General features: G+C 67.6%; 105 protein-coding genes, 1 tRNA gene and 3 pseudogenes (2 of these 109 only partly in view). 65 read left to right on the top strand and 44 right to left on the bottom strand.

Annotated elements, in window-relative coordinates:
- Together B8W69_RS01895 and B8W69_RS01890 are read right to left on the bottom strand one after the other, a co-directional pair.
- A protein-coding gene (locus tag B8W69_RS01895; RefSeq protein WP_085288282.1) for an FAD-dependent oxidoreductase crosses the window boundary here: on the bottom strand, positions 1 to 1,037 show its 5' portion. The gene continues 394 nt to the left of window position 1, outside the view; the window shows 1,037 of its 1,431 coding nt (coding positions 1-1,037); its start codon is at positions 1,035 to 1,037; the stop codon falls past the left edge of the window.
- A gap of 18 nt (positions 1,038 to 1,055) precedes the next feature.
- Positions 1,056 to 4,256, bottom strand: coding sequence for an adenylate/guanylate cyclase domain-containing protein (locus B8W69_RS01890; RefSeq protein ID WP_085288281.1), 3,201 nt, complete (start codon positions 4,254 to 4,256; stop codon positions 1,056 to 1,058).
- A 429-nt stretch (positions 4,257 to 4,685) separates the two neighbouring features.
- Between B8W69_RS01890 and B8W69_RS01885 the strand changes: the two genes are divergently transcribed.
- Both B8W69_RS01885 and B8W69_RS01880 read left to right on the top strand, forming a co-directional pair.
- The gene (locus tag B8W69_RS01885) at positions 4,686 to 6,989 is read left to right on the top strand and encodes a peroxidase family protein (protein WP_085288280.1); all 2,304 of its coding nucleotides are present in this window, start codon (positions 4,686 to 4,688) and stop codon (positions 6,987 to 6,989) included.
- The gene (locus tag B8W69_RS01880; RefSeq protein ID WP_085288279.1) at positions 6,983 to 8,515 is read left to right on the top strand and encodes a lipoxygenase family protein; all 1,533 of its coding nucleotides are present in this window, start codon (positions 6,983 to 6,985) and stop codon (positions 8,513 to 8,515) included. The genes B8W69_RS01885 and B8W69_RS01880 overlap by 7 nt, the downstream gene beginning before the upstream one ends.
- Positions 8,516 to 8,850: 335 nt before the next feature.
- Here B8W69_RS01880 and B8W69_RS01875 read toward each other — a convergent pair whose 3' ends face one another.
- Both B8W69_RS01875 and B8W69_RS01870 read right to left on the bottom strand, forming a co-directional pair.
- Positions 8,851 to 9,615, bottom strand: coding sequence for an alpha/beta hydrolase family protein (locus B8W69_RS01875; RefSeq protein ID WP_085288277.1), 765 nt, complete (start codon positions 9,613 to 9,615; stop codon positions 8,851 to 8,853).
- A gap of 342 nt (positions 9,616 to 9,957) precedes the next feature.
- Positions 9,958 to 10,031: transfer RNA gene (locus tag B8W69_RS01870), tRNA-Gly, on the bottom strand.
- Between the two features lie 169 nt (positions 10,032 to 10,200).
- Here B8W69_RS01870 and B8W69_RS01865 point away from each other — a divergent pair.
- The 7 genes from B8W69_RS01865 (at position 10,201) to B8W69_RS01835 (ending at position 19,524) form a co-directional block, all read left to right on the top strand.
- Positions 10,201 to 10,836: a VldE C-terminal domain-containing protein gene (locus B8W69_RS01865; protein ID WP_085288275.1), complete on the top strand. Its 636-nt coding sequence runs from the start codon at positions 10,201 to 10,203 to the stop codon at positions 10,834 to 10,836.
- A gap of 30 nt (positions 10,837 to 10,866) precedes the next feature.
- Positions 10,867 to 11,439 carry a dCTP deaminase gene (gene dcd, locus B8W69_RS01860; protein WP_085288273.1) on the top strand — a complete coding sequence of 191 codons (573 nt, stop codon included), beginning with the start codon at positions 10,867 to 10,869 and terminating at the stop codon, positions 11,437 to 11,439.
- Positions 11,440 to 11,569: 130 nt separating this feature from the next.
- Positions 11,570 to 13,417, top strand: a complete 1,848-nt coding sequence (locus B8W69_RS30450) for a DUF7159 family protein (protein ID WP_245843043.1) — start codon at positions 11,570 to 11,572, stop codon at positions 13,415 to 13,417.
- Between the two features lie 248 nt (positions 13,418 to 13,665).
- The gene (locus B8W69_RS01850; protein ID WP_085288269.1) at positions 13,666 to 15,060 is read left to right on the top strand and encodes a DUF7159 family protein; all 1,395 of its coding nucleotides are present in this window, start codon (positions 13,666 to 13,668) and stop codon (positions 15,058 to 15,060) included.
- A gap of 176 nt (positions 15,061 to 15,236) precedes the next feature.
- Positions 15,237 to 16,361, top strand: coding sequence for a DUF7159 family protein (locus B8W69_RS01845; RefSeq protein ID WP_085288267.1), 1,125 nt, complete (start codon positions 15,237 to 15,239; stop codon positions 16,359 to 16,361).
- 165 nt (positions 16,362 to 16,526) lie between these two features.
- Positions 16,527 to 17,993: a DUF7159 family protein gene (locus tag B8W69_RS01840; RefSeq protein ID WP_439330576.1), complete on the top strand. Its 1,467-nt coding sequence runs from the start codon at positions 16,527 to 16,529 to the stop codon at positions 17,991 to 17,993.
- Between the two features lie 205 nt (positions 17,994 to 18,198).
- Positions 18,199 to 19,524, top strand: a complete 1,326-nt coding sequence (locus B8W69_RS01835; RefSeq protein WP_085288340.1) for a UDP-glucose dehydrogenase family protein — start codon at positions 18,199 to 18,201, stop codon at positions 19,522 to 19,524.
- Here the strand turns inward: B8W69_RS01835 and B8W69_RS01830 are convergent.
- A complete protein-coding gene (locus B8W69_RS01830; protein WP_245843023.1) occupies positions 19,521 to 20,009 on the bottom strand; it encodes a class I SAM-dependent methyltransferase in 489 nt (162 codons plus the stop codon). The genes B8W69_RS01835 and B8W69_RS01830 overlap by 4 nt on opposite strands.
- 309 nt (positions 20,010 to 20,318) lie before the next feature.
- On the opposite strand from B8W69_RS01830, the gene B8W69_RS01825 reads away from it, so the two are divergent.
- From B8W69_RS01825 to rfbA, 3 genes are read left to right on the top strand one after another with little or no spacing between them, the layout of a single operon-like run.
- Positions 20,319 to 21,074 (top strand): maleylpyruvate isomerase family mycothiol-dependent enzyme, encoded by a 756-nt coding sequence (locus B8W69_RS01825; protein WP_085288339.1) that lies wholly within the window; start codon positions 20,319 to 20,321, stop codon positions 21,072 to 21,074.
- Between the two features lie 29 nt (positions 21,075 to 21,103).
- The gene (locus B8W69_RS01820; protein ID WP_085288263.1) at positions 21,104 to 21,475 is read left to right on the top strand and encodes a nuclear transport factor 2-like protein; all 372 of its coding nucleotides are present in this window, start codon (positions 21,104 to 21,106) and stop codon (positions 21,473 to 21,475) included.
- A gap of 26 nt (positions 21,476 to 21,501) precedes the next feature.
- Positions 21,502 to 22,377: a glucose-1-phosphate thymidylyltransferase RfbA gene (rfbA, locus tag B8W69_RS01815; protein WP_085288261.1), complete on the top strand. Its 876-nt coding sequence runs from the start codon at positions 21,502 to 21,504 to the stop codon at positions 22,375 to 22,377.
- On the opposite strand, the gene B8W69_RS01810 is transcribed toward rfbA, so the two are convergent.
- The 5 genes from B8W69_RS01810 to B8W69_RS01790 all read right to left on the bottom strand — a co-directional run bounded on the left by B8W69_RS01810 (position 22,319) and on the right by B8W69_RS01790 (position 30,522).
- Positions 22,319 to 23,584, bottom strand: coding sequence for a YibE/F family protein (locus B8W69_RS01810; RefSeq protein WP_085288338.1), 1,266 nt, complete (start codon positions 23,582 to 23,584; stop codon positions 22,319 to 22,321). The genes rfbA and B8W69_RS01810 overlap by 59 nt on opposite strands.
- 32 nt (positions 23,585 to 23,616) lie before the next feature.
- Positions 23,617 to 24,909, bottom strand: a complete 1,293-nt coding sequence (locus B8W69_RS01805) for a pyridoxal phosphate-dependent aminotransferase (protein WP_085288259.1) — start codon at positions 24,907 to 24,909, stop codon at positions 23,617 to 23,619.
- Between the two features lie 32 nt (positions 24,910 to 24,941).
- Positions 24,942 to 27,923 carry a heterodisulfide reductase-related iron-sulfur binding cluster gene (locus B8W69_RS01800; RefSeq protein ID WP_085288257.1) on the bottom strand — a complete coding sequence of 994 codons (2,982 nt, stop codon included), beginning with the start codon at positions 27,921 to 27,923 and terminating at the stop codon, positions 24,942 to 24,944.
- Positions 27,924 to 28,172: 249 nt separating this feature from the next.
- Complete coding sequence (locus B8W69_RS01795; RefSeq protein WP_085288255.1) at positions 28,173 to 29,843, bottom strand: Hsp70 family protein; 1,671 nt, start codon at positions 29,841 to 29,843, stop codon at positions 28,173 to 28,175.
- Between the two features lie 133 nt (positions 29,844 to 29,976).
- On the bottom strand, positions 29,977 to 30,522 hold the full coding sequence (locus B8W69_RS01790) for a hypothetical protein (RefSeq protein ID WP_085288253.1): 546 nt from the start codon (positions 30,520 to 30,522) through the stop codon (positions 29,977 to 29,979).
- A 78-nt stretch (positions 30,523 to 30,600) separates the two neighbouring features.
- Here B8W69_RS01790 and B8W69_RS01785 point away from each other — a divergent pair, with 78 nt between their 5' ends.
- Positions 30,601 to 31,251 carry a DUF1345 domain-containing protein gene (locus B8W69_RS01785; protein ID WP_085288251.1) on the top strand — a complete coding sequence of 217 codons (651 nt, stop codon included), beginning with the start codon at positions 30,601 to 30,603 and terminating at the stop codon, positions 31,249 to 31,251.
- Positions 31,252 to 31,260: 9 nt separating this feature from the next.
- On the opposite strand, the gene B8W69_RS01780 is transcribed toward B8W69_RS01785, so the two are convergent.
- The 3 genes from B8W69_RS01780 to B8W69_RS01770 are packed head-to-tail and all read right to left on the bottom strand — an operon-like array spanning position 31,261 to position 33,749.
- The gene (locus B8W69_RS01780) at positions 31,261 to 31,995 is read right to left on the bottom strand and encodes a hypothetical protein (RefSeq protein ID WP_085288249.1); all 735 of its coding nucleotides are present in this window, start codon (positions 31,993 to 31,995) and stop codon (positions 31,261 to 31,263) included.
- Entirely contained in the window at positions 31,995 to 32,555 is a 561-nt protein-coding gene (locus B8W69_RS01775; protein ID WP_085288247.1) for an LpqN/LpqT family lipoprotein, read from the bottom strand. The genes B8W69_RS01780 and B8W69_RS01775 overlap by 1 nt, the downstream gene beginning before the upstream one ends.
- A 12-nt stretch (positions 32,556 to 32,567) precedes the next feature.
- On the bottom strand, positions 32,568 to 33,749 hold the full coding sequence (locus B8W69_RS01770; protein ID WP_085288245.1) for a putative alpha/beta hydrolase: 1,182 nt from the start codon (positions 33,747 to 33,749) through the stop codon (positions 32,568 to 32,570).
- A gap of 163 nt (positions 33,750 to 33,912) precedes the next feature.
- Here B8W69_RS01770 and B8W69_RS01765 point away from each other — a divergent pair, with 163 nt between their 5' ends.
- Complete coding sequence (locus B8W69_RS01765; protein ID WP_085288337.1) at positions 33,913 to 34,449, top strand: DUF488 domain-containing protein; 537 nt, start codon at positions 33,913 to 33,915, stop codon at positions 34,447 to 34,449.
- Here the strand turns inward: B8W69_RS01765 and B8W69_RS01760 are convergent.
- Positions 34,446 to 35,003 carry a hypothetical protein gene (locus B8W69_RS01760; RefSeq protein ID WP_419538239.1) on the bottom strand — a complete coding sequence of 186 codons (558 nt, stop codon included), beginning with the start codon at positions 35,001 to 35,003 and terminating at the stop codon, positions 34,446 to 34,448. The two genes, B8W69_RS01765 and B8W69_RS01760, sit on opposite strands and share 4 nt — an antisense overlap.
- A 379-nt stretch (positions 35,004 to 35,382) precedes the next feature.
- Here B8W69_RS01760 and dnaK point away from each other — a divergent pair, with 379 nt between their 5' ends.
- From dnaK to B8W69_RS01740, 4 genes are all read left to right on the top strand, one after another.
- The gene (gene dnaK, locus B8W69_RS01755; protein WP_085288243.1) at positions 35,383 to 37,245 is read left to right on the top strand and encodes a molecular chaperone DnaK; all 1,863 of its coding nucleotides are present in this window, start codon (positions 35,383 to 35,385) and stop codon (positions 37,243 to 37,245) included.
- The gene (gene grpE, locus B8W69_RS01750; RefSeq protein ID WP_085288241.1) at positions 37,242 to 37,895 is read left to right on the top strand and encodes a nucleotide exchange factor GrpE; all 654 of its coding nucleotides are present in this window, start codon (positions 37,242 to 37,244) and stop codon (positions 37,893 to 37,895) included. The genes dnaK and grpE overlap by 4 nt, the downstream gene beginning before the upstream one ends.
- Before the next feature lie 61 nt (positions 37,896 to 37,956).
- Positions 37,957 to 39,135 carry a molecular chaperone DnaJ gene (gene dnaJ / locus B8W69_RS01745; RefSeq protein ID WP_064880685.1) on the top strand — a complete coding sequence of 393 codons (1,179 nt, stop codon included), beginning with the start codon at positions 37,957 to 37,959 and terminating at the stop codon, positions 39,133 to 39,135.
- A complete protein-coding gene (locus tag B8W69_RS01740; RefSeq protein ID WP_085288336.1) occupies positions 39,135 to 39,518 on the top strand; it encodes a heat shock protein transcriptional repressor HspR in 384 nt (127 codons plus the stop codon). The genes dnaJ and B8W69_RS01740 overlap by 1 nt, the downstream gene beginning before the upstream one ends.
- On the opposite strand, the gene B8W69_RS01735 is transcribed toward B8W69_RS01740, so the two are convergent.
- The 3 genes from B8W69_RS01735 to B8W69_RS30445 are packed head-to-tail and all read right to left on the bottom strand — an operon-like array spanning position 39,519 to position 42,069.
- A complete protein-coding gene (locus tag B8W69_RS01735; protein ID WP_085288239.1) occupies positions 39,519 to 40,421 on the bottom strand; it encodes an aldose 1-epimerase in 903 nt (300 codons plus the stop codon). It lies immediately after the preceding gene.
- A 2-nt stretch (positions 40,422 to 40,423) separates the two neighbouring features.
- Positions 40,424 to 41,602: an FAD-binding oxidoreductase gene (locus B8W69_RS01730; RefSeq protein WP_085288237.1), complete on the bottom strand. Its 1,179-nt coding sequence runs from the start codon at positions 41,600 to 41,602 to the stop codon at positions 40,424 to 40,426.
- A gap of 32 nt (positions 41,603 to 41,634) precedes the next feature.
- Positions 41,635 to 42,069 carry a DUF3060 domain-containing protein gene (locus B8W69_RS30445; RefSeq protein WP_085288235.1) on the bottom strand — a complete coding sequence of 145 codons (435 nt, stop codon included), beginning with the start codon at positions 42,067 to 42,069 and terminating at the stop codon, positions 41,635 to 41,637.
- A 133-nt stretch (positions 42,070 to 42,202) separates the two neighbouring features.
- On the opposite strand from B8W69_RS30445, the gene clpB reads away from it, so the two are divergent.
- The 6 genes from clpB to B8W69_RS01695 all read left to right on the top strand — a co-directional run bounded on the left by clpB (position 42,203) and on the right by B8W69_RS01695 (position 48,652).
- Positions 42,203 to 44,749, top strand: a complete 2,547-nt coding sequence (gene clpB / locus B8W69_RS01720) for an ATP-dependent chaperone ClpB (protein WP_085288234.1) — start codon at positions 42,203 to 42,205, stop codon at positions 44,747 to 44,749.
- 114 nt (positions 44,750 to 44,863) lie between these two features.
- The gene (gene ttfA, locus B8W69_RS01715) at positions 44,864 to 45,742 is read left to right on the top strand and encodes a trehalose monomycolate transport factor TtfA (protein ID WP_085288233.1); all 879 of its coding nucleotides are present in this window, start codon (positions 44,864 to 44,866) and stop codon (positions 45,740 to 45,742) included.
- Positions 45,743 to 45,787: 45 nt separating this feature from the next.
- Complete coding sequence (locus tag B8W69_RS01710) at positions 45,788 to 46,564, top strand: SDR family NAD(P)-dependent oxidoreductase (protein ID WP_085288335.1); 777 nt, start codon at positions 45,788 to 45,790, stop codon at positions 46,562 to 46,564.
- Positions 46,551 to 47,090: an orotate phosphoribosyltransferase gene (gene pyrE / locus B8W69_RS01705; RefSeq protein ID WP_085288334.1), complete on the top strand. Its 540-nt coding sequence runs from the start codon at positions 46,551 to 46,553 to the stop codon at positions 47,088 to 47,090. Before B8W69_RS01710 ends, pyrE begins: the two co-directional genes overlap by 14 nt.
- Before the next feature lie 12 nt (positions 47,091 to 47,102).
- Entirely contained in the window at positions 47,103 to 48,005 is a 903-nt protein-coding gene (locus tag B8W69_RS01700) for a hypothetical protein (RefSeq protein WP_085288231.1), read from the top strand.
- A complete protein-coding gene (locus B8W69_RS01695) occupies positions 48,002 to 48,652 on the top strand; it encodes a TrmH family RNA methyltransferase (RefSeq protein WP_085288229.1) in 651 nt (216 codons plus the stop codon). The genes B8W69_RS01700 and B8W69_RS01695 overlap by 4 nt, the downstream gene beginning before the upstream one ends.
- 22 nt (positions 48,653 to 48,674) lie before the next feature.
- Here B8W69_RS01695 and B8W69_RS01690 read toward each other — a convergent pair whose 3' ends face one another.
- Positions 48,675 to 49,640: a LysR family transcriptional regulator gene (locus B8W69_RS01690; RefSeq protein WP_085288227.1), complete on the bottom strand. Its 966-nt coding sequence runs from the start codon at positions 49,638 to 49,640 to the stop codon at positions 48,675 to 48,677.
- 23 nt (positions 49,641 to 49,663) lie between these two features.
- Between B8W69_RS01690 and B8W69_RS01685 the strand changes: the two genes are divergently transcribed.
- From B8W69_RS01685 to B8W69_RS31765, 11 genes and pseudogenes are all read left to right on the top strand, one after another.
- Positions 49,664 to 50,824, top strand: a complete 1,161-nt coding sequence (locus B8W69_RS01685) for an XdhC family protein (protein ID WP_181447309.1) — start codon at positions 49,664 to 49,666, stop codon at positions 50,822 to 50,824.
- 51 nt (positions 50,825 to 50,875) lie between these two features.
- Positions 50,876 to 51,751 (top strand): FAD binding domain-containing protein, encoded by an 876-nt coding sequence (locus B8W69_RS01680; RefSeq protein WP_085288225.1) that lies wholly within the window; start codon positions 50,876 to 50,878, stop codon positions 51,749 to 51,751.
- A 27-nt stretch (positions 51,752 to 51,778) separates the two neighbouring features.
- The gene (locus B8W69_RS01675) at positions 51,779 to 52,273 is read left to right on the top strand and encodes a (2Fe-2S)-binding protein (RefSeq protein ID WP_085288223.1); all 495 of its coding nucleotides are present in this window, start codon (positions 51,779 to 51,781) and stop codon (positions 52,271 to 52,273) included.
- On the top strand, positions 52,270 to 54,669 hold the full coding sequence (locus B8W69_RS01670; protein ID WP_085288222.1) for an aerobic carbon-monoxide dehydrogenase large subunit: 2,400 nt from the start codon (positions 52,270 to 52,272) through the stop codon (positions 54,667 to 54,669). Before B8W69_RS01675 ends, B8W69_RS01670 begins: the two co-directional genes overlap by 4 nt.
- A gap of 9 nt (positions 54,670 to 54,678) precedes the next feature.
- A pseudogene (locus B8W69_RS01665) lies at positions 54,679 to 55,389 on the top strand (XdhC family protein); the annotation flags it as partial.
- 170 nt (positions 55,390 to 55,559) lie between these two features.
- Positions 55,560 to 56,150 (top strand): nucleotidyltransferase family protein, encoded by a 591-nt coding sequence (locus tag B8W69_RS01660; RefSeq protein WP_085288219.1) that lies wholly within the window; start codon positions 55,560 to 55,562, stop codon positions 56,148 to 56,150.
- Positions 56,147 to 57,025, top strand: coding sequence for an AAA family ATPase (locus B8W69_RS01655; protein ID WP_085288218.1), 879 nt, complete (start codon positions 56,147 to 56,149; stop codon positions 57,023 to 57,025). Before B8W69_RS01660 ends, B8W69_RS01655 begins: the two co-directional genes overlap by 4 nt.
- A gap of 13 nt (positions 57,026 to 57,038) precedes the next feature.
- Complete coding sequence (locus tag B8W69_RS01650) at positions 57,039 to 57,746, top strand: SRPBCC domain-containing protein (RefSeq protein WP_085288217.1); 708 nt, start codon at positions 57,039 to 57,041, stop codon at positions 57,744 to 57,746.
- Between the two features lie 6 nt (positions 57,747 to 57,752).
- Positions 57,753 to 58,973 carry a vWA domain-containing protein gene (locus B8W69_RS01645; protein ID WP_085288215.1) on the top strand — a complete coding sequence of 407 codons (1,221 nt, stop codon included), beginning with the start codon at positions 57,753 to 57,755 and terminating at the stop codon, positions 58,971 to 58,973.
- Between the two features lie 88 nt (positions 58,974 to 59,061).
- Positions 59,062 to 60,195 (top strand): glycoside hydrolase family 76 protein, encoded by a 1,134-nt coding sequence (locus tag B8W69_RS01640; protein WP_085288214.1) that lies wholly within the window; start codon positions 59,062 to 59,064, stop codon positions 60,193 to 60,195.
- Positions 60,192 to 61,544: a 3-oxoacid CoA-transferase gene (locus B8W69_RS31765; RefSeq protein WP_085288213.1), complete on the top strand. Its 1,353-nt coding sequence runs from the start codon at positions 60,192 to 60,194 to the stop codon at positions 61,542 to 61,544. The genes B8W69_RS01640 and B8W69_RS31765 overlap by 4 nt, the downstream gene beginning before the upstream one ends.
- 10 nt (positions 61,545 to 61,554) lie before the next feature.
- On the opposite strand, the gene B8W69_RS01630 is transcribed toward B8W69_RS31765, so the two are convergent.
- On the bottom strand, positions 61,555 to 62,247 hold the full coding sequence (locus B8W69_RS01630) for a DedA family protein (protein ID WP_085288211.1): 693 nt from the start codon (positions 62,245 to 62,247) through the stop codon (positions 61,555 to 61,557).
- A 128-nt stretch (positions 62,248 to 62,375) separates the two neighbouring features.
- On the opposite strand from B8W69_RS01630, the gene fbaA reads away from it, so the two are divergent.
- Entirely contained in the window at positions 62,376 to 63,413 is a 1,038-nt protein-coding gene (gene fbaA, locus B8W69_RS01625; protein WP_085288210.1) for a class II fructose-bisphosphate aldolase, read from the top strand.
- Here fbaA and B8W69_RS01620 read toward each other — a convergent pair.
- Entirely contained in the window at positions 63,410 to 64,282 is an 873-nt protein-coding gene (locus B8W69_RS01620) for an Rv0361 family membrane protein (RefSeq protein ID WP_085288209.1), read from the bottom strand. The genes fbaA and B8W69_RS01620 overlap by 4 nt on opposite strands.
- 119 nt (positions 64,283 to 64,401) lie before the next feature.
- On the opposite strand from B8W69_RS01620, the gene B8W69_RS01615 reads away from it, so the two are divergent.
- Positions 64,402 to 64,815, top strand: coding sequence for a DUF3151 domain-containing protein (locus B8W69_RS01615; RefSeq protein WP_085288208.1), 414 nt, complete (start codon positions 64,402 to 64,404; stop codon positions 64,813 to 64,815).
- Here B8W69_RS01615 and B8W69_RS01610 read toward each other — a convergent pair.
- Genes B8W69_RS01610 through B8W69_RS01600 form a run of 3 tightly spaced genes read right to left on the bottom strand, consistent with a single transcriptional unit; the run spans position 64,812 to position 67,191 of the window.
- A complete protein-coding gene (locus tag B8W69_RS01610) occupies positions 64,812 to 65,708 on the bottom strand; it encodes a cation diffusion facilitator family transporter (RefSeq protein ID WP_085288207.1) in 897 nt (298 codons plus the stop codon). The genes B8W69_RS01615 and B8W69_RS01610 overlap by 4 nt on opposite strands.
- A gap of 40 nt (positions 65,709 to 65,748) precedes the next feature.
- On the bottom strand, positions 65,749 to 66,480 hold the full coding sequence (locus B8W69_RS01605) for a site-2 protease family protein (RefSeq protein ID WP_165762529.1): 732 nt from the start codon (positions 66,478 to 66,480) through the stop codon (positions 65,749 to 65,751).
- 60 nt (positions 66,481 to 66,540) lie between these two features.
- Complete coding sequence (locus tag B8W69_RS01600) at positions 66,541 to 67,191, bottom strand: peptidase M50 (protein ID WP_085288205.1); 651 nt, start codon at positions 67,189 to 67,191, stop codon at positions 66,541 to 66,543.
- Between the two features lie 304 nt (positions 67,192 to 67,495).
- Between B8W69_RS01600 and B8W69_RS01595 the strand changes: the two genes are divergently transcribed.
- The 6 genes from B8W69_RS01595 to B8W69_RS01570 all read left to right on the top strand — a co-directional run bounded on the left by B8W69_RS01595 (position 67,496) and on the right by B8W69_RS01570 (position 73,797).
- The gene (locus B8W69_RS01595; RefSeq protein WP_085288203.1) at positions 67,496 to 68,431 is read left to right on the top strand and encodes a histidine phosphatase family protein; all 936 of its coding nucleotides are present in this window, start codon (positions 67,496 to 67,498) and stop codon (positions 68,429 to 68,431) included.
- Positions 68,432 to 68,608: 177 nt separating this feature from the next.
- On the top strand, positions 68,609 to 69,907 hold the full coding sequence (locus B8W69_RS01590; RefSeq protein ID WP_085288201.1) for an adenylosuccinate synthase: 1,299 nt from the start codon (positions 68,609 to 68,611) through the stop codon (positions 69,905 to 69,907).
- Positions 69,904 to 70,551 carry a PaaI family thioesterase gene (locus B8W69_RS01585; RefSeq protein WP_085288199.1) on the top strand — a complete coding sequence of 216 codons (648 nt, stop codon included), beginning with the start codon at positions 69,904 to 69,906 and terminating at the stop codon, positions 70,549 to 70,551. Before B8W69_RS01590 ends, B8W69_RS01585 begins: the two co-directional genes overlap by 4 nt.
- A gap of 149 nt (positions 70,552 to 70,700) precedes the next feature.
- Positions 70,701 to 71,957 (top strand): formate-dependent phosphoribosylglycinamide formyltransferase, encoded by a 1,257-nt coding sequence (gene purT / locus B8W69_RS01580; RefSeq protein ID WP_085288198.1) that lies wholly within the window; start codon positions 70,701 to 70,703, stop codon positions 71,955 to 71,957.
- Positions 71,958 to 72,123: 166 nt separating this feature from the next.
- A complete protein-coding gene (locus B8W69_RS01575) occupies positions 72,124 to 72,564 on the top strand; it encodes a rhodanese-like domain-containing protein (protein WP_085288196.1) in 441 nt (146 codons plus the stop codon).
- 6 nt (positions 72,565 to 72,570) lie between these two features.
- A complete protein-coding gene (locus B8W69_RS01570; RefSeq protein WP_085288195.1) occupies positions 72,571 to 73,797 on the top strand; it encodes an O-succinylhomoserine sulfhydrylase in 1,227 nt (408 codons plus the stop codon).
- Here B8W69_RS01570 and B8W69_RS01565 read toward each other — a convergent pair.
- The 5 genes from B8W69_RS01565 to B8W69_RS01545 all read right to left on the bottom strand — a co-directional run bounded on the left by B8W69_RS01565 (position 73,794) and on the right by B8W69_RS01545 (position 79,698).
- Complete coding sequence (locus tag B8W69_RS01565; RefSeq protein WP_085288194.1) at positions 73,794 to 75,173, bottom strand: type II NADH:quinone oxidoreductase NdhA; 1,380 nt, start codon at positions 75,171 to 75,173, stop codon at positions 73,794 to 73,796. The genes B8W69_RS01570 and B8W69_RS01565 overlap by 4 nt on opposite strands.
- An 870-nt stretch (positions 75,174 to 76,043) precedes the next feature.
- Positions 76,044 to 76,664 carry a hypothetical protein gene (locus B8W69_RS01560; protein ID WP_085288193.1) on the bottom strand — a complete coding sequence of 207 codons (621 nt, stop codon included), beginning with the start codon at positions 76,662 to 76,664 and terminating at the stop codon, positions 76,044 to 76,046.
- 5 nt (positions 76,665 to 76,669) lie between these two features.
- Positions 76,670 to 77,332: a TetR/AcrR family transcriptional regulator gene (locus B8W69_RS01555; RefSeq protein ID WP_085288191.1), complete on the bottom strand. Its 663-nt coding sequence runs from the start codon at positions 77,330 to 77,332 to the stop codon at positions 76,670 to 76,672.
- A gap of 7 nt (positions 77,333 to 77,339) precedes the next feature.
- The gene (locus B8W69_RS01550; RefSeq protein WP_085288190.1) at positions 77,340 to 78,488 is read right to left on the bottom strand and encodes an acyl-CoA dehydrogenase family protein; all 1,149 of its coding nucleotides are present in this window, start codon (positions 78,486 to 78,488) and stop codon (positions 77,340 to 77,342) included.
- Between the two features lie 13 nt (positions 78,489 to 78,501).
- Complete coding sequence (locus B8W69_RS01545; RefSeq protein WP_085288188.1) at positions 78,502 to 79,698, bottom strand: acyl-CoA dehydrogenase family protein; 1,197 nt, start codon at positions 79,696 to 79,698, stop codon at positions 78,502 to 78,504.
- A 135-nt stretch (positions 79,699 to 79,833) separates the two neighbouring features.
- On the opposite strand from B8W69_RS01545, the gene B8W69_RS01540 reads away from it, so the two are divergent.
- The 3 genes from B8W69_RS01540 to B8W69_RS01530 are packed head-to-tail and all read left to right on the top strand — an operon-like array spanning position 79,834 to position 81,604.
- Positions 79,834 to 80,205 carry a DUF3054 domain-containing protein gene (locus B8W69_RS01540; RefSeq protein ID WP_085288187.1) on the top strand — a complete coding sequence of 124 codons (372 nt, stop codon included), beginning with the start codon at positions 79,834 to 79,836 and terminating at the stop codon, positions 80,203 to 80,205.
- A 7-nt stretch (positions 80,206 to 80,212) separates the two neighbouring features.
- Positions 80,213 to 81,094: a class I SAM-dependent methyltransferase gene (locus tag B8W69_RS01535; RefSeq protein WP_085288185.1), complete on the top strand. Its 882-nt coding sequence runs from the start codon at positions 80,213 to 80,215 to the stop codon at positions 81,092 to 81,094.
- Positions 81,095 to 81,100: 6 nt separating this feature from the next.
- The gene (locus B8W69_RS01530; RefSeq protein ID WP_085288332.1) at positions 81,101 to 81,604 is read left to right on the top strand and encodes a GNAT family N-acetyltransferase; all 504 of its coding nucleotides are present in this window, start codon (positions 81,101 to 81,103) and stop codon (positions 81,602 to 81,604) included.
- 186 nt (positions 81,605 to 81,790) lie between these two features.
- On the opposite strand, the gene B8W69_RS01525 is transcribed toward B8W69_RS01530, so the two are convergent.
- Complete coding sequence (locus tag B8W69_RS01525) at positions 81,791 to 82,537, bottom strand: MBL fold metallo-hydrolase (RefSeq protein WP_085288184.1); 747 nt, start codon at positions 82,535 to 82,537, stop codon at positions 81,791 to 81,793.
- Between the two features lie 97 nt (positions 82,538 to 82,634).
- On the opposite strand from B8W69_RS01525, the gene fgd reads away from it, so the two are divergent.
- The 3 genes from fgd to B8W69_RS01510 are packed head-to-tail and all read left to right on the top strand — an operon-like array spanning position 82,635 to position 86,903.
- Complete coding sequence (gene fgd, locus B8W69_RS01520) at positions 82,635 to 83,645, top strand: glucose-6-phosphate dehydrogenase (coenzyme-F420) (protein WP_085288183.1); 1,011 nt, start codon at positions 82,635 to 82,637, stop codon at positions 83,643 to 83,645.
- 25 nt (positions 83,646 to 83,670) lie between these two features.
- Positions 83,671 to 85,737, top strand: a complete 2,067-nt coding sequence (pta, locus tag B8W69_RS01515; RefSeq protein WP_085288181.1) for a phosphate acetyltransferase — start codon at positions 83,671 to 83,673, stop codon at positions 85,735 to 85,737.
- A gap of 2 nt (positions 85,738 to 85,739) precedes the next feature.
- Positions 85,740 to 86,903, top strand: a complete 1,164-nt coding sequence (locus tag B8W69_RS01510; RefSeq protein WP_085288180.1) for an acetate kinase — start codon at positions 85,740 to 85,742, stop codon at positions 86,901 to 86,903.
- On the opposite strand, the gene B8W69_RS01505 is transcribed toward B8W69_RS01510, so the two are convergent.
- A complete protein-coding gene (locus B8W69_RS01505; protein WP_085288179.1) occupies positions 86,892 to 88,076 on the bottom strand; it encodes a DUF1501 domain-containing protein in 1,185 nt (394 codons plus the stop codon). The genes B8W69_RS01510 and B8W69_RS01505 overlap by 12 nt on opposite strands.
- 11 nt (positions 88,077 to 88,087) lie before the next feature.
- Positions 88,088 to 89,404, bottom strand: a complete 1,317-nt coding sequence (locus B8W69_RS01500; protein WP_085288178.1) for a DUF1800 domain-containing protein — start codon at positions 89,402 to 89,404, stop codon at positions 88,088 to 88,090.
- 94 nt (positions 89,405 to 89,498) lie between these two features.
- Here B8W69_RS01500 and B8W69_RS01495 point away from each other — a divergent pair, with 94 nt between their 5' ends.
- Positions 89,499 to 90,356: an endonuclease domain-containing protein gene (locus B8W69_RS01495; RefSeq protein ID WP_085288331.1), complete on the top strand. Its 858-nt coding sequence runs from the start codon at positions 89,499 to 89,501 to the stop codon at positions 90,354 to 90,356.
- 122 nt (positions 90,357 to 90,478) lie between these two features.
- Here B8W69_RS01495 and B8W69_RS01490 read toward each other — a convergent pair whose 3' ends face one another.
- The 3 genes from B8W69_RS01490 to glnX are packed head-to-tail and all read right to left on the bottom strand — an operon-like array spanning position 90,479 to position 95,060.
- Positions 90,479 to 92,764: a serine/threonine-protein kinase PknG gene (locus B8W69_RS01490; RefSeq protein WP_085288177.1), complete on the bottom strand. Its 2,286-nt coding sequence runs from the start codon at positions 92,762 to 92,764 to the stop codon at positions 90,479 to 90,481.
- The gene (locus tag B8W69_RS01485) at positions 92,764 to 93,741 is read right to left on the bottom strand and encodes a glutamate ABC transporter substrate-binding protein (RefSeq protein WP_085288176.1); all 978 of its coding nucleotides are present in this window, start codon (positions 93,739 to 93,741) and stop codon (positions 92,764 to 92,766) included. The genes B8W69_RS01490 and B8W69_RS01485 overlap by 1 nt, the downstream gene beginning before the upstream one ends.
- Positions 93,741 to 95,060 carry a protein kinase G-activating protein GlnX gene (gene glnX / locus B8W69_RS01480; protein WP_085288175.1) on the bottom strand — a complete coding sequence of 440 codons (1,320 nt, stop codon included), beginning with the start codon at positions 95,058 to 95,060 and terminating at the stop codon, positions 93,741 to 93,743. Before glnX ends, B8W69_RS01485 begins: the two co-directional genes overlap by 1 nt.
- A gap of 140 nt (positions 95,061 to 95,200) precedes the next feature.
- Between glnX and B8W69_RS01475 the strand changes: the two genes are divergently transcribed.
- Entirely contained in the window at positions 95,201 to 95,833 is a 633-nt protein-coding gene (locus B8W69_RS01475; protein WP_085288174.1) for an NUDIX hydrolase, read from the top strand.
- On the opposite strand, the gene thiE is transcribed toward B8W69_RS01475, so the two are convergent.
- Entirely contained in the window at positions 95,805 to 96,491 is a 687-nt protein-coding gene (gene thiE, locus B8W69_RS01470; RefSeq protein WP_085288173.1) for a thiamine phosphate synthase, read from the bottom strand. The genes B8W69_RS01475 and thiE overlap by 29 nt on opposite strands.
- Positions 96,492 to 96,666: 175 nt before the next feature.
- Here thiE and thiO point away from each other — a divergent pair, with 175 nt between their 5' ends.
- The 4 genes from thiO to B8W69_RS01450 are packed head-to-tail and all read left to right on the top strand — an operon-like array spanning position 96,667 to position 99,451.
- Positions 96,667 to 97,689: a glycine oxidase ThiO gene (thiO, locus tag B8W69_RS01465; RefSeq protein WP_085288330.1), complete on the top strand. Its 1,023-nt coding sequence runs from the start codon at positions 96,667 to 96,669 to the stop codon at positions 97,687 to 97,689.
- Between the two features lie 49 nt (positions 97,690 to 97,738).
- On the top strand, positions 97,739 to 97,936 hold the full coding sequence (thiS, locus tag B8W69_RS01460) for a sulfur carrier protein ThiS (protein WP_085288172.1): 198 nt from the start codon (positions 97,739 to 97,741) through the stop codon (positions 97,934 to 97,936).
- Positions 97,929 to 98,687, top strand: coding sequence for a thiazole synthase (locus B8W69_RS01455; protein ID WP_085288171.1), 759 nt, complete (start codon positions 97,929 to 97,931; stop codon positions 98,685 to 98,687). Before thiS ends, B8W69_RS01455 begins: the two co-directional genes overlap by 8 nt.
- A complete protein-coding gene (locus B8W69_RS01450; protein ID WP_085288170.1) occupies positions 98,684 to 99,451 on the top strand; it encodes an SGNH/GDSL hydrolase family protein in 768 nt (255 codons plus the stop codon). The genes B8W69_RS01455 and B8W69_RS01450 overlap by 4 nt, the downstream gene beginning before the upstream one ends.
- Before the next feature lie 3 nt (positions 99,452 to 99,454).
- On the opposite strand, the gene B8W69_RS01445 is transcribed toward B8W69_RS01450, so the two are convergent.
- Together B8W69_RS01445 and B8W69_RS01440 are read right to left on the bottom strand one after the other, a co-directional pair.
- Complete coding sequence (locus B8W69_RS01445) at positions 99,455 to 99,976, bottom strand: serine/threonine protein kinase (protein ID WP_085288169.1); 522 nt, start codon at positions 99,974 to 99,976, stop codon at positions 99,455 to 99,457.
- Between the two features lie 89 nt (positions 99,977 to 100,065).
- Positions 100,066 to 100,596: a serine/threonine protein kinase gene (locus tag B8W69_RS01440; RefSeq protein ID WP_085288168.1), complete on the bottom strand. Its 531-nt coding sequence runs from the start codon at positions 100,594 to 100,596 to the stop codon at positions 100,066 to 100,068.
- A gap of 337 nt (positions 100,597 to 100,933) precedes the next feature.
- On the opposite strand from B8W69_RS01440, the gene B8W69_RS01435 reads away from it, so the two are divergent.
- The 4 genes from B8W69_RS01435 to B8W69_RS01420 are packed head-to-tail and all read left to right on the top strand — an operon-like array spanning position 100,934 to position 104,723.
- On the top strand, positions 100,934 to 101,278 hold the full coding sequence (locus B8W69_RS01435; RefSeq protein WP_085288167.1) for a CD225/dispanin family protein: 345 nt from the start codon (positions 100,934 to 100,936) through the stop codon (positions 101,276 to 101,278).
- A gap of 9 nt (positions 101,279 to 101,287) precedes the next feature.
- On the top strand, positions 101,288 to 101,713 hold the full coding sequence (locus tag B8W69_RS01430; RefSeq protein WP_085288166.1) for a DUF2752 domain-containing protein: 426 nt from the start codon (positions 101,288 to 101,290) through the stop codon (positions 101,711 to 101,713).
- Between the two features lie 53 nt (positions 101,714 to 101,766).
- Complete coding sequence (locus B8W69_RS01425; RefSeq protein ID WP_085288165.1) at positions 101,767 to 103,257, top strand: M28 family metallopeptidase; 1,491 nt, start codon at positions 101,767 to 101,769, stop codon at positions 103,255 to 103,257.
- A complete protein-coding gene (locus tag B8W69_RS01420; protein ID WP_085288164.1) occupies positions 103,254 to 104,723 on the top strand; it encodes a M28 family peptidase in 1,470 nt (489 codons plus the stop codon). The genes B8W69_RS01425 and B8W69_RS01420 overlap by 4 nt, the downstream gene beginning before the upstream one ends.
- Positions 104,724 to 104,754: 31 nt before the next feature.
- Here B8W69_RS01420 and B8W69_RS01415 read toward each other — a convergent pair whose 3' ends face one another.
- Positions 104,755 to 105,654 carry an integrase core domain-containing protein gene (locus tag B8W69_RS01415; protein ID WP_220084534.1) on the bottom strand — a complete coding sequence of 300 codons (900 nt, stop codon included), beginning with the start codon at positions 105,652 to 105,654 and terminating at the stop codon, positions 104,755 to 104,757.
- Between the two features lie 38 nt (positions 105,655 to 105,692).
- The gene (locus B8W69_RS01410) at positions 105,693 to 105,917 is read right to left on the bottom strand and encodes a hypothetical protein (protein ID WP_133057951.1); all 225 of its coding nucleotides are present in this window, start codon (positions 105,915 to 105,917) and stop codon (positions 105,693 to 105,695) included.
- 292 nt (positions 105,918 to 106,209) lie between these two features.
- Here B8W69_RS01410 and B8W69_RS01405 point away from each other — a divergent pair.
- The 6 genes and pseudogenes from B8W69_RS01405 to B8W69_RS01380 all read left to right on the top strand — a co-directional run.
- Positions 106,210 to 106,445 (top strand): annotated as a pseudogene (locus B8W69_RS01405) (HNH endonuclease signature motif containing protein); the annotation flags it as partial.
- Positions 106,446 to 106,868: 423 nt separating this feature from the next.
- The gene (locus tag B8W69_RS31160) at positions 106,869 to 107,222 is read left to right on the top strand and encodes an Mtp family mycobacterial-type pilin (protein WP_281255192.1); all 354 of its coding nucleotides are present in this window, start codon (positions 106,869 to 106,871) and stop codon (positions 107,220 to 107,222) included.
- Positions 107,223 to 108,447: 1,225 nt separating this feature from the next.
- Entirely contained in the window at positions 108,448 to 108,633 is a 186-nt protein-coding gene (locus B8W69_RS01395) for a hypothetical protein (RefSeq protein WP_085288161.1), read from the top strand.
- 85 nt (positions 108,634 to 108,718) lie between these two features.
- Positions 108,719 to 109,135, top strand: coding sequence for a DUF732 domain-containing protein (locus tag B8W69_RS01390; protein ID WP_085288160.1), 417 nt, complete (start codon positions 108,719 to 108,721; stop codon positions 109,133 to 109,135).
- A 20-nt stretch (positions 109,136 to 109,155) separates the two neighbouring features.
- A complete protein-coding gene (locus B8W69_RS01385) occupies positions 109,156 to 109,494 on the top strand; it encodes a hypothetical protein (protein WP_245843021.1) in 339 nt (112 codons plus the stop codon).
- Between the two features lie 7 nt (positions 109,495 to 109,501).
- Positions 109,502 to 109,968, top strand: a pseudogene (locus B8W69_RS01380) (peptidase); the annotation flags it as partial.
- 37 nt (positions 109,969 to 110,005) lie between these two features.
- Here B8W69_RS01380 and B8W69_RS01375 read toward each other — a convergent pair.
- The 5 genes in view from B8W69_RS01375 to thiC are tightly spaced (at most 46 nt apart) and all read right to left on the bottom strand, a layout consistent with a single transcriptional unit that may run on beyond the window.
- Positions 110,006 to 110,881, bottom strand: a complete 876-nt coding sequence (locus tag B8W69_RS01375) for an LLM class F420-dependent oxidoreductase (RefSeq protein WP_085288159.1) — start codon at positions 110,879 to 110,881, stop codon at positions 110,006 to 110,008.
- Between the two features lie 16 nt (positions 110,882 to 110,897).
- A complete protein-coding gene (locus tag B8W69_RS01370; protein WP_085288158.1) occupies positions 110,898 to 111,332 on the bottom strand; it encodes a MarR family winged helix-turn-helix transcriptional regulator in 435 nt (144 codons plus the stop codon).
- A gap of 46 nt (positions 111,333 to 111,378) precedes the next feature.
- A complete protein-coding gene (locus tag B8W69_RS01365) occupies positions 111,379 to 112,014 on the bottom strand; it encodes an alpha/beta hydrolase family protein (protein ID WP_085288157.1) in 636 nt (211 codons plus the stop codon).
- Positions 112,015 to 112,018: 4 nt separating this feature from the next.
- Entirely contained in the window at positions 112,019 to 112,846 is an 828-nt protein-coding gene (gene thiD, locus B8W69_RS01360) for a bifunctional hydroxymethylpyrimidine kinase/phosphomethylpyrimidine kinase (RefSeq protein ID WP_085288156.1), read from the bottom strand.
- On the bottom strand, positions 112,843 to 114,367 hold the 3' portion of the coding sequence (gene thiC / locus B8W69_RS01355; protein WP_085288155.1) for a phosphomethylpyrimidine synthase ThiC. The gene runs 128 nt beyond the window's last position; the window shows 1,525 of its 1,653 coding nt (coding positions 129-1,653); its start codon lies off the right edge, out of view; the stop codon is at positions 112,843 to 112,845. Before thiC ends, thiD begins: the two co-directional genes overlap by 4 nt.

Genomic DNA, 114,367 nt, shown 5'->3' with positions numbered 1-114,367 from the left:
GCGGCAGCCTCCAGCGCGGCCACCGTCATTCCTTGCCCGTAGATGGGGTTGAAGCTGCAGATCGCGTCGCCGCAGACCAGCAGGCCGTCAGGGAGTCGGGGCATTTTGTCGTAGCGTCGCCACCGGCTGGACGGCGTGCGGTGATGGGCCACCTCGCCGATTGGCTCGGCGGCCCGCACCGCCGCAATCAGGTGGGCGGGACAGTAGTCCTGGGCGAATGACAGCATGCCGGCCAGGTCGCGCGGCGGCTCGTGCCCCACCATGCCGAAGACCGTGAACATCCACGTGTCGTTCTCATAGCCAGTCAAAAACATCCCGGTTGGCCGGCCCGGTGCGGGGCTAATGTCGACCAGCATCTCCTTTAGTGTGCCCCGGGGGATCCGCAGCAGTTGGCTTACGTAGGTCGTGTGCATGACGATGTGGTCCTCGACCGGTCGGCCGTACCCGAGGCTCTTCAGAAAAGCCGACGTGTGGGCACCCCGGCCGGTCGCGTTCATGACCACATCGGCCATCAACTCCCGTTCAGCACCGCTGCTTCGGTCGACCACCCGCACTCCGGTGACGCGATTTCGATCCGCCGTCGACTTCAACTCGGCCGCGTCGTGGCCGTCCAGAATCGTCACATTCTTGATCGCCTGTAGGCGTTGCCGGACAAGGCATTCCAGAAGCGGTCTACTCGGCATGTACACCGCCAGTGCCCTGGCCTCACGTGCAATCTTTCCCGATCGGAGCATCTCGTGGCCGCCGAAAGACAAGTGAAGCTTGGACAGTTCCCCGTCGTTCCAAACGGGAGCACCGTCTGCTACCAGCTCATTCAGAAATCCGGGGAAGAGCTCATCCAAGATCTGCGCACCGCGGGTCAACAGAACATGGACATGCCGACCCTGCGGGACCCCTCGTCGGATCGCGGGGCCGTCCGGCAATACATCCCGCTCGACCACAGTGACGGTCACAAAGAAATCAGCCAGGACCCGCGCGGCAAGCAGGCCGGCCATGCTCGCCCCGAGAACGACCGCGCGCTCATCCAATTCTGGCATGGCGAACTCCTGAGTCGATCAAGGGTTTGTGAGAGTCGTTGTAGATAAGTGAATTTCAGAATTCAGCGGTTCGAAACCGATGGCGGCTGCTTTGGCGCGATGGCATTCCATGAAGCTCCGGCAGCTGCTTTCGTCGCCATACGCAAGCGCGAGCAGCGCCCGCGAACGCAGCAGGGGGAGTTCGTGGAGCACGAAGCCGGGATCGGTTGGTACGGCGGCCAGTCGGTCGATCGCCGCCTGCGCTTCGTGATGGTCGCCAACGGCTCCGCGTCGCACCAGCAGTTCCACCAAAACGTGGGTGGCCCGTCCCCGCCATATCATGTCGCCGCTTTCGTACGCGCCATCCACGACTGCCCGCACCATGTCGATGGCACCATCGAGATCCCCGGTGCGGGCCTTCTCCATCGCAAACTCAGGGGTGACGATCGTCAGCGCGCTCAGCGAAAACCGCTCCGCCACGGCCATATCGCGGGCTTGGGTGAACAGGTCAAGCCCCGCCTCGCGTTGCGGGCCGTCGCGACTGACCAGAACGAGACCTCGGCTGAGTCGGCCCATTCCAAGAACGAAATCGTCGCTGGAGCTTTCGGCGATGCGTAGCGCCTCGGCGGTCTCGCGCATGGCGGTCTCATCGGGCGGAAGGGCCCCGAGTGGAATGGAGGCAACATACTTCCAGAGAAGGGCGAAAACGTAACTCGTCGGGTCCAGAGGGGCAGCCATCGCGATTGAAGTGGCGGCGTCGCCTAGCCATCCTGGGATTCCCAGGCACATCTTGACATGGCCCCGCATAGCAATCGCGGTGCTAAGCGGTGAACCGAAAATCAAGTTGCCCTTGGTAGGGTCGCCGTCGGCCAACTCAATGAGTCGATCCGACAATCGCAGCGCCTCGATCATCTCGCCCGCCTCGCATTTGGCGTAGATCGCTGCGAACAGCAGAGCCACGGTCAGCGTCGGGTCTCCGATCGATTCCAGCAGCGCACTCTGCTCCGAGGCGACTTGGGCCGCCTCGCGGAAGCGGTTATGAAATGTCAACGCCATGATGAACCCGGTCATGCCGATCGCCAGCGACACTTTGTCGTCAGCCGCTGTGCACAGATCTCGCAGTTCGTCGAAACCGGCGTCGGCGACGCTGCCACCGGTTCGCCAGAGAGTCCCGCACAGCAGGTTGCGGGGCGCGATCTGCAACGACGCCCGATCTGGGACGTCCGTCGGTAGCCGGTCGGCGACCTGACGAGCACGCTGCCAGTTGGTGCGGGCTGCCCGGATGTCGCGGAAGGCCGACCAGGCGCCGGCGCGCATATGCCAGTCGAAGGCCGCACGCAAATCCCCCGCGGCCTCAAGATTTTCGGCGATCAAGGCGGCGTTCTCGTCGGCCGCCGCAGGATCCTGCTGTTCGATCGCGCCGGCCAAGCGCCGGTGCAACTCAGTGCGCCCGGCCTTCAACTGCGACTCGTAGGCCACCGTTCGGATCAATGGGTGCCGAAACGCGTACTGGGCCCGCGGAGTGAACATCACCTGATCGATCAACTCGACCTGGAGCAGCTCGGCGATCGGCTCCTCTACTTCTATGTCGTCCAGTAAGGCGGCCACCAGATCAGCCCTGAACCGGGCGCCGATGACAGCGGCGGCATACAGGAAGTGTTTGGCCGACCTACCGAGGCGATCGACGCGTGCGGCGATCGTGGCCTGCAGAGTGACCGGCACACTGATGTCGGCGGCGTCATCGCGGCAGCGGTAGGCGCCGCGATCGCCGTCGAGCACGCCGCGTTGAGCCAAATCACGCACCATCTCCTCGGCGAAGAACGGGTTCCCAGCGGCCCGCTCGGCGATCCGCGCGGCCAGAGCACGCACCGACGGCTCAGTACCCAGCAGCTCAGTGGTCAATGCCGCGGTCTGCGCCGAGTTCAACGGCGCCAGCGAGATCGTCTGCGCGCCCGGTGTCCGCGACAACGCGCCCCGGTATTCCGGGCGGTAGGTCATCAGTACCAGCGAGTGGCTTTGCGGCACGACGGTGACGAACTCGGAGAGCATTGCTTCGCTGACCTCGTCGATCCAGTGCACGTCTTCGATCACATACTGCGTCGGCGCGATCCGGTTGACGGCGACGGCGTTCAACAGGGCTGCCAACCGGCGCCGACGGGCATCGGCGGTGATGGCGGGCGGCGCGGCGTGGGGGTCGCCGATTCCGAGCAAGTCGTCGAGCATCAGCAGGTCCTCGGGGTTTGCATCTGGGATGCGGGCGCGCACCCGCGCCCGGCCCGCTGGCTCGTCGAGGCCGCTGACCCCGAACACGGTGCGCATCAGTCGTGTCACCAGACGAAACGGCACATCGCGGGTATGGGATTCGCAGGCGACGGTGAACACCTCGACCCCACGACCGGTAGCCAGCGCCACGGCCTCGCGCATGATGCGGCTCTTGCCGATACCGGCTGGCCCGACCACCCCGACCACACACCCCGCACCGTTGATCGTCTGATCCAGAATGCCGGAGACGGTGTTCATCTCCCAGGTGCGCCCGACGAGGGTCGGCTCGCGTCGGCCGACCCCCACCCGCTCAACTGCGGCGGCCAGCAGCCGACGCGCGGGCAGCGGCTTCTCGGCACCTTTGACATCTACCCACTCGGACGCCCCCAGCACGGTGGCGTGTTCGACCAGCCGCGCGGTGGACTCGCTGAGCAGCACCCCGCCCGGCGGGGCGGCCGATTCCATCCGTTGCGCTAACCCGACCTGCTCGCCGACCGCGGTATATGCCCTTGCGTCAGAACTGATTTCCCCGGCGACCACCCGCCCCGAGTTCAGCCCAACCCGCAGCCGCAGCGCGACCCCGTCGCGACGCTGCACTTCGTCGGCCAGCTGCGCGATATGCTCCTGGATGTCCAAGGCCGCCAAACAGGCCCGAAAAGCGTGATCCTCCAATGCGACTGGCGCCCCGAACAGTGCCATGATGCCATCGCCGGTGAACTTGTCGACCGTGCCGCCATAGCGCCGAGTGATCGTTGCCGCGCAGCCGAAAACGTCGGCCATCATCTCCCGCAACCGCTCCGCCCCTAGCTTCGAGGCGATCGCCAGGGAACTCACCACATCGGCGAACAATACGGTCACTTGCTTGAACTCCGGCTGCTCTGCTGCTGCTGGCACTGGCGCCCCGCACGCGTCGCAGAATCGGGCGCCGTGGCGTAGTTCAGTGCCACACGCTCGGCACACCGCGCCTGCTGGCTCCATCCGACCCTCCGCCGCCGATCAATGGTGGGCACACCCGGATGCACCAACCTTAAACTCCGCGGCGGCAAAAGGGCGGCTATCGACCGATAGGCGCCGCCGAGAAAGTCATCCGCAACTCGATTGAATGAGGCTCTGGCCAGGTTGATGGCGTCGTTGCGCCGGTTCTGTCCTGCCGGCCGGGTAGGCGTCCGCCCGAAAGTGGAGATTTTCACATTTCACCAATGTGAAGGACGACATGCGAATTCAGATGATCAGATTTCCCGCTGTTGAATTGCGAAATTCGCCTCCTACTTCCCTTGCGTGCAGGTAGGTTTTCGATGTCGAGTTTCTGCCACGCGGGGAGCTCCGTATGTCTTGCAAGAATGCTTGGGAAGCCCTGAAACGGCGCGAGCGCGCACCCGCCCCAGCGTTGCTGCAGGCGATCTAGCCGTGCAGCCCAACGGCGAACAGGACGCATCGGCGGGCCTAGCTTGCTTCAAGCGTGAGGATTACGCCGGGGCCGCCCAGCACTACCAAACGGCGACCCAAGCTGACAGCAAGCGCAAGGACTGGCGCCAAATGCTCGACCTCGCGCAGGCCAACGCAACCGCCGAGGTCAACGTCCCGGTGCCTAAACCGGAGTACTTCGACCGCGACGAGCTGCTGAAACCTCCCTTGGTGCGCGACGGCGACCTGCCCCGGCCGCCGCGGCACCGGCTGGGGTACGGCCGCTTCAAGCGACTGCGCCTGCTCCTGGGCGACGTGCTCGGCGCAGTATTCACGGTATTAATGAATTGGCTCATTAACCTGGTGGGCCGGCGATTCGACTACCGTGGCAAGGTCTGGACCAACTGGTACGGCCGCCCGCTGGTGCTGGAAGTCCTGACGCTGGCGTACATGCGCGAGCAGCTGAACGCAGACAACTTGGTAAGCACCTACCCGGCCAAGACGCTGGTCGGCTTCCAGCCTTCGGAGCAGAGAGCACCCCTGGGCGTCAGCCATTTCCGCACTGCGGACGGAAGCTGGAACAACCTCGCCGATCCCAAGGAAGGCGCCGCCGGCACGCGCTTCATGCGCAACGTCAAGCCTTCAGCCGTTCGCCCCGAGACGACGACGTTGCTCACGCCGGACCCGCGCAAGATCAGCCTCGAGCTGCTCAAGCGCCCGGATGGTGACGATGGCCAACCAGAAATGACCACCGTTCGATTCCTTAATCTGCTCGCCGCATCGTGGATCCAGTTCATGATCCATGACTGGGTCAACCACGGCGAGCCCCAGCCCAACGACTTCATCAAGGTGCCGCTGCGCCAGGGCGACCCCGCACGCGATCGCTACGGGTGGAGCGAAATGGTGATAGGCAGGACCCAGCCTGACCCGACGCGCAGTGGTCCGGATGAGCCGGTCGGCACGAGTTCGATCAACGAGGTCACCCACTGGTGGGACGGTTCGCAGATCTATGGCAGCGACCAGATCACCCAGAACCGACTGCGCAGCAACCGATTCGGGAAGATGCATCTAGAAGACGACGGCCTGCTGCCGGTTGACAGCAGCACGGGCGTGGAAGACGCCGGCTTCATGCGCAGTTGGTGGGTTGGCCTTTCAATGCTGCACACCCTTTTCGTGCGCGAACACAACGCAATCTGCGACATGTTGTACGAGGCATACCCCGAGTGGGAAGACAACCGCCTCTTCAATGTCGCGCGTCTGATCAACGCCGCGGTGATGGCCAAGATCCATTCCATCGAATGGACGCCGGCAATTCTGCCCAACCGGGCGCTCGACACAGGGCTGAACGTGAACTGGTACGGCTTGATCACCTTGCTAACGCGCAAGGGGAAGAAGCGCACCACGCTGCCTGAAGTGAAGGTGCGTAACGAAGACATCGGCGGAATCGTGGGTAACCCAATCAACAAGCACGACTGCCCTTTTGGGCTGTCCGAGGAATTCGTCGAGGTCTACCGTCTGCATTCGTTGTTGCCCGAGACGCTGGAAGTTCGGCTCCGCGGCCAGAAGGACATCAAGGAGAACGTGCCCTTACCCGCCACGCGCCAGCACGGCTCAGTCGAGCTGACAAAGAAGTATGCGATGTCGGACCTGTTCCATTCGTTCGGCAACCAGCAGCCAGGCGCCTTGGTGCTCAACAACTTTCCACGCTTCCTGCAGGAGCTCAGCGTTCCGGGCAATCCGTTCCTCGACGTGGGGACCGTGGATATCGTGCGCGCCCGCGAACGCGGCGTGCCGCGCTACAATGAGTTCCGCCATCAGCTGGGGCTGAATCGCATCCGGAGCTTTGACGAGCTTACCGACTGCCCCAATCTTCGCAGGAAGCTGAAGTCCGTTTATCGCGACAACGTCGAGGACCTCGACCTGCTGATCGGCACGCTGGCCGAAGGCCGGCGTCCCACCCACTTCGGTTTCGGCGAGACCCTGTTCCAGGTCTTCATTCTCAATGCCAGCCGCCGGCTGCAGGCCGACCGTTTCTATACCGACTGCTACAACGAGGACGTCTACACGCCGGAAGGCCTGCGCTGGATCGACCGGACCGACCTGAAAACCGTGATCCTGCGCCACTACCCTGAGCTCGCCGAAACCGGCCTGGCCAACATCAAGAACGCTTTTGAGCCCTGGGACGAAGGACCCGAGTTGGATCCCGACCGCCATCCACTGCGCGCCTTTGACGCGGAATTGAAGCACGACCCCTGGCGCGGCGACGCGTACCGCCAGCCTAAGCAACTTCGGGAGCGCGAATGCTGACATGGTTCGGGCGGCGCGGATTTTGGGACTTCATAGCCTGGGGGAAATTCGTCGCCGCTAAGCCGCTGAACATCCGGCCGCCAAGGGCCAAGTGGGGCCGCATCGAACCGAAGCCGATGATTGAGGCGATCCCCGGAGTGCCATTGCGCAACGTGATGGTTTGCCCGCGCGCCGACATCCCGAAGGACGAACGCTCGTTACTGCACAACAGGTTCTATGACTTTCAGGTCTGGCTCTACGGAGTCGTCTCGCCTATGCAGCCGGGCCTGCCCCGAATAGACGCCGACCCGCAGGTGGCATTGAACCGAGCTTTTACCGGGCTGCGTCGGTCCCGCTTTCCTGCGCCCGAACTGCCGGCCGAGTATCTGGGCAGTCCCGACCTCGGCTCGCTGGCGGTGCGCGGTCCCTTCGCCTGCTACACCAAGCGCATCCGAAACACCCTTTGGAAGTGGGACCTCCGCATGCTCGACAAATACGAGCACCACCCGGGGCTAGTGAAAATCGGTTCGCGCGTGTATTTTTCCGAAGACACCAGACGAGGTTCGCTGCAGGCCTATCGCATCGAATGCGCGCTGGGCAAAAGAGTCAAACCAACCGATCCGCAGTGGGACCAGGCCTGCAAGATCGTGTTGTGCGCCGCCTCGACGCACCTCTCGCTCGTGCGCCACTTCAATTGGGTGCACCTGGCGGGCGGCGCTCAGCTGGCCATTGCGACGCGCAACAGCCTGTCGCGTAACCACCCGCTGTGCAGGCTGCTGTGGCCGTACATCTTCGGCACCCAGCAGAGCAACGACATGGTCACCCGCGGGCAGATGGTACGGGGCGGCGACTTCGAGACCATCTTCAGTTTTACCTTCGACGGCATGTGCCAGTTGTTTGACGACAGCTACCTGGACTATCGGCACAGCGTCAATGACCCTGAGGAGGACGGTAAGTCGCGCGGCGTGCACCTCGCCGGCTTCGAGACGCCGACACAGGACAACCTAGAGAAGCTATTCGAAGTCATGCACTGCTTCGTGCGCAACTATCTGGACATCTATTACCCGCGAAATGCCAACGGCGACAAGGCGGTGCGCAGCGACATCGAGGCGATGACGTGGCTCGACGAATTAAACGCGCTTCTTCCCAAAGGAGTTGGCGTAAGCCGCACAGATGTCACCTGGGACAAATTGGCGCGGATGCTGGCGGGCCAACTGTACCTGGTGACCGTGCAGCACGAGATCCTCGGCAGTTGTATGTGGAACTATCAGCTTTGGACGCACCGGCAGCCGGCGCGGATATATCAGGATTTCCGGCCTGAGCCACTAGACGTTTACCAGCGGCTGGTCAACGCAAACTACAACCTCAACGTGCCCCGACGCGCACTGATGGACGACTTCAATCGCATCGCGCTTGACAACCGCGCGAGGGCGGCAATGTTGCGATTCCAGAGCGAGCTTCTCGCGCTGCAGGCGGATATGGACAGCCACCCGGGTGCGGTATGGCGAATCTATCCACGCGACTTGAAGGTCAACATCAACGCCTAGCCTCGCCCTTGGCGGCAGCTCTCGGACACTTGTCGGGCAGCGGTGGTGTCCTCATGGCCCAATACATCGACGGGCGCCGCCTCGGAAACCGTTCACGAACGCGGTTGGGCACGCAGGTATGACGGCGGTACTGCTCATCGTGGAGCCATTGACGGGAATCGAACCCGCGTATTCAGACGCATGCGATGCTTACGCGATTGCCGGCAAGCTATTCGCGGAGGCGGTCGGACGCTAGAGGCAGCGCGGAATGAGCTTCGAATGGCGTTGCCGGCTGGGTGCTTTCACAGTTAAGGGGATAATCTCCGCAACCAAGGGGGTGAGCCCGATTTTCCAATCTAGCGGGCATCATCGAGGTAGGCATCGGCCCAGGCACTGATGATTCGGCCTGCCCGATGAGCCTGGCCGCGTGCGGTCATCAGGTGATCCGATCCCTCGAGTGAGACGAAGCTGCGCGGGTGGCGGGCCAAGCGGAAGATCTCGCTCGCGTTCTCGATGCCGACCGTGTTGTCGGTGGGCGAGTGCAGGATGAGCAGTGGCAGGCGCAAGCCTTTGATCTTGTCGTGCAGGTGGGCGGTGCGGACGTCCTCGACGAATGCCCGCTTCAGCGTCAGCGTGCGCCCGCCGGCCATCCACTCGGCACTGCCTTCGGATATAGCGCGGTCGACGACTGCGTCGTAATGCTGCTCGACATGGCTGGGGTCGATCGGTGCCGCCACCGTGACAACCGCCCGGACGCCTGGCGACTCCATCGCCGCAGCGAGCGCGGCCGCGCCGCCCCACGAGTGGCCCACCAGGACGTCGGGCGGGGTCCCGCGGTCGACCATGAACTCGCATGCCTCCACGATGTCGTCGACCTTGCCGGTGAACGATCCGTCACCCCAGTCTCCCTCTGATCCACCCAGGCCCAGCGCATCAAAACGCAGCATGCCGATACCTTCGGAGGCCAGCTGCTTGCAGATCCGGGCCGCGGCCGGCGAGTCCTTGCCGAGCGTGAAGCCGTGTGCAAACACGCCCCAGCCCCGCGCCGCGGTCTCCGGCATGTCGATGATCCCTGCCAGATTCGCGCCGGTGGAGCTTTGGAACGTGACACGTTCGCCCATGGTGAAGATCTAACCTTCCCCGGATAGAGCGCGTAAGGTCCAGAGCTCCCAGCCAGCCGATGACGGGATCGAACCTGCGGCGTTTGATGCTCATAAGGTGCCGCGCTTCGTTAAGAGCGATCGGTTCGTTGGAGGGCGCGGCGAGCGCGGGTCCGGTGCTCGTTGCCGTCATCGCGGCCTCGACCGGTCACAAAGACGCGAGCGGGAGGGCCCACGCGTCTATACGCGCATTCGCAGGACGACGCCTCGAAGGCCGCGGCGATACGCTTTGGTTCCGGGTACGGGCGGGGTACAGGGCCGCGCTCGCAGCTGATGTTCGGCCGTACTTGGGCTGGTCAAATTTGGAGCCGATGACGGGAATCGAACCCGCGTATTCAGCTTGGGAAGCTGATGTTCTGCCATTGAACTACATCGGCACTGTCGCCAAGGAAGGCTAGCACCCGGCGGCGGCCGTAGAGGTCAGGATGGCTCATCGACCGGGGCGCATGGCCCGCGGTATGCCGTCGCGCCGAAGAAGAATTATTCCTCAAGCAAATTCACATACTCATATTTATTATTTCGTTATCGCACCGTAATGTGCTCTGGATGGGTCGACACGAATTAGCCAGGAAGCGACGCAAACCGTCGGCGACGCTGGCTGCAGCGCTCGTGCCCGCCGCAGCCTTCTTCGCGGTGTCTGCGGATGTCGCTCCATTTGCGCCCCACATCGAAGCCAAACCCGTTATCAGCGACACCACTCCATGCTGCGTGCAAATCGTGACGGCGGCGTCGAATCGGCTCATCAAGGGATCCGTTGACGGCGAGCCCACCGCGGCGTCGCGGTATCACACCCGGGCCCGTTTCCTGACCGCCGACGTTGCCCCCGAACGGGGCATGCAGATCCGGACGATCCTGACCGCGCGCAGCATCACCGCGGAATTCCCGCAGATCCACGAGATGGGGGGAGTGCGCCCCGATCCGTTGCCGTGGCACCCTCTCGGGCTGGCGGTCGACGTGATGATTCCCAACCCGGAGTCCGTCGAGGGCATCGCGCTGGGCAATGCGATCGTCGCCTACGTCCTGCAGAACGCCAACCGGTTCGGCATCCAGGACGCGATCTGGCGGGGCGTCTACTACACACCCAACGGAGCCCAGACGAGCCGGCTGGGCCACTACGACCACGTGCACGTCACGACCACCGGGGGCGGATATCCCAACGGCAGCGAGGTCTACATCCGCTGAACATGTAGAGCAGCCAGCTAGGCTCGTCGCGTGCTGCTCTCCGATCGCGACCTCAGGGCCGAAATCACCGCCGGGCGGCTCGGCATCGAGCCATTCGAAGGCAGCCTGGTGCAGCCGTCGAGCATCGACGTGCGGCTTGACTGCATGTTCCGGGTGTTCAACAACACCCGCTACACCCACATCGACCCGGCCAAGCAACAGGACGAGCTGACCAGCCTGGTCGAACCGGCCCCCGGAGAGCCGTTCGTGCTGCATCCCGGCGAGTTCGTGCTCGGCTCGACGCTGGAACTCATCACCCTGCCCGACGACCTGGCCGGGCGCCTGGAGGGCAAGTCGTCGCTGGGCCGCCTCGGCCTGCTGACGCACTCGACCGCCGGGTTCATCGATCCCGGCTTCAGCGGCCACATCACGCTGGAGCTGTCCAACGTCGCCAACCTGCCGATCACCCTGTGGCCGGGCATGAAGATCGGTCAGCTGTGCATTCTGCGGCTGACCAGTCCCGCCGAACACCCTTACGGCAGTAAGCAAGTAGGTTCGAAGTATCAGGGCCAGCGAGGACCGACGCCGTCGCGCTCCTATCAGAACTTCATAAGGACTACATAGGTTCTGAGGGGCTCTCTCGCTCTCCTTGTGCGCGATACTTAGTTAGCCATGGTTTTTCCTCCACCTGGCCATGGTTCATCGTGCAATACCTTTGGAGGGGTTTGTATTGGATATCGTGCTCGGGGTGTCGATGGCACCGTCGTCGATCCAAATGGTCGTGCTGGAAGGCGAATACGCCGACGGCGCCACGGTAGAAGAGGACTCGTTCGACGTCACTGACGTCGACGACGCGGCTACGACGACCGGGCCCGATCAAGTGATCTCCGCCATCCTGGGCACCCGCGAGGGCGCGATCGACGCCGGCCTCGAGCTGTCATCGATCGGCGTGACGTGGACGGATCAACTCGAAGCCGCAGCCTTGCGCGACGCGCTGGCCGCCCACCGGATCGACAACGTGATGCTGGTCTCGGCCTTTTTGGCAGCGGCCGCGCTGGCGCAAAATGTCGGCGGCGCAATGGGTTACGAGCGCACCGCCGTGTTGCTGGTCGAGCCCGGTACCGCGACGCTGGCGGTCGTCGAGACCTCCGACGGTTCCATCCCGGACGTCTACAAACAACAGATCCACGCCGAGTCCTACGGCGACGCCGCCGAGCAGCTCAGCGCGATGGTCGCCGGGATGGAGAAGCTGGAACTCCTGCCGGGCGGCCTGTTCTTGGTCGGCTCGGGCATCGACGTCGCTCCGCTGAAGTCGGTGTTGCAGTCGACAACGTTTCTCGACGTGAGTGTGGCCGAGGAGCCGGAGACGGCGCTGGCCCGTGGGGCGGCACTGGCGTCGGCGAACGCGCCGCTGTTTGCCTCGTCGACCGCCGCGCTGGCCTATGCGCAAGACCCGGGCACCGGCGCGGTCGACCAGTACTCCCTTCCCGAATACCTCTATGTCCCGTTCGGGCGGGAAGCCGGCGACGACGAGCTCGCCTACAGCGCGGTGGGTGACGACGACGCCGATTCACCGACCGTCGTCATCGAGAAGCTCTTCCTTCCCGAAGAGAGCCAGCCGAAGCGGCGGCCGGTCCTGCTGGTCGGCAGCGGGCTGGCGGTGGTCGGGATCAGCGCGGTGCTGGCGCTCGAGATCGCGTTGGCGATCGGCATCCGCACCACGGGAACCGTTGCCCTGCAGCCCACTCCCGGGCAGCACCTCATCGTCCCCGCGCAGGCGCCGGCCCCCGCGCCGGTGCAGGCGTCCGAACCGCTGTCGAAGATCGGCCTGCCCGCCCCGGCGGCGGCGCCCCGGCCGTTGAGTCCACCGGCCGCCGCGCCGCTGCCCGCGGTTCCGCCGCCGGCGGCCCCGGCACTGCCCGCGGCCCCGATCGTTCCGGTTCCCGTCGTGGTTCCCCCGGTGCCGGTCCCGGTGCCCGTGCATATTCCGCTTCCCAACCCGGTCGTGAGTCCCCCGATACTCGAAGCCCCGCGGTTGTCCATCCCGCAACCGGTGCAGCCGCAACCCCAGGTACACCTGCCGCAGCCCCGGCAGGTCACCGTTCCGCAGTCACCCCCGCACCAAGCGCCCCCCGGCGAAGGCACCCCGCCCAAGCCGAGCGGCCCCGGTAACTACGGCGGCGGGCATTCTCCGACGCCCGGTGAGAACGGACCGGGCGGGCACGTCCCGACGCCGGGTTCGGGTGGTCTTGGTGGCCACGTCCCGGCACCTGGATCGGGCGGTCCTGGCGGCGGCGGCTCGGGCGGCGGCCACGTTCCCACGCCGGGATCGGGTGGTCCGGGCGGCCTGGGTGGTGGGCATGTCCCCACGCCGGGATCCGGTGGTCCGGGCGGGTTCGGCGGTGGGCACGCTCGCGCGCCCGGCGGCGGGTTCGGCGGTGGTCACGCTCCAGCTCCCGGCGGCGGTGGTGGGTTCGGCGGGTTCGGCGGGTTCGGCGGGTTCGGCGGTGGTCACGCTCCAGCTCCCGGCGGCGGTCTCGGCGGCTTCGGCGGCGGTCACAGCGGCGGCGGTTTCGGCGGTGGCGGCGGCGGGCACCGTTAACCCGTTTGCCAACCAACCCACAGCAATCGCGCTTACTCCCTGCGAAATCACACGGGTAGGGTCGGGGTATTGAGGCTGGCCAAAAGATCCCGCCTCACCCGCCAGAATTTCATCAGCCCAGCAATGTAGGCGGGCATGCTGCCCTTGCTCTGCTGTGGCAGGAAATTCCTGGGGATCATCAATAAAGAGTGATGTTGCCGATGGGGGCATCGAGCAACACAGCAAACTGGGCAGGGGGAGCTTAAGCGGTGGTGGGCATCGTGCTCGGCGTCTCGATGACGCCGACGAAAGTGCGCATGGTGCTCGTCGAAGGCGAGAGCGCCGACGGGGTCACCGTCGACGAGGAGGACTTCGACGTCGACACCCAGCGCACCGCCAGGCCTGGCACCGTCCCCGACGAAGTGATCTCGGCGATCCTCGGCACCCGGGAAGGCGCCAGCGACTGCGGCTACCAACTGCTGTCAACGGGTGTGACGTGGACGGATCACGTCGAAGCGGCGATGCTGCGTGACGCCCTGACTTCACACAAGGTCGAAAACGTCATGCTGGTCTCGGCCTTCATGGCCGCGGCCGCGCTGACGCAGGCCGTCGGCGACGCCACCAACTACGCACGCACCGCGCTGCTCTTCGTCGAGCCCTACAGCGCAACCCTGGCCGTCGTCGACACCGCTGACGGCGCCGTCTCGGAGGTGCGCCGCAGGGTCCTTCCGGAGGACGAGGACCAAGCGGTAGCCGAACTCGTCGACATGGCGTCCGGCGCCGAGGCGCTCGAAACCCACCCCGAGGGGCTGGTTCTCGTCGGTTCCGGCGTCGACATCCCGCTGATCAAGCCGGTGCTGGAGGCCGCGACCTCGCTCGAGTTGTCCGTGCCCGACGAGCCGGAGATGGCCCTGGCCCGAGGAGCCGCGCTGGCGTCGGCGAATGCGCCGCTGTTCGCGTCGTCGACGGCCGCGCTGGCCTACGCGCTGGATCCGGGCACCGGCGAGGTCGACCCGCTGGTCCTCGCCGGACAGTACCCCGGCCTGCTGCCCGGTTATCAGCCCGAATACCGCAGCCACATCGCGGCGCTGGCCGCCGATGTCGACAAGGGCAAGACCAACGTCGCCTACAGCGCCGTGGCGGACGATGACGCCGACGCCAAAACCCTCATCGGTCTCGACGAACGCGCGCGTCGGCGCAAGTCTGTCCTGCTGGTCAGCAGCTCGCTGGCGGTCATCTTCATCGCCGCGGTGGTGGCGCTGGAAATCGCGCTGGCGATCAGTATTCGCCCGACCGTGGCGTTGCGGCCCAGCCCCAACGAAAACATCGTCGCCCCGGCGCCCACGCCGGCCCCGCTCAACCCCGGTCCGCCGGTGCAGGCGCAGCCCAAGATCGAACTGCCGCGGCCGCTGGCCGCGCCGCGTCCCATCGCGCCGCCGGCTCCCGCCGCTCCTGCCGCCCCGGCCCTACCGGTCCTGCCGCCGCCCGTGTTCGTTCCGCCGCCTCGGCTACCGGTACCCGGGCTTGGCGGTGGCCACGGGCCCTTCGGCCCCCGCGGTCCGTTCGGCGGCGGTCATGGGCCGTTCGGTGGAGGACATGGTTTCGGTGGCGGCCACGGTTTCGGTGGCGGCCACGGTTTCGGTGGTGGTCATGGCCACCGGTAGCGTGTCGCGCTTCACGCGCATATCTGACCGGGCGCGCTAGGCTGGCAGATCGGGGTGTGGCCGTGGCCAGAACTCTTCGTACGTCCGGCTGACTCTCAAATCGCGAGCCCCCGAGGTGGTGGAAACGCGGCTGTCCTGGCATGGCGCAGCAACCAATTGGACGATTTGGAGGAGCGATGGACGTCGTACTCGGCGTGTCTATGGCGCCTGAAACGGTCCGCATGGTGCTCATCGAAGGTGAGGCCGCCGGCGGGGTGACCGTCGATCAGGACGGTTTCAACGTCGCCGGCAACGAAACCCCTAGCGCCGCAGCGAATCACGTCGTCGCAGCCATCCTCGGCACCCGCGACAGCGCGGCCCAGGGCGGGTACCGGCTCCGATCCAGCGGAGTGAGCTGGACCGACCCCGTCAAGGCGGCCGCGCTGCGAGACGCGTTGGCGGCCCACAAGATTGAGAACGTGATGCTGGTCTCAGCGGTCATGGCCGCCGCGGCGCTGGCGCAGGCCATGGGCAGCGCAACCAACTGGGCGCGCACCGCGTTGCTGCTCGTCGAGCCGGACAGCGCGACTCTGGCGGTCGTCGACACCTCGAAGGGGACCGTCACCGACGTACACCGGCACCCACTGCCCGGCAGCGACGACGCCGCACTGGCGAAGCTGACCGCGATGGTCTCGGGCGCCGAGTCGATGAGCGCGCGGCCCGACGGCGTGTTCCTGGTCGGCTCCGAGGTGGACATCCCGTCGATCAAGCCGACGCTCGAGGCCGCGACCGCACTGTCGGTCACCACGCCCGAGGAACCCGAGATGGCCCTGGCGCGGGGCGCCTCGTTGGCCGCGGCGAACGCGAAGCTGGGAGCGCCCCGCACGGTCTCGATGCCGGCTGCGCAGACTTCGTCGGCCGCCGCGATCGAACTCGCCTACAGCGCCGTGGATGACCCAGCCTCTGACGCCCACCCGGCCGCTGCCTTGCGCCAGCCGCGCAGCCGCAAGTCGATCTTGACGATCGCCGCCGTCACCGCGGTCTTCGTCGTCGGCATCGTGGCATTGGCGCTGGCACTGGCCTTCGGCATCGGCCCGCACGCGGACCAGCAGCCCGACGTGAGCACCGACGTCGTCGCCCCGCAGAATCCGGACGCCGGTGCGCCGGGCCCGCCCCCGCCGTCGGACGCGCCGGCGGCCCCGCCGCACGCCCCCGCGCCGTCGGTGCAACCCTCGCCGCATTCCGGCGACCATCAACACTGGGATGACTGGCTGCACCGCCACCTTGGTACGCAAATTCCGACGCAAATTCCGTCGCCGTAGCCCGCTCGTGGGCCCCGTCCCGGGCCGCCACCCGATCGCCGGACGCGCGTAAAGTCGGGTCGTTAGGGGAATACCGGTGGGGAATTAGGGATGCCTCGTGCCACCACATCGTGCGACGAGCCCGCCCCGCCCGTGAATGGCTAGCAAACGACTATTGGAGGAGCTTTGGACACCGTACTTGGTGTGTCGATGGCCCCGACGGCAGTCCGGATGGTGCTGGTCGAGGGGGAAAACGGCGACGGCGTGACCGTCGATGAAGACAATTTCGACGTCGCCGCGGCCGCAGATGCAGCAACGGTAACCGCCTCGGACCAGGTAGTCTCCGCCATCTTGGGAACGCGTCAGGGCGCAGCAGAAGGCGGCTACCAACTGGCGTCGACCGGCGTCACATTCACCGACCCCCTGGAGGCCGCCGCCCTGCGCGACAAGCTGGCCGCCCACAAAGTCGAAAATGTGATGCTCGTCTCGGCCTTCCTGGCCGCGGCGGCCCTGGCCCAGGCCGTCGGCCACCAGACCAACTACGCGCAGACCGCGCTGCTCTACATCGAGCCCGACACCGCGACCCTTGCGGTGGTCGACAGCGCGGACGGATCCATCGCCAACGTTCAGCGGCAGGCCCTGCCCGACGATGACGAGGCGGCGGTCGCCCAGCTGGCCGCGATGGTGTCCACCGCCGAGAACCTGGAGACGCGCCCGGACGCCGTGTTCGTCGTCGGCTCCGGCGTCGACATCCCGCTGATCAAGCCCGCCCTGGAGGCGGCGACCACCCTGCCGCTGAGCGCGCCCGAGGAGCCGGAGACGGCCCTGGCCCGCGGCGCGGCGCTGGCGTCGGCCCACGCACCGCTGTTCTCGTCGTCCACCGCGGCCCTTGCCTACGCGCAGGATCCCGGCACCGGCGCGATTAACCCGCTCGCCGTGGCGCCGGGCTACTTCGAAAACCCGGGCGAGGTCGGCGCGGACGGACTCGCCTACAGCGCCGTGCCCGACGACCCGGACGAGTTCTTCACCGGCTCGCAGACCGCCGCGACGGCGCTGGTCGACGCGGGCTACCACGGGCGCAGCTCGTTCCGGATGGTGGGAAGCGCGGTCGCGGCAATCTTCGTCATCGGTGTCGTGGCACTGGTGGTGTCGTTGGCCATCGCCATCCGGCCGACGGCCGGCGTCCGGCCGAACCCGAACCAGAACGTCGTCGTCGCGCCCACCCGGCCGGCCCCCGCTCCAGCGGCGCCGGCCCCCGTGCAGGCACCCGCGCCGGCGGCACCCGCCCCGGCTCCCGAGGCTCCGGCTCCCGAGGCCGTTCCGCAGGCGCCCGCTCCGGAGCCGGCGGCTCCCGCACCCGCCCCGGCGGCTCCGATTCCGGTGCCGGAGGCCCCCGCGCCGGCGCCGGCGGCTCCGCCGCCCCCTCCGCCCGCGGTGGCGCCGATCCCGGTGCCTATTCCGCTGCCGATCCCGGGCCTTGGTGGGCCGGGCTTCGGTGGACCACCGGGAGGCGGCTTCGGCCCGCACGGCGGCGGTGACGGAGGGCCGCACGGCGGCGGCGGCTTCCCCGGGTTCCCCGGTGGTGGCGGTGGCCATGGCGGCGGCGGCTTCCCCGGCTTCGGCGGAGGTCACGGAGGCTTCGGTCGCCACTAGCTAGTCCGGGTGGTGGCGACCCGCTTCGCCCGGTTGCGCCGCGCTCGCGATCGCCACGAGGCCGGGTGGTGGCGACCCGCTTCGCCCGGTTGCGCCGCGCTCGCGATCGCCACGAGGCCTGCTGGCAGTCACCTGTCATCTGCCGTTTGCCTCCCGCTCAACCCCGTGATGCAATCAGCTCATGGCGACCGCCTACACCGGTTGTATGCGATGCACCGTGTTTGGCACTGGTTACCTCGGTGCCACCCATGCGGTTGGGATGGCGGAACTGGGACACGACGTGCTCGGGGTCGATATCGACCCGGGTAAGGTCGCCAAGCTCGCCGGGGGTGACATCCCCTTCTACGAGCCCGGCCTGCGAAAGCTGTTGAAGGAGAACCTGGCCGCGGGTCGGCTGCGGTTCACCACCGATTACGACATGGCGGCCGACTTCGCCGACGTGCACTTCCTCGGGGTGGGCACACCGCAAAAGAAGGGCGAGTACGGCGCGGATCTGCGCCACGTCTACGCCGTCATCGATGCGTTGGTGCCGCGGCTGACGACGTCGGCTGTGCTGGTTGGCAAGTCGACGGTCCCAGTGGGCACCGCCGCCGAGTTGAACCAACGAGCGGCGGCGCTGGCGCCGTCCGGTGTGGACGTCGAAATCGCTTGGAACCCAGAGTTTCTGCGCGAAGGCTATGCCGTGCAGGACACCCTGCACCCGGATCGGATCGTGCTGGGAGTCAAACAGGATTCGATGCGCGCCGAGGCCGCGGTGCGCGAGCTGTACGGCCCGCTGCTCGAGGCCGGGGTGCCATTCCTGGTGACGGACCTGCAGACCGCGGAGCTGGTCAAGGTTTCCGCCAACGCCTTTCTGGCGACCAAGATTTCATTCATCAACGCCATTTCCGAGGTATGCGAGGCCGCGGGCGCCGACGTCAGTCTGCTGGCCGACGCGCTCGGCTACGACCCCCGGATCGGACGCCAATTCCTCAATGCCGGTTTGGGTTTCGGCGGCGGATGCCTGCCCAAGGACATTCGCGCGTTCATGGCGCGCGCCGGCGAGCTGGGCGCAGACCAGGCGCTGACGTTTCTGCGCGAGGTGGACAGCATCAACATGCGCCGCCGTACCCGGATGGTGGAACTGGCGAGCGCGGCCTGCGGTGGCTCGCTGCTGGGCGCCAACGTCGCGGTGCTCGGTGCGGCGTTCAAGCCCGAATCCGACGATGTGCGTGACTCACCCGCGCTCAACGTCGCGGGTCAGCTGCAGCTCAACGGGGCCGCGGTCAACGTCTATGACCCCAAGGCCCTGGACAACGCGCAGCGGCTCTTCCCGACGCTGAATTACGCGGTCTCGGTCGAGGAGGCCTGCGAGCGCGCGGACGCGGTGCTGGTGCTCACCGAGTGGCGCCAGTTCGTCGACATGGACCCCGACGACCTGGCCGACCGGGTGCGCGCCCGCGTCATCGTCGACGGCCGCAATTGCCTGGACGTCGCCCGCTGGCAGCAGGCGGGCTGGCGGGTCTACCGCCTGGGCGCCCCGCGACCCTAGCGTCCAGCCCGGGCGCGCAGCACCGCGCGCTGGTACTCGCCGCCGTCGGAAACCTCGACGTCAACCTCGTCGAACCCGGCTGACCGCAGCGCGTCGACAACCGGTGCGGGGTCGGGGATCTCGCGGAAGGGCAGCCTGGCCGCCAAATCCTCGGCGTAGTGATGCCCCGCCACGTGTGGGTTCAGCGAAACGTCGGCGATCAGCAAACCACCCGGGGCCAGCACCCGGCGCCATTCCGCGAAGGCCCGCTCCGGCTCGAGCACGGTCCAGATGAAATGTCGGGCCGTCACGGCGTCGAAACTCGCATCGGCGAACGGCAGCTTCTCGGTGACGCCCTCCACGAACGTGACGGCCACCCCGCCCTCGGCGGCCTTGGCGCGCGCCCGCGCCAGCATCGCCTCGGACGCGTCGACGCCGGTCACCTCGTGGCCGAGCTCGGTCAGCAACAGCGCGACAAAGCCCGTGCCCGTGGCGACATCGAGCACCCGCGACGCCGGGGGGGATCGGGCTCAGGGCGTCCGCCCACCGTCGGCGTTCTGGCTCCGAGGAGATGCCGTGCGCGGTCCGCTGGTCGTACTCGGAGCCCTCACGCTCCCAGAACTCGCGGATCGCCGTGCGAGCGATTGGAAGGCTCGCGTGGTCATCGGGCATGAGCACCTCTCGGGGACAAGGGCATTCGGCGACCCGGACGGCCGGCATGCCTCGACGTACCTGACATCCTGTAGTGCGCGCAATCGTCATCGCAAGGCACGCCGGAGCGGAGGGCAACCGTGCCGGCGGGTAACCTGACGCGGGTGGACTACGCCGGAGCATTCCTCGACGAGAACCGGGCCTTCGCGGAGCTTTTTCAGGATGCCGACGAGTCCACGCCGGTGCCCACCTGCCCGGACTGGAACCTGCGGCAACTGTTCCGCCATGTCGGTCGCGGCGACCGCTGGGCGGCGCAGATCGTGCGCGACAAACTCGACAGCTACCTCGACCCGCGCACGGTGGAGGGCGGCAAGCCGCCGCCCGACCCCGCCGGCGCCATCGCCTGGCTGCACGGCGGCGCCCAGCGGCTGATCGACGCCGTCGAGCTGACCGGGGTCGAAACACCGGTCTGGACGTTCCTTGGGTCGCGCCCGGCGAACTGGTGGGTCCGGCGCCGGTTGCACGAGGTCGCGGTGCATCGGGCCGACGCGGCGATCGCGCTGGGTGGCGAGTTCACCCTGGACGCCGGCGTGGCCGCCGACGGCATCACCGAATGGCTGGAGCGGGTCGCGATCCAGGCGGGCGGCCAGGGGGCGCCGCTACCGCTCGAGGAGGGCGACACCCTGCACCTGCACGCCACCGATCCCGGCCTGGGCGAAGCCGGCGAGTGGACGATCGCCGTGGAGGAGGGCCGGATCGCCTGGTCGCACGAGCACGGCAAGGGCAGCACCGCGCTGCGTGGTGGCGCCACCGAGCTGTTGCTGGCGATCCTGCGCCGGCGGCCGCTGGCCGATACCGGCGTGGAGCTGTTCGGCGACGACGCCGTGTGGGAGCGCTGGTTGGACCGTACGCCGCTCTAGCCGCGGGGCCGCACGGTAACTTGCACACCATGACCACATCGGAGATCGCCACCGTTCTGGCATGGCACGACGCCCTCGACACCGCCGACATCGACACGTTGCTGGCGTTATCCAGCGACGACATCGAGATCGGCGACGCGCACGGTGCCGCGCAGGGCCACGAGGCGCTGCGCAACTGGGCCTCGTCGCACCGGGCGACCACGCAGCTCGGTCAAATGTATGTGCACGACGGTGTCGTCGTCGTCGAACAAAAACTGGGAAGCCCCGACGGGCCGGGGGAGGGCACCAACGCGCTGGCGTTCCGCGTCGTCCGTGACCACGTCACGTCGGTGTTCCGGCACGACAGCTTGGCGTCGGCGCTGGCGGCCACCGAGCTCACCGAGTCCGACGCCATCGAATAGGCCCATCAAGGCATTAGGAGCTGTCCATGCGCGGAATCATCCTGGCCGGCGGGTCGGGCACCCGCCTGCATCCGATCACCACGGGCATCAGTAAGCAGCTGCTGCCGGTCTACGACAAACCGATGGTCTACTACCCGCTGTCCACCCTAATGATGGCCGGAATCCGCGACATCCTGGTGATCACCACGCCGCACGACGCGGCTGGATTTCAGCGGCTGCTGGCCGACGGCTCGCAGTTCGGCGTCAACATCACCTATGTGACGCAGGAAAAGCCCGACGGTCTGGCCCAGGCTTTCGTGCTGGGCGCCGACCACATCGGCAACGAGCCGGTGGCTTTGGTGTTGGGAGACAACATCTTCTACGGCCCGGGGCTGGGCACCAGCCTGAGCCGCTTCCAATCCATCAGCGGGGGAGCGGTTTTCGCGTACTGGGTGGCCAACCCGTCGGCATACGGTGTCGTCGAGTTCAGCGACGACGGCCGGGCGTTGTCGCTGGAGGAGAAGCCCAAGACGCCGAAATCCAATTACGCGGTGCCGGGCCTGTACTTCTACGACAACGACGTGATTGAAATCGCCAAGGGTCTCAAGAAATCGGCGCGCGGCGAGTACGAGATCACCGAGGTGAACCAGATCTATCTGAACCGGGGCCGGCTCTCGGTCGAGGTGATGGCCCGCGGCACGGCCTGGCTGGACACCGGGACGTTCGACTCGCTGCTGGACGCAAGCGATTTCGTGCGCACCCTGGAGCGACGGCAGGGCCTCAAGGTCAGCGTCCCCGAGGAAGTGGCGTGGCGGCGGGGCTGGATCACCGACGAGGAGCTGGCCGAGCGTGCACACAGCCTGCTCAAGTCCGGCTACGGCGGCTATCTGCTGGATCTGTTGGAGCGGAGCCGGTTTCAGTAGGTTTGGCCAGCACCGCCGCGATCGCCGTCGTCAGCGGCACCGACAGCGCGAGCGCCATGCCGCCCACGGCCGAGCGGGCGATCTCGATGGCCACGCTCTCGCTGGTCAACACGTCGGTCAACGAGCGGTTGGCGACGCTGAACAGCAACAGCAGCGGCAGCGAACTACCGGCGTAGGCCAGCACCAGCGTGTAGACCGTGCTGGCGATGTGATCGCGGCCCACCCGGATGGCGCCCAGAAAGATCGCCCGCCGCGAGCCGCCGAGGTGGGCGAGCTCGAACACCGTCGAGGCCTGCGTCACCGTCACGTCGTTGAGCACACCCAGCGACCCGATGATGAACCCGGCGAGCAGCAGGCCGCCGATCGACACATTGCCCAGGTACGCGCTGACGGTGCTGTTCTGCTCGTCCGACAGCCCGGTCAGCTGCGCCAGTTGTATTGCCGCCCAGGACAATCCGGCGGCCAGCAGCAGCGCCGACAGGGTGCCCAGCAGCGCGGCGCTGGTCCGCAGGTTGACCCCGTGCGCGAGGTAGATGACCGCGTACAGGATGGCCGCCGACGCCACCAGCGCCACCGGAACCGCGGGTGCGCCGTCGCGCAGCGCCGGCAGCAGGAACATCACCAGCACCAAGAACGCGACCACGATGCCCACCAGCGCGAGCAGCCCGCGCCACCGCGCCACCGCCACGATGACCACCGCGAACGCGATCGCCAAACCGGTGAGCGCCCAGCCGCGTTCGAAGTCGTAGAACGCATAGCTGGTGGCGCCCTGGTCGTCGACCTGCCGGACCAGCCGAATGTGGTCGCCCACCGCGAATTTCGGCTGGCCGGGGCCGGGGGAGGACTCCAGTAGCGTCTGGGCCCCGGCGTTCGGGCCGGAATCGATCGAGACCCGGGTCAAGACGCAGCGTCCCGCGCCCGGCGTGGCCTGCTGCGGCGCGCCGGTGAGGACCTGACTGACCGACGGGCTGCCGCAGTCGCCCGTTCCGCTGGACAGCACGTGCCCGGCCTGCGTGCTCACCGCGCCGCCGGCCGCGTTCTGCAGCGGCATCGGGATGTCGACGTGCTGTCGGCTGGGCCAGAGCACGACGGCGCCGACGGCCACCGCCACGCCGATCGCGACCAGCAACCCGACGACGATCCTGGCTGGCAACGGATCAACGGCTGACGGGCCCGAGGGCATGCTGTGCGAGTGGGAGTGCGTCACCCGCTCCACCGTAGAGGCGGCCGCGCGGGCGCTTACGGCCGATAGCCGACGAGGAAGTTGCCCAACCGCTCGATCGCGGCCGCCAGGTCGCGGGCCCACGGCAACGTCACGATGCGCAGGTGATCCGGTGCCGGCCAATTGAAGCCGGTGCCCTGGGTGACCAGGATCTTCTCCTGCAGCAGCAGGTCGAGGACGAGCTGTTCGTCGTCGTCGATGTCATAGACCTCGGGGTCCAGCCGGGGGAACGCGTACAGGGCGCCGTTCGGCTTGACGCAGGACACCCCCGGGATCTCGTTGAGTTTGTTCCACGCGACGTCGCGCTGCTCGAGCAGCCGCCCGCCCGGCAAGACCAGGTCGTCGATGCTCTGGTAGCCGCCCAGGGCCACCTGGATCGCGTGCTGCGCCGGAACGTTGGGGCACAGCCGCATGTTGGCCAGCAGGTTGATGCCCTCGATGAAGCTGCCGGCGTGGTCCTTGGGCCCGGTGATCGCCAGCCAGCCGGCCCGATAGCCCGCCACCCGGTAGGCCTTGGACAGGCCGTTGAAGGTCAGGCACAACATGTCCGGCGCCAGCGTGGCCAGGTTGATGTGCTTGGCGTCGTCGTAAAGGATCTTGTCGTAGATCTCGTCGGCGAGCAGCAGCAGCTCGTGCTTGCGCGCGAGATCGACGATCTGGGTGAGGACTTCGCTGGTGTAGACCGCGCCGGTCGGGTTGTTCGGGTTGATCACGACCAGCGCCTTGGTGCGGTCGGTGATCTTGGACTCCATGTCGGCGATGTCCGGCTGCCAGCCCTGGGTCTCGTCGCACAGGTAGTGCACGGGCGTGCCACCCGCCAGCGAGGTCGATGCCGTCCACAGCGGGTAGTCCGGCGACGGGATCAGCACCTCGTCGCCGTTGTCCAGCAGCGCCTGCAGCGTCATGGTGATCAGCTCGGACACGCCGTTGCCCAGATAGACATCGTCGACGTCGAACCGGGGGAAGCCGTCGACCAGCTCGTAGCGGGTCACCACCGCACGGCGGGCGGGCAGGATGCCCTGCGAGTCGGAGTATCCCTGGGCGTACGGCAGGGCCTGGATCATGTCCCGCATGATCACGTCGGGCGCCTCGAAGCCGAACGGCGCCGGGTTGCCGATGTTGAGCTTGAGGATGCGATGCCCCTCGGCCTCCAGCCGCGCGGCCTGCGCGTGTACGGGCCCGCGAATCTCGTATAGGACGTCCTGAAGCTTCGACGACTGCACGAAACTGCGTTGGGGCCGGTGATGACCCGACGCGTGTAGGGGCAGGTGATGGGTGGTCACACCATTAATGGTGCCATCACTGTCCACTGAAATTTGCTGTCAAGCGTGAAAGACGCAGGTCAGCGCTTGCCCGGGGGACGCGCCCCACGGGCAATGCCCAGGCCTTTGACGGGTGGCTGCGGCGGCGCGTCGTCGCCGTCGGTCTGCTTTGCCGGCTCCGCTTTCGGCGCCGGCTCGGCTTCGGCCTTGGGGGCTTCGGCCGGTTCGGGCTTAGGGGCCTCGGCCTTGGGGGCCGCCTTCTTGGCACCCGGACGCTTGGCGCCCGCGGCGATGCCCAGTCCCTTGACCGGGGCCTCGGGTGCCTTGGCTTCGGGCTCGGTCTCGGTGGCGGGGGCCGCTTCCGCGGTCGCCTCGGCCTTGGGGGCGTCGGCTTTAGGGGCCGCCGGTGCGGACTTCTTGGCGCCGGGTCGCTTGGCGCCCGCGGCCAGGCCCAGGCCCTTCACCGGTGCGGCGGGTGCCGTGGCTTCGCCATCTTCGGTCGGCGCCTCGGCCTTGGCGGTCTCGGCCGCCGGTGCGGCTTTCTTCGCGCCGGGCCTCTTGGCGCCGCCGGCGATGCCCAGCCCCTTGACGGGGGCGGCCGCCTGCGCCGTGGCCTCGCCGGCCGGTTCGGCCGCGGCTTTCTTCGCGCCGGGCCTCTTGGCGCCGCCGGCGATGCCCAGCCCCTTGACGGGGGCGGCGGCCTCGGACTTCGGGGCGGCCTCGGCCTTGGCGGGTGCCTCGTCGGCCGGCGCCTCGGCGGGGGCGGTCGCCGTGGCGGTTGAGGCCTTCGGCGCTGCAGCCGCCCGCTTCTCGGCCTCCTTGGCGGCCGTGCCCTTCTCCGGCAGCGTCCCCTTGTCGTACTCGAGGGACCCGAGCAGAATCTGCGCGACGTCGAGCACCTCGACACCGCTGCGGCCGGCCTCTTCCTGGCGGTCGTTGACACCGTCGGTGACCATCACCCGGCAGAAGGGGCAGCCGGTGGCGATGGTGGCGGCGCCGGTGGCCAGTGCCTCGTCGACGCGCTCGTGGTTGATCCGCTTGCCGATGTGCTCTTCCATCCACATCCGCGCGCCGCCGGCGCCACAGCAGAAGCTGCGCTCGGCGTGGCGCGGCATCTCGGTCAGGTTCGCCCCCGCGGCCCCGATCAGCTCGCGCGGCGCCTCGTAGACCTTGTTGTGTCGGCCCAGGTAGCAGGGGTCGTGATAGGTGATGTCCTGCGACACCGGGGTGACCGGCACCAGCTTGTCGTCCCGGATCAGCCGGTTGAGCAGCTGAGTGTGGTGCAGCACCGAGTAGTTAGCGCCGAGCTGGCGGTACTCGCGGCCCAGGGTGTTGAAGCAGTGCGGACAGGTGACGACGATCTTGCGGTCGACGGTCTCCACGCCCTCGAAGACCCCGTCCAGGGTCTCGACGGCCTGGGCGGCCAGCTGCTGGAACAGGAACTCGTTGCCCGAGCGGCGCGCGGAGTCGCCGTTGCAGGACTCGCCGGTGCCGAGCACGAGGTACTTCACGCCGGCGATGGCCAGCAGCTCGGCGACGGCCTTGGTGGTCTTCTTGGCCTTGTCGTCGTAGGCGCCGGCGCAACCCACCCAGAACAGGTACTCGAACCCGTCGAAGCTGTCGACGTCCTCGCCGTAGACCGGCACGTCGAAGTCGACCTCGTCGATCCAGCTGGTGCGGTCCGATGCGTTCTGGCCCCACGGGTTGCCCTTGGTTTCCAGGTTCTTGAACAGCACCGACAGCTCGGAGGGAAACTCCGACTCCATCATCACCTGGTAGCGGCGCATGTCGATGATGTGATCGATGTGCTCGATGTCCACCGGGCACTGCTCGACGCAGGCGCCGCAGGACACGCAGGACCACAGCACGTCGGGGTCGATGACGCCGCCCTGTTCCTCGGTGCCGACCAGCGGCCGGCTGGCCTGCTCGGGGCCGGATCCCATGACGCGGCCGAAGCCGGACTCGGGAACGTGGTGGGCCTCGGCGTGCTTCTCGCCGGACAGTTCCTCGCCGATCCCGCCTTCCGGCGTGCTCTCGAGGGGGCTTTCCTTATCGCCCAGGATGTAGGGCGCCTTGGCCATCCAGTGGTCGCGCAGGTCCATGATGACGAGCTTGGGCGACAGCGGCTTGCCGGTGTTCCACGCCGGGCACTGCGACTGGCAGCGCCCGCACTCGGTACAGGTGGCGAAGTCCAGCATGCCCTTCCAGCTGAAGTCCTCGATCTTGCCGCGACCGAATTCGGCATCGTCGGGCGGGTTTTCGAAGTCGATCGGCTTGCCGTCGTGCTCGAGGGGCAGCAGCGGGCCCAGCCCGTCGGGCAGGCGCTTGAAGATGACGTTGATCGGCGCGGTGAAGATGTGCATGTGCTTGGAGTGCAGCACGATGATGAGGAACGCCAGCATGACCAAGATGTGCAGCAGCAGCGCAGTCGTTTCGATGATCTCGTTGGCGGGCTGGCCCAGCGGTCGCAGGATGGCTCCGAACAGCTGCGACAGGAAGGCGCCGTTTCCGTAGGGCAGCGTGCCGTTGTTGACCGCGGCTCCGCGCACGAACACGTAGGTGAAGACGACGTTGAAGATCATGAACAGCACCAGCCAGGCACCGCCGGTGTGCGAGCCGTAGAACCGTGACGAGCGTCCGATCTCCCTCGGGCTGCGCATCAATCGGATGATGGCGAAGGTGACGATGCCGAGGAAGACGGCGGTCGCGAAGAAGTCCTGCAGGAAGCCCAGCGCGTTCCAGCGGCCGATGATCGGGATGTGGAAGTTGTCCTGGAACAGCAAACCGTAGGCCTCGATGTAGACCGTCAGCAGGATGAAGAAGCCCCACATCGTGAAGAAGTGCGCCAGGCCGGGGATGGACCACTTCAATAGCTTGCGCTGACCGAAGACCTCGGAGACCTCGGCCCAGACGCGTTTGCCGGGTTCGTCGGTGTGCCCCGGGGCCGGCTTGCCGGACGTGATCAGCTTGAACAGCCACAGGACACGCCGTGCGGCGAGTGCGGCCACGACCAGCGTCATGCCCATGCCCACGATCAGCCTGATGAGCATCTGCGTTGTCACGGAAGGTCTCCCCAATGCATAGATAATTCGGCCTGTGCTTAGTTGCCTGCTTAAGCCCCGCTCATAGTTACATCTTCGCGGCTTTCAGCGCGAGAAAGGCTGCCCTAACTTGCCGTTCGCCGGTGCCTCTGGCCTGCTGGTTAATACCCACTAACTCGATGTGACGTTTGTCGGAGTGATGAGCGCCACCAAATTTCGTTAAATGACCTTTGCCGGGGTCCTTTCGCGGCTCGGGCGAAATCCGTCTGGTCAGCGCCCGAACGGGGGTTGGAAGATGGGCCGCGAGCGCGTGGTCGTCGGCGCCGCGGTGGTGGTCGCCTGCGACGTCGTGGTGGGCGCGGCGGTCGTGGTTGTGGTGCTCGGCGGCGCCGTCGTGGTCGTGGTCGACGGCTCAGGCGCGGGCGTGGTGGTCGTGGTGGCCGGCGCCTCGTTGGACGGTGGCGGCGGCGCGGGGATCACGGTGACGGTGGTGCTGTCGTTCGGTCCGGTGATGGTCACCGTCTGCGGCGGTTGGCTGGGCGGCGACGTGGGAGTGGCCGGGGTGGACTTGGTGAGCAGCAGGTTGATCGCCAATATCAGGGCCACCAGCACCGCCGCGCCCGCCCCGGCCACGCTCAACACCAGCGCAGTGCGTTTGTACCAGGGCAGTTTCGCCTGGCCGCCGGCGTAGCGGCTGCCCGTCGCGTCGTCGAATTCCCTTGCCTCATTGGCGTACTCGCCCGTGGCGTCGCGGCCGGTGTAGGGCACCGGCTCGTCGTGGTCCGCGTCCTGCGACCAGGCCAGGGCGTCATCCACGTCGGTGGCCTGGGCCGCCCAGGCGGCCTGGGTCATGTCGAGCCCGGCGGTGCCGACCATCTCGGTCGGTGTCTCCACCGCGGCGGCAGCGGCGGTCGGGGCTACCCCCGACGCGTAACGCGGGCCGAGCACCGCCGCACCCACGGCGGCGCTGAGGGCCGGCTGGGCGGTGCTGTGCACCGGCACCCCGAAGCGCTGCCCCAACCGCGCCTTAAGCAGGGGGATGTTCGCGCCACCGCCGGCGATCGCCACGGCGCTCAGCCTGGTGTTCGGAATTGCGTTGCGCCGCAACGACTCGTCGACCGACGAAAGGAAACGGTCCAGCGGGCCGGAGATGAGTTGCTCGAATTCGGTGCGGGACAACTGGGCACCGTCGCCGGATGCGCCGGCGATGGTGCCCACCGCGGCCGTCGACAGCTGCTCCTTGGCGCGCCGGCAGGCGCCTAGCAGGCGGGCCTGCGACCCGACCCGCGCGGTGCCGCCGAGCATGGCGGTGCTGACGTCGGAAGCCAGTAGGTGATCCAGGACGAGCTGATCGATCGCGTCGCCGGAGAAATCGGTGTACCGCGTCGCCCGCCCGACGGGCGCAAAGCCGGCCTTGGCGTCCATCAACGTTACGGTGGTGCCGCCGGCGCCGAAGTCGCACAGCGCAATAACGCCGTCGGCCCCGAGTCCCGGCGTGCCGCGCAGCGCAGCGAGCGCGGCCGTGGCGTCGGACACCAGCATCGGCGCCACCCCGCCGCGTGCCAGGTCGGACTGGGCGAAGAACTCCTCGCGCAGCGCCGCGAACTGGTCGTCGGACCAATAGGCGGGCACCGCGATGGTGATCGGTGTCCCGTAGCCGACCGCGCGGGCCATGGCCTCGATCGCCTCGACCGTCAGCGCCGCGCCGAGGTACTTGGTGCCGTCGGCCGCCACCAACGGCGCGCGGTCGCCGACGCGTTCGACGAATCCGCGCAGCACCAGGCCGGCTTCGGTCAGGTTCGGATTCTCTTCTGGCAGGCCGACTTCGGTGGGCCGCTGTTCGAACAGGGTCAGCACGGAGCTGCGGATTATCGGAGCGCGGCCCGCGCGGGCGGCAACCAGGTTGGCCACCCCGATCGATAGCCCGAGCGACTCGCTCATCTGCTACACCCCTGTGTCAGTCGTCCCGTTGCTGTCGCACGCTGATCCTCACCGTAGCGACCGTGGACTGCAGCGAGTGTAGGGCTTCGCCGGCGGTGCGCGATGGAACCGTGCTCGGTTTGCCACCGACTCGCTAACGCAGGCCCGGCGGCACCGTGATCGGATTCGGCCTCCCGGGAATGGTGATCACCGACGGCAGCTGCGGCACATGGTGGTGATGCGTCGGCTGCTGCGTCTGTCCCCCGGTGGGCTGCTGCTGCGTCGGCTGCTGCGCCGGCGGCTGTTCAGCGCTGCTGCTGGGCGAGGACGTTGTGGTCGTGGTGGTGGTCGGGGTCGTCGTCGAGGTGGTGGCGGTGCTTGTCGGCGTCGTCGTTTTGGGAACGTGGGGGGCGGTCTGCTGTCCGTGGATGAGCTCGATGATGCCGAAGACGATCAACGCGATCAGGATGACGACGGAGATCAACCAGGCGATCAGCATTTTGGGTTTGCGATACCAGGGAGTCGGCTCGGCGTCCTGGTCAAACGGGTCGACGTCGCCGAATTGCTCGGATCCCTCGGGCGGGTTCGGCGGGGGACCGGCCGGCGGAATCTCGCCGGTCGGTGGCTGTTCGCTCGCACCAAACTCGCCATGCTGCGTCGGCTGGTTGTGGAAGTCGTCGCGTGGGCCATGGGTTGCCACGGGACCGATGGTACTGATCGCACCTGCCAATCTCCTGATGCCAAGCCTGCGCGACGCGTTGGTGGTTAGGTCGAGGTCGTGGATTCCCTGGTGAAGCTGTTGCGGGACACGGCCGCTGTCCGGATATCGGTCTGCGTGGCCCTCGGAGTCGCCGTCGCTGTCGTGGTGGGCAACACGGTCGATTGGCGTTATGCGCTTGCCGGCTGGATCGCCACCGCCGGAATGTATGCGGCGTGGACGCACCTCAACCTGCTCGGCATGGACGCCGAGCAGACGTGTCGATGGGCAACGCGGGAGGATCCGACCCGGTGGGTCGCCGACGCGGTCATCCTGTCGGCGAGCGTGGCGAGCCTGGGCGGCGTCGGCTACGTGGTGGCTGCGGGTTCACGCTCGGGCCATGAGGCGTTGGCGGCCGCCGTCGTCGGCGTCCTGATTGTTGCCGCGTCCTGGGTGGCCGTGCACACGCTGTACTCGGTGCACTACGCGCGGCTCTACTACTCGGATGACCCGGGCGGCATCGACTTTCACGACCCCGAGCCGCCCCGCTTCCGGGATTTCGCCTACCTCGCCTTCACGGTCGGTATGACGTATCAGGTGTCGGACACCGAGATCGGCTTGGCGTCGATCAGGGCGACGGTCTTGCGCCACGCGCTGGTGTCCTACCTGCTGGGGGCGGTGGTCCTGGCGGTGACGATCAATCTGATCGCGGGGCTGGGCTCCAAGCTCTGATCGGACCGGTTATACGCCCGCCGTTGGACTTCCTCGAAGAATCCCTTCGATCCGATCCAGCAGCTCGCTCGGGTCGGCGCGGGCGCCGTCTCGCCAGGCGATGAGTGCGTTGAGGAGGTTGACCGGCGGAACGCTCAGTCGCAGCCCGAGCATCACGGTCTTGGCGGTGTCACCGCCGGCATCTATGGGGCGGTAGGCAATTGCGACCTGCGGCGCGCGACCACCCCGTGGCTGCGAGATGAGCTTGGGCTCGATCGACTCGACGAGCTCACGCCGAATTTCGGTCAACTCGCTCTTCCGCTCGGCCAACCGCACGGTTAACGCGGTCCGGGTGATGCAGAGAAGGCAGCGCCGCCACATGCGAACGATGCCGTACCCGGTCAGCGGAGTCACGGCCAAGATGAGGATGCCGGTGAAACGAAGCCACGCCGGATTGCCGGGCGCATACCCCGCCGCAAGAGAGGCGACGCCCAGCAGTGGGACCAGCACAAGCACGATGTACGCGTTGCCCTCGTACCAAGGGATGTAGCGGCAGACGATCTCGTCACCGATCCGGCTGACCCCGGGACGAAAAATCCGGCGCTGCCCCCCGAGCAGGATGATGCCGCCGGTCACGGCGACGCCGAGAGGCAGATACCAGGTCGATCCGACCAACACGTTGAAGCCCGCCACCAGGCACAGGAAACCTCCGAAGGAGTAGCGCAGCGCCCGTCCCCAACCGCCTTTCGCCCCGCCACCGGCCATCAGTGACCGCCCCGCTTTGCGGTTACCGGGGCGCGGTGCCGGCCGGCGGGCGCAGCGACGGCCGCCGGACCCGGTCGGACCTTCAGCCAGATCTGTGTCCTGTCCACCGGCGAATCGTGCAGCGCGGTCACCGTCAATTGCGTAATCAGCGTCTCCTGTTCAGCCGTGATGATCCTCGATCGTGACGCGCTGTCGACGGTGCCGAGTTCGTGCGCGATCTGCATCGCGAGTAACCCGGCGATCCCGGCACCCTCGGTGGACGCGGTTAGTTCACGGCGCAGTTCACTGCAGCCCGGCGCCGTCTGTAACTGCTGCTCAACCAGCATCGCGAACGCTTCGGCGGGGTCCAAAGCGGCCTCGACGCGATGCATCGTCAACACCGCGCTGGCACAGAACACGTCGATGCACGGATCGCTGCGACAGATCCACACACGGGCTCCGACCGCCGAGTCGAAGGGTGCCCAGCCCGGCGGTACCCCCACATCCACCACAAACCCGGCAAACCGGTCGACCGGGGACACCGTGACGCCGCACTCCTGCACAAACTCATCGAATCGCATCGAATGTGCCCCTTACCCGAAACCGAAGACCGATTCCACGCCATGCACCGCACTATCGACCGCATCCGCGACCGGGTGCCAGGCTGCTTCGACGCCCTTCGATGCCAGGTAGCTGGCGACCGCTCCAGCACCGGCGCCGACCACCAGGCCGACCGCGGTCCCCGCCCCGGGAACGACCGATCCAACCGCTGCACCAATCTCCGCACCCGCCCATAGCCCGGCGGCGACACCCACACCCTCCCGGGTGACGGCCTCCGGCACCGAGTTGCCGTCATGAACGTCGGACATGACGGCGGGCACCGCGCTGGCCGCGGCAACCACCCCGCCGATACGGGAGAATCCCGTGATCTCGACTCCACCGATCTTTGGATCCTCCAGCCACCTCAATAAGCCCGGATCGGCCTTTCCGGGACCCGTGCCGGGGGACTCGGCAATCAAGTTGGTCGCCGCCTGACGCACACCGTCAGCGGTACCTCCGGCCACCGCGCCCGCACCCGCGATCGCCACATCCCCCGGCGTCGGGTTCAACTTGGGACCCCCGCCGCCGGGCGGCTCGCCCGCTGCCGGGCCGGGTCTCGCCTGGGGACCGACGGAGTCGTATCCGTCTGCGTGCAGGGTGCCCATCGCGTCCTGAAACGACTTGGCGTAGCCGTCGCGGGTCGCTTGCAGCTGGGTCAGGGCGGCTTTGGTTTCAGCAACGGCGTCGTCTTCACATTCGGCGATGAACGCTTCCAGCGCATCGAAGTCGGCCCGGCTAAGGTCGCCGTCGTCTTCCATCGCGTCGGCTTCGCCGATCAGAGCGTCGAGGTTCTGCAGCTTTGCTTCCAGCGACGCGATCTGCCCGGCCGCGGCGTGCTGCGCCTCGGCCAACGTCGCGGCGATGTTCTCCAGGTCCGCACCGATCTTGGGTATCTGGAGCGACTGCGCCCCAAGGGCTTTCGTCACCTGCTGCACTTCGTCGGAGCCGGTGATCGGATGATCGCCATTCTGGTGGTTCCAGGCGGCATCGAAGCGGGTGCGGGCCTGCTCGAACGCGTCGTTGGCCTCCTTCGTGCATCGGCCGGCACGCCGAAACGCCTCGGCCAGGTTGGAAATCTGCACCGGGCTGCCCGCCTGCAGGCTCGCATTGATCGCCCAGGGGTTGCCGCCGGCCACGCCGACCAGAGCCGGGACGCTGAGGTATCGCAGTTGCATGGAATCGTCAGCTACTCGCCCGACTGCTGGTCAACCCGGTTCGCATTGCCACCCCTCCCGAGCTCATGGGTCAGATTACTAATGCGGGCCTGGTAATCAATTCACCTCGCGCTCTCGAGTCGGCACCATCGCCGATCGCGGGCAGGCTGTCCCTATGGAGCGGGTGTTGCTGACCGTGGGCCACGGTCCGGCCGACCGGGAGCGGCTAACGGAGTTGCTTGCCGGAGCGGGAGTTGCGCTGGTGGTGGATGTGCGGCGATACCCGGCCAGTCGGACCAATCCGGACGTGCGGCGAGAGCCCCTGGAATCCTGGCTGCCGCAATCCGGCATCGACTATCGGTGGGAGCCCCGCCTCGGCGGGCGGCGGCATATCGCGGCCGGTGAACCGGAGCCGGACAGCTGGTGGACGGTGGCCGCGTTCCGGGCGTACGCGGCATGCACCCGGACGCCGGAGTTCGACGCGGCGCTGGACGAGGTCCTGGCCGACGCCGGCCGGTGCACCACGGCGGTGATGTGCAGCGAGAGCGTCTGGTGGCGCTGCCACCGGCGGCTGATCGCCGACGTGTCGGTGCTCGGGCGCGGGGTGCCCGTGCGGCACCTCATGCCGGACGGCCGGCTCAGTGCGCACCGCCCAGCGGAGGGTGCCCGCCGCCGCCCCGACGGCCACCTGGTCTGGGACGGCTGCGTTTCAGGCCCCTAGAACGTGTTGACCTTCTCGACGCTGACGAACATGCCGTGCTTGGTCTGGTCGTTGGTGAAACGGGTGCCGTCGGCGTTGGCGATGATCGTCCAGCCCTGCGCCGCGTAGGTCTTGTAGTCGATGGTGACGGTCGGGATGGCCCCCAGGTTGCCCAGCACCCACTGCACCTTGCCGCCGGTGTTGATGCTGACGCCGTTGGCGTGCTCACCGTCCTGCAGCGGCGAGTTGGTGAACGGCGCCTCGCAGCCGACGGTGTCCTTGTTGATCTGGCAGCGCGTCACGCCAGATTTGGTCTCGATGAAGACGTAGCCGTTCTGGTCGGGCGGCAGCGGGATGGCGCCCGCCGGGTTGGTCGGGTTGCTCGGCGCGGCGGACGGGCCCGGGGCCGGCGCCGCGGTGGCCGACGGCGGTGTGGATCTGGGGGTGGGGAAAGACGGCTCGGTGGGTCCCGCTCCGGGCGAGGCCACCGGTCGGCCCCCGATGATCGAGCTGCAGCCCGACACCAGCTCCGAACCGCCCACCAGGGCGACGAGCAGCAGCGAACCACCGGCCAGGCTTCGCCGCGCATTCTCCGAAAACCGCACCCGCCGCTCCCCAGACGATTCGAATAGCGGCACTCAGGTTACGCACCGAGAGGCGAAAGCCGCTGCCCTGGCGCGGCTATCGATACCGAGCCGATGGCCCAGGTTTATCACCGCGTGACCGACCCGTCGGACCAGAGCGCTATAGCCCCAACAGGTTTTCGGCGTTGCGGTCCCGAATATTAGCCACCCCGGGAACACGGCGGGGTCAACCGCCGTTAACATGATCGACAAGTTGAGCGAACCACACTCAATACTGGGTTGACAGCCCACCGTCCCCAGGGCAGGCTTGAGCCTGGTTCACTCAGCATAGTGGCACCAAACAAGCTCTACACATTCAGGAGGAATCACTATGGCTCGTGCGGTCGGTATCGACCTCGGGACCACCAACTCCGTCGTCGCAGTCCTCGAGGGCGGTGACCCGGTCGTCGTCGCCAACTCCGAGGGTTCGCGGACCACGCCGTCCATCGTCGCGTTCGCGCGCAACGGGGAGGTGCTCGTCGGCCAGCCCGCCAAGAACCAGGCGGTGACCAACGTCGACCGCACCATCCGTTCGGTCAAGCGGCACATGGGCAGCGACTGGTCCATCGAGATCGACGACAAGAAATACACCGCTCAGGAGATCAGCGCCCGCGTGCTGATGAAGCTGAAGCGCGACGCCGAGGCGTATCTGGGTGAGGACGTCACCGACGCGGTCGTCACCGTGCCGGCGTACTTCAACGACGCCCAGCGTCAGGCGACCAAGGAAGCCGGCCAGATCGCAGGCCTGAACGTGCTACGCATCGTCAACGAGCCGACCGCGGCCGCGCTGGCCTACGGCCTGGACAAGGGCGAGAAGGAACAGACCATCCTGGTCTTCGACCTCGGTGGCGGTACGTTCGACGTGTCGCTGCTCGAGATCGGCGAGGGTGTGGTCGAGGTCCGCGCCACCAGTGGTGACAACCACCTCGGTGGGGACGACTGGGATGACCGCGTCGTCGAGTGGCTGGTCGACAAGTTCAAGGGCACCAGCGGAATTGACCTGACCAAGGACAAGATGGCGATGCAGCGGCTGCGTGAGGCCGCCGAGAAGGCCAAGATCGAGCTCTCGAGTTCGCAGAGCACCTCGATCAACCTGCCCTACATCACCGTCGACGCGGACAAGAACCCGCTGTTCCTCGACGAGCAGCTGACTCGCGCCGAATTCCAGCGCATCACACAGGATCTGCTGGACCGCACCCGCAAGCCTTTCCAGTCCGTGATCAAGGACGCCGGTATCTCGGTGTCCGAAATCGACCACGTGGTTCTGGTGGGTGGTTCCACCCGCATGCCCGCGGTGACCGAACTGGTCAAGGAACTCACCGGAGGCAAGGAGCCCAACAAGGGCGTCAACCCCGATGAAGTTGTAGCGGTCGGAGCGGCTCTTCAGGCGGGCGTGTTGAAGGGTGAGGTGAAAGACGTTCTGCTGCTTGACGTTACGCCGCTGAGCCTGGGTATCGAGACCAAGGGTGGCGTGATGACCAAGCTCATCGAGCGCAACACCACCATCCCCACCAAGCGGTCGGAGACCTTCACCACGGCCGACGACAACCAGCCGTCGGTACAGATCCAGGTCTTCCAGGGTGAGCGCGAAATCGCTTCGCACAACAAGCTGCTCGGCTCCTTCGAGCTGACCGGCATCCCGCCGGCTCCGCGCGGCGTCCCGCAGATCGAGGTCACCTTCGACATCGACGCCAACGGCATCGTGCACGTCACGGCCAAGGACAAGGGCACCGGCAAGGAGAACACGATCAAAATCCAGGAAGGCTCCGGCCTGTCCAAGGAGGAGATCGACCGGATGATCAAGGACGCCGAGGCGCACGCCGAGGAGGACCGTCAGCGTCGCGAAGAGGCCGACGTCCGCAACCAGGCCGAATCGCTCGTCTACCAGACGGAGAAGTTCGTCAAGGATCAGCGCGAGGCCGAGGGCGGCTCGAAGGTCCCCGAGGACACGCTGTCCAAGGTCGACGCCGCGATCGCCGAGGCCAAGGCGGCCTTGGGCGGCACCGACATCAGCGCCATCAAGGCGGCGATGGAGAAGCTGGGCCAGGAGTCCCAGGCGCTCGGACAGGCGATCTACGAGGCCACCCAGGCTGCCGGTGAGCAGGCCGGTGGCGGCGCGGCAGGCGGCCCGGCTGGGTCCGCTGACGACGTCGTGGACGCGGAGGTGGTCGACGATGACCGGGAGTCCAAGTGACGGAAAGCAACCCACAGGAACAGGTGACGGTCACCGACAAGCGGCGAATCGATCCTGAGACCGGTGAAGTACGGCAGGTTCCCCCTCCCGGCGATACGCCGGGAGGGGCGCCGGCCGGCGAGACGGCGGCCCAACCCGAGGGCAAAGTTGCCGAGCTCACCGCCGATCTGCAACGGGTGCAGGCCGACTTCGCCAACTACCGCAAGCGGGCGCTGCGCGACCAGCAGGCCGCGGCGGACCGCGCAAAGGCGGCCGTCGTCAACCAATTGCTGGGCGTGCTCGACGATCTCGACCGGGCACGCAAGCACGGTGATCTGGAATCCGGACCGCTGAAATCGGTGGCCGACAAGCTGGAGACTGCGCTGACCGGCCTCGGCCTGACGGCGTTCGGTGAGGAAGGCGAGGACTTCGACCCGGTGCTGCACGAAGCCGTTCAGCACGAGGGCGATGGCTCCCGACCGGTGATCGGCACCGTCATGCGGCAGGGGTACAAACTGGGTGAACAGGTGCTGCGCCACGCCTTGGTCGGCGTCGTCGACACGGTTGACGGCGACGGCGACGCGGCGGCCGCTACCGGTGAGTCCGCCGCGGCGGCTGGGGAAGCCGAGCCGGCCGAATCGGACGATAAACCCGGCACATCCGCTGACTAGGCCACACAATCAGCACATTGGACCAGAGACCAGAAAGGAAGTGGTGAGGGGGTGACGCGACATGGCCCAGCGCGAATGGGTCGAAAAGGACTTCTATAAGGAGCTGGGCGTCTCCTCTGACGCCAGTCCCGAAGAGATCAAACGCGCCTACCGCAAGTTGGCGCGCGATCTGCACCCGGACGCCAACCCCGACAACCCCGCCGCCGGCGAGCGTTTCAAAGCGGTCTCCGAGGCGCACAACGTCTTGTCGGATCCGGCCAAGCGCAAGGAATACGACGAAACCCGAAGGCTGTTCGCCGGCGGTGGTTTTGGCGGGCGCCGGTTCGACAGCGGCGGGTTCGGGGGCTTCAACGTCGGCGGTGACGGCGCTGAGTTTAACCTCAACGATTTGTTCGATGCCGCCGGCCGAAGCGGCGGCACCAACATCGGTGACCTGTTCGGCGGCTTGTTCGGGCGCGGTTCGGGCGCCCGGCCCAGCCGGCCGCGCCGCGGCAACGACCTCGAGACCGAAACCCAGCTGGATTTCGTCGAGGCCGCCAAGGGTGTGGCGATGCCGCTGCGGCTGACCAGCCCGGCGCCGTGCACCAACTGCCATGGCAGTGGCGCGCGGCCGGGCACCAGCCCGAAGGTGTGTCCCACCTGTAACGGCTCCGGCGTGATCAACCGCAACCAGGGCGCGTTCGGCTTCTCCGAGCCGTGCACCGACTGCCGGGGCAGCGGCTCGATCATCGAGCACCCCTGCGACGAGTGCAAGGGCACCGGCGTCACCACCCGCACCCGCACCATCAACGTGCGGATCCCACCGGGCGTCGAGGACGGACAGCGCATTCGGTTGCCCGGCCAGGGCGAGGCGGGGTTGCGCGGGGCGCCGTCGGGTGACCTGTACGTGACGGTGCATGTGCGCCCGGACAAGGTGTTCGGACGCGACGGTGACGACCTCACCGTGACCGTTCCCGTCAGCTTCACCGAGTTAGCTTTGGGCTCAACCATTTCCGTGCCCACGCTGGACGGCAAGGTCGGCGTTCGGGTGCCCAAGGGCACCGCCGACGGCCGCATCCTGCGGGTGCGTGGACGTGGCGTGCCCAAGCGCAGTGGCGGTAACGGCGACCTGCTGGTGACCGTAAAGGTCGCCGTGCCACCCAATTTGGAGGGCGCGGCCCAGGAGGCGCTGGAGGCGTACGCCGCCGCCGAGCGTTCCAGCGGCTTCGACCCCCGGGCGGGATGGGCGGGCAATCGCTGATGGCCAAGAACCGCAAAGAGGATGCCCGGACCTTTTTGATCTCGGTGGCCGCGGAGCTGTCCGGCATGCACGCCCAGACGCTGCGCACCTACGACCGCCTCGGCCTGGTCAGCCCCAGCCGGACTTCCGGTGGGGGAAGGCGGTATTCGGAGCACGACGTCGACCTGCTGCGTGAGGTGCAACGGCTCTCGCAAGACGAAGGGGTCAACCTCGCCGGCATCAAGCGCATCATCGAGCTGACCAATCAGGTCGAGGCGCTGCAGGCCCGGGTCAAGGAGTTGACCGAGGAGCTGGCGCAGACCCGGCCCAGCCAGCGGCGTGACGTGGCGGTGGTGCCCAAGAGCACCGCGCTGGTGGTGTGGCAGCCCCGCCGTGGACGCTGATCAGACCCGAATGGCGAACTGCGTGACCGCCGGCTCGCCCGGCCGCGCGCACCGGTAGCCGCCCCGGCGCAGCGCGTCGGTGGGTGCGGTCATGGGTTCGAAGCACACTATCGCCTTCGCGGGGTCCTCGACCGGCGGCGCGAAAATCTGCGCCGCCGGATAGCCGTGTTCGAAGTGCACCTCGATGCGGCGTCCGCCGCCGGACACCGCGAACACCGACCCCTCGGCCACCTGATCGTAGGCGTCGTCGAAAGCCTTGTCGCGCAACGCCTCTTCGCGCGCCGGCTGCGGCTCGGAATCGCCCGTCGGCAGGCCTTTGCCGTCGAGGCCCAGATGCCGCAACGGCGGTGTCTCGATGACCCAGTCGGCCCGTGGCGCATCGGGCAGCTGCAGATAGGGATGGAACCCGAAGCACAGCGGCACCGCCCGGTCGCCGGTCGCGGTGACCGTGGTCCGGACCGTCAGCGTCCGGTCGGCCAGCTCCGCCGTCACCGTCAGCACATGTGGATACGGGAAGCTGGCCAGCAATCGGGGATCGGCCCCGAAATCCAGTTCGGCGGTCAGCTCGTTGGCGGTCTCCGCCGTCACCCGCCACCCGGGGTGGGCGGCCAGGACGCCGTGAATCGGTAGCCCGTTGGGGTCGGCGCGCACCCCGTTTTTTCCCGGCGTCAGGGTCACGGTGACGTCCTGCGCGGTATAGGTGTTCTCGCCCAATCGATTTGCCCACGGATACAGAATCGGGATGCCCATTGTCTTGCCGTCCGAGATGTAGGCGTCCAGGCCGCGGCGCTGGCCCAGCAGCTCGACACCGGCGTCGCGCAGCGACGTGCCGATCATCCCCGCCTCGGGGACGAACTGCGCGACCACCGGCGACGAGGGATCGTGCAGGGTGGCGACGTGCATGGCTACCTCCATAGCGGGTCATGCTGAATGTGTTCGGGCGGAGCCCCTTTGGCGATCAGGGCGGCCTTGGTGGCGCTGACCATCGCCGGCCCGCCGCAGACCAGGATCTGCCGATCGCCCCAGCCGCCGTACTTGGTCACCACGTCGGGCAGCCGCCCAATCTGGTGCACGTGCAGGCCGCGTGGTGGGGTGACGTCGGGATAGTCTGCGGCCCAAGAGGGGTCGCTGTTGTATTCCGAGACGGGCGAGACCGACAGCCACGGATTGTGGGAGGCGACCTGCCACAGGGTGGGCAGATCGTAGAGTTCGCACCGGTAGCGGGCGCCGAAGAAGAGATGTATCCGCGGGTTCACCGCGAACCGCGACAGGTCCATGATCAGCGCCCTCAGCGGCGCCAGGCCGGTGCTGCCGGCGACCATCAGCACGTCGCCGCCCTCGCGGTCGACCCGTAGGCCGCCGTGCGGGCTGGACAGCCGCCACCGGTCGCCGGGGCGGGTTTCGTTGACGATCGCGGGGCTGACCAGGCCGCCGGGCACCAGGCGGACGTGGAACTCGATCCCGCCGCCGGGGTCGGGCGGAATCGCGGGACTCAAATACCGCCAGCGGTGCGGGCATTGGGGCACGTGGACGTTGACGTACTGGCCGGGGTGGTAGTCCATCGCCTGATCGAGCTGCAGCCGGACCACCGCCAGATCCCGCGACACCCGGAGGTGCTCGATGACGGTGCCGTCCCACCAGGCGGGCCCTTCTTCGGCGTCCGCGGCGCCGCTCATCACCCCGGCGATCAGGTTCAGCGACTGCCGGGCCGCCTCGTCGACGGCGTCGGTCCAGGCCGCGCCCAAGTGGGTACGCAGCGTCGCCAGCAACGCGCGCCGCAGGGTGTCGTAATGCGGCGGCAGCACACCGTATTTGCGGTGATCGCGCCCGAGCTGGGCCAGGAACGCCACCGGCTCCTGTGCGCGGCGCGCGACCAGCTCGCCGTACACCCAGTGCAGCGCGTGGCCGAAAGCGAGCCGCTGGGCGGCCATTTCGGGCGGGAACAGATCGCGCACCGAACCGTCGAGGGCGAACCAATGGGCGTAGAAGCGGTGGACGAGTTCGCCGGAACCGAGCGACCCCGACTCGCCTGGTGCGAAGGCATCGCGCAGCACCCGCAGTGCGTCGACGTCCTCCAGGCTCACGGGCCCCGATTCTAGGCTCGGTCGCCGGTGACTCAGCCCTGTCGGACGATGTTGGCGGTCCCGACGTTGTCGATTTTGGGCGAACCCCAGTGATAGACAACGACGTTGCCGGTCCCCGACGCGCTGACCGCATCGACGCTGTCCACCGCGACGTGGTTGCCGCTGCCGGACACGCTGACGCTGGTGCAGTGCCCGGTGAGGGTGATGGTGTTCTTCTGCCCGCTCACCGACAGGTAGCCGGCGTGACAGAGGATCGTCTTCGTCACACCGGTCCCGCTGACCTGCAGTGTGCCGGACTCCGGGACCGTCGTCGAGGGGCTGACGCCGGCGAGATCGGTGCGCAACCCGACCGCGATCAGCCCCGCGAGCGCCAGTCCGGCGGCCACGGCGGCGAGCCAAAAGCCCGGGCGCGGGGTCCTGGCGAGCTCGGCGTCGGCCTGGTCGGGGTGCTGCGTCGTCTGTGTCATCAGAAGGGGGGTACCCCGTTCGCCTTATTGCCCAAAACTCGATAGAGTTGAGCGGAACAGACTCAACCTTGACGGCGTTGACCAAGCGGACAAGCATTTTTGCAAACCTTTTTGTACCTGAACGGAGCTCGTCGTGGACTCTTTCAACCCGACCACCAAGACCCAAGCGGCGCTGACGTCGGCGCTGCAGGCGGCCTCGGCCGCCGGTAACCCCGAGATCCGGCCGGCGCACCTGCTGATGGCCCTGCTGACGCAGGCGGACGGCATCGCCGCGCCGCTGCTCGAAGCCGTCGGCGTCGACCCGGCCGCCATCCGCGCCGAAACCGAGCGGGTGCTGGAGCGGCTGCCGCAGATCAGCGGCGCCAGCTCGCAACCGCAGCTGTCGCGCGAGTCGCTGGCCGCCGTCACCACCGCCCAGCAGCTGGCCACCGAGATGAATGACGAGTACGTCTCGACCGAGCACCTGCTGGTCGGCCTGGCCACCGGTGATTCCGACGTCGCCAAGCTGTTGACCGGCCACGGCGCCTCGCCCCAGGCGCTGCGCGACGGGTTCGTCAAGGTTCGTGGCAGCGGGCGGGTCACCAGCCCCGAACCGGAGGCGACCTATCAGGCGCTGGAGAAGTACTCGACCGACCTGACCGAGCGGGCCCGCGAAGGCAAACTCGACCCGGTCATCGGGCGGGACAACGAGATTCGCCGAGTCGTGCAGGTGCTGTCCCGCCGCACCAAGAACAACCCGGTGCTGATCGGTGAGCCCGGCGTCGGCAAGACCGCGATCGTAGAGGGCCTGGCCCAGCGCATCGTGGCCGGCGACGTGCCCGAGAGCCTGCGGGACAAGACCGTCATTAGCCTGGACCTGGGCTCGATGGTGGCCGGCGCGAAGTACCGCGGCGAGTTCGAGGAGCGCCTCAAAGCCGTGCTCGACGACATCAAGAACTCCGCCGGGCAGATCATCACCTTCATCGACGAGCTGCACACCATCGTCGGCGCCGGCGCGACCGGCGAGGGCGCGATGGACGCCGGCAACATGATCAAGCCGATGCTGGCTCGTGGCGAGTTGCGGCTGGTCGGCGCCACCACGCTGGACGAGTACCGCAAGTACATCGAGAAGGACGCCGCGCTGGAGCGCCGCTTCCAGCAGGTGCTCGTGGGCGAGCCGTCGGTGGAGGACACCGTCGGCATCCTGCGCGGCCTGAAGGACCGCTACGAGGTGCACCACGGGGTGCGCATCACCGACTCGGCCCTGGTGGCCGCGGCCACGCTGTCCGACCGCTACATCACCGCCCGCTTCCTGCCGGACAAGGCCATCGACCTGGTCGACGAGGCCGCCAGCCGGCTGAAGATGGAGATCGACTCCCGGCCCGTCGAGATCGACGAGGTCGAGCGGCTGGTGCGCCGCCTCGAGATCGAGGAGATGGCGCTGGCCAAGGAAGAGGACGAGGCGTCCAAGGAGCGGCTGGAGAAGCTGCGCTCGGAGCTGGCCGACCAGAAGGAGAAGCTGGCCGAGCTCACCACCCGCTGGCAGAACGAGAAGAACGCCATCGACGTTGTGCGTGAGCTGAAGGAACAGCTGGACACGCTGCGCGGGGAGTCCGAGCGCGCCGAGCGCGACGGCGACCTGGCCAAGGCCGCCGAGCTGCGCTACGGCCGCATCCCCGAGGTGGAGAAAAAGCTCGACGCCGCCCTGCCGCACGCCGAGGCGCGGGAGAACGTGATGCTCAAGGAGGAGGTCGGACCCGACGACATCGCGGACGTGGTCTCGGCGTGGACCGGCATCCCCGCCGGGCGGATGCTCGAGGGCGAGACCGCCAAGCTGCTGCGCATGGAGGACGAGCTGAGCAAGCGCGTCATAGGCCAGAAGCGCGCGGTGACGGCGGTTTCCGACGCCGTGCGGCGTTCGCGGGCCGGCGTCGCCGACCCGAACCGGCCGACCGGATCGTTCATGTTCCTCGGCCCGACCGGTGTGGGTAAGACCGAGCTGGCCAAGGCGCTGGCGGAGTTCTTGTTCGACGACGAGCGCGCGATGGTCCGCATCGACATGAGCGAGTACGGCGAGAAGCACTCGGTCGCCCGGCTCGTCGGCGCCCCGCCCGGCTACATCGGTTACGACCAGGGCGGTCAGCTGACAGAGGCGGTGCGGCGGCGGCCGTACACGGTGATCCTTTTCGACGAGATCGAAAAGGCGCACCCGGACGTGTTCGACGTGCTGCTGCAGGTGCTCGACGAGGGCCGGCTCACCGACGGGCAGGGCCGCACGGTCGACTTCCGCAACACCATCCTGATCCTGACGTCCAACCTGGGGTCGGGCGGCAGCGAGGACCAGGTGATGGCCGCGGTGCGCTCGGCGTTCAAACCGGAGTTCATCAACCGGCTCGACGACGTGATCATCTTCGATGGCCTCGAGCCCGGCGAGCTGGTGTCCATCGTCGACATCCAGCTGGCCCAGCTGCAGAAGCGGCTGGCGCAGCGCCGCCTCACGCTGGAGGTGTCGCTGCCGGCCAAGCAGTGGCTGGCGCAGCGAGGCTTCGACCCCGTCTACGGCGCCCGGCCGCTGCGCCGGCTGGTGCAGCAGGCCATCGGCGACCAGCTGGCCAAGATGCTGCTGGCCGGTGACGTGCACGACGGCGACACCGTCCCGGTGAACGTCAGCCCGGACGGCGATTCGCTGATCCTGGGCTGACCGCTGGAGGGAGACCATCGGCGGTCCGGCGACGCGCAGCTATTGCCAGCTGTGATTGGGTTGTGACCTGGTCGCCTTCTGTGTTCCGGGCCAATAGCAGATACCCTGTTTTGGATGGTCCCCCTCTGGTTCACGCTCTCCGCGCTGTGCTTTGTCGGCGCGGGGGTGCTGCTGTACGTCGACATCGATCGGCGACGCGGGCGCAGCAGGCGCCGTAAGTCGTGGGCGCGGTCGCACGGGTTCGACTACGAGCGTGAATCGGCCGACATCCTCAAGCGCTGGACGCGCGGGGTGATGTCGACCGTGGGCGACGTCGCCGCCCAGAACGTGGTGCTGGGTCAGATCCGCGGCGAGGCCGTCTACATCTTCGACCTGGAAGAGGTCGCCACCGTCATCGCGCTGCACCGCAAGGTGGGCACCAACGTCGTCGTCGACCTGCGGCTCAAGGGACTCAAAGAGCCACGGGAGAGCGACATTTGGCTGTTGGGTGCCATCGGGCCGCGGATGGTCTACTCGACCAATCTGGACGCCGCCCGCCGGGCCTGCGACCGCCGCATGGTCACCTTCGCGCACACCGCACCGGACAGCGCCGAGATCATGTGGAACGAGCAGAACTGGACGCTGGTCGCCCTGCCGATCACCAGCACCCGCACCGAGTGGGACGAGGGTCTGCGCACCGTGCGGCAGTTCAACGACCTGTTGCGGGTGTTGCCGCCGCTGCCCGAAGAGACCCCGCAGGAGACCGGGGTGCCGTCGGGTCTGCGCAACGCCTCACCCAGCCGGCCGCTGGCCCCGGCGGGCCGCGCCGAGCTGCCGCCCCGGCGCGCGCAGCAGGACGTGGCGGGGCTGCTCGGCCCCGATCTTCAGCCCGGTCGTCGCGCCGCCGAGCCGGTGCGCCGCGACCAGCCTCTACCCGATGGGCGTTCGGAAACTATCCGCCGCCCACCGCCCTCCGGACGCAACGGCCACCAGGCCAGCAACTATCAGCGCTGACGGCGGGCGGCGGGCGGTGGTGCCGCCGTCGTTAGGATGTCGCTCATGCCCCGCCCCGTAGCCCTGATCACCGGGCCTACGTCCGGAATCGGCGCCGGGTTCGCGCGACGCTACGCCAGCGACGGCTACGACGTGGTCCTGGTCGCCCGCGACGTCGAGCGGTTGACCCGGCTGGCGGACGAACTGCAGGAGCACTCCGGCAGTGTCGAGATCCTGGCCGCCGACCTCGCCGATGCGGCGGGGAGGCAACGGGTATGCGACCGGCTCGCCGCCGGGGGGGTGCGCGTCCTGGTGAACAACGCCGGCTTCGGCACCTCCGGCGATTTCTGGACCAGCGACCCCGCGCTGCTGCAGTCCCAGCTCGACGTCAACGTCACCGCGGTCATGCACCTGACCCGCGCGGCCCTGCCGGCCATGCTGGAGGGCGGCGCCGGCACCGTCATCAACATTGCCAGCGTCGCCGGGCTGGTGCCCGGACGCGGATCGACGTACTCGGCGTCGAAGGCGTGGGTGATCTCGTTCAGTGAGGGCCTGTCCGTCGGCCTGCAGGGCACCGGTGTCTCCGTGCACGCCGTGTGTCCGGGCTACGTGCACACCGAATTCCACGACCGCGCCGGGATCGACATGGCCAAGTCGCCGTCGTTCATGTGGCTCGAGGTCGACGACGTGGTCAACCAGAGCCTGGCCGATGTCGCCCGCGGCAAGGTGATCAGCATTCCGGGCCTGCAGTACAAGGCGATCATCGCCGCCGAGCGCCTGATGCCGCGGACCCTGATGCGGGCGGTCACCAAACGAATCGGGAGTGGCCGTGGCCGGACCTGACCTCACAGAGTTGGCGGAGCTGGTGTCGCGCCTGTCTGTGGTGCACGGGCGGGTCACGCTGTCCTCCGGCAAGGAGGCCGACTACTACGTCGACCTGCGCCGGGCCACGCTGCACCACCGCGCCTCGGCGCTGATCGGCACGCTGATGCGCGAACTGACCAGTGACTGGGACTACGACGTGGTCGGTGGGTTGACCTTGGGCGCCGACCCGGTGGCCACCGCCGTCATGCACGCATCGGGCCGCCCGATCGACGCCTTCGTCGTGCGCAAGTCTGCGAAAGCCCATGGGCTGCAACGCCTTATCGAAGGCTCCGAGGTTTCCGGCAAGCGGGTGCTGGTCGTCGAGGACACGAGCACCACCGGCAACTCGGCGCTCACCGCGGTGCGCGCCGTCCAGGAGGCCGGCGGCGAAGTGGTCGGGGTGGCCACCGTGGTGGACCGCGCCACCGGAGCCGCCGAGGCCATCGAGGCCGAGGGGTTGCCGTACCGAAGTGTGCTCGGCCTCGCCGATCTGGGGCTGAGCTAGGCCGGCTTCACCGTGCGCACATTCTTTGCGATAGCGGCCTGCTTGGCGCTGTGTCTGGCCGGCTGCTCGTCCTCCAGCCAGCCCGTGCGCCCTTACGGCGCCCAGGGCGCGCGGCTCGGGGAATCGCTGGCCCTGCTCGGCTGGAACATGTCGGTGTCGAATCTGCGCTGGGACGGCGACTACGTGCTGGTCGACGTCGACGCGAGCCCAACCTCGGCCAAGGACCCGCACGCCAAACCCGAGGACATCCGCTTCGGGCTGTACGGCGCACTGGCCCACCCCATGGAGGTCGCCGGCCTGGGGAGCTGCGACAGCGCGAAGACCAGCGTGCGTGACATCCCAGCGCCGCTGTCGGCGCCGCGCGACCGGCTCACCGGCACGGTTTGCCTTGGGCCGCTGAAGGATCGAACCCAGGTGCGCGGTGTCTACGGCTATTCGCCGCGCGACCGGATCCCGGACAGCTCGTCGGCGTATCCGGTCGCGTTTCCGGTCGGGCTGCTGCCGACCAACGCCAACGACAGCGGCGGCCTGGCTGTCAAGACGGCCAGCCTGTCGGCGTGGCGGGCCGACGGCACCCCGGTGACCAAGATGCAGCTGGGCGACCCGGGGGCCTTCACCGGCAACGGCTACATGCTGCTGGGGCTGGTGGCGACGGCCATCGCGGCGCGCTATCGCGACGAGTCCGCCAAGCGCGGCGGCCCGATGATGCTGCTGGCATCGCCGACCCTGCCCGCCCCGGGACTGAACCCGGCCTGCGCGACGTACGGCTCGTCGGTGCTGATCCTGCCCGACGCCTCGTTGGACGCGGTGCACGTCAACGCGTCGCTGTGCACGCAGGGCGAGATCAACGACGCGCTGCTCTACGCGACGCTGGCCATCGACGGCACGCACGCCGGTGTGTGGACGCAGCGATGAGCGAACCACCCGGGCCGACCGAATGGGCGGTGACACCGCCGGCCGGCGTCGGGCCGTGGCCGGGCGAGGCGCCCGACGACCCGCGGTATGACCCGGTCCTGTTGCGCGAGGGCGACACTCGCAACGTCGTCGACGCCTACCGGTACTGGTCCCGGGAAGCGATCATCGCCGACATCGACCGGCGCCGGCATCCGCTGCACGTGGCGATCGAGAACTTCGGCCACGACGCCAACATCGGTTCGGTGGTGCGCACCGCCAACGCGTTCGCGGTGCACACCGTGCACATCGTGGGGCGGCGGCGGTGGAATCGTCGCGGCGCCATGGTGACCGACCGCTATCAGCGGTTGTGCCACCACGACAGCACCGCCGAGCTGCTGGCCTTCGCGGCCGACGCCGGGCTGACCGTGGTCGCGGTGGACAACGTGCCGGGCGCGGCGCGCCTGGAGGAGGCCGCGCTGCCGCGCGAGTGCCTGCTGGTGTTCGGGCAGGAGGGGCCGGGGATCACCGAGGACACCCGCACGGGCGCGGGGCTGACGGTGTCGATCGCGCAGTTCGGCTCGACGCGCAGCATCAACGCCGGTGTCGCCGCCGGGATCGCCATGCACACCTGGGTCGAGCAGCACGCCGACCTGACCCGCGCCTGGTGACGGAGTCGACGGCGCAGTCCGGTTAGCTCCAGAGCGTGACGTGCACCTTTGGCCGAAACCTCGTCACGCCGACACCGGATCCCCGGATCATCGCCTGGGTGCACCGCGGTGTGGTGATGAAGCGGACCAGCTCGGACACGGCCGGCTGGCGCGCCGATGGCGCCAGTGTCGCCGCACACCACTCGCCCGACCTGTCCAGCCCGGGGCCGGTCACGTGCGACAACCGCCCGGCCGCCAGATCCTTGGCGACCGCGAAACCGATCGTCAATGTGACACCGCCGACCCGTTGAACCTCTTCCAGCGCCGCGGCGTCGCTCTGGAAAATTCGTTGCTGGGACTCCGGAATTGCCAAGTCGCGCAATATCTTTGCGATCTCGCCATCCACACTGCCCGCCGACGGGCCGAGCATCCATTGCTGCTGACGCAACAGCCCTGGCGTCGGAATGCCCACGGCCAGTGGGCTGTTCGGCGCGACGACGGTGATGATCTGATATTTCAGAAACGGCCGAACGAAGAACGTGTCGTCGGGAGCCGTCGAGTTCTCACTGGCCGGACCGATCGCGATATCGACGGCGCGCGAGCAGATCAGGTCGCGGAATCGGCTCGTCGGATGCACACTCAACTCCACCGACAGGTCGTCGGCCCGCGACGAGAAGAGCTCGATCAGGCCGGGTGCGGCGTGCTCGGCGAATGCGGTGGACGCCGCCATCCGCAGCAGACGGCGCCCGTGGGCGGCCTCGGTGACCTCGATCGCGGTTTGTTGCTGTAGACCCAGGATCTCCACCGCGCGGCTGGCCAGCCGCAGTCCGCCGGGCGTGAACGCCAGGCCGGCACCCGTCCGGGTGAACAACGGGTCATCGAGTTCCTTGCGCAATGCCGTGACGAGCATCGAGACCCCGGCGTCGGAGACGCCGAGTTCCGCCGCCGCCGCTCGCACCGAACCCAACCGGACCACCGCGGAATAGGCGCGAAGTTGAGCCGGGGTCATGCAAGTGAGCCTACTTTGGATGCGTGCGTGACGTACTTGCCGAGCTGATGTCGATTTGGCACGCGGGTGGCACCGCCGGGCTTTCGACGGTGGTGCGAACTTTCCGCTCCGCGCCGCGGCCGCCCGGCGCCGCGATGGTGGTGACGCCGGACGGCGCGGTGATCGGATCGGTGTCGGGTGGCTGCGTGGAGGGCGCCGTGTACGAACTCGCCACCGAGGTGGTGCGAACCGGCACGCCACTCCTTCAGCGCTACGGGGTCAGTGACGACGATGCCTTCGCGGTCGGCCTGACCTGTGGGGGCATCATCGACATCTTCGCGGAGCCGTTGTCGCAGGCGACGTTTCCCGAACTCGGTGCGGTCGCCGACGATATCGACGACAGCCGAGCGGTCGCGGTCGCGACGGTCATAGCCCATCCGGACCCGCAGTGGGTTGGGCGTCGGCTCGTCATCCGGCCGGACCCCGGTAGCCGCGCGGTCGGGTCACTGGGTTCGGCGCGCGCCGACGACGCGGTCACCGACGACGCGCGTGGTCTGCTCGCGGTGGGCCGCAGCGAGGTACTCGAATACGGACCCGACGGGCAGCGGCTCGGCGAAGGCATGAAGGTGTTCGTAGCGAGTTACGCTCCGCGCCCGCGGATGCTGGTATTCGGTGCCATCGACTTCGCCGTCGCCTTGGCCCAACAGGGATCGCTGCTGGGTTACCGGGTCACCGTCTGCGACGCCCGCTCGGTGTTCGCCACCCGGGCACGCTTTCCGACGGCCGACCGGGTCGTGGTGGATTGGCCGCACCGTTATCTGGCTGCCGAGGCGAAGGCGGGCGCCATCGACCGGAGCACGGTGATCTGCGTTCTGACCCACGACCCGAAGTTCGACGTCCCGGTGCTCGAAGTGGCCCTGCGGCTGCCAGAGGTCGGGTATGTGGGGGCGATGGGGTCGCGCCGCACCCACGACGACCGGATAGCGCGGTTGCGAGCGGCAGGGGTGACCGACGCCGAGCTGGCCCGGCTGTCCAGTCCGATCGGACTGGACCTCGGGGGCCGCACCCCTGAGGAGACAGCGGTCTCGATCGCGGCCGACATCATCGCCAAGCGCTGGGGTGGCGGGGGCCGCCCGCTGACCCAGATCGTCGGGCGGATTCACCATGACGCGCAGGTCGGAGGGGATTCCGGGCTAGTTCAGTGATCCCTTAACTCGCTATTGACCCCCATGTCAGCGGGGCTGACACTGTGGCCCATGCAAGTACCCGGGCCCTTCGAATACGAGCGTGCAACCAGCGTGGACCACGCCATTGGATTACTGGATCGGTTGGGGGAAGGGGCCCGCGTAGTCGCCGGCGGGCACAGCCTGCTGCCGATGATGAAGCTGCGCATCGCCAATCCGGAATACCTCGTCGACATCAACGACTTGGCGCTCGAGCTTGGCTACGTGATCACCGATCCGACGCTGGTGCGAATCGGTGCCATGACCCGTCACCGCGAGCTGCTGGAGTCCGACACCCTGGCCGCGGTATGCCCGATCTTCCGCGATGCCGAACGAGTGATCGCCGACCCAGTGGTCCGCAATCGCGGCACCCTGGGCGGTTCGCTGTGCCAGGCGGATCCGGCCGAGGACCTGTCCACGGTCTGCGGTGTGCTGGAGGCGGTGTGCCTGGCCCGCGGACCTTCGGGCGAACGCGAAATACCGATGGACGAATTTCTTGCCGGGCCGTACGAGACGACGCTCGCCCGAAACGAGATTCTGGTAGAGGTCCGGATCCCGGTGCGGCACAGAACATCCAGCGCATACGCGAAAGTAGAGCGTCGAGTTGGCGATTGGGCTGTCGTTGCGGCCGGAGCGGGAATCACAATCGACGGTGCCGCAATAGCCGCCGCACGGGTGGGCCTCACCGCGGTGAACGCTGACCCGGCCGCGCTGGCCGAACTCTCGGCCGCTCTGGTCGGCCGGCCGGCCGCCGACGAAGTCTTCGCCGAAGCGGGCCGCAGCGCCGCACAAGCCTGCGACCCGGCGACCGATATCCGCGGCACCGCGGAGTACAAGCGCCACCTGGCCTCCGAACTGACCATCCGCACCTTGCGCAGTGCGGCCCAACGGGTGAGTGATGCGACTTAGGCCCCAACGGCCACGAAAGGTTTGATCATGCAGATCAATATGACCGTCAATGGCGAGCAGGTCACCGCCGACGTCGAACCCCGGATGCTGCTGGTGCACTTCCTACGTGATCAGCTGCGGCTCACCGGGACTCACTGGGGATGCGACACCAGTAACTGCGGAACATGCGTGGTCGACGTCGACGGCGTGCCGGTGAAATCGTGCACGATGCTTGCCGTGATGGCCTCCGGGCACAGCGTGCGGACCGTGGAAGGGCTCGCGGGCCCTAATGGTCAGTTGGACCCGGTGCAAGAGGGGTTCATGCGGTGCCACGGGCTGCAGTGCGGCTTCTGCACACCGGGAATGATGATCACCGCCCGTGCCCTGCTGGATCGCGATCCCAATCCCGACGAAGAGACCATCCGGGAGGCGATCTCCGGGCAGATCTGCCGGTGCACCGGATACACCACGATTGTGCGCTCCATTCAGTGGGCCGCACAGCATCCCACGGGCGCAGCGCAGACTGTGGAGGCCACGTCATGACCACGATCGAGTCACGTCCACCGTCACCAGAAGACCTGGCTGACAACGACCAAAAGCCGTGCGGCCATGGCCGGATGATGCGCAAAGAGGATCCGCGATTCATCCGCGGCCGCGGTACCTACGTCGACGATGTCGTCCTGCCCGGCATGCTGCACCTGGCGATCCTGCGCTCGCCGTACGCGCACGCCCGGATCGCGGGCATCGATGTGACTGCGGCACTTGCACATCCGAAGGTCAAAGCGGTAGTGACCGGCGCCGACCTGGCCGAGAAGGGCCTGGCCTGGATGCCGACATTGTCCAACGACGTGCAGGCCGTGCTGGCCACCGACAAGGTGCGCTTCCAGGGGCAGGAGGTGGCTTTCGTCGTGGCCGAGGACCGGTATTCGGCCCGCGACGCGCTGGAGCTGATCGACGTCGACTACGACCCCCTAGACCCCGTCGTCGATGTCCGACGGGCGCTCGACCCGTCGGTGCCCGTCATCCGCACGGATCTTGAGAACAAAAAAGACAACCACATCTTCGACTGGGAAACCGGCGACGCCGCGGCCACCGACGCTGTCTTCGCGAACGCCGATGTCGTCGTCAAACAGGAGATCATCTACCCCCGGGTGCACCCGGCGCCGATGGAAACCTGTGGCGCCGTAGCGGATCTGGACCCGGTCACCGGCAAGCTGACGCTGTGGACCACCTCGCAGGCCCCGCACGCCCACCGCACGCTCTACGCGTTGGTCGCCGGCCTGCCCGAACACAAGATCCGGGTGATCTCACCGGACATCGGCGGCGGCTTCGGCAACAAGGTACCGATCTACCCCGGATATGTGTGCGCGATCGTCGGCTCGCTGCAGCTGGGCAAACCGGTCAAATGGATGGAGGACCGCAGCGAGAACCTGACCTCCACCAGCTTCGCCCGCGACTACATCATGGTCGGGGAGATCGCCGCAACCAACGACGGCAAGATCTTGGCGATCCGGTCCAACGTGCTGGCCGACCACGGCGCTTTCAACGGCCAGGCCGCACCGACGAAATACCCGGCCGGGTTCTTCGGGGTGTTCACCGGCAGCTACGACCTCGAAGCCGCGTACTGCCACATGACCGCGGTGTACACCAACAAGGCGCCCGGCGGGGTGGCCTACGCCTGCTCTTTCCGGATCACCGAAGCGGTGTACTTCGTCGAACGGCTGGTGGACTGCCTGGCGTTCGAGCTCAACATGGATCCGGCCGAGCTGCGGTTGCGAAACCTGCTGCGCCCCGAGCAATTCCCGTATCGGAGTAGGACCGGCTGGACGTATGACTCGGGCGATTACGAGGCCACTATGCGCAAGGCCATGGACATGATCGGCTACGACGCGTTGCGTGCCGAGCAGAAGGAGCGGCGGGCGCGCGGCGAACTGATGGGCATCGGAATGTCCTTCTTCACCGAGGCCGTCGGCGCCGGACCGCGCAAGGTCATGGACATCCTCGGGCTGGGCATGGCTGACGGCTGCGAGCTGCGCGTGCACCCGACGGGCAAAGCCGTTGTGCGGCTGTCGGTTCAGACCCAGGGCCAGGGTCACGAGACGACCTTCGCCCAGATCGTTGCCGAGGAGCTGGGCATCCCACCCGACGACATCGAGGTGGTGCACGGCGACACCGACCAGACCCCGTTCGGGCTGGGCACCTATGGCAGCCGCTCGACCCCGGTCTCGGGCGGGGCCGCAGCGCTGGTCGCCCGCAAGGTCCGCGACAAGGCCAAGATCATCGCTTCGGGCATGCTCGAGGTTTCGGTGGCCGACTTGGAATGGGAGAAGGGCAAATTCCATGTCAAGGGCGACCCATCGGCGTCGGTCACCATCGCCGACATCGCCATGCGCGCACACGGGGCGGGCGATCTGCCCGAGGGCATCGAGGGAGGACTGGACGCTGAGGTCTGTTACAACCCGGAGAACCTGACCTACCCGTACGGCGCGTATTTCTGTGTGGTGGACGTCGATCCGGGTACCGCGGTGGTCAAGGTTCGGCGCTTCCTGGCCGTCGACGACTGCGGCACCCGCATCAACCCGATGATCATCGAGGGCCAGGTGCACGGGGGCATCGTCGACGGCATCGGAATGGCCTTGATGGAGATGATCGCTTTCGACGACGACGGCAACTGTCTCGGCGGATCGCTGATGGACTATCTGATCCCGACCGCGCTCGAGGTACCGCACTTGGAAACCGGTTACACGGTGACACCGTCGCCGCATCACCCGATCGGCGCGAAAGGCATCGGCGAATCGGCCACCGTCGGATCACCGCCCGCGGTGGTCAACGCGGTGGTGGATGCATTGGCGCCGTTCGGGGTTCGGCACGCCGATATGCCGTTAACCCCGTCGCGGGTCTGGGAGGCCATGCAGGGCCGCGCCAGACCGCCGATCTAGAGGGCATGGATGACGATCAGCGAGCGAGCTCAGCAGCTGTTGGCGGCACGGACACCGTTCGTGCACGCGACGGTGGTGCGTGCTCAGCCGCCCACTTCGTCGTACCCGGGCGACGAAGCAATCCTGTTGGCGGACGGCACAATCGAAGGATTTGTTGGTGGCCAGTGTGTGCAGAATTCCGTTCGCAAGGCGGCGCTGGGCGTGCTACAGGTCGGTGAAAGTGTGCTGCTACGGGTGCTTCCAGACGGGGACGTGCACTTCCCCGAGGCCCCCGGTGCCTCCGTGGTGGTCAACCCGTGCCTGTCCGGCGGGTCGCTGGAGATCTTCCTGGCACCACAGCTGCCGGCACCACTGATCCGGGTTCATGGCGCCACGCCGATCGCCGACGCGCTAATCCAATTGTGCACAGTGCTGGGATTCGAAACTAGACGAGATGACTGGCGGGACACCGGCTTGTCCGACACGACCGCGCTCGTGATCGCCAGCCATGGCGGCCCGGAAGCCGAAATCATTCGCGCGGCACTGGATAACGGCGTCGGGTACATCGGTTTGGTGGCCAGTAAGCTTCGCGGCGCATCGATACTCAACGAGCTCGAACTCTCCGGCGCCGAGCGGGCACGTATCCACACCCCGGTCGGGCTACCGATCGGCGCCAAGACCCCAGCGGAGATCGCGGTGTCGATCGCCGCCGAGCTGATCGCCAGCATCCGCGGCGACGGCCTGAGCCCGCCGGTCTCGGTTGACGACGGCCCGGCCGAGGCCGTCGACCCGGTGTGTGGCATGACGGTGACGATCGGGCCCGCCGCCGAGCACCTCCGGCTCGCCGACGCGGACTACTGGTTCTGCGGCCCGGGCTGCCGGACAGCGTTCGCCGCCGGCAAAGACCGCCCATGACCGGGCGGCGGGTCACCGGTATTGTGCTCGCGGCTGGCGGCTCCCGCCGCCTCGGCGCACCCAAACAGCTCCTGCCATACCGGAATACGACCGTACTCGGAGTAACCATCGATGTCGCCCGCAAAGCGGGGTTCGACCAGCTCATCGTCACACTGGGTGGCGCCGCACAGGCGGTGCGTGATGCGGTGCCGCTGGACGGGACCGATGTGGTGACCGTCGAGGACTTCGGCACCGGGTGTTCAGCATCGCTGCGCGTCGCGTTGACGCGAGTACACCCGCAGGCCGCCGGAATCGTGCTGATGCTCGGTGATCAGCCCTGCGTTGAGTCGGAGACCTTGCGTCGCATGATCGGCGCGGGGCCGGCCGGTGCCGTGCTGGTATGCCGCTACTCCGACGGCATCGGACACCCCTTTTGGTTCAGTCGCACTGTATTTGATGAGCTTTCGCAACTGCACGGTGACAAGGGGGTGTGGAAGCTCATTCAGGCGGGCCGGCATCCGGTACGCGAACTCGTAGTGCCCGGCCCGATTCCCCTCGACGTCGACACCTGGGACGACTACCGGCGGTTACTGGGATCGGCCCCATGACCTTCACCGGCCCTGACGATGTGATCCGTCGTTTCGACGCGAAGGATTATCTGCTCGATATCGGAACCGCGTCGGCGATCTATCTGGCGGTCTCCCTGGGCAGGCCGCTGCTGTTGGAAGGTGAGCCAGGCGTTGGGAAGACGACGGCAGCGAAAACTCTTGCTGCGGTTTTGGATACGGAGCTAGTACGGCTCCAGTGCTACGAGGGATTGACCGCCAACGAAGCACTGTACGACTGGAACTACCAACGTCAGTTGCTGTCCATCCGGCTGGCCGAAGCGCGCGGTGCCGACATCGACGAAGCGGATCTCTACAACGAGACCTACTTGGTGGACCGGCCTATCCTGCACTGCGTGCGACATCGTGGGCCGGCGCCTCCGGTGCTGCTCATCGACGAAATCGATCGGGCCGACGATGAATTCGAGGCGCTGCTGCTGGAATTCCTTGGCGAGTCCGCGGTGACGGTCCCCGAGCTGGGCACCTTCGTCGCTGAGCGTCCGCCGATCGCGGTGCTGACCTCCAACCGTAGCCGCGACCTTCATGACGCGCTGCGCCGCCGGTGCCTCTACCACTGGATCGACTACCCGGAGCCGCCCCGGGCCGCTGCTATCGTCCGCCGGACCGTGCCCGGCGCAACCGCCCCGCTCATCGAACACGCCACCCAATTTGTCGGCAGCACACGCGATCTCGACCTGGACAAGCCGCCGGGGGTGGCGGAGACCATCGACTGGGTGGCCGCCTTGGTATCACTCGGCGTCGCGGATCTCGTCGATGACTCGGCCCTGGCCAGCCTGGGGGCGCTGGCCAAGACACCCGACGACCGCACTCAGATCCGCGACGCGTACCACACCTTCACCGAATGCAGCCTGACATGAGAGGACCCGCAGGATGAAGATCGCCAACCAGTTCACCGTCAGCGCGCCGATCAGCCATGCCTGGGACGTGCTGTGCGACCCGGAGCAGGTGATCCCGCTGATGCCGGGGGCGCAGCTGACCGGCCATGAGGGCGACGACTACCTCGGCAAGGTCAAGGTCAAGGTCGGGCCGGTCACCAGCGAATTCAGCGGCAAGGTGCGGTTCGTCGAGCAGGACAGCGATCGGCATCGCGCGGTCATCGATGCCAAGGGAAAGGAATCGCGGGGCACCGGCAACGCGGCCGCCACGGTCACCGCCCAGTTGCGCGAGGACGGGGAGCGCACCAGCGTCACCGTCGACACCGATCTCAAAATCGTCGGCAAGCTGGCTCAGTTCGGCAGCGGGATGTTGCAGCAGGTTTCGGAGAAGTTGCTGGGCCAGTTCGTCGAGTCCCTGGAGGCCAAACTGGCCTCGGAGAAGACGAGCGAAGAGACAGCGCCCCTGGCAAGCTCCGCAACACCCACAAGCGCGGCAACCCCGCAGAACGCCGCCGGTCCCGTCACCAGCGCCGCGCCCGGCTCGCCGCGGCCGGCGGCCGCAACGCCCAATGCTTCCCCTGCACCCGAGCCCATCGACCTGCTCGCGCTGGCCGGGGGCGGCCAACTCAAGAAGTACGGTTCGGTGGCCCTGGCGGTGTGTGCCGCGCTGGCGCTGATCTGGCTGCTGCGGCGAAGACGTTAGCGGTTCGTGAACACCCCATTGCTGTTGCCGGGAGTCGATCTCGCGGCGTTTGCGGCCGCGCTGGTCACCCGCCTGCGCAGGGCGGGCGTATCCGTATCTGCCAGTGGCCAGACCAATTTCGTTGAGGCGCTGCGGCAGCTGGTGCCCAGCACCACCTCGGCCCTGTATTGGGCGGCCCGGTTGACGTTGGTCAACCGGGTGGAGGATCTCGGTGGCTTTGATGCGGTGTTCGCGGCGGTGTTCGGCTCCGCCCAACCCGACGTCACCGCGCCCAATCCACCCCTGTCGCTCCCGGGGCCCCGTACGCCCGCAGCAGGCGCGCTGCTTCGTGCCGGCGCCAGATCCGCCGGAACGCAGTCGCTGCCCTGGTCTACTCGTCCGCCCGCCGCCACATCTACCGGGCAGGACGACACCGCCGGTCCGAGCGTCCCGGTGCCCGACGTCCTGCCCAGCCGCCTCGCCGCGCTGGCCGACGAGCCGTTTGATCGCTTCGATCCCGAAGACCTTCGACTGCTCGGGACCTGGCTGGAGGCGTCGGTAGGGCGCTGGCCACAACGGCGCAGCCTGCGTTTCGAGCCCAGCGCGCACGGCAAGAGGATCGATCTACGCGCCACCATGAACGCCTCGCGGTCGACCGGCTGGGAATCGGTGATCTTGGCGCGAACACGGCCTCGGCGGCGGCCCAGGCGAGTGGTTCTGGTCTGCGACGTGAGCCGCTCGATGCAGCCCTACGCCGCAATCTATCTGCACTTGATGCGGGCGACGGTGCTGCGCCGGGCGCGGATCCGCCCCGAAGTGTTCGCCTTCTCGACGTCACTGACCCGGCTCACCTCGGTGTTGTCGCACCGTTCGGCCGAGGTGGCACTGCAGCGCGCCAACACCAAGGTCACCGATCGATACGGCGGCACGTTCATCGGGCGCAGTATCGCTGCTCTGCTGGCTGCGCCGCACGGCAACGCGCTGCGCAGCGCGGTGGTGATCATCGCTTCGGACGGCTGGGACAGCGATCCGCCCGACGTGCTCGCGCACGCCATGGCCCGGCTGCGGCGCCGCGCCGAGTTAGTAGTCTGGCTCAACCCCCGAGCCGCACATACGGATTTCAAGCCGCTGGCCGGTTCGATGGCCGCGGCATTGCGGTATTGCGATCTGTTTTTGCCGGCGCACTCGCTGACCGGATTACACGAGTTGCTGCTGGCGCTGCAAAGTCGGGCGTCGAGTGTGCACTGAGGGCGGGACCTCTCGGCGTGTCGCCACCCTGCATTCACACTCGACGCCCTACACGCACGCTCACCCGAGTGGGGCAGGATCGACCGGTATGGATCAGCTCTGGGCCAACCGCGCGGCCAGCAGCGAAGCCGCTGTCACCCGACGACACCTGAAACGGCTGTGGGGGCTACCCGCGACCCAGCTGGGGGTGGTGGCCTGGCCGGCGACCCGGCGCGACCGCTGGTTCGGCACCTGGCACTACTGGTGGCAGGCGCATCTGCTCGATTGCCTGGTCGACGCCCAGCAGCGCGATCCGCAGCCGCACCGGCACACCGAGATCAACCGGCAGGTCCGCTCGCACCGGCTGCGTAACAACTTCTCCTGGATCAACAGCTACTACGACGACATGGCCTGGCTGGCGCTGGCGCTCGAGCGCGCCGCCCGGATCGCCGGCGTCGAGCGCAGCCGTGCACTGCCCAAGCTCGCCGCCCAATTCCTCAAGGCGTGGGTGCCCGAGGACGGCGGTGGAATCCCGTGGCGCAAGCAGGATCAATTCTTCAACGCCCCGGCCAACGGCCCGGCGGGGATCTTCCTCGCCCGCTACGGGGACCATCTGAAACGTGCTGAGCAGATGGGCAATTGGATCGACCAGACGCTGATCGACCCGGAGACGCACCTGGTGTTCGACGGCATCAAAGCCGGCTCGCTGGTGCGCGCGCAGTACACCTACTGCCAGGGCGTGGTGCTCGGGCTGGAGACCGAACTGGCCGCCCGCACCGCCGTTGAGATCAGGCAGCGCCACGCCGCCCGGGTGCACCGGCTGGTCGCGGCCGTGCACGAACACATGGCGCCGGCGGGGGTGCTGGCCGGCGCCGGCGGCGGCGACGGCGGCCTGTTCGCCGGCGTGACCGCCCGATACCTGGCGCTGGTGGCCACCACGCTGCCGGGGGAGGCTCCCGACGACGTGCTGGCCCGCGACACCGCCCGGCAGATCGTGCTGGCCAGCGCGAAGTCGGCCTGGGACAACCGGCAAACGGTGGACGGACTGCCGGTGTTCGGCCCGTTCTGGGACCGCGACGCCCAGCTGCCCACGGCCGGCGGCAAAGAGGCGGAGTTCGTCGAGGGCGCGGTGATGGCGTCCGAGGTGGGCGAGCGGGACCTGTCGGTGCAGCTGTCGGGGTGGATGCTCATGGAGGCCGCCTGTAACGTCTCCGCCGAGTCGAAGAACAGGAGCCTCCTGTGAGCAACAAGGTCCACCAAGACGCGGAGTCGGCGCTGCACGGCCTGCTGAAGGACGGCATCACCATCGCCGCGGGCGGTTTCGGTCTGTGCGGCATCCCCGAGAAGTTGATCCAGGCTCTGGTCGACAGCGGCATCAAGGACCTCACCATCGTCGGAAACAACGCCGGCGTAGACGATTTCGGCATGGGCGTGCTGCTCAAGGGCCGGCAGGTGAACAAGGTGATCGCCTCCTACGTCGGCGAGAACAAGGAGTTCGAGCGCCAGGTGCTGGCCGGCGAGCTGGACCTGGTGCTCACTCCGCAGGGCACGCTCGCGGAGAAGCTGCGGGCCGGCGGCGCCGGCATCCCCGGCTTCTACACCCGCACGGCCTTCGGCACCAACCTCGCCGAGGGCAAGGACACCAGGGTCTTCGACGGCACCGAATACGTTCTGGAAGAAGGCATTCGGGCCGACGTGGCGATCGTCAAGGCGTGGAAGGGCGACACCGCCGGCAACCTCATCTACCGCAAGACGGCGCGCAACTTCAACCCGATGATCGCCACCTGCGGCGCGATCACCGTCGCCGAGGTGGAGGAGCTGGTCGAGGTCGGCGAGCTGGACCCCGACCTCATCCACACGCCCGGTATCTACGTCGACCGCATCATCGAGGGCGCCGGCTACGAGAAGCGCATCGAGTTCCGCACCACGAGCGGCGGCGCCGCCCTGAAGAACGACAGCCCCGTGCGCGAGCGGATGGCCCGGCGCGCCGCCCAGGAGTTGCGCGACGGCTTCTACGTGAACCTGGGCATCGGCATTCCGACCTTGGTGGCCAACTTCATTCCCGACGGCATCAAGGTCACGCTGCAGTCGGAGAACGGCCTGCTGGGCATCGGGGCCTACCCGAGCGAGGACGCCGTCGACCCCGATCTCATCAACGCGGGCAAGCAGACCATCACCAGCCTGCCTGGGTCCAGCTTCTTCAGCAGCGCCGATTCCTTCGCGATGATCCGCGGCGGGCACATCGACCTGTCCATCCTGGGTGCCCTGGAGGTCGCCGAGAACGGCGACCTGGCCAACTGGATGGTGCCGGGCAAGATGGTCAAAGGGCCAGGCGGCGCAATGGATTTGGTATCCGGCGTCAAGCGCGTGATCGTGCTGATGGATCACACCGCGAAAGACGGCACCCCCAAGGTGCTCAGCCAGTGCTCGCTGCCGCTGACCGGCAAGAACGTCGTCAACATGATCATCACCAACCTGTGTGTCTTCGACGTCGAGCCGGGACAGGGACTGGTGCTCACCGAGCTGCAGCCCGGCGTCACGGTCGAGGAAGTTCGCGCCAAGACGGGCTGCGACTTCAAAGTCGCGGTCTGAGCGCGGCCGGCTACTCGGCCGCCGGCAGCCGCTCGGATTCCCGGTCGTCTGTGCTCGGCGCGTTCTTGCGCCCGCGGTAGCTGCGCCAGGCGGCGATGAACGCCGGCGTCAGCGAGACGATCAGGATGGCCAGCAGGATTTTCTGCAGGTTGTGGTGCACGAACGGCACGTTGCCCATGAAGTAGCCCGCCAGCGTCACACCGCCGCCCCAGAGGATGCCGCCGACGATGTCGAAGCCCAGGAAAATCGGGTAGCGCATGTAGGACACCCCGGCGACCGGCGGGACGAACGTCCGCACGAACGGCGCGAATCGGGCCAGGATGATCGCCCAGGGCCCGTACTTCTCGAAGAAGGCGTGTGACTCGGTCACGTAGTGCTTCTTGAAGAACCGGGAGTCTTCCTTCTTGAACAGCGCCGGGCCGATCCGCCGGCCGATCCAGTACCCGGTCTGATCGCCCAGTATCGCCACGGTCGCGACGGCGGGGGCCAGCACCCAGATGCTGGCCGGTGGGTTCGGGTGCGCGGCCAGCAGGCCGCCGGTGAACAACAGCGACTCGCCGGGCAGCAGTGGAAACAGCAGCCCGGTTTCGATGAAGACGATGACCAGGATCCCGGGCAGCACCGCGGATCCGAAGACGCCGTCGGCGCCCAACCAATACATCGGGTCGAAGATGTGGGGCAGGGCCGTCACGGCGGTGCTCATGATCCCTCAACATACCGGCGAAACGACCCTGGTCCGCACAAGGCCGGATTAACCCGCGTGCGGGTCCGCCGGGTAGCTGCTGACCGCGCATCCATGGTTGGGTAGGACCAACCGTCAGGAGGTGTCTGATGCCCATCGCCACGCCCGAGGTCTACGCCGAGATGCTGCGACGCGCCAAGGAAGACTCGTATGCCTTCCCCGCGATCAACTGCACCTCGTCGGAGACGGTGAACGCGGCCCTCAAAGGCTTCGCCGACGCCGGCAGCGACGGGATCATCCAGTTCTCCACCGGTGGCGCCGAATTCGCGTCCGGACTGGGCGTCAAGGACATGGTGGCCGGGGCCGTGGCGCTGGCCAAGTTCACCCGCTCCATCGCGGCCAGATACCCGATCAACGTTGCGCTACACACCGACCACTGCCCCAAGGACAAGCTGGACACCTACGTGCGGCCGCTGCTGGCGATCTCGGCCCGGCGGGTGGCGGCCGGCAAGGATCCGCTGTTCCAATCCCACATGTGGGACGGCTCGGCGGTGCCGATCGAGGAGAACCTCGCCATCGCCAGAGAGCTGCTCAAGGAGGCCGCGGCCGCCAAGATCATCCTCGAGGTCGAGATCGGGGTGGTGGGCGGCGAAGAGGACGGGGTTGCCCACGAGATCAACGACAAGCTGTACTCCACTCCCGAGGACTTCGAGAAGACCATCGACGCGCTGGGCCACGGCGAGCACGGTAAGTACCTGCTGGCCGCGACGTTCGGCAACGTCCACGGCGTATACAAGCCGGGCAACGTCAAGCTTCGTCCCGAGGTGCTGGCGGAGGGCCAGAAGGTCGCGGCGGCCAAGCTGGGGCTGCCCGACGATGCCAAGCCGTTCGACTTCGTGTTCCACGGCGGTTCCGGTTCGCTGAAGTCGGAGATCGAGGAGGCGCTGCGCTACGGGGTGGTGAAGATGAACGTCGACACCGACACCCAGTACGCGTTCACCCGTCCGATCGCGGGCCACATGTTCACCAACTACGACGGCGTGCTCAAGGTCGACGGCGAAGTGGGCAACAAGAAGGCCTACGACCCGCGCAGCTACCTGAAGAAGGGCGAAGCGTCGATGTCCGAGCGGGTGGTCGAGGCCTGCAACGACCTGCACTGCGCCGGAAAGTCACTGGGCGCGGCCTAGCCGCTGGCCGACTGGCAGATCTTCCACTGGTCGTCGCGATACTGCAGATCGAGGCTGCGGGTGGAACGCAGCTGCGGGTCGTAGGCCATGAACGTGGTGACGTTCGCCTCGGCGTGCTGGCCGTTGACCACCACCTGATCGATGCTGGCGATCACCGGATACTGCTTGGCCGCCGACACCCGCCGGTACGTCTCGTCCCAGGCGTGCTCGTCGTAGTCGGCGTAGCCGTCACGGGTGGTGCCGCAGGTGATGGTGCGCAGCGTGGTCAGGTCACCCCGCTGGATCGCTACGTCGAAGTTTGCGATGGTGTGGCGAACCTGGTCTTCCTGCGAGACGGCCGCGTGTTTAGTCCGGGTGAGCAGTACCGTACCCAGGATCGCGATCGCCACCAGCGCCAACACGATCACGACCAGCGCCAGCACCCAGCCCCAGTTGATCGGCCGGGTGGTGCGCAGCTTCCCCCCGAATCGGGGTGGAATTGACTGCGGGACAGCGGCTTTGGGCGGGGCTCCGAACTGCGCGGTGGCGTCCTGTCCAGGCGGCGACGCGAACACCTCGGTGGCGGGCTCCGATGCGGTGGAGATGATCGCGGTTTCCTTGGCGTCGAAGCCCGGCGCAGTGAAGCGACGTTCGCGCTGCGGCCCGTCCGGTATTTCCTGCGGGGCGCTGTGCGGGTCGGGTCTGTTGATCACCACGGTCTCGGTCTCGGAGTCGCTGGGGACCATGGGGACGCTCTCGGTGGCGTCGTCTCCGGTTTCGAAGCCGGACTCGGCCCCCCACTCGTCGCCGGGTTCGTTGCGAGACTCGCGTGGGTCGAACCCGGGCCGTTTCGGCGTGCCGCCGCGGTCGGGTTCGGATGGGTTGGGCATGAGTACTACTGTCCTCCCGCTTCGTGGGGTAGTTGCAGAGCTTAGCGACCGAGTACCCGGCTTCCGGCGTTGGCCGAGGTGCGTCACGCGGGCAAAGGAGCGAGCTGCAGAATAGAGCCATGACGCCGATGGGAGACCTTCTCGGTCCCGACCCGATCCTGCTGCCCGGAGATGCCGATGCCGAGGCGGAACTGCTGGCCGGTGAGAAGGCCGGCATCGTCGCGGCCACCCATCCGACGGCATCGGTGGCCTGGGCGGAGCTGGCCGAGCAGGCCCTGGCCGACGACCAGGCCATCACCGCCTACGCCTATGCCCGTACCGGCTATCACCGCGGCCTGGACCAGCTGCGCCGGAACGGCTGGAAGGGCTTCGGCCCGGTGCCGTATGCGCACGAACCCAACCGCGGCTTCCTCCGGTGTGTGGCGGCCCTGGCGCGTGCCGCCGACACGATCGGCGAAACCGACGAGTACTCGCGCTGCCTGGACCTGCTCGACGATTGCGACCCCGAGGCGCGCAAGGCGCTGGGGCTTTAAAAGCTGTCCGAGCAATCCGTGTCGTCGGGGCCGTCGATCTGAACGGTGGCGTGCTCCAGCCCGCGCGCCGATAACACCGCGCGCGCGTCATGCAGCACCCGCGCGGAGTCGCCGGCGCTAGTCAGGTGCGCGGTGCACATGTCCTTGCCGGGGGAGAGCGTCCACACGTGCAGGTCGTGTACGTCGAGCACGCCGTCGACGGCGCCGAGTGCGGTGCGCAGTTCCTCGACGTCGATGTGGGTCGGCGATGATTCGGACAGGATCCGCAGCGCGTCGCGGGCCAGGGCGACGGCCCGGGGCAACACCCAGAGCGCGACCAGCACGGCCACCACCACATCGGCGTAGGGCCAGTGCGTCGTCACGGTGACGACGCCGGCGATCAGCACGCCCAGGCTGCCCACGGTGTCGGCGACGACCTCCATGTAGGCGCCCTTGACCGCCAGGCTTCCCGACGAATGGGAACGCAACAGCATCGCGACGACGAAGTTGGCGGCCAGCCCGGTCAGCGCGACCACGATCATCGGCACGCCGGGGACGGCGGGAGCCTCGCTGAGGCGCTGGACGGCCTCGTAGAGGATGAACGCCGCCACGCCGACCAGCAGCCCGGCGTTGGCGACGGCGGTGAACACCTCGGCGCGATGCCAGCCGTAGGTGCGGGCGGGCGACGCGCTGCCGCGGCGGGCCAGCGTGACGGCGACGAACCCCATGAAGACCGCGACCACGTCCGTCAGCATGTGGCCGGCGTCGGCCAGCAGGGCGATCGAGTTGATCAGCAACGAGGTGACCAGTTCAACCACAAAGAACGCCGCCAGAATCGCCGCGGCCATGATCATGCGCGGGATCAGCCGAGCGTCGTCCGTCTCGGCGGGGGTGTGGTTGTGGCCTGCGCCCATGGCGCGAAATATATGCGCAATAGCGCATATATGGCAAGGCTCAGAACCAGCGACTCCAGAAGCGGGTCAGCGCGTTGCCCCAGCCCACCAGCACGTCCGGCACCCCCGACACGTCGAACAACGACAACACCACCCCGAAGAACCAGTGGTTGAGGACCGGTGCCAGGAGCAGAAACAGCAGGATGACGAAGCCCCACTGCTTGGCCGGCGCCAGCGCGCGCTGGGTCTCCGGACTCAGGTGCGGTTCCAGGGCGTCATATCCGTCCAGGCCCGGGATGGGCAGCAGGTTCAGCAACACGGCGGTGAGCTGAAGGAACGCCAGGAACGCCACCCCGGACCACAGCACCACGTGCGCCGGGTCGAAGAACAGTCGCGTCACCGCCAGCAAGAGCACCGCCAGCAGCAGGTTGGCCGCCGGTCCCGCCAGGCTGACCATGGTGCGACGGGCGGGCGTCATGAACCAGGTCCGCACGTAGACCGCCGCGCCCGGCAGGCCGATCCCGCCCAGCAGGATCACCACCATCGGCAGCAGCAGCGAGAGCGCGGGATGGCTGTAGCGGCGTGGATCCAGCGTCAGGTACCCACGCACGGCGGCGTCGTGATCGCCGAACCGCCAGGCGGTCACCGCGTGCCCGAATTCGTGCAGGCACAGCGACACCAGCCACCCGGCGATCACGAAGACGAACACCCCGGCATAAGCCAGCGGGCGGGTGCTGATCCCGGCCGACCAGGCCAGCGCGGCGCCGGCACCCGTCAGCGCGATCAGGCCCATGAAGATCGGGCTGGGCCGTATCGCTTCGTGCCGGGAGGAGGGGAAGCTCACCGATCGAAACTAGCCGACCAGCTGCCAGCCCTCGATGTTGCGGTAGAACACCGAGCGGCGCGCGGCGCGCGGTGCGGCGACGCCGTCACGCACCACGGTGACGCCCGTGCTGCCCAGCTGGGCGGCGCGCCCGGTGACCCAGCGGGGCCACAGGCGGCCCGCGACCGCAGCCCGCAGGCCCGGCGCGGCAGGCAGCGGCTCGATCCACACGCGTTCGACGTCGCCGTCGAACAACGTGGTGTCGTCGACCACCGCCTCGCCGTGGATCGACCGCGCGCCATCCGCGGGCACCCAGCCGGCCCGCCCCACGACCACCGACCCGGTCTCGTCGCGGATCAGGGTCACCCGGCGCGCCGCACCGCGCCGGGCCCGCCGCGCCGCCCGGTATCCCGCCGGCTGGCGGTAGATCCGGGTGGCCCGGGTGCGGCGGCGCGGCACGTAGGCCACCTCGATGTCGAGCCGTTCGGCGCGCAGCAGCCGGGTGAGCACCGTGGCCAGGTCGGCGTCGCCGCCCAGCACGATCAGCCGCCGGTATGGGCCGATCGCGGCATCGATGTCGATTTCACCGACGACGCGGTGGGTTTGGATGCCCCGCAACGGTCGGTAGGTGCGCCGTTGGCCGAATGCAAGAGTCGCGGCGGCTCGATCTCCTTGCGTCACAGTCTATCCAATCAAGAAGCATCCAATAACTTTGTCTTCCAACATCTCTGGTGAGATATGAACCTCAATGTCGAAAGGTCTCGCCATAACGACACAGTCACAACATGGTGTCGGACTGCGAAAGTTGTTGCAACGCCGCCGGGAAACAAGCGGATACTTTACTCCTGCCACAGGGCTGACGTTGCGCGGAATCCCGCCACGAGTGGTTGAGGGAACGGAGAATTACCATTCGCCGACTTACCGCCATCTTGTCAACCGCGCGAACCGCATTGCTCGTGCCGGGTGCCGGCCCCATGCGCGTCCGTTGCTGACGAAGCCGCTGTGCCCCGTTGGCGCCGTGCTGCTTTCGATTGTCCTGTTGTGCAGTGCATCTGCGACAGCCTCGGCGGACGAATCGATCGTGATCGACCTGGTGCGACACGGGCAGTCGACAGCCAATGCGGCGAGCCTGATCGACACGGCGCCGCCCGGCGCCTCACTCACCGCGCTCGGTCAGCAACAGGCGCAGACCGTCGCCGGCGTTCTCGCGGCGAAGGGCCCGGTCGCCGCGATCTTCGCGTCGCAGCTGATCAGGACGCAGCAGACCGCGGCCCCGTTGGCCTCCGCGTTGGGCATGAACGTGCAGGCGTTGCCGGGGCTCAACGAGATCGACGCCGGTGCTTTCAATGGCCAGCCGCAGGTCAGCCTCGGCGGGCTCGCTTACCTGCTGGCCCCGGTCGCGTGGATGCTCGGGCTACGCATCGTGCCGATGCTGGCTCCCGGCTCCACCGATTCCAACGGATTCGAGTTCCGCAGGCGTTTCGACGGCGCGCTCCAAACCGTGTACGGCAATGCCGCGACCAATGTCGGCCGCTTCAATGACGTGCTCCAGACGATGTATTCCGGTGCCCTTGCCAACCCGGTCCGCGCCGCGAACGGCAGGATCACCGAGGTGGCGTTCTCCAGCGAATTCGCCATCGGTGTCGGGACGATGATGAGCGTCAAAAACCCCGATCCGTTGCTCCTGCTCTTCGACCCGCTGCCCAATACGGGCATCGTCGTGATCCAGGGCAGCCCCCACGATGGCTGGACGCTGATCAGCTGGAACGGGAAACCGGTGCATCCAAGCTGGTCGGGCCCGAAGAACGGTCGTGGCGCCAACGGCCTGTGCCTCATGTTGGACGCGTCCACCAGGACCGGCGTATGCGCGGCCAAGCCGCCGACACCGGCCAGCGCTCCGGTCGCGACACCGTACGGGTGAGGTCGCCGCACCCGGCGTCAGCCTTTACCGGCTGTGTCACCCCGGTCTCGCCACGTCCTGGCTTAAGCTGATTTGCCCGGATCCTCAGCTGGCCATCGGCGGCCCGCACGGCCGCCAGGCTAGGGTAGGTCACCGGCTGGACCACAATACGCAGGCGAGATCAGGTTGGAGCGTGTCATGCCGGCAATCGTCCTCATCGGCGCCCAATGGGGCGACGAGGGCAAAGGTAAGGCCACCGATTTGCTCGGTGGGCGCGTTCAGTGGGTGGTGCGATACCAGGGCGGCAACAACGCCGGGCACACCGTCGTCTTGCCGACCGGGGAGAACTTCGCGCTGCACCTGATCCCGTCGGGGGTGCTCACGCCCGGTGTCACCAACGTCGTCGGCAACGGTGTGGTGGTGGACCCCGGCGTGCTGCTGGACGAGCTCAAGGGCCTCGAAGACCGCGGCGTCGACACCTCCAAGCTGCTCATCTCCGCCGACGCGCACCTGCTGTTGCCCTACCACGTGGCTATCGACAAGGTCACCGAGCGCTACATGGGGAACAAGAAGATCGGCACCACCGGCCGCGGCATCGGCCCGTGCTACCAAGACAAGATCGCGCGCATCGGCATCCGCGTCGCCGACGTGCTGGATCGGGAAGTGTTGACGCACAAGGTCGAAGCCGCGCTGGAGCTGAAGAACCAGATCCTGGTCAAGATCTACAACCGCAAGGCGCTGGATCCCCACCAGGTGGTCGAGGCCCTGCTGGAGCAGGCCGAGGGCTTCAGGCACCGCATCGCCGACACCCGGCTGCTGCTCAACCAAGCGCTCGAGGCCGGCGAGGCTGTGCTGTTGGAAGGCTCGCAGGGCACCCTGCTTGACGTCGACCACGGCACGTATCCCTATGTGACGTCGTCGAATCCGACGGCGGGCGGCGCGGCCGTCGGTTCGGGTATCGGCCCCACCCGGATCACCGCGGTGCTGGGAATCCTCAAGGCCTACACCACCCGGGTGGGCTCGGGGCCGTTCCCCACCGAGCTGTTCGACGAGAACGGCGAATACCTGTCCAAGACAGGCGGCGAATTCGGCGTCACCACCGGCCGGCGCCGGCGCTGCGGTTGGTTCGACGCCGTCATCGCCCGCTACGCGACCCGGGTCAACGGCATCACCGACTTCTTCCTGACCAAGCTCGACGTGCTGTCCAGCCTGGAGACGGTTCCGGTGTGCGTGGGCTACCAGATCGACGGCGCCCGCATCCACGAGATGCCGATGACCCAAAGCGATCTGGCGCGCGCCGAACCGATCTACGAGGAACTGCCCGGCTGGTGGGAGGACATCTCGCACGCCCGGGAGTTCGACGACCTACCCGCCAAGGCGCGCGACTACGTGATGCGGCTGGAAGAGCTTGCCGGAGCTCACATTTCGTGCATCGGCGTGGGGCCGGGGCGCGAACAGACCATCGTGCGCCGCGACGTCCTGGCGGCCCGTCCGTGACGGATGCCGCCCAGGATCCCAAAGACCTCGACCCCGAATACGAACATCACGGCGGCTTTCCCGAATACGGGGTGGCCAACCCCGGGCCCGGCTTCGGCCGGTTCGTGGCAGCCATGCGCCGGCTGCAGGACCTCGCCGTGTCGGCCGATCCCAACGACGCAGTCTGGGACGACGCGGCCGACCGCGTCGCGGCGCTGACGGAGCTGCTGGGCCCGTTTCAGGCCGCCGTGGAGGGCCGGGCGCCGGCTGGGCGGACGCCGGGCCTGCCCGGCATGGGCAGTCTGCTGTTGCCGCCGTGGACGTTGACGCGCTACGAGCCCGACGGCTGCGAGATGCAGGGCCATTTCACCCGGTTTCACGTCGGCGGCAACTACGCGGTGCACGGCGGCGTGCTGCCGCTGTTGTTCGACCACATGTTCGGGATGGTGTCGCACGCTTCCAACCGGCCGATCAGCCGCACGGCGTTCCTGCACGTCGACTACCGCAAGATCACCCCGATCGATGCGCCGTTGGTGGTGCGCGGACGGGTCACCAGCACCGAGGGGCGCAAAGCGTTCGTGTCCGCGGAACTGGTCGACGCCGACGGCGCACTGCTGGCGGAGGCCAACGGCCTGATGGTGCAGTTACTCCCGGGCCAGCCCTGAGCCGGATGGCCCGCTTCCTCAGCATCCCGCTGCGCGGGCCTCGTCGTCAGCGGGCGAGCCGGATGGCCCGCTTCCTCAGCATCCCGCTGCGCGGGCCGCATCGTCAGCGGGCTGGCCGGGCACATGACGAACCGACCTATCCTTGAGCCGTGACTGACGGCGTGACCGACGGACGGGACGACGAAACGACGGCGCTCGTCGTGCCCCAGCAGCCTGCCGCGCGCGCCGAAGCCCAGCCGGACGCCCCCTCTGACGGCAGGCCGACGGTGGTGCTGCTGGGTTCCGGCGAGATCAGCCGGGAGCTGGCGATCGACCTGGGGCGCCTCGGGGCCCGGGTGATCGCCGTCGACGGGCACCCGCACGCACCCGCGCACGGGGTGGCCGATCAGGCCCTGGTGCTCTCGCTGACCGACGCCGCCGAGCTGTCCGCGGCGCTGCAGCGGCTGCAACCCGACTTCGTGGTGACCGCGACCGACGGCGTCGCGGCCGGGGCCCTCGACGCCCTGGCCACCGGATCCGGCGCCAACCACACCGAGCTGGTGCCCAGTGCCCGCGCTGTGCGGCTCAGCGCCGACCGAGAGGGCCTGCGCCGGCTGGCCGCCGACGAGTTGGGGCTACCCACCGCGCCGTTCTGGTTCGCCGGGTCGCCGGGCGAACTCGAGGCGGTGGGCGCGCACGCCGGATATCCGTTGCTGGTGAAGCCGGCGGCCGGGCCGACCGGGCCGGGGCAGTCGGTGGTCGCGCGGCGAGAAGACCTCGGGCCGGCGTGGCAACGCGCGATCGGCACCCACGCGGGCCCCGGACAGCCACGGGTGCTGGCCGAAACCGTGGTCGAGGTCGAGTTCTACGTGACGCTGCTGGCGGTGCGCAGCGAAGGCCCGGCCGGGCCGGCGATCGAATTCTGTTCGCCCATCGGTCATCGCGGCTCCGACGGGCAAGTGCTGGAATCCTGGCAACCCCAGAAGATGAGCGAGGCGGCCACGGACGCCGCGAAGTCGATCGCCGCGCGGATCGTCAAGGCGCTGGGCGGGCGCGGCGTCTTCGCGGTCGAATTGATGGTCAACGGCGACGAGGTGTACTTCGCCGACGTCACGTCACGCCCGACCGACAGCGCCTGGGTGACGCTGCGCAGCCAGCGGCTCTCGGCGTTCGAATTGCAGGCCAGGACGATCTTGGGTCTGCCGGTGGACACCATGATGGTTTCGCCGGCCGCCGCCCGCGCGATCGACCCGGTCGGATCCCACGATCCGGCCGCGCTGACCGGCGCGCTGAGCGTGCCGGAAAGCGACCTGCGGGTGCTCGGCCGCGGCTACCGGGCACTGGCGACCGCGCCGGAGGTGACGGCCGCCCGCGAGCGCGCCGGCCAGGTCGCCGGCCGGCTGGCCGCGCCCGGGTCGCACGGCTGAGTCCACGCCGTATTTCGCGCGAACCCACCGCCCCGAGACGGTTGCGACGACGGCCTCGATACCATCGCAGATCAGGTATCGCTGCGGGTACGGGGGGAATCCGGCCGGGTCTTGACCGCCCCGGCGCGGATAGGGTTGCTGACAACGAACAATGAGGGAAACGAGCATGAGCACAGAGCGCGCACACTCCTACGCCGGGGACATCTCGCCGCTGGAGGCATGGAAGCTGCTCAGCGACAACCCCAACGCCGTGCTGGTCGACGTGCGGACCGACGCCGAATGGCGATTCGTCGGTGTGCCGGATCTGTCCAGCCTCGGCCGCGAGGTGTTGTTCCTGGAGTGGAATTCGTCCGACGGACGGCACAACGCGAACTTCGGCGACCAGCTGCGCGAGCAGGTGGCGCCGGCCGAGGCCGACGCGCAGCGGCCGGTGCTGTTCTTGTGTCGCTCCGGCAACCGTTCCATCGGCGCCGCCGAGGTCGCGACCGAGCTCGGCATCACGCCGGCCTACAACATCCTGGACGGCTTCGAGGGCCAGCTCGACGCCAACGGCCATCGGGGTGAGACGGGCTGGCGCGCCATTGGATTGCCCTGGAAACAGGGCTGAACGGCGATGACCCCAGCCGACGGCGACTCCGTTCGCACGCCCGCGGCGCTGCCCGAGGGAGTCAGCCAGGCGACCCTCGGAGTGCGCGGCGGGCTGTTGCGTTCGGGATTCGACGAGACCGCCGAGGCGATGTATCTCACGTCGGGCTTCGTCTACGAGTCGGCGGCCATCGCCGAGCAGTCGTTCACCGGCGACGTGGACCACTTCGTCTACTCGCGCTACGGCAACCCGACCGTGACGATGTTCGAGGAGCGGCTGCGCCTGCTCGAAGGGGCGCCGGCGGCCTTCGCCACCGCGAGCGGCATGGCGGCGGTGTTCACCTCGTTGGGTGCGTTGCTGGGCGCGGGGGACCGGCTGGTCGCCTCGCGCAGCCTCTTCGGCTCGTGCTTCGTGGTGTGCAGCGAGATCCTGCCGCGCTGGGGTGTCGAAACCGTCTTCGTCGATGGCGACGACCTGGCCCAGTGGGAGCAGGCGTTGTCGGTGCCGACAACGGCGGTGTTCTTCGAGACGCCGTCGAATCCGATGCAGTCGCTGGTGGACATCGCCGCGGTGTGCGAGCTTGCCCACGCCGCGGGCGCAAAAGTGGTGTTGGACAACGTTTTTGCCACGCCGCTGCTGCAGCAGGGCATGCCGCTCGGGGTCGACGTGGTGGTGTACTCCGGCACCAAGCACATCGACGGTCAGGGCCGGGTGCTCGGCGGGGCGATTCTGGGCGACAAGGAGTACATCGACGGCCCCGTGCAGAAGCTGATGCGGCACACCGGCCCGGCGATGAGTGCGTTCAATGCCTGGGTGCTGGTGAAGGGGCTGGAGACGCTGGCGGTTCGGGTGGAGCACAGCAATTCCTCGGCCTTCCGGATCGCCGAATTCCTGGAGGGCCATCCTGCGGTGAGCTGGGTCCGCTACCCGTACCTGTCCTCGCACCCGCAATACGACCTGGCCAAGCGCCAGATGTCCGGTGGGGGAACGGTGATCACCTTCGCGCTCGACTGCCCGGACAGCGCGGCCAAGGGGCGTGCCTTCGAGGTGCTGGACAAGTTGCAGCTGATCGACATCTCGAACAATCTCGGCGACGCCAAATCCCTTGTCACGCATCCCGCGACCACCACGCACCGGGCGATGGGTCCGGAGGGTCGCGCGGCGATCGGGCTCGGCGACGGCGTGGTCCGCATCTCCGTCGGGCTGGAGGGCACCGACGACCTGATCGCCGACATCGACCGTGCCTTGAACTAGCCGGCCTGTTTCTCGACCGAGTCGACGCGCTCGGCTGCCGCCAGTGTCCCGTCCTGTGCCTGCCGCTCCAGCCAGTCCACCACCGGCCGGGCATAGATCATCTGGCTGGTTATGGCCATCTGGCCGCGGGTGCGGCCCAGGAACGAGAGGCCCCAGGCGAACATCGCGGCGATGCGGTTGCGGTGGCCGATCAGGTAGTACAGGTGCAACAGCAGCCATGCCAGCCAGGCGATGAAGCCGCCGAACTCCAGCTTGCCGACCTTTGCGACGGCGCTGTAGCGCGAGATCAGGGCCATGCTGCCCTTGTCGAAGTACTTGAACGGTTTGCGCTCCGCCGGATTGTCCTGGCCCTTGGCCGCCTGCTTGATGATGGTGGCCGCGTATTTGGCGCCCTGGATCGCGCCCTGCGCCATGCCGGGGACGCCGGGCACCGACATCAGGTCGCCGACGACGAAGACGTACGGGTGTCCCTTAACGGTGAGGTCGGGCTCGACGATCACCCTTCCGGCGCGGTCGGTTTCGGTGCCGTCGGACTGTTCGGCGATCATCGCGCCCAGTGAGCTGGCTTGCACCCCCGCCGCCCATACCTTGCACGCGCACTCTATGCGGCGCTCGCCGCCGTCCTTCTCCTTGACCGTGATGCCCATGTAGTCCACCGCGGTCACCATGGCGTTGAGCTGGATGTCGACACCCATCTTTTCCAGCCGCCGTTGCGCCTTCAGTCCGAGCTTGGGGCCCATCGGCGGTAGCACCGCGGGCGCCGCGTCGAGCAGGATGACGCGGCATTCGCTGGGGGTGATGGTCCGGAATGCCCCGGCCAGGGTGCGCTCGGCCAGCTGGACGATCTCGCCCGCCAGCTCGACGCCGGTGGGGCCGGCCCCGACCACCACGAAGGTCAGCCGGCGTTTGCGCTCGGCCGGATCGGTGGCGACCTCGGCGGCCTCGAACGCGCCGAGGATGCGGCCCCGCAGCTCCAGGGCGTCGTCGATGCTCTTCATCCCGGGCGCGAAGGCGGCGTACTCGTCGTGGCCGAAGTAGGACTGCTGCGCACCGGCGGCCACGATCAGGCTGTCGTAGGGCGTCACGGTTTCCATGCCCATCAGGTGAGATTTGACCGTCTTCGCGGTGAGGTCGATGGCCGAGACGTCGCCCCACAGCACCCGCACGTTCTGCTGGCGGCGCAGGATGAGTCGGGTCGTCGGCGCGATGTCGCCCTCGGACAGGATCCCGGTGGCCACCTGATACAGCAGCGGCTGAAAGACGTGAGTGGTCGTTTTCGAGATCACGGTGATGTCGACGTCGGCGCGTTTGAGCGCCTTGGCCGCGGACAGTCCGCCGAAGCCGCTTCCGATGATGACGACACGATGGCGCGACATGCCTGTCCCCTTCTCCACGCGTGGGCCTGGGTGTCGATCTTCCCAGCGCATCTCCACCGTACGACGCCACCCGGGAGAAAGGCGAGGCATCCCCCTTGACAGCGCAGCGCCAGACCCGGCCACCACGGGTGACCAAGGGGCCAGGGGACGAAAACGGTTGGCAGCAATTGGGTCTCGACGCGAATCCGCGGGCGCGGGCCGAGGCAACCCGAAATGACTTGTGCGGTACGGGATCCCGGCCGGAGTCGTGGCGGGTCAACGACCCGTGTCACGGCTCCGGCCGGTCACCTGTTGATCTTCGCTATGCGAAGGTTTATGTCGAGCAAAAAGCCGCGAATTGTGCTTGCGGCTCGCTCGGTTACCGCACGGCTAGGTGCAGGTCAACGCCGGCCCGCAGTCGATAGTCAGCGGAATATCGCAGGCTGACGTCATGGATGCCGCGAAAGCGAGCACCAAGGCGAGAACGATTTTGCTGGTACGACGTGACATAAGAACCCCCTTCGTCTGGGAGAGGACTGTCTGATGCCCGACGTGGAGGAGCTTACGCGGTCAATGACTCGTAGATAACGGATTTCGCGAATAACGCGGCCCGATGCGTCGAACGGACTCTTCGAGATCGCCGACGGCATGCGATCGACTCGGCGCGAATGGAATTGCAGCAACATTTAGTGCCGCGCAGGATCGGAAATATCCCGCGCGGCTATGTTGGCGCGGCTATATTGGGACGCTATTTTCGCGCTGTTCGGCGGCGATGTGCGCCAGCCGGATATGAATTCAAATCGGCGCCTAAATCGGCCGTGGCTACGGCGTGGCGAAACCGTCAACCCGGCAACCGGTTTGACCGGCCGTTCGGTGACACCTGAGGTCGGTCTAGAACGGCCATGCGTTGGCGTCGCCCTTGTACTTGGCGTTCAGGTCGCTGCAGAAGTCGGCGGCGGTACCGGCGAGCAGGATGTAATAGGTCTCGCCACGGCGGCTTTCGTAGGAGGTGGGGGTGGTCCAGCCGTTGTCGCACATCGCGGCTTCGCCGCCGGCCGCCGTCCTGCGCCAGTTGGTCTTGGCGCAGGCGACCAGGCTGTCGACGTTCGGGGTAGTGCTCTTGGCCGCGACCAACATCGCGCCGCCCCACTGCCCGTCGTTGCGCCGATAGGCGCGGGCGCCGAATCCGGCGTTGTTGGTCTGGCAGGTCAACGCCCGGCGCAGCAACGAGAAGGGACCCGCGAGCTGCTGGTTGGCGGCCCCGGCCGCGGCCGTGATGAATTGCACCGCATCCGAGCCGTCCACCTCCTGGACCGCGTTGGGGTTGCCAAAGCTGAAGAGCTGCTGCGAGATTCCCTGCGCGTCGGTCGAGCCGCCGCCGATGATCGGCCCAGCGCCGCTGGAGGTCATCGCGGGCAGCGTGGAATCGGCGCCCGCCGCGGGCATCCCGGCGGCGGCACCCAGGACCAGCAGCGCGACCATGCTGCGAATCGGGCGGGCGGTGATTCTCATGGTCCTTATTTCAGCACGTCCGCGTACTCTGCGCGGCGCTCGTCGGCAATCAGCCCGGCCAGCACGTGGCGGGTCTGCAGCGCGATGTACCGATCGATGCTGTAGATCGGCCCGAAGTGCCAGTGCTTGAGCGCCCAGCCGTGGGCGAGCAGCATGATGTCGAACACGGTGAGGTCGACGTCGACGCGGCGAAAGACGCCCTGGGCGATGCCGGCCTCGATCACCGCGTGCAGCGGTGCGGCGGTGGCGATTTCGAGGTCCTTGATCTGGGTGCGTCCCGGCGACCCGAGGGTGCGGCTCTCCCGGTAGGTCAGCACAACGCCGTCGAGATTCTCGTCGACGATCTCGATGTAACGGCGCATGCCCGCGGTCAACTGGTCGACGACGTCGTCGCCGGCGGCCGAGATCACCGGTGCCAGCTGATCGCGGAACACGTCCAGGATTCGCACGATCGTTGCGAGCAGTAGGTCCTCCTTGCGGCCGAAGTACTTGTAGATCAGGCCGACGCTGACCTTGGCCTCGGTGGCGAGATCCTGCATGGACATCTGGTGAAAGCCGTTGCGGCCCATCACCTTGACCGCGGCGTCGAGCACCTGACGGCGCCGCGAGCCGGCCCGGGCCGCGCGCACCGCCTCCTCGACGGGCAGCTCGCTGTAATCGGTGACCATCACACCCTCAGATGCCCAGGTCCTTGGCGATGATCGTCTTCATGATCTCGTTGGTGCCGCCGTAGATGGTCTGAATGCGGGCGTCGACGAAGGCCCGCGCCACGCTGTATTCGCGCATGTAGCCGTATCCGCCGTGCAGCTGCAGGCAGCGGTCGGCGGTGCGCACCTGCAGATCGGTGGTCCACCACTTCAGCCGGGCGGCGCGAGCGGCGGTGAGCTCACCCTCCAGGTGTTCGGCCAGGCAGTCGTCGAGATAGGTACGGGCGATGTCGATTTCGGTCGCCAGCTCGGCGAGCACGAATTGACTGTTCTGGAAGCTGGCGATCGGTGAGCCGAACGCCGTGCGGTCACGCACGTAGGCGAGGGTTTCGGCCAGGATGCCTTCGGCGGCGGCCACCGCCCCCACCCCGAGCGCGAGCCGCTCCTGGGGCAGGTTTTTCATCAGCTGGTAGAAGCCCTTGCCTTCTTCCTCGAGCAGATTGGCCTTCGGCACCCGCATATCGGTGAAGGTGAGCTCGCTGGTGTCCTGGGCGTGCAGGCCGATCTTCTCCAGGTTGCGGCCGCGGGAGAAGCCGGGCGTGGCGGGGTCGACGACCAGCAGCGACAGCCCGTGGTGGCGGTCCGGCGAGGTTCGCACCGCGACGACGAAGAGGTCGCCGATCTGTCCGTTGGAGATGAACGTCTTGGCGCCGTTGACGACGTAGTCGTCACCGTCGGGCACCGCCGTCGTGCGGATTCCGGCCAGATCGCTGCCGGTGCCGGGCTCGGTCATCGCGATGGCGAGCACCGTCTCGCCGGTGACCACGCCGGCCAGCCAGCGCTGTTGCTGCTCCGGCGTGGTCAGATCGGTGAGATAGGGCAGCACCACGTCGTTTTGCAGCGTGAAGGCGATGGCCTCGGCGGCCGCACCCGCCCGTTGCAGCTCGTCGATCACGATCGCGTTGTAGCGGAAGTCGCACACGCCGGGGCCGCCGAGATGCTCGGGCACCGAGAAGCCCAACAGCCCGAGTTTGCCCGCCTCGACGAACAGCGAGCGATCGCACTGGCCGTCCCGTTCCCAATTCTCGTGATTGGGCACCACCGTGTGTTGCACGAAATCGCGTACCAGGTCCCGGAACTGGTGATGCTCGGGCGTGTACTGCAGGCGTGTGGCCACCGGTGCTCCTATGTCAGCGGAAGGCGTCGCTGCCGGTGAACGCCTGGCCAAGGACGAGCTGATGCATCTCCGGCGTGCCCTCGTACGTCAGCACCGATTCCAGGTTGACCATGTGCCGGATGACGGGGTATTCCAGGGATATTCCGTTGCCGCCCAGTATGGTTCGCGCGGTCCGGCAGATCTTGATCGCCTCACGGGTGTTGTTGAGCTTGCCGAAGCTGACTTGCTCGGGACGCAACCCGACGCTGTCCTTCAGGCGACCCAGGTGCAGCGAGAGCAACTGACCCTTGTGCAGCTCGACGGCCATGTCGACGAGCTTGGCCTGGGTCAGCTGGAAGCCGGCGATGGGGCGGCCGAACTGGGTGCGTTGCGTCGAGTAATCCAGCGCGGCCTGCCAGGCCGATCGGGCCGCCCCCATGGAGCCCCAGATGATTCCGTAGCGGGCCTCGGACAGGCAGGACAGCGGCCCGCGCAGCCCCTTGGCCTCGGGCAGCATCGCGTCGGCGGGGACCCGCACGTCGTCGAGCACCAGCTCACTGGTGATCGAGGCCCGCAGCGACAGCTTGTGGTGAATCGTGTTGGCGGAAAACCCCGGTGTCTTGGTGGGCACTAGGAATCCCCGAATGCCTTGGATGTCCCCGTCGTCGGTGGCGGCCCAGACCACCGCGACGTCGGCGACCGAGCCATTGGTGATCCACAACTTGCGACCGTTGAGCACCCAGTCCGAACCATCCTGGCGCGCACGGGTTTTCATCGCGGCCGGATCGGAGCCGACGTCAGGTTCGGTCAGCCCGAAGCAGCCGAGCAGCTCACCGGTGGCCATGCCGGGCAGCCATTCCTGCTTCTGCTCCTCGGACCCGAAATTCCAGATCGCGAACATGGCCAGCGACCCCTGCACCGAGACCATCGAGCGCAGGCCGGAGTCGGCCGCCTCCAGCTCCACGCAGGCCAGCCCGTAGTGCACGGCGGAGGCGCCGCCGCAGCCGTACCCGTCCAGGTGCATGCCCAGCAGGCCGAGTTGGCCGAATCCCTTGGCCAGTTCGCGAACCGGCAGGTCACCGATTTCGAACCACTCCGCGACGTGCGGCAGGACGTGCTCGGCGCAGAATTCCCGCACGGTGTCGCGTACCGCGATCTCGTCGCTGGATAGCGAGGCGTCGAGGCCGAGCGGGTCGTCGCGGTCGAAGGCGGGTGGCGTCTTAGTACTCATAGGATCAGCCTGCCATCGTCGGGTCGGCGGTCACCACCGCCATATCGCCTGTGAATGACCATTCATTCCCGACGAATCTAGGTTCACCGCGGCTGCGCGGTCAAGGATCGCGCCGCGTCCCGGTAGTCTGCCTGCATGCTTAGGCTCCAGCGGCCGGCCTGGCTCGCGGTGGACGTCATCGGTGTGCTGGTGTTCTGCGCCGTGGGGCGCCGCAGCCACGACGAAGGCCTCGATGTCACCGGCATCGCCGTGACGGCATGGCCTTTTCTCACCGGCACCGTGGTCGGCTGGCTGATCTCGCGGGGGTGGCGGCGGCCGACCGCCGTGGTGCCGACCGGGGTCGTCGTGTGGTTGTCCACCGTGGTCGTCGGCATGCTGTTGCGCAAGGCGAGCTCCGCGGGTGTGGCGGCGAGTTTCGTGGTCGTGGCGACGACGGTCACGGCGCTGTTGTTGCTGGGCTGGCGGGTGGCCGCAGGGCTGGCCCTGCGGCGTCGCTCCGGCGTCTGAGGCGACCATGACGCAGACGGCCGACGTGGCGGTGACCGCAACCTTCGGAGCGGCCGCGCGGGCGGTGGCCACCAACAAGGGCCTGCTGAACGATCCGTTCGCCGAGCCGCTGTTGTGCGCCGTCGGGATCGACTACCTCACCCGGGCGATCAAGGACCACGTGTTCGCAGAAGACGACGGCGACGACCCGGTGATGACGGCTTTGATGGAGACGCTGGCGGCGCACACCCGGTTCGTCGACGAATTCCTGGCCGACGCCGGCCGGACGGGCATTCGGCAGGTGGTGATCCTGGCGTCGGGTCTGGACACCCGGCCGTACCGGCTGTGGTGGCCGCCGGGGACCACGGTCTATGAGGTCGATCAACCGCAGGTGCTCGACTTCAAATCCGAAGTCTTGCGCGGGCTGGACGCCCGATTGTCCACCCACCGGTGTGCAATCGGCGTTGACCTGCACCAGGATTGGCCCGCGGCGCTGCGTCGCGTCGGGTTCGACGCCGCCCAGCCGACGGCCTGGGTCGCCGAGCAGCTCCTCGTCGGGTACCTACCACCCGACGAGCACCATCGGTTGCTGAACGGCGTCACCGCGGCAAGCGCAGCGGGTAGCCGGTTCACCGCCGATCACATGCCGACCTGGAATCCGTTGCAGCTCGGGGCCGAACGCGCCTTCGTCGACGGTTGGCGGCAGCGCGGCCTTGACGTCGACCTGGCCAGCCTGACCTATCCCGGCGAATACCATTACGTGCCAGAGTATTTGGCGTCCAACGGCTGGGAAACGGCCGGGCGCAGCATCACCGAGCTGCTCGGTGCGATCGGGCTGGGCAGGCGGCGGCGGACCGGGCCCGGCGACTCGGAGTTCATCCCGGAATACGTCACAGCGACGCGCGTTTGAGTGTTGGTGATGCCGGAATCAAGCCCGCCGCACGACCAGCTGCAGTTCGTGCCGGCGACTCACGACGACCCGCTGGCGCAACCGTTGCTGGCCGAACTGGCCGTCGAGTATGCGCAGCGCTACGGTGGCACGCCGAGCACCCACCTGACCTGGCTGCCCGTGCCTGCGGCCGAGCTGGCGCCGCCGGACGGCGGCCTGCTGATCGGCGTCGTGGACGGCGTGCCGGTGACCGGCGGCGCGTTTCGCCGCTACGACGCCGACACCGCGGAGCTCAAGCGGATCTGGACGGACGGAGCTCACCGGCGCCGCGGCTACGCCAGGGCGCTGCTGGCGGCGCTGGAGGCCGAGACCCTGGCCCGCGGGTATCGGCGGCTCTACCTGATCACCGGCAATCGGCAGCCCGAGGCCGAGGCGCTCTATGACGCGACCGGGTATACCCGGATAGCGCCGGACCCGCTGCCGTCGTGGGGCCCGTTCCTGCCGATCGCATTCGAGAAGTGGCTGATCTGAGATCGCCGAGGTCGGCCTGCTCGCCTTGGCCGGTTGAGTGTGAATCGTCGACTTTCAGTGTGAATTCTTGGTGGCGACACGCCGACAACACCCGCCATACGTTCACACTGAAGACCAAGGATTCACACTCAAAGCCGTGAGTTCACAGTCGGTTTCGCCGGAACGGCTCGTGGCCGCCGGATGATGTCACTGGGCCAGCGAGATGGCGCGTGCGGTCGCTTCCCGGATGGGGCCGCGCCACACGTCGCCGTGCCCGGGCAACAAGACCTCGGTGTCCAGTAGGGCCAGCGCGTCCAGACTGCGCAGCGAATTCTCCTGGCTGTGGCTGAACACCGCAGGCAGCAGCTGCGGCCCACCGCGGCGCAGGAGCGGGTGCCCGGTGATCAGCGCGTCGCCGCTGACCAGCACGCCGTCCACCACGTACGAGCAGTGCCCGCTGGTGTGCCCGGGGGTGAACACCGCACTGGGGTGGCCCGGCAGGCCGGCGGCCAACTCGGGGGTCAGCGGCCGGGTGGACGGGATGCCGGCGCGAATCAGGCCGCCGCTGCGCAACACGTGCAGACCCCAGGCCGCCCAGCGTGGCCGCCAAATGCGCAGGGCTACATCGAAAACCGACGCCTGTTCCAGGTACTCCCGCTTGGCGTGGCCCACCTCCTCGGCATGGCAGTACACGTCAGTGCCGTATTCGCTGGCGAGCCAGATCGCCGAGCCCAGGTGGTCGATGTGGGCGTGGGTGAGCAGGACGGCGCGCACGTCGCCGGGGCCGTAGCTCAGCTCCCGCAGCGACGACAGCACGTCCTCGCGGTCGCCGGGATATCCGGCGTCGATCAGCAGCACGCCGGTGCCGTCGACGACCAGCGTCCAGTTAACCGCCTCGCCCTGGGCGAGGTACACCGTGTCGGTCACTTGAACGAGAGTCGGCGCCATGCCCATGCCCGCGAGTCTAGGAGCGGCGCGAGGAGCGATCGCAAGCGCGGCGCAGCCCGGGCGCGGCGGGTCGCGACCATCAAGACAGGAGTAGAAAGAACGGGTGGCTGAACTGAAACTCGGATACAAAGCGTCCGCTGAACAATTTGCACCGCGCGAGCTCGTAGAACTCGCTGTCGCCGCCGAAGGGCACGGCATGGACAGCGCCACCGTCAGTGACCACTTCCAGCCCTGGCGGCACGAGGGCGGACACGCCCCGTTCTCGCTCGCCTGGATGACCGCCGTCGGCGAGCGCACCAAGAGGCTGGTGCTGGGCACCTCGGTGCTCACCCCGACCTTCCGCTACAACCCCGCCGTGATCGCCCAGGCGTTCGCCACGATGGGCTGCCTCTACCCGGACCGTATCTTCCTCGGCGTGGGCACCGGCGAGTCGCTCAACGAGATCGCCACCGGCTACCAGGGCGAGTGGCCGGAGTTCAAGGAACGCTACGCGCGGCTGCGCGAAGCGGTGCGGCTGATGCGCGAGCTGTGGCTGGGCGACCGGGTCGACTTCGAGGGCGAGTACTACAAGACCAAGGGCGCCTCGATCTACGACGTGCCCGAGGGCGGCATCCCGATCTACATCGCCGCGGGTGGCCCGCAGATGGCCAAGTACGCGGGTCGGGCCGGCGACGGTTTCATCTGCACCTCCGGCAAGGGCGAGGAGCTGTATAAGGACAAGCTGATGCCCGCCATGAAGGAGGGCGCCGAGGCCGCGGGCAAGAACCCCGATGACGTCGACCGGATGATCGAAATCAAAATCTCCTACGACACCGACCCGGACCTGGCGCTGGAGAACACCCGGTTCTGGGCGCCCCTGTCGCTGACGGCCGAGCAGAAGACCAACATCCACGACCCCATCGAGATGGAGAAGGCGGCCGACGCGCTGCCGATCGAGCAGGTCGCCAAGCGCTGGATCGTGGCGTCCGATCCCGACGAGGCCGTCGAGAAGGTCGGTCAGTACGTGAAGTGGGGCCTCAACCACTTGGTGTTCCACGCACCCGGTCACGACCAACGCCGGTTCTTGGAGCTCTTCGAAAAGGACCTGGCGCCGCGGCTGCGGCGGCTGGCCTGAGGGGCGGGCGAATGGTCTCCGCCCTATCAGTTCAGTGACAGCGATCTACATCGCCGCTCCCGAGCCGGAGACCGGCAAGTCGACCATCGCGCTCGGACTGCTGCACCGGTTGACCGCAACGGTCGCGAAAGTCGGTGTGTTCCGGCCCATTACGCGCTCAGACGGCGACGAGCGCGACTATATCCTGGAACTGCTCCTGACGCGGACCACCGCGGGCCTGTCGTATGAGCAGTGCCTCGGCGTCACCTATCAACAGCTGCACGCCGACGGTGACGCCGCCCTCGCCGGCATCGTCGACGCCTATCACGCGGTGGCCGAGGCGTGCGACGTCGTGGTGATCGTCGGCAGCGACTACACCGACGTGACGCGGCCCGCGGAACTTTCCACCAACGCGCGCATCGCGGTCAACCTCGGTGCGCCCCTGCTGCTGACGGTCAGCGGTAAGGGGCGCACGGCCGCCGAGATCGCCAGCGTCATCGATGTCTGCCTGGCCGAGCTGGACGCCCAGCACGCCCACACCGCGGCGGTGGTGGCCAACCGATGTGATCCGACCGGGCTGACCGATATCGCAGCTGCCCTGCGCCGATTCGCCCAGCGCAGCTACGTGCTGCCCGAGGAGCCACTGCTGTCGGCGCCGACGGTGGCCGAGCTGGAAAAGGCGGTCGGCGCAACGCCGGTCAGCGGCGAAGAGTCGCTGCGCGAACGCGAGGTCACCGGCGTGCTGGTCGCCGGGATGACCGCCGACCACGTGCTGGAACGGCTGCGCGACGGCATGGCGGTCATCACGCCCGGCGACCGCTCGGACGTGGTGCTCGCCGTCGCCAGTGCCCATGCGGCGGAAGGTTTTCCGTCGTTGTCGTGCATCGTGCTCAACGGGGATTTTCAGCTGCATCCGTCCATCGCCGCCCTGGTCGCCGGACTTCGGCTGCGGCTACCGATCGTCGCCACCGCACTGGGCACCTACGACACCGCCAGCGCGGCGGCGTCCGCGCGGGGAAGGGTCACGGCGACCTCGCTGCGCAAGATCGACACCGCGCTGGAGCTGATGGACCGCTACGTCGACATCACCGATCTGCTTGCGCAGCTCGCCATTCCGATTCCCACCGTCACCACGCCGCAGATGTTCATTCACCAGCTGACGCTGCAGGCACGTGCGGATCGCAAGCACATCGTGCTTCCCGAAGGCGACGACGACCGGATCCTGAGGTCCGCCGGACGGGTGCTGCAGCGCCGCGTCGCCGACCTGACCATCCTGGGCGACGAGGCCCGCATCCGCCAGCGTGCGGGAGAACTCGGGGTGGAGCTGAGTGACGCCACGGTGATCGATCCGCGCGAAAGCCGGCTGCGCTACGAGTTCGCCGACCAGTACGCCGAGTTGCGCAAGGCGAAGGGCGTCACCGTCGAGCAGGCCCGCGAGGTCATGCGCGACAGCACGTACTTCGGCACCATGCTGGTGCACAACTCCCATGTCGACGGCATGGTGTCCGGCGCCGCGCACACCACCGCGCACACCGTTCGGCCCGCGTTCGAGATCATCAAGACTGTCCCGGACGTCTCGACGGTGTCCAGCATCTTCTTGATGTGCCTGCCCGATCGGGTGCTGGCGTACGGCGACTGCGCGATCATCCCGAACCCGACGCCCGAGCAGCTGGCTGACATTGCGATCTCGTCGGCGCGCACCGCCGCGCGGTTCGGCATCGAACCGCGGGTGGCGATGCTGTCGTACTCGACCGGCGAGTCGGGTACCGGCGCGGACGTCGACAAGGTCAGGAGGGCAACCGAATTGGTGCGGAAGCGCAACCCCGACCTGCCGGTCGAGGGACCCATCCAGTACGACGCCGCGATCGAACCGTCGGTCGCGGCGACCAAACTGCGCGACTCGCCCGTGGCCGGCCGCGCCACCGTGCTGATCTTCCCCGACCTCAACACCGGCAACAACACTTACAAGGCGGTGCAGCGCAGCGCCGGCGCGCTTGCCATCGGGCCCGTGCTGCAGGGCCTTCGCAAGCCGGTGAACGACCTGTCCAGGGGGGCGCTGGTCGAAGACATCGTCAACACCGTGGCCATCACGGCGATCCAGGCGCAGGGGTAGCCGTGGCGGACAGCAGCGACACGCGCCTGGTACTGGTGATCAACTGCGGCTCGTCATCCCTGAAATACCAAGTACTCGAACCGGATTCGGGTGCCGCGCGGGCGACGGGCCTCGTCGAGCGGATCGGAGAGGAGTCCTCGTCGGTTCCGGACCACGACGCCGCGCTGCGCCACGCGTTCGACACGCTAGCCGACGACGGTATCGACCTGCAGGCGAACGGCATCGTCGCGGTGGGCCATCGGGTGGTGCACGGCGGCAACACCTTCTATCAACCCACCCTGCTGGACGACGCGGTGATTGGCAGGCTGCAGGAATTGTCGGAGTTGGCGCCGCTGCACAACCCGGCCGCGCTCAAGGGAATTGAGGTCGCGCGAAAACTGCTGCCCGATATCGCGCACATCGCGGTGTTCGACACCGGATTCTTCCACGACCTGCCGCCCGCGGCGGCGACCTATGCCATCGATCGCGACCTGGCGCAGCAGTATAAGATCCGCCGGTACGGGTTCCACGGCACGTCGCACCGCTACGTCAGCGAGCAGGCCGCGGCGTTTCTGGACCGATCGGTCAAAGACCTGAAACAGATTGTGCTGCACCTGGGTAACGGCTGCTCCGCCTCGGCCATCGCCGGTACGCGGCCGCTGGACACCTCGATGGGCTTGACGCCGCTGGAAGGTCTGGTGATGGGCACCCGCAGCGGCGACATCGACCCGAGCATCGTCGCCTATCTGAGCCACAGGGCCAAGATGGGAGCCGATGACGTCGAGTCCATGCTCAATGAGCGATCCGGGGTGTTGGGGCTGTCAGGTGAGCGGGACTTCCGCCGGCTGCGGACGATGATCGAATCCGGCGACGAGTCAGCGCAATTGGCGTACAGCGTCTTCACCCATCGGTTACGCAAGTACATCGGCGCCTACCTGGCGGTGCTCGGGCACACCGATGTCATCAGCTTCACCGCCGGGATCGGCGAGAACGACCCGGCGGTACGCCGCGACGCGGTGGCCGGCATGGAGGAACTGGGCATCGTGCTCGATGAGCGCCGCAACCTCGGCTGCGGCAAGGGTGCGCGCCACATTTCCGCCGACGATTCACCGATCGCCGTGCTGGTGGTCCCGACGAACGAAGAGCTGGCCATCGCCCGTGACTGCGTGAACGTGCTAGGCGGATAGGAAGCCGAGGCTGTTTCGTCCGGAGCCGACCGAGGGCGCGGGATCGGTCCCGACCGTTCGCGCCAGCAGCTCGGCGTAGATGTCACGAAAGTCGATGGTGTACTTCAGGTCTCCGTTGTCGAGGTCGGTGAGGCTGGGTTGCTCGCCGTAGAACCCGCCGTTGACCGGAGCGCCCGCGATGAAGACGGGACCGGCCGTGCCGTGGTCGGTGCCCTGCGAGGCGTTGGCTCGCACCCGGCGCCCGAATTCCGAGTACGCCAGCAGCACCACGTCGCGGCCGGCCATCTCCCGGACGAACGCGGTCACCGCCTCGTCGAATGTCTGCAGGAGACGCTGCTGGGTCCCGCGCTCGCCCGCGTGGGTGTCGAAGCCGCCCAATTGCACCGTGTATACCTGCGTGGGGACGCGGGCCTTGATGGCCTGGGCAACCATGCTCAGCTGGACGGACAGTGAATTGTGCTCCTTAGCAGCGGTTTTCACCGATCCGAAGGCAGCGTCGGCCGTGCGCGCGGCGCGGTAGGCCTTGCACACCGCGGCCATTGCCGGCGTGTCGTCGGGGTCGTCGTTGCCCAGCGCGGCCATCACCGCGTCGAATTTCTCCGCCTTGCCCGGCCCGCCGCCCGGCGAAAGCGCCGCGGCCGTGCACTTGGCGCCGACGGCCAGCGGGGGCAGCACCGCCCCGATGTTGACCGCCCGCAGCGGATCGGCGCCGGTGGCGTCGAGCCAGCGGCCGATCCAGCCCGTCGACACCGGCTCGGCCGGTGACGCCGTCTGCCAGATGTCCATCGACCGGAAGTGGCTGTGGTCGGGCTTCGGGTAGCCCGCGCCGCGCACGATGGCGAGCCGCCGCTGGTTCCACAGCCCCGCCAGTCCCTTCATCGCCGGATTGAGCCCGAGTTGCTGATCGAGGTGCAGGACATCGCCCGGGGCGTAGGCGAGTTCGGGCCGGGCGTCGTGATAGGTGTTGTCCGCGTAGGGGATCACGGTGTTGATCCCGTCGTTGCCGCCGTAGAGCGTGGCGATCACCAGGACGCCCGCGCCGTCGGCCAGCGGCCGGTCCCGTGCCGCGCGCATCAGGTCCGGCCAGCTGACCGCCACGGTTGCGGAAAGCAGGCCGGCTGCGCCGGCGCCCGCGCTGGCGATCAGGAATCGGCGACGGTTCATCTCGGGCATGGCTGATCTCGCTAGGACGTCAGGTATTCGGGAGTGTTGACGGCGGCCGCGACCAACTGCGCCGGTTGGCGCACCAGCGGCCGCAGCGCGTGGGTGGTGCGGTCCGACCAGGAGCCGACGCCGATCAGATAGCCGACCGCGTCGACGCGGTCATCGGCGGCGGTGCCCTCGATGCCGGAAAGGTCACCGGCGTGCGCCAGTTCGGTCGCGGCGCGCAGGCGGGCCCCGGCGCTGGCGGTCGACAGCCACACCTGGCCGCTGGGCCAGCCCCCGACGCTGGGCGGATAGAACGGGCGCTGACCCAGTGTGCGCAAGGTCGCATCGATCATCTTCCGGCGCTTGGGGTCGTTGACCGGCACCCGCAGGGTCCGGATGACGCCGACGAGCCATTCGGCCGGGGTGTTGACCACCGCGGCGCGGCTGCCGGTGAACTCGTCGTCGGTGAGGATCGCCCTTGTCAGCCCGCGGAGGTCGCGGTTGGGGCCGTACGCGGCGACCAGCCGGTCGAGCACCGGTGGCGGCGCCGGATCGTCGGACGCCAGTTGCCGCCACAGCCGTCCCGCGACGTATTCGGCCGACTTGGGTTGCGCCAGCACGGTGTCGCAGAAGCCGGCGGCGTCGAAGTCGCGGCTCTGCCCGAACAGCGTCTTGGCGCTCGCGTCATGGCGTTTGGGGGCCATCGAGGTCTTGCCGCCGGCGCCGATCACCCATCCCGTCAGGGCCCGCGCCCCGTTGCGCACGTCGCTCTCGGTGTAGCCGTTACCGTGTCCCAACGCGAACAGCTCCATGAACTCGCGGGCCAGGTTTTCGTTGGGCGCCTTGGCGGTACTGCTCTGGGCGTCCAGCCAGCGCAGCATCGCGGCATCGGTCAGCATCGCATACGCCAGGGCGCGAAAATCACCCAGCGAGCCCGCGCGCAGTTTCTGGTTCTGCGCGGCCATATACGCAGCGACTCGCACCTTCTGCGCCGACGTGGCGAAGTGGTTGTGCCACAACAGGGTCAGCTTTTCGTGTAGTGGCTGCCGTACGTCGACCATGCGACGTATCCACCAATCCGACAGCTCGCCCAGCTGTTCGGTGACCTGCTGGTTGTACTGCTTGCGCGCGGCGGGCGTGGCGCGCTTGCCCGGCGGGCTCGGCGGGGCCAGTGCGGGCATCGGCGTCGCGACCGCGCCGGGGTCGGCGTCGGGATCGGTGGCCAGCATCGCGTCCACGTGGCCGGGCCAGTCCCGGCCGACGGCGGCGTCGACCTCGGGTCCGCTCACCCCGAACCCGGCCCGGCGCAGCATCCGGGCCGTGGTCAGCCACTGTCTGGACTGCCCCGCCATGCATCAACTATGCCGAACCCTTCTTGAGATTTCCTTGCGACGCCTGTGTATGCAGGTGCACGCGATGCGGCGCACGCGTGCGACCCTGCGCGGCATGAAAGATGCTCCGCTGATCGGCAGCGAGGAGCTGGCGTCCGGCCGGCTGAGTCGCCATCGGCTTCGGGCGGCCTACCGGCCGATTTTTCCGAACGTCTACGTGTCCGCGCACGTCGAGCCGTCCCTGCGGGTGCGCACCCGCGCGGCGTGGTTGTGGTCGGGACGAAGGGCGGTCATCGGGGGAGCGGCCGCGGCGGCGCTGCATGGCGCGCGGTGGATCCCCGACGATGTTCCGGTCGAGCTGATACACACCAACACCCGCCCACCGGACGGGGTGCTGACGCGCCGCGAAACGCTGGGTGTCGGCGAGACGCAGCTGTGCGACGGGCTCGCGGTCACCACACCGGAGCGAACGGCGTTCGACATCGGCCGCCGCGGGGCGGTCCGCTCGGCGGTCGTTCGGCTCGACGCGCTCGCCCGCGCAACGGGTTTCAAGGTCGACGACGTGGTGCGGATCACCAAGGCACACCCATGCACGCCCGGGCTGCGGCGACTGGAGGCCGCGCTCGACTTGGTCGACCCTGGCGCGCAGTCACCGCGGGAAAGCTATCTGCGGCTGTTTCTCATCGACGCCGGCCTGCCCCGGCCGCAGACCCAGATTCCCGTGTTTGGGGCCGACGGCCTTCCGGTCGCCTACCTCGACCTGGGTTGGCCGCGGTCGATGGTCGCGGTGGAGTACGACGGCGACCAACATCGCAGCGACCGAAGGCAATACGTCAAAGACATTCGTCGCATGGAGATGCTCGAGGAGTTGGGCTGGACCGTCGTCCGGGTCGTCGCCGAGGACCGGCCGGCCGGCATCGTGCGCCGGGTGCGCGCGGCGCTGGCGAAATCGACTGTGAATCCCCGGCTTTGAATGTGAACCCAGGGCGGGGTTTGTCGGCGTGTCGCCGCCCGGTGTTCACACTCAAAGCCGGCGAATTCACACTCGCCGGAAAAAGAGGCCCCGGGGTGGCCGCCGGGCCCAGACGCGAAACCCTAGAACGTACTGGTGGGCCGGACCCGGTTCGCCATGTCGACCAGCGCGTAGCGGTGCCGCTGGGTCGGGGCGACGCGGGCCAGATTGCGCAGCGACGCCTCGACGCCCAGCCGCAAACCGTGTTCGGTGAAGGGGAATCCGAGGATGTGGTTGGTGCTCGCCTTGTTGTCTTCCAGCCAGTCCATCGCACAGCCCAGCACCAGCGCGCGGATCTGCAGCACGCGGGGCTCGGTGGGCGGCAGCGCCTCCACCCGCCGGGCCGCGTCACGGATGTCCTCTTCGGTGATCTCGCTCTTGGTCCGGCCGGACAGCAGCGTCACCGCGCTGGTCAGCCGGGCGGTGGTGAAGTGCCGGGAGGTGGCCGGCACCTCGTCCAGCGTGCGCACCGCGGCGGCCCGATCCCCTTGGGCGGACAGCGTCCTGGCCAACCCGAACGCGGCAGAGATCACGCCGTCGTTGGTCTTCCACACCGTCTCGTAGAACCTGTGGTCGTCGACGTCGCCGGCCAGTTCGGCGGTAGCGGCCAGCGCCAGCTTGGGCGCCAGTTCGCCGGGGAACGTGTCCAGCACTTCGACGAAATGCATTGTGGCCGAATCGTAGTCGCCGGTGAGCAGCTCGGCGACGGCCTTGTACCACACCAATCGCCATTGCCAGCCGACCCGCTCGGCCAGGTCGTCGAGCTTGCGGGTGGCCTTGGCCACATCGCCGAGATCCAGCAGCGCGCGGACCTCCATCAGCGGCAACTCCACCGACTCGGACACCTCGACCCCGTCGGCGTCCAGCGTCCCGTGCCGGGCCGCGCGCAGCGAGTCCAGCGTTTGCACCGGCTGGGACAACACGGTCGCCTGCAGCACGGGAGCGGCGACATCGGCCGGATCGACCAGCGGAACCTGCAGTGCGGTAACGATTTCGCGGGCGGTCAGCTTCTCCGAGTGGACCTGACCGTCCAGGTACACGTCGGTGTGGGCGACCAGCAGGTCCACCCCGAACGTCGAGCGGCTGGGGCTGAAGATGGTCGACAGCCCGGGCCGCGGCACCCCGCTGTCGTGGGCGACAACCTCGCGCAGCACACCCATCAACTGGGCGGACATCTCCTCGGTGCTGCCGAACCGGCGCCGCGGGTCGGGGTCGGTGGCGCGGCGCAACAACCGGCGGAAGGAGTCGTAGGTGGTCAACACCGGGTCGTGCTCGGGCAGGCCGTCGACGTAGCGGCCGTTGCGCGTTTGCAGGTTCAGCGTGAGCGCGGCCAGCGTACGGCCCACCGTGTAGATGTCGGTGGCGACCGTCGGGCCGGTCCGCACAATCTCGGGCGCCTGGAAACCAGGTGTGCCATACAGGTATCCGAACGAATTGATCCGCGACACCGCGCCCAGGTCGATCAGCTTGAGCTGCTCTTCGGTGAGCATGATGTTCTCCGGCTTCAGGTCGTTGTAGACCAGGCCGATGGAGTGCAGATAGCTCAGCGCGGGCAGGATCTCCAGCAGATAGGCGACGGCCTCTGCGACAGGTAGCTTCTCACCCTTCCCGTGCCTGAGCGGCTGACCGCCGACGTACTCCATGACGATGAGGCCGACCGGATTTCCGTGCTGGTCGACGTGCTCGACGAAGTTGAAGATCTGCACGATCTGCGGGTGGACCACCTCGGCCAAAAACTGTCGTTCGGCCATCGCGATCGCCTGCGCCTCGGCGTCGCCGGAGTGCACCAAGCCCTTGAGCACCACCGGCCGGTCGTTGACGTTGTGGTCGACCGCCAGATACACCCAGCCCAGGCCGCCGTGCGCGATGCAGCCCTTGACCTCGTACTGATTGGCGACGATATCGCCCGGATTGAGTTGCGGCAGGAACGAATACGGGCTGCCACAGGACGGGCACCAACCCTCCGATGTGCCCTTGGCCTTCTTGCTGGACCGCCCGACGGGTTTTCCGCAGTTCCAGCAAAAGCGCTTAGACTCCGGCACCACGGGATTGGTCATCAGGGCTTCGCGTGGATCGATGTCCCGTCCGCGCGGGATCTCGACCAGGCCGCCGCCGAGCTGCCGGACCGCCGGCAGCGATCGCGTCGCCGACGTCATGCGGTCCTGCGAATCGGTGTCTAGAGCTCCCAGCGAGATGTGCGGAAAGTCATCGTCATCGTCGTCGTCGAAGTCGGGACGGAACAGCGCCTGGGTGGCCTGCAGCCGCCCGGTCGCCGCGCCGCCGGTCTGGACGTCGGCCGGCTGGGTGCCCGGGGCCACGTCTTCCGAGCCGGATTCCGGCTGCTCGGATTGCTTATCCGGCTCGGCCATCAATCCAGATACCTCGGTATGGGCGGGGCCGGCGCGGGCCCCAGCACCGTCAACCACTTGCGGTACAACGTATTCCACGTGCCGTCGCGGCGGATCCGTTCCAGGGTTCCGTTGACGAACCGCACCAATCCGGTGTTGTTCAGATTGACCCCGATGCCGTAGGGCTGGGTGGCCATGTTCGGCCCGACGATGTGCAGGTAGGGGTCCTCTTCGACCAGCCCGGCCAGGATCGAATCATCCGTGCTGACCGCGTCGATCTCGCGCTGCTGCATCGCCACCAGGCAGTCGGCCCAGTTGACTACCGACACCACCACCGGTGGCGGGTCGATCTGCAGGATGCGGTGCAGCGAAGTCGTGCCCTTGGCCACGCAGACCCGCTTGCCGGACAGGTCGGCGACCTTGACGATCGACGAGTCGCGCGGGGCCAGGATGCGCTGGTTGGCGTCGAGGTAGACGGTCGAGAAGTTGACCTGCTTGCGCCGGTCGCAGGTGATGGTCATGGTCTTGACCACGACGTCGACCTCGGAGCGCTGCAGCGCGGTGACCCGTTCGTCCGACGACAGGATCCGGTATTCGACGTGGGACGGCGCCCCGAAGATGTCGCGCGCGATCTCGCCGGCGATGTCGACGTCGAAACCGCTGATCTCACCGGTGATCGGATCGCGGAAGCTGAACAGGTTGCTGCCGATGTCGAGCCCGACGATCAACCTGCCCCGGGCCCGGATGTCGGCGACCGCGGCGTCCGCCTCCGCCTTGGTGGCGAAGGGCCGCAGGCTAGCCGTCAGATCGCAATTCTGGTTCGGGCCGTCGGGCGGCAGCGGCGGCTGGGGCGGCAGCTGCTCCATGCCGACCGGTGTCGGCGGCGGCAACGTCGGCACGCTGGCCACCTGCAGCGATTCAGTGTGTCCGCAACCCGCCAGCACCATCGCGGCGGCGGCCACGGCGCAGACCCGGCGAAGCAGGGGCAGGCGGATCATTATCGATACTCTTTCAGCCTCGGCCACAGGCCCAGCGCCACCGCGATCGCGGCGCCCAGGCTGAGCACCACGCCACCCACCTGGGCTCCGGACAGCCCGCTGCGCGCGTTGATGACGTCGTTGCGCAGGTGGATGCGGCCTTGGTCCATGGCCTTGACCAGCTCGTCTTCCAGCTTGTCGAACGCCGGGGTGGAGTCGTCTTCGCTGCTGCCCAGCGCCACCTGGGTGGCGGCCCGGTAGTTACCGACCGAGATGTACGAGGTGATCCGATCGTTGGCCTGCCGCCAGCGCAGCAGCAGCTGATCGGCGCCTTCCAGGTCCGGCTTGTCCACGGCGTCGCTGCGCGACATGTACTGGTCGAGCTGGCGGTGCATGGAATCGAGGCGCTGATAGAACGACTGCTTGCGCTTCTCCTCGTCGCCGCGACGGATCAATGACAGCGTCTCGTCGGCGCGCGCCTGCTGGGCGGTGATCGCGACGTTGGTGACGGTCTTGAGGGATTCCGCGGCAGTGTCCTTCGCGCTACGACTGGCCGCCGTAGAAATGGTCAGCGCAGTTCCAACCCAAACCACCATGACGAGAATAGCGAGTGCACCCACCACCAGGCCTGGGTTGATTCGGCGCCGCGTGCGCCGCGCCAGCCAGCGGTGTGAGAACGCGCCGAAGATCACGGTGGCGCCGACCACCGTGATGACCGGCGCCGGGATCTGCGTTGACGCGGTGGTCTCTGCGTCCACCCGCTCCGACGTCGCCTGATACAACTTGGCCGCGTCGGGCAGGATCGTCGATTGCATCAACCCCGACGCCTCCGACAGGTACGACGACCCGACCGGGTTGCCCTCCCGGTTGTTGGTCCGGGCGATTTCGATGAGCCCGGTGTAGACGGCCAGCTCGGCGTTGATCCGGCCCAGCAGCTGCACCAGCGGCTCGTCGGTGAGGCCGCTCGAGGCACGGGTCACCGCGACGGACGCGTCGGTGATCGCCTGCTCGTAGCGCTGGCGAACCGGCTGCGGCTCGGCCTCGGCGATGAACGCGGTGGCCGCGGCGGCATCGGCGACCGACAGCGTGGTGTAGAGCCGGCCGGCGGCGAACGACAGCGGCTCGGTGTGGTTGAGCACGGTGGTGAGCACCTGCTGCCGGTGGTTGATGGTGGTCGAGGTGGCGAAAGCGCTTATCCCGCCGAGCGCGGCCAGCACGATCCCGATGGTCAAGATGCGGCCCGGCGTCGTCGAGATGAACCACCAGCGTGGATGAGCCGGTTCGGCCGGTGACCGCGATCCCTGCGGCTCGGTCGACGGGTGCGCGAGCTCAACCGTCACGTCTTATCAGCCCTCATCTCTCGGCCATTTCGTTTCGCTGCACGGACCTCTATAAGCGAAGTCTAAGAGCATGCTCGGGTGGATGGGTGGAGGCGGACGCAATTGACGGCGCCCAAACCAAGTCTGCATATCCTGAATCCGTGCAGGGCGACGGTGACGGTTGGGTGATCTCCGACGGCGGCGCCCATTACTGGGGCCGCTTCGGAGCGGCGGGTTTGCTGCTGCGGGCCCCGCAACCCGACGGCACCCCCGCGGTGCTGCTGCAGCATCGCGCGGTGTGGAGTCACCAGGGCGGGACGTGGGGGCTGCCCGGCGGTGCCCGGGACAGCCACGAAACGCCGGAGGAGACCGCGGTCCGCGAAGCGAACGAAGAGGCCGGGCTGGTCGGTGAGCGGCTCGCGGTGCGCGCCACCGTGGTCACAGCCGAGGTCGCCGGGATCGCCGGCACGCACTGGAGCTACACCACCGTCGTCGCCGACGCCGATGAGTTGCTACACACCGTGCCCAATCGGGAAAGCGCCGAGATGCGCTGGGTCGCCGAAACGGAGGTGTCCGACCTGCCGCTGCACCCCGGCTTCGCGGCCAGCTGGCAGCGGCTGCGGGCCGCGCCGGCGGTGCTGCCGCTGGACCACGGCGACGAGCGACGGCAATACCTGCCGCGCACGATCGAGATCGAGGCCGGCGTCTTCGTCTGGTGCATGCCCGGTGACGCAGGCCAAGAGCCCTCGCAGCTGACCCGCCGGATCAGCTCGCTGCTGCCAGCGCCGAGCTGAGCCGCTGCGCCGCGGCCCGCGGGTCGGCGGCCGCGGTGATCGCCCGCACCACCACGATGCGCCGGGCGCCGGCGTCGAGCACCTCGGGCAGCCGCTGCTCGTCGATGCCGCCGATCGCGAACCACGGCTTGTCGGTTCCGAACTCGGCGGCGGCCCGCACCAGTCCCAGGCCCGGCGCCTGGCGGCCCGGTTTGGTGGGCGTGGGCCAGCACGGCCCGACGCAGAAGTAGTCCGCTTCGCCGAGCGCTGCCGCGGCGGCGGCCTGCTCGCGGTCGTGGCTGGACAGCCCAAGCAGCACGTCCGGCCCGGCGATGTCGCGGGCGACGGCGGGCGGCAGGTCGCCCTGCCCGAGGTGCAGCACGTCGGCGCCGGCCGCGCGAGCGATGTCGGCGCGGTCGTTGACGGCGAACAAGGCGCCGTGCCGGCGGGCCGCGTCGGCCAGGATCTGGCACGCCGCCAGCTCCTCGCGCGCCTCGAGCGGGCCGAACCGCTGCTCACCGGCCGATCCCTTGTCGCGCAGCTGGATGATGTCCACGCCGCCGGCCAGGGCGGCGTCGGCGAACTCGGCCAAATCGCCGCGCTCACGGCGCGCGTCGGTGCACAGGTACAACCGCGCGGTGGCCAGAACGGAAAGTCGTCTACCAAAGGGACGCTGCACACCGAGACGCTAGCGCGCTAGCGTGGAGCCGAAGAGAACTACTAGACACGGGAGTCCCGGGTAGTCGAGTGACTGCGGGGCTGAGAGTGGGCACAGCCGGACCCATCCGGACCTGCCCTTACCGTCACACCTGATCCGGGTCATGCCGGCGAAGGGAGGCTCGACAATGACCGGGATGCCCTCGGGACCCCCGCTGGGGTCGCTGGCCGTCATCGGCGGCGGCGTCATCGGGCTCGCGGTGGCGCGCCGGGCCGCGCAGGCCGGGTGGTCGGTGCGGGTGCACCGCGGCGACCACAAGGGCGCGTCGTGGGTCGCCGGCGGAATGCTGGCGCCGCACAGCGAGGGCTGGCCCGGCGAAGAGCGGTTGTTGCGGCTGGGCCTGGAATCGCTGCGGCTGTGGCGCGAGGGCGGCTTCCTGGACGGGCTGCCGGCCGAGGTGGTCACCGCGCGCGAGTCGCTGGTGGTGGCCGTCGACCGCGCCGATGTCGAAGACCTGCGCACGGTCGCCGAGTGGTTGTCCGCCCAGGGGCATCCGGTGGTCTGGGAATCGGCCGCCCGCGACATCGAACCCCTGCTGGCGCAGGGCATCCGGCACGGCTTTCGGGCGCCCACCGAACTGGCCGTGGACAACCGCGCGGTGGTGGAGGCGCTCGGCGCGGAGTGCGAGCGCCTCGGGGTGGCGTGGGCGCCGCCGGTGCGCGACCTGTCGGGCGTCGAGGCCGACGCGGTGGTGATCGCCAACGGCATCGACGCGCCGGCGCTGTGGCCCGGCCTGCCGGTGCGGCCGGTGAAGGGCGAAGTGCTGCGCTTGCGATGGCGCAAGGGTTGTATGCCGTTGCCGCAGCGGGTTGTTCGCGCTCGCGTGCACGGACGGCAGGTGTATCTGGTGCCGCGTGCCGACGGGGTGGTGGTCGGGGCCACCCAATACGAACACGGGCGCGACACCGCCCCGGTCGTGTCGGGGGTGCGTGACCTGCTCGACGACGCGTGCGCGGTGCTGCCGGCGCTGGGCGAATACGAGCTGGCCGAGTGCGCCGCCGGGCTGCGCCCGATGACTCCCGATAATCTGCCGCTGGTGCACCGCCTGGACGCGCGGACGCTGGTCGCCGCCGGCCACGGCCGGTCGGGATTCCTGTTGGCGCCCTGGACGGCAGAGCAGATCGTTTCCGAACTTGCCCCGGTGGGAGCACACCAATGATCCGCGCTGCGACGATGCTTCAGCGAAGCGATGAGAAGGAGCGGCGCCAATGATCGTCGTGGTCAATGAACAAAAGGTCGACGTCGACGCGCACACCACGGTCGCCGCGCTGCTGGATTCCCTGGGTTTTCCGGACCGCGGCGTCGCGGTGGCGATGGACGACGCGGTGATACCGCGATCCCGTTGGGCCACAGAACTTTCCGACGGCGCCCGGCTCGAGATAGTGACGGCGGTGCAAGGTGGCTGAGTCAAAACTGACGATTGGCGACCGCAGCTTCGCGTCGCGGCTCATCATGGGGACCGGGGGAGCGAGCAACCTCGCGGTGCTCGAGGAGGCGCTGGTTGCCTCGGGCACCGAACTGACCACCGTTGCCATCCGCCGGGTCGATGCCGAGGGCGGCACCGGCCTGCTCGATCTGCTCAACCGGCTGGGCATCACGCCGCTGCCCAACACCGCGGGATGCCGCGGCGCGTCCGAAGCGGTGCTCACCGCCCAGCTGGCGCGTGAGGCGCTGAACACCAACTGGATCAAGCTCGAGGTGATCGCCGACGAACGCACGCTGCTTCCCGACGCCGTCGAATTGGTGCGAGCCGCAGAGCAATTGGTCGATGACGGGTTCGTCGTGCTGCCCTACACCAACGACGATCCGGTGCTGGCGCGCCGGCTCGAGGACGCCGGATGCGCGGCGGTCATGCCGCTGGGCTCGCCGATCGGCACCGGCCTCGGCATCACCAATCCACACAACATCGAGATGATCGTCGCCCGGGCCGGCGTTCCGGTGGTGCTCGACGCCGGCATCGGGACCGCCAGCGACGCCGCGCTAGCGATGGAATTGGGTTGCGACGCCGTGCTGTTGGCCACCGCGGTGACCAGGGCCGCCGACCCGGCCGCGATGGCCGCCGCGATGTCCGCGGCCGTAACCGCCGGGTATCTGGCCCGGCGCGCCGGACGGATCCCGAAGCGGTTCTGGGCGCAGGCGTCGAGCCCACAGCGATGAGTCGTTATGTCGCGTTGGGTAGTTCGATGGCAGCAGGTCCGGGCATCCGGCCCCGCGCCGCGGGGGCTCCGCGGTGGTCGGGCCGATCGGCGCGCAACTACGCGCACCTGATCGCGCAGCGCTACCAGCACGACCTGGTCGACGTCACCTTCTCCGGCGCGACCACCGCGCACGTGCTTGTTGAGCGCCAACGCGGCGCACCACTGCAGATCGCCGCGCTGGACGGCTCCGAGAGCCTGATCACGGTGACCATCGGCGGCAACGATGTCGGCTACGTTCCACTGTTGATGGCCGCGGCACTGCCGCGTCCGCTGCGTCACGTGCCGTTGCTGGGGGATCGCATCGCCGACCTGCTGGATCGCGACGCGCGAGATCGCGCCCTGGACGCGGTGTTTGAATCGCTGTGCGCGGTTGGGCACGCGTTGCGTCAGCGATCCACCCGGGCACGGATTTTCTTCGTCGACTACCTGACGATGCTGCCGCCGCCGGGCGTGCCGGCGGAGCCGCTGTCGCCCTCCGATGCCGACCTGGGCCGGCACGTGGCCGCCACGCTGCAAACGATGACGGCCGACGCCGCCGCGGCGACCGGTTGCGAAATCATCCGCGCCGGCGCGGCGAGTCGCGAACATCACGCATGGTCGGCCGAACCCTGGACGACGCTGCCGGCCCGATTCGGTGTGCCGCTGCCGGGACGTACCGCTCCCCTACACCCGAACGCAGCCGGGATGCGCGCGGTGGCGGATCTGATTGCGGCTCAGCTGTAGACGTCAGCCGTTGGTGCGCCACCACTGGTAGAGCGCGCTGACGTCGGAATTGGATGCGGTCAGGTGACCCAATACGTTCTTGGCATCGGTGGTCCAGGTCAATGTCGCGTAGTTCTTATAGGTGCCACACGCGATCTGGCCGCCCGTCTGGCCGTTCTGCTTCCAGGTTCCCGGTGACGCCCCGGCGTCCCCACACGCGGCCAGGGACACGTCTTTAATGGTGGAACTGAAGGCGGAGCCCAGATTCGTGCTGTTGGAGAACAGGGCGTAGACACCGGATCCCGGGCCGTTGGAGTCTGGGCTCTGCCCGCAGACCAGTTCGGCCAGTTCGCCGGTTTCGGAGAGCTCTTGCGGCTTGCAGTTGTTCAGGCCGTAGCCCTTCGACAGCGAGGCGGCCAGCGTGTTCATGTCCGATGCGTTACCGGTGTTGGGTTCGGCGTTCGCGGCGCCGACACCCGCGAAAGCCAAACTGCCTGTGAAAGTTGCGGCCGACACGACGCGCAGCGCGGTGTTCCAATGTGACATTTTCTGACTCCCTGCGGTTGATGGAAATAAAGAGGGGCGAACGCTTCTCGGTTATCGGTCCACAGATCGGTTGTGGCACAGCGGGTACCTCACCCGTTGGCACGCCACCACCGGTAGAGCGCCGCAACGTCGGTGTTGGACGCGCGCAGGTAACTCAGCATGTTGTTGGCGTCGGTGGTCCAGATGATTTCGGCGGCGTTTTGGTAAGTGCCGCATGCCGCCTGCCCGGCAGTGGCGGTCGAACCGTCCTTGTGCCACTTGGACGGCGATTCGCCCGCGTCCCCGCACGGGGTCAGGACGTCCTCTTTGATGGTGGCCTTGAACGAGGTGGCCAGATTGTCGGCATTGGTGAACAGCACGTACTTGGCCTGCGCCGGGCCGCGCAAGTCGGGGCTCTGGCCACACGTGAGCACCGCCAGTTGCGTGCTGCGGTCGACGTTCTGGGCGGTGCAGTTGTTCAGGCCGTAACCCTTCGACATCGAGGCCGCAAGCTTGTTGATATCCGAAGCGTTCCCGGTGGTGGCCGGATCCGCGCTCGCCGGACCGCCGCCCGCTAAGGCCAAACCGCCACTGAGCGCCGTTGCTGTCGCCGCCCTCAGCACGTTGCTGAAATCAGACATGAATGGCTCCTTAACGGCCGCTTCTAAACACGGATAGTAGGGCTATGTCGTGGTAAAGCAACACATTCCGCAGGAAATTGTCTGTGTGGGCATCCTTCCTCGGCTCGACCCGTGGAGGACCAGGAAAATGATAGTGTCACGCCGGCCATCGTGCAGAATCACGAATTATGTTGAGGCGCCAACATAATCCCGCCTTTCGGCGACCGACTGATGCCGCCGGCCCGTTGCGACCGGGGCAGCAAAAACAAGATTTCTTCATTGCTAGTGCCGATCTGAGTCCGCTCGGGTATGGTTAGCACCGCTTTACGTCAGCTAACTTCTCTTGACTGGAGAATCCATGACACAACCCCCTCCTCCGCCGGATTATCCGCCGCCGTCTCCCGGTTATCCGCCGCAGCAGCCGGCCGGCCAAGCGCCGAATAACTATCTGGTGTGGTCGATCCTGGCCACCCTCTTCTGCTGTCTGCCCTTCGGAATCGTGGCGATCGTCAAGTCGAGCCAGGTCAATGGGTTGTGGGCGCAGGGTCGCTACGCCGAGGCACAGGCGTCCGCCGAAAGCGCCAAGAAATGGGTGATCTGGTCGGTGGTCATCGGCGTCGTCGTGGGCGTCATCTACGGCATCCTGATGGCGGTCGGTGCGCTGAACACGAACACCAACGCGGCGCTCGCCGCGATGTTCTAGAACCTGATCATGGTGACCCGCTGGGGGGCGGCGCACGCGAATCTGGGTGCGCCACTGGTGGTGGCGGCATCCACGACCTTGATGTGCGCCGCCATCTGGGCGGGTGACCCGACCACGCCGCACGGCCCGCTACCGGTATGCCCCACCAAGGCGTTGTTGGGGATCGACTGCCCCGGGTGCGGCAGCTTACGCATGGTCTATTCGCTTATGCACGGCAATCTGTTGGCGGCCGCCAGGTTCAACGCTTTGGGCCTGGCGGCTGTCGTGCTGTTGCTGTGGACGTACTTCTCCTGGACCTACGGGCGCCTGGTAGGCCGGCGGATCCGCGGCTGGCAGCATCGGCGTTGGGCCGCCGCCGTGACGCTGTCGCTGGTGCTGGCCTGGTTCGTGGTGCGCAACATCCCCGTTGCGCCCTTCACCGCACTGTATGTCTGATACCGCCGTGTCCTGAACCGGGGCGCTCGGGCTGCGGGCTAACCTGGGGCGCGATGGTGAACAAATCCACGACGATTCCGGCGTTGGTCGCCGTGGTCGTCCTGACCGCATTCTCAACCGGCTGCTTCCATCGGTCGTCTGACTCGCAGCACACACCCGCCGCCGCGGGCGCATTTGCCTCGGCGCTGCGCGACAAGGTCACGGCCGACGCGATGATGGCGCACCTGTCGAAGCTGCAAGACATCGCCAACGCCAACAACGGCACCCGTGCGGTGGGCACACCCGGATACGAGGCCAGCGTCGACTACGTGGTAAATGTCTTGCGCGGCAGTGGATTTGACGTGCAAACCCCCGAATTCTCGGCACGGGTGTTCCACGCCGACAAGCCGGTACTCACCGTCGGCGGCAAGACGGTGGAGGCGCACGCACTGGACTTCAGCCTGGGCACCGGGCCGGACGGGGTGAGCGGGCCGCTGGTCGCCGCACCGGCGAACAACCTCGGCTGCGCGGCCTCCGACTACGCGAACCTGCCGCTGCAGGGGGCGGTGGTGTTGGTCGACCGCGGCACCTGCCCGTTCGCCCAGAAGGAAGACGCCGCGGCGCAGCGCGGCGCCGCGGCGATGATCATCGCCGACAACGTCGACGAACAAGAGATGGGCGGCACGCTCGGGCCGTCCACCGACGTGAAGATTCCGGTGCTCAGCGTGACCAAGTCGGTGGGCCTGCAGCTGCGGGGGCAGCCGGGGCCCACCACGATCAAGCTCAACGCCAGCGCCCAAAGCTTCCGGGCCCGCAACGTGATTGCGCAGACCAAGACCGGCTCGGGAACCGACGTGGTGATGGCGGGGGCGCACCTGGACAGCGTGCCCGCCGGGCCGGGCATCAACGACAACGGCTCGGGTGTCGCCGCGGTGCTGGAAACCGCCGTGCGGCTTGGGAGTTCGCCGTCGGTGCACAACGCGCTGCGGTTCGGCTTCTGGGGCGCCGAGGAGCTCGGGCTGATCGGGTCGCGCAACTACGTCGAATCGCTGGACCTGACGGCGCTGAAAAACATTGCGCTGTACCTGAACTTCGACATGCTCGCGTCGCCGAACCCCGGCTACTTCACCTACGACGGCGACCAGTCGCTGCCCGCGGACGCTCGCGGCCAGCCGGTGGTTCCCGAGGGTTCGGCCGGCATCGAGCGGACGCTGGTCGCGTACCTGAAGTCGGCCGGAAAGACCGCGCAGGACACCTCGTTCGACGGCCGGTCCGACTACGACGGATTCACCCTGGCGGGGATCCCCGCCGGCGGCCTGTTCTCGGGCGCCGAGGGCAAGATGTCGGCCGACCAAGCCAAGTTGTGGGGCGGGACCGCCGACCAACCGTTCGACCCCAATTACCACCAGAAAACCGACACGCTCGACCACGTCGACCGCACCGCGCTGGGCATCAACGGTGGCGGTGTGGCATACGCGATCGGTCTCTACGCCCAAGACCTCGGCGGCCATAACGGCGTCCCCGTCATGGCCGACCGCACCCGCCACGTGCTCAACAAGTCATGATCTCGCGACTGGGTGCGACGCTGCTATTGATCGTTGTGGTGGCCGGTTGTTCGGCAACGCGGCAGGGGGTGCCGACGGCGACGCCGGACCTCGGGCACGGTTTGGCCAAAAAGGTGAACGTCGAGGGCATGCTGACGCACCTGCGTGCCCTGCAGAACATCGCCAACGCCAATGGCGGCAACCGTGCGGACGGGACGCCGGGCTTCAGCGCCAGCGTGGACTACGTCGCTAAAGCCCTGCGCGACAAGGGTTTCGATGTACAGACACCGCAGTTCGACCGGCTCTACACCGTGTCCTTGGGTAAGCCGGCGGTAACCGTTGCGGGCCGCACCTATCCCGTCGACCAGGCCTCGCTGCTGGTGCAGACGCCACCCGGGGGGCTGACCGGACAGCCGATCCGGCCGACGCGGCCGTCGGGCTGCGCACCCAACGACTACCCGGCCGTCGTGCCCAAGGGCGCCATCGCCGTCGTCGATGACGCCCAGTGTTCGGTGGTCGACAAACAGAACAGCGCGGTGGCCAAGGGCGCGAGCGCCCTGATCGTGCTCAGTTCACCCACCGGGCGGGGAGCCCCACCCACGCTGTTCACCACCGGCTACTTCAAGCAGCTGACCGTGCCGGTCGCCGTGCTGGGTTCCTCCGGCGCCGCCGCGCTGACGGGCTCCACCACGCCGATACGTCTGGTGCTGGATGCGCAGAACATCAAGATCACTTCCCGAAACGTCGTGGCGCAGACCAAAACCGGGTCAGCCCATGACGTCGTCGTGGTGGGTGCGCACCTGGACGGCTCTCGCGCCGGACCCGGGATCAATGACGACGGCTCCGGGGTGGCTGCCGTCCTGGAGACGGCGCTGCAACTCGGGCCGCTCGCTCCGGTGAACAACGCGGTGCGGTTCGTGTTCTGGGGCGCCGACGTAGACGGCCGTAACGGCGTCCTGGACTACGTGTTCGGCATGGACCGCGACCAACTCAACGACATCGCGCTGTACTTGAACTTCACCATGCTGGGTTCACCGAACGCCGGATATTTCACCGACGACGGCGATCAGTCCGGCCCGCCCGGGCCCGGCGTCTCGCCGGCGGATGTGCCCGAAGGCTCGGCCGGCATCGAACGCACCCTGTCCGGTTATCTGAACCTCGCCGGGAGGCGGCCCGCGGACATGCCATTGGACACCAGGGCCGACTACCACCCCTTCATGATTGCGGGTGTGCCCGTCGGCGGCATGACCACCGGATCAGCGCAGCCGAAAACCCCCGTGCAGGCCCGACTATGGGGCGGCCAGGCCGGCGTGCCGTTCGACCCGAACTTCCAAAGCCCACGGGACACCGTCGACAACATCAACCGGGAAGCGTTGGCGGTCATGGGTTCTGGCGTCGGATTCGCCGTCGGCAGCTACGCGGAGTCCATCGGTGGGGTCAACGGTGTGCCGCCACACAACAAGAGGCATCGCAGCCGGGTGCCGTAACGGCGGCTTGTCGGATCCCGGCTGTCTTGAGTCAAGAAGTTGGCAGGGTTTTGCCGTCGAGGTAGGCCTGTTTTGGTGTGCGGTCGGCGAGGGCTTGGTGGGGTCGGATGGTGTTGTAGATGTTGCGGAAGTGGTGGGTTTCCATGTCGAGGGCATCTGCATCGCCGATGTAGCCGCGGAAAAGGTGCTCGTATTTGAGGGTTCCAAAGAAGCGCTCGACGACGCCATTGGTCTGGGGTGATTTAACGCGGGTACGCACGTGGCGTAGCAGGGGGTCCTCGCCGTCGAATGCGGTTTGGAAGGTTTGTCCGCGAAAGCAGGGCCCGTTATCGGAGACCAGCGCAATGGGTGCCGGTGCCTGGCCGATGACGTTTTCGGCGGTGTCGAAGATGTCCATGACGCCGCGATCAGCGCGCAGGTCGTCGAGCTCGAGTATGCGTTGGGCTTCGGCGATGGCCAGCTGTAGACAGTGCAGAGCATCAGCGCCACGACCGGTGGGGGTGACGGTGATGGCCAGGCAGTATTTGGTGGCGTAGTCGATGACTGCGCAGATGCGCCAGATGCCCCCGCAGGCGGTCTCGAATTCGGAGAAGTCGGTTTGCCATACCCGGTTACGTTCGGTGGGCGGGTCGCGAAACACTCGGCGGCGCAATACCGCCCAGGACTTGCGGTCAGCCCGAAAGCCTTGAGGTAGCAGCAATCCCCGGCGCCGCAACGCGCGAGCCACCGAAGAATTGGTCACCTGGTTACCGTCGGCGCGCATCAGCGCCGCGATCTTGCGATATCCCCAGGCCGGCCACTGTTCGGCGTATTTGGCGGCCAGCGCCTCGATGCGGTCCACGACCGGAGCCGGCCACGGGCCCTTGATCGGGTCTGCGTGACGCAGCCGAGCCAGCCTGCGCCGATAGCTGCGCTCGGGAATGCCGGCCAACACGCAGAACCTCGAAACCGGCAGACCCGCCGCTTCTCTTAGGGCTTCGAGGTCGACGAAGGGACCTGATCAGCCAACGCCGCACGGCGCTGCCAGATCCGCAGCTGCACTGTAGCTTCCGCGAGCGCGAGTTTGAGCTGCTCATTTTCGATCCGCAAACGCCGCTGCTCGGGGCCGCCGGCTTTGCCAGCAGGCCCGCTGGGCACTTCTTCAAGGCGCTGCGCACCGGCCTGCAGGAACTGATTCCTCCACTTGAGCACCAAGTTGGGCTCACACCGCAACGGCGAGCCGCCTCCCTCGCCGACATCTCACCGGCCAGCACCGACAACACAAACCGCAACTTCTCGTCGGCAGGGACCTTCGTTCTTCGTGACCTGACCATGACACCCACTCAACCCCTTCAACCACTGGCTGCGGTGTCGATACCGCGACCCTGCCAAAAAGTTTGAGTCAGTGGACGATGGCATAATCGAACCTATGTTCGAGTGGTGGTTGGCCTCCCGGGAGACGCCGGAGTCGGCGGCGCTGCTGGATCGGGTGCGCGAGGCCGGGCGTGCGGAGGCGCGGGCGGAGCTGGCTGCCTCGGCGCGGCTGGTGCCGCTGATCCCACCGAGCGGCGCCGAGGACCGCTACATCCCCTCGGCCGCGCTGGCCGACTTCGTGCGCTGTCGGGATCTGACCTGTCGGGCCCGGGCTGTGACCGGCCGGCCACCGACTGCGACCTCGACCATACGGTCCCCTACGCCGACGGCGGTCCGACACACGCCTCGAACCTTAAGGCGCTGTGCCGGTGCCAGCAGCAATTGCGTGAAGAACATTTGACTTCTGTCAGCGTTGCCCGCCGTTTGCGAGATCGCGACTACGACCGGGGGGGACGAGAGGAGCGGGATGACGTCGCGTAGCGGTCCGGGGACGTCGCAATTTTGTCGACGAACGGTACGAAAGTTTCATGACGAGGGACGCAGTGTGCAGCGCAACCGCTCACTCTTACAGCGCTCCAAGTCTTGTGGCGGCGGACACCGGCCACATGCCAGCCAGCAGGAAACCTCATGGCCGCGCCGCCCGAGCTGATGAGCGCCGACGCGATCCACCGCCGGGTTCACGCCGACGGACCGCAAGCTCCAGGAAGGCGAGTCTCTGGTTTCGATCAGCACGGGTCGGGCAATCAATCTCGCATGAAGATTTTCACCCCTGTCGCAAGGTCAACGCTCGCAATGGCCGCTGGTTTGGGACTCGCCGGTTTGGGCATCGCCCCGGCCGCCCAGGCGCAACCGGCGCCTTTCCCGGTCTATCACTGGTGCCCTGGCCAGCAGTGGGATCCGGGCTGGGGCAACAACTGGGATTGGGGCCGCTGTCACGATGACAATTGGTACGACGGGGACCCGCACGATGGCGGCCATTGGCACGGTCCTGGCGGGTACCCCGGTGGCCCCGGCGGCCCAGCCAGCTATCACTGGTGCCCCGGCCAGCAGTGGGACCCGGGCTGGGGCAACAACTGGGACTGGGGCCGCTGCCACGACGAGCACTACTACGATGGCGATCCCCGCGACCAAGGTCACTGGCACTGAGGCGGCCCAACCGGCATCGCGGTGACCTGACCTGATGTTTGCCGTCCAAGTTCTGAGGGTGGGCTGTCTCCGCACCCCTGGTCGGCAGGCCTGAAGGCGTCGGCAGCGCCCTTGGCTACATCGGCCACCGCGGCTTTGGTGGTCGGCGGTACGTCCTGGTCGACCAGGACATTGTGAATCAACACGGCAGTACGCCGGTAGAGCTTGCAGCCGTGGCGCTCCACCTTCGGCTTGGCAGGCGTCATCGCCGCGTGCGATACAGCGCTTGCCATTGGTGTCGGCGCATCGCTTTGGGCGTTGCGTGCTGGGCATGACGACGTGCTACCACTGCCGCCAGATGCGAAACAGACTGTGACGTCAAGTGTTTCAACGGAGCCAGTCTCACCTCCGCCCATTTCCGTTGTGAAACCGACGATTACACCAGCGGACAGGAACGCTCGACATACTCCCCGGCAATACCGCTGACCAACAGGTGTCCAAATGACATGCTTCCCATCCACGGCAAACTTCACCAACGGCCTAAGGGTAGATGCGGTCGAGTGCGTCGGCGGTAACGACGCCGATGTAGTCGTGTGGTGAGTGGTGAACGGCTCCGTTGCCTTGAAAGACACGGGATCATGAGCGAGGCTTTGAAGCTCGCTCCGTTCCCTATCGCAAGTGGATTGTGTTCAATTGCGGTGGGACTCGCGGCGCCAGGCAGCGCATATAGTGGCGGGCGCTATGTGGACGCCAACGGGAACTGCAATTTTGCACCGTTCAGCTTCGCCACGGGGGACGGTTCGCCCGCTGGCAGGGCAGCTTTTGGCACCACGCCGGACCAACACTTTGCCTACCTCGTGACTCACGATGACAATGCCCCCGAATTCAGGATCATGGATTTCCCGAGTCTTAAGGGCCAGGCACTGTGGACGTGCCAGCTGGAAACAAACGGTATAAGTGACATCGACTCCACACACATGCTTGAGAACGCGGGTGGGTACGCCTTTGATCAAGCCAATGCCATTACATCTTCAGCCAATACCATCTACTGCACTTGGAACCTTCATTTACCCCCAGCAGACGTAACTACCGCCCCGCCCCGGTCCAGCTTCCACCGGGCTACAGCGACGGTGATTGAGCACGCCTCGGCGCATCGCCCACATGGCTCTTGGCATTCGTGCGGTGGCTGCCTCGGAGGGCATGAATCAGCATCCGACGGCGTTGCAGCCAGCAGGAGGCGAGAACGATGAGCGACAGTCAGAAGTGGGCCATCTGGGCGATGGTGTTTGCCGTCGTGTTCCTTATTACTGCGTTCGTCGGAGGTGCCCCGGGGCTCGCGGCCCTGATCGGGGTCGTCGGGTTTCTGGCCGCCCGTATCGGCCTGCTCGTCGTCATCGCCGGTGCTCTCAGCGTCGCACGCCGCAAGGCTTGATCCCGAGTAGCGTCAACTGCCGTGCACGACGAATTCACCTACCACGTTCGGTGGTCGCCGAATTGTCCGTCGCTATTGCATCTGGATGCCGATTCCGCGCGAGCTTCCCGCCACGGAATCTTCACGATTTCCAAGGCGAGTAACGCCGCAAGCGCATAGGCTTCCCATCGACGAATTGGGCAGGGCCATCCGGCAAAAGGGGTTTGCGAACATGCTTGTCCGTATCGCAGTGCTCATCGCAGCGAGCGCGACGACCGCAATTGGCTCGGCACCACTGGCTCACGCCGATGAGCAGGCGTTCATGAATGATACGCAAGATGTGATGATGGCCCCCGACGCGAAACTCACTGCGGGATACCGTGCTTGCGTCAACCTGCGGAACGGCATGCCGATACAGCAGGCGCAGCGGGACGGGTTTTTCTACTTCAACCTCGTAAACGGTGCCAACGTAAAAATCGTTGATGCGGCGCAACACGATCTGTGTCCCGACACACTGCGGTGACACAGCACGAACGTCATCTGATGAAGACGTTCTGGGGCTGGCGCGACCGCCAGCTGCCCGACGGCACCGTCAGCTGGACGCTGCCCGACCAGCACACCTACGTCACCACCCCGGGCAGCGCGCTGCTGTTCCCCGCCCTGTGCGTCCCCACCGGAGACATACCGCCGCCCACCCCACCACGACCCGACCCTTGCGCCGACCGGACCGCGATGATGCCCCGACGCACCCGCACCCGCGCCCAAAACCGGACAAACCGCATCGCCACCGACCGCAAACACAATCGCCGAAGCCGGTTAGCCGTCCACATAGGGGAAACGGGTCCGCCGGGCGAAGGTGACGGCGATCCACCGCCTTTCTAGTAGCTTGCTGTCCTACCAGTCGGCCGATTGCCCGGACGCCAAGGCCACCCCACCGGCGTCCTACTGCCCCTCCATCAACACCATCGGGATCGACCTGCCCGGGCTCGCCGCCATGGGTACGGTCGCCGACGAAAAGCAGCAGACCCTGCCGCAGGGCGACGACACCGCGCTGTCCGTCGTGATGTCGAGATATGCGCTGGCGGTGCAGCACGAGCACGGGCTGCCGATGCAGAGCCCGTGGACCGCGCTGCGGACCGCGTGCCTGACCGGTGTGGCGCACCGCAAGATGGCGAGCCGATCGACCTGCCCTCGCACAACCAATTGCTGCTGACCGCCGGTGATCTCGACGAGGCGGTTGCCGGCCTGCTCACCAACCATCTGGTGGCCAGTGACGCGGACGGCACCAGCGTGCCGGCCGGTTTCACCCGGATCGCGGCGTTCCGTGGTGGCGTGACCGGCAACGCGGACGCCTGATACTCCCACTATCCCGGCTAACGAATCCCCAACGTGATCAACCCATTTCGGCGAGCCGCGGGATCACGTCGTCGCCCAGGCGGCGGACGAAGCCGACTGGATCCGGATTGCCGGGCATCGGGCCGAGATTGATCATGTCGACACCCAGCGCGGCGTAGCGTTCGACGGTCTTCAGGAATTCGTCCGTGTCGTCGAAGGGGTCGGCGCCGGCCAGGCCGCCGGACGTCTTGCGGACCTCACCCGGGTCCCTGCCCACCGCGTCGCAGTGCCGGTTCAGCACCTCGATCTTGTGCTGGAGCTCGGCGACGTCGTTCGACATGCTGTTCCAGATGTCGGCGTACTGCGCGACCAGGCGCAGCGTCTTCTTCTCACCGTCCCCGCCGATCAGGATCGGGGGTCGCCGAATCGGTTGCGGCTCACAGATCGTCTCGTTCAGCCGGTAGTGCGTGCCGGTGTAGGGCCCGTCGTCCGCACTCCACATCTGCCGGCAGATCTGCAGCGTCTCTTCCAGCATTTCGAAGCGCGTGCTCAGCGGTGGATACGGAATGCCCAGCGCGGTGTGCTCACGTTCGTACCAGGCCGCACCCAAACCCAACACCGACCGGCCCTGCGACAACACGTCCAGGGTGGTGACCGCCTTGGCCAACAAACCGGGATAGCGATAGGTGACGCCGGTGACCAGCAGGGCCAGGTCGATCGTGGTCGTCTGGGCGGCCAGGAAGCCCAGCGATGTGTAACCCTCGAGGAACGGATTCTGCGCGGGCGCAAGCTGTTCCATCTGGAAGAGGTGGTCGGCCAGGGTGAACAGCGTGGCGCCGCCTTGCTCGGCGGCCTTGGCCGCGTCGGCCAGCGTCGGACCCAGCCTGGCCGGGTCTCCGGGGAGGAAGTCGATGAAGTGCAGTCCTACTTCCATTGTGGCACCTGTCCTTTCATTGTTCGGTCAAGCGCTCGAGCAGGGACAGCGCGTCGACGATGACCCGCCGCTCGGACTCGGTGTAGCGCTCCTGGATGGTGCGGGCCAGCCACTCCTCGCGGGCGCGGCGGTCGCTTTCGGCGCGCCTCTTCCCCGCCGGGGTCAGCGAGACCACTTGGCGCCGGCCGTCATTCGGGTCCGGTGCGCGCTCGACGAGCCCACGTTGGCCCAGGGCGGCCAGGATGGTGGCCATCGACTGGGGGCGGACCTGTTCCGCGCCGGCCAATGCGCTGGCCGACGACGGCCCTTCTTTCCACAGCCGGGTGAGCACGGCCGTCTGCGACGGTGTCAGGCCGTCGACCGCGATGTCCTTCAGTCGGCGCCGTAGTCGGCTGAACACCACCCGGATATCGCGTGCCGCCGCTACGGCGGAGTCGCTGATCCCATCCACGGCACCAGCCTAAATTAGACAGTCCAAACTGTCCAGTTTTAACTGTCTAATTACGCCCGAGCAGCTGTAGAGCCGCATCGACGGCCAACGCCGGCACGTTCAACGTCTTGGACCGCAGATCGTGGCGGGCACTGGCAATCTCGACGACGGCGGTCGTTCCAGTGATCAACGCGGCGGCGGCACGCAGTTCGTCGGGCGTGCCGAACGGATCCGAGGTGCCGTGCGTGAATACCGTCGGCACCGTAATGTCGGGCAGGTGCTCGGTGCGGGCGCGTTCGGGTTTGCCCGGGGGATGCACCGGATAGGAGAACAGCGTCAGCACGTCCACCGCGGCCTCCCCGGCCGCAACCACCATGGACGTCTGCCGCCCGCCATAGGAATGTCCACCGGCGATCAGCGGGCCGTCGGCAAGGCCGCGGCACAGCGTGATGGCCTCGACGATGCCGGCCCGGTCGGTGCCGGCCGAACCCGAGGGCGGGCCGCTGGGCCGGCGGCGGCGGTAGGGCAGGTTGTAGCGCACCGCCAGCCAGCCGCGCTGCGCCCATTCGTCGCAAACCTGTTGCAGCAGAACGGAATCTCGGTTGCCGCCGGCGCCGTGGGTCAGGACCACTATTCCTTTTGGGCCGCGCTTATGGTCGCCTACGGGTTCGTGCGCGATGCCCGCGATCTGATCGAGGTTCATGCGATCATGACAGCCGAAACAGTGGGGAGACGGGGCCGTGGCCACGGCCCAGCGGGTAGGCGGCGCGCAGGCATTCGGTGACCCATCGCTTGCCGAACTCGACCGCCTCGGGCACGGCGAAGTCGTGCGCCAGCGCGCACGCCACGGCGCTGGCGAGCGTGTCGCCACCGCCGTGGTCGTTGCCGGTCGCGATGCGCTCCGCGTCGAACTCGTGGAAATCGGCGCCGTCGTAGAGCAGGTCGCAGCTGCGATCCGATGACCGCAGGTGACCTCCCTTGACCAGAACCCACTGCGGGCCCAGCGCGTGCAGCGCCTTGGCGGCCGCCCGCTGCGACGCCGGGTCCACCACATCGATGTCGACCAGCAGCCGCACCTCGTCCAGGTTCGGTGTCACCAGCGTCGCCAACGGAAACAGTTGGTCGCGAAGCGAATCCAGGGCGGCCGGCGCCATCAGCGCATCGCCGTGCATGGAAGCCGCCACCGGGTCGACGACGAGCGGAACCGTCAACCCGAGCCGGCGCCAGGTGGTAGCCACGGTGTCGATGATGCGCGGGGACGCCAGCATCCCGGTCTTGGCGGACTGGATGCCGATGTCGCCGGCTACGGCTTCGATCTGGCCGGCGACGACATCACCGGGTACCTCGTGAAAACTCTGCACGCCCAACGTGTTCTGCACTGTCACCGCGGTGACCGCGACGCAAGCGTGCACCCCCAGCAGCGCCATCGTGCGCATGTCGGCTTCGATGCCCGCGCCGCCCCCGGAGTCCGATCCGGCAATGGACAGCACCCGCCGCGGCGTCGTGCCCGGCGCAGGCAGCGGCAGGAATGTCACTGGGCCAGCGGTAGATACACCCGGTTGCCCTGCTCGGCGAACTCGCGCGACTTCTCCGCCATGCCCTCGGACATGGCCGCCTCGATCGCTTCCTCGCTGTCCAGGCCGTGTTTGGCGGCATAGTCGCGGACATCCTGGGTAATGCGCATCGAGCAGAACTTCGGGCCGCACATCGAGCAGAAGTGCGCGGTCTTGGCGGGTTCGGCCGGCAGCGTCTCGTCGTGGTACTCCCGCGCGGTGTCCGGGTCGAGCGACAGCGCGAACTGGTCGTTCCACCGGAACTCGAACCGCGCCGTCGACAGCGCGTTGTCGCGCTCCTGCGCGTGCGGGTGCCCCTTGGCCAGATCGCCTGCGTGCGCGGCGATCTTGTAGGCGATCACCCCGTCCTTGACGTCCTTGCGGTCCGGCAGCCCCAGGTGTTCCTTGGGCGTCACGTAGCAGAGCATTGCGGTGCCGGCCTGGGCGATAATGGCCGCGCCGATCGCCGACGTGATGTGGTCATAGGCCGGCGCGATGTCGGTGGCCAGCGGGCCCAGCGTGTAGAACGGGGCCTCCTCGCACCACTCCTCTTCCAGCCGCACGTTCTCGACGATCTTGTGCATCGGGACGTGGCCCGGACCCTCGATCATCACCTGCACGCCATGGGATTTCGCGATCTTGGTCAGTTCGCCCAGGGTGCGCAACTCGGCGAACTGCGCGGCGTCGTTGGCGTCGGCGATCGAGCCCGGCCGCAGCCCGTCGCCGAGGGAGAAGGTGACGTCGTAGCGGGCGAAGATCTCGCAAAGCTCGTCGAAGTTCGTGTACAAGAACGATTCCCGGTGATGCGCCAGGCACCAGGCCGCCATGATCGAGCCGCCGCGGGACACGATGCCGGTGACCCGCTTGGCGGTGAGCGGCACGTAGCGCAGCAGCACACCGGCGTGCACGGTCATGTAGTCCACGCCCTGCTCGCACTGCTCGATCACGGTGTCGCGGTAGAGCTCCCAGGTCAGCTCGGTCGGGTCGCCTTTGGTCTTTTCCAGCGCCTGGTAGATCGGCACGGTGCCGACCGGCACCGGCGAGTTGCGCAGGATCCACTCACGGGTTTCGTGGATGTTCTTGCCGGTGGACAGGTCCATGATGGTGTCGGCGCCCCACCGGGTGGCCCACACCATCTTGTCGACCTCCTCGGCGATCGAGGACGTCACCGCCGAGTTGCCGATGTTTGCGTTCACTTTGGTTGCAAACGCCTTGCCGATGATCATCGGCTCGATCTCGGGGTGGTTGTGGTTGGCCGGGATCACCGCGCGGCCCCGCGCGACCTCGTCGCGCACCAGCTCGGCGGGCATGCCCTCGCGGGCGGCGATGTAAGCCATCTCGGCGGTGATCTCGCCGGCGCGGGCGCGCTGCAGCTGGGTGCCGCGATCGCGGATCACCCCGGGCCGCGCCGGCAGTCCGGCCGTCAGATCGATCGTCGCGTCCGGATCGGTGTAGGGCCCCGAGGTGTCGTACAGGTCGAAGTCGTCGCCGGTGGACAGGTGC

The sequence above is a fragment of the Mycolicibacterium vulneris genome, assembly GCF_002104765.1.
Classification (GTDB): domain Bacteria; phylum Actinomycetota; class Actinomycetes; order Mycobacteriales; family Mycobacteriaceae; genus Mycobacterium; species Mycobacterium vulneris.
Note: the sequence above shows the minus strand (reverse complement) of the source record. Positions and strands in the feature narration are given on the sequence as shown.

Excerpts from the sequence above, each read along its gene's own strand:
- B8W69_RS01890 (WP_085288281.1), bottom strand. The coding sequence starts at position 4,256 with ATGGAGCCAGCAGGCGCGGTGTGCCGAGCGTGTGGCACTGAACTACGC.
- B8W69_RS01880 (WP_085288279.1), top strand. The coding sequence starts at position 6,983 with ATGCTGACATGGTTCGGGCGGCGCGGATTTTGGGACTTCATAGCCTGG.
- B8W69_RS01875 (WP_085288277.1), bottom strand. The coding sequence starts at position 9,615 with ATGGGCGAACGTGTCACGTTCCAAAGCTCCACCGGCGCGAATCTGGCA.
- B8W69_RS01865 (WP_085288275.1), top strand. The coding sequence starts at position 10,201 with ATGGGTCGACACGAATTAGCCAGGAAGCGACGCAAACCGTCGGCGACG.
- B8W69_RS30450 (WP_245843043.1), top strand. The coding sequence starts at position 11,570 with ATGGCACCGTCGTCGATCCAAATGGTCGTGCTGGAAGGCGAATACGCC.
- B8W69_RS01845 (WP_085288267.1), top strand. The coding sequence starts at position 15,237 with ATGGACGTCGTACTCGGCGTGTCTATGGCGCCTGAAACGGTCCGCATG.
- B8W69_RS01835 (WP_085288340.1), top strand. The coding sequence starts at position 18,199 with ATGCGATGCACCGTGTTTGGCACTGGTTACCTCGGTGCCACCCATGCG.
- B8W69_RS01820 (WP_085288263.1), top strand. The coding sequence starts at position 21,104 with ATGACCACATCGGAGATCGCCACCGTTCTGGCATGGCACGACGCCCTC.
- rfbA (WP_085288261.1), top strand. The coding sequence starts at position 21,502 with ATGCGCGGAATCATCCTGGCCGGCGGGTCGGGCACCCGCCTGCATCCG.
- B8W69_RS01795 (WP_085288255.1), bottom strand. The coding sequence starts at position 29,843 with ATGAGCGAGTCGCTCGGGCTATCGATCGGGGTGGCCAACCTGGTTGCC.
- B8W69_RS01780 (WP_085288249.1), bottom strand. The coding sequence starts at position 31,995 with ATGGCCGGTGGCGGGGCGAAAGGCGGTTGGGGACGGGCGCTGCGCTAC.
- B8W69_RS01775 (WP_085288247.1), bottom strand. The coding sequence starts at position 32,555 with ATGCGATTCGATGAGTTTGTGCAGGAGTGCGGCGTCACGGTGTCCCCG.
- B8W69_RS01770 (WP_085288245.1), bottom strand. The coding sequence starts at position 33,749 with ATGCAACTGCGATACCTCAGCGTCCCGGCTCTGGTCGGCGTGGCCGGC.
- dnaK (WP_085288243.1), top strand. The coding sequence starts at position 35,383 with ATGGCTCGTGCGGTCGGTATCGACCTCGGGACCACCAACTCCGTCGTC.
- dnaJ (WP_064880685.1), top strand. The coding sequence starts at position 37,957 with ATGGCCCAGCGCGAATGGGTCGAAAAGGACTTCTATAAGGAGCTGGGC.
- B8W69_RS01740 (WP_085288336.1), top strand. The coding sequence starts at position 39,135 with ATGGCCAAGAACCGCAAAGAGGATGCCCGGACCTTTTTGATCTCGGTG.
- B8W69_RS01735 (WP_085288239.1), bottom strand. The coding sequence starts at position 40,421 with ATGCACGTCGCCACCCTGCACGATCCCTCGTCGCCGGTGGTCGCGCAG.
- B8W69_RS30445 (WP_085288235.1), bottom strand. The coding sequence starts at position 42,069 with ATGACACAGACGACGCAGCACCCCGACCAGGCCGACGCCGAGCTCGCC.
- ttfA (WP_085288233.1), top strand. The coding sequence starts at position 44,864 with ATGGTCCCCCTCTGGTTCACGCTCTCCGCGCTGTGCTTTGTCGGCGCG.
- B8W69_RS01710 (WP_085288335.1), top strand. The coding sequence starts at position 45,788 with ATGCCCCGCCCCGTAGCCCTGATCACCGGGCCTACGTCCGGAATCGGC.
- B8W69_RS01695 (WP_085288229.1), top strand. The coding sequence starts at position 48,002 with ATGAGCGAACCACCCGGGCCGACCGAATGGGCGGTGACACCGCCGGCC.
- B8W69_RS01690 (WP_085288227.1), bottom strand. The coding sequence starts at position 49,640 with ATGACCCCGGCTCAACTTCGCGCCTATTCCGCGGTGGTCCGGTTGGGT.
- B8W69_RS01680 (WP_085288225.1), top strand. The coding sequence starts at position 50,876 with ATGCAAGTACCCGGGCCCTTCGAATACGAGCGTGCAACCAGCGTGGAC.
- B8W69_RS01675 (WP_085288223.1), top strand. The coding sequence starts at position 51,779 with ATGCAGATCAATATGACCGTCAATGGCGAGCAGGTCACCGCCGACGTC.
- B8W69_RS01670 (WP_085288222.1), top strand. The coding sequence starts at position 52,270 with ATGACCACGATCGAGTCACGTCCACCGTCACCAGAAGACCTGGCTGAC.
- B8W69_RS01660 (WP_085288219.1), top strand. The coding sequence starts at position 55,560 with ATGACCGGGCGGCGGGTCACCGGTATTGTGCTCGCGGCTGGCGGCTCC.
- B8W69_RS01655 (WP_085288218.1), top strand. The coding sequence starts at position 56,147 with ATGACCTTCACCGGCCCTGACGATGTGATCCGTCGTTTCGACGCGAAG.
- B8W69_RS01650 (WP_085288217.1), top strand. The coding sequence starts at position 57,039 with ATGAAGATCGCCAACCAGTTCACCGTCAGCGCGCCGATCAGCCATGCC.
- B8W69_RS01640 (WP_085288214.1), top strand. The coding sequence starts at position 59,062 with ATGGATCAGCTCTGGGCCAACCGCGCGGCCAGCAGCGAAGCCGCTGTC.
- B8W69_RS01630 (WP_085288211.1), bottom strand. The coding sequence starts at position 62,247 with ATGAGCACCGCCGTGACGGCCCTGCCCCACATCTTCGACCCGATGTAT.
- fbaA (WP_085288210.1), top strand. The coding sequence starts at position 62,376 with ATGCCCATCGCCACGCCCGAGGTCTACGCCGAGATGCTGCGACGCGCC.
- B8W69_RS01620 (WP_085288209.1), bottom strand. The coding sequence starts at position 64,282 with ATGCCCAACCCATCCGAACCCGACCGCGGCGGCACGCCGAAACGGCCC.
- B8W69_RS01615 (WP_085288208.1), top strand. The coding sequence starts at position 64,402 with ATGACGCCGATGGGAGACCTTCTCGGTCCCGACCCGATCCTGCTGCCC.
- B8W69_RS01610 (WP_085288207.1), bottom strand. The coding sequence starts at position 65,708 with ATGGGCGCAGGCCACAACCACACCCCCGCCGAGACGGACGACGCTCGG.
- B8W69_RS01605 (WP_165762529.1), bottom strand. The coding sequence starts at position 66,480 with ATGGGCCTGATCGCGCTGACGGGTGCCGGCGCCGCGCTGGCCTGGTCG.
- B8W69_RS01590 (WP_085288201.1), top strand. The coding sequence starts at position 68,609 with ATGCCGGCAATCGTCCTCATCGGCGCCCAATGGGGCGACGAGGGCAAA.
- B8W69_RS01575 (WP_085288196.1), top strand. The coding sequence starts at position 72,124 with ATGAGCACAGAGCGCGCACACTCCTACGCCGGGGACATCTCGCCGCTG.
- B8W69_RS01570 (WP_085288195.1), top strand. The coding sequence starts at position 72,571 with ATGACCCCAGCCGACGGCGACTCCGTTCGCACGCCCGCGGCGCTGCCC.
- B8W69_RS01565 (WP_085288194.1), bottom strand. The coding sequence starts at position 75,173 with ATGTCGCGCCATCGTGTCGTCATCATCGGAAGCGGCTTCGGCGGACTG.
- B8W69_RS01560 (WP_085288193.1), bottom strand. The coding sequence starts at position 76,664 with ATGAGAATCACCGCCCGCCCGATTCGCAGCATGGTCGCGCTGCTGGTC.
- B8W69_RS01555 (WP_085288191.1), bottom strand. The coding sequence starts at position 77,332 with ATGGTCACCGATTACAGCGAGCTGCCCGTCGAGGAGGCGGTGCGCGCG.
- B8W69_RS01545 (WP_085288188.1), bottom strand. The coding sequence starts at position 79,698 with ATGAGTACTAAGACGCCACCCGCCTTCGACCGCGACGACCCGCTCGGC.
- B8W69_RS01540 (WP_085288187.1), top strand. The coding sequence starts at position 79,834 with ATGCTTAGGCTCCAGCGGCCGGCCTGGCTCGCGGTGGACGTCATCGGT.
- B8W69_RS01535 (WP_085288185.1), top strand. The coding sequence starts at position 80,213 with ATGACGCAGACGGCCGACGTGGCGGTGACCGCAACCTTCGGAGCGGCC.
- B8W69_RS01525 (WP_085288184.1), bottom strand. The coding sequence starts at position 82,537 with ATGGGCATGGCGCCGACTCTCGTTCAAGTGACCGACACGGTGTACCTC.
- B8W69_RS01505 (WP_085288179.1), bottom strand. The coding sequence starts at position 88,076 with ATGCCCGAGATGAACCGTCGCCGATTCCTGATCGCCAGCGCGGGCGCC.
- B8W69_RS01500 (WP_085288178.1), bottom strand. The coding sequence starts at position 89,404 with ATGGCGGGGCAGTCCAGACAGTGGCTGACCACGGCCCGGATGCTGCGC.
- B8W69_RS01495 (WP_085288331.1), top strand. The coding sequence starts at position 89,499 with ATGAAAGATGCTCCGCTGATCGGCAGCGAGGAGCTGGCGTCCGGCCGG.
- B8W69_RS01490 (WP_085288177.1), bottom strand. The coding sequence starts at position 92,764 with ATGGCCGAGCCGGATAAGCAATCCGAGCAGCCGGAATCCGGCTCGGAA.
- B8W69_RS01485 (WP_085288176.1), bottom strand. The coding sequence starts at position 93,741 with ATGATCCGCCTGCCCCTGCTTCGCCGGGTCTGCGCCGTGGCCGCCGCC.
- thiO (WP_085288330.1), top strand. The coding sequence starts at position 96,667 with ATGCCCTCGGGACCCCCGCTGGGGTCGCTGGCCGTCATCGGCGGCGGC.
- thiS (WP_085288172.1), top strand. The coding sequence starts at position 97,739 with ATGATCGTCGTGGTCAATGAACAAAAGGTCGACGTCGACGCGCACACC.
- B8W69_RS01450 (WP_085288170.1), top strand. The coding sequence starts at position 98,684 with ATGAGTCGTTATGTCGCGTTGGGTAGTTCGATGGCAGCAGGTCCGGGC.
- B8W69_RS01445 (WP_085288169.1), bottom strand. The coding sequence starts at position 99,976 with ATGTCACATTGGAACACCGCGCTGCGCGTCGTGTCGGCCGCAACTTTC.
- B8W69_RS01440 (WP_085288168.1), bottom strand. The coding sequence starts at position 100,596 with ATGTCTGATTTCAGCAACGTGCTGAGGGCGGCGACAGCAACGGCGCTC.
- B8W69_RS01435 (WP_085288167.1), top strand. The coding sequence starts at position 100,934 with ATGACACAACCCCCTCCTCCGCCGGATTATCCGCCGCCGTCTCCCGGT.
- B8W69_RS01430 (WP_085288166.1), top strand. The coding sequence starts at position 101,288 with ATGGTGACCCGCTGGGGGGCGGCGCACGCGAATCTGGGTGCGCCACTG.
- B8W69_RS01425 (WP_085288165.1), top strand. The coding sequence starts at position 101,767 with ATGGTGAACAAATCCACGACGATTCCGGCGTTGGTCGCCGTGGTCGTC.
- B8W69_RS01420 (WP_085288164.1), top strand. The coding sequence starts at position 103,254 with ATGATCTCGCGACTGGGTGCGACGCTGCTATTGATCGTTGTGGTGGCC.
- B8W69_RS31160 (WP_281255192.1), top strand. The coding sequence starts at position 106,869 with ATGGCCGCTGGTTTGGGACTCGCCGGTTTGGGCATCGCCCCGGCCGCC.
- B8W69_RS01395 (WP_085288161.1), top strand. The coding sequence starts at position 108,448 with ATGAGCGACAGTCAGAAGTGGGCCATCTGGGCGATGGTGTTTGCCGTC.
- B8W69_RS01390 (WP_085288160.1), top strand. The coding sequence starts at position 108,719 with ATGCCGATTCCGCGCGAGCTTCCCGCCACGGAATCTTCACGATTTCCA.
- B8W69_RS01385 (WP_245843021.1), top strand. The coding sequence starts at position 109,156 with ATGAAGACGTTCTGGGGCTGGCGCGACCGCCAGCTGCCCGACGGCACC.
- B8W69_RS01375 (WP_085288159.1), bottom strand. The coding sequence starts at position 110,881 with ATGGAAGTAGGACTGCACTTCATCGACTTCCTCCCCGGAGACCCGGCC.
- B8W69_RS01365 (WP_085288157.1), bottom strand. The coding sequence starts at position 112,014 with ATGAACCTCGATCAGATCGCGGGCATCGCGCACGAACCCGTAGGCGAC.